This is a genomic window from Chthoniobacterales bacterium (genome assembly GCA_039930045.1).
In the GTDB taxonomy this organism is placed as follows: Bacteria; Verrucomicrobiota; Verrucomicrobiia; order Chthoniobacterales; family DASVRZ01; genus DASVRZ01.
Genome location: JBDSQB010000002.1, coordinates 399,593 through 514,935, shown reverse-complemented (window position 1 = coordinate 514,935; position 115,343 = coordinate 399,593). Strand labels below are relative to the sequence as shown.

Sequence of the window (115,343 nt, the reverse complement as noted above, 5' to 3'; positions counted from 1 at the left end):
GACACGCTTTTCATCGAGGCGGAACTGCTCAAGGCCCGGCGCAACATCGGCAAGGCCGCCTGCCGCTGCCTGGTGAACAACGAAGTCGTGAGCGAAGGCGAGCTGATGTTCGGCTTTATCGACGTCTGATAAGAATCGAAGTCGAATGGGAAAAATTCATCCAACGGCCATCATCAGCCCGTCGGCCACCATCGGGGTCGGGACGGAAATCGGGCCGTATTGCATCATCGGCGACGGGGTCATTATCGGAGAAAACTGCTGGCTGCAACATCACGTGACGATCATGGGCCCGAGTAAAATCGGGAGTGGAAACACCTTTTATTCCTACGCCTGCATCGGCCAGCGCTCGCAGGATCTCAAATACAGCGCCGAGCCGACGCATCTGGAAATCGGCGACCGGAATACTTTTCGCGAGTTCAGTACCGTCCATCGCGCGACCGCTCCGGGCAGCGTGACCAAGGTCGGCAACGATGGAAATTTTCTGAGTTACAGTCATATCGCGCACGATTGCGTCGTGGGCGATCACGTCATTTTTTCCAATAACGGCACCATCGCCGGGCATGTGATTGTGGGTGATTACGCGAACATCGGCGGGCTGACGGCGATTCATCAATTTTGCCGTGTTGGTGCACATGCGATCACCGGCGGCTGCTCGAAAATCGTCCAGGACGTGCCACCGTTTTTCATCGCCGACGGCAACCCGGCGGAAGTGCGCGGCGTGAATGCAGTAGGACTCGAACGTCGCGGCTACACGCCAGAGCAGCTGAAGACGCTCAAGGAATCCTACCGCCTGCTTTACCGGTCGAAACTGAATGTCAAACAGGCCACCGCCGAGCTGGAAACGCAATATGGCCACACGGCTGAGGGGCGCATCCTGATCGATTTCATCGCGGCGAGTCAGCGAGGAATCATTCGCTAACCCCGCCGGCTTGGGGGAAAGTTTGCCGCATGAAACTCTCTCTCGCCGAACGCAGCCGGTTCTACGATGAGCTGGGAAAATTGCTGACGGCGGGGTTCCCTTTTCTGCGGGCGATCGAGACGATGCTGACGGCGCGGCCAAGGTTTTCCACACGCCGGCTTTTAGAGAAATTCCAAGGGCTCGCCTTGGGTGGCAACACAATCACGGAGAGTTTTTCGGAGCCGCGAATGCCCTTTTCGGAGATGGAGATCGCGCTGATCTCCGCGTGCGAACGCAGCGGTCAACTCCAGCGGGGATGCGATTTTCTGACGCGTTATTATGCGCGGCTCGATGCGGTGCGGCGGCAGATCGTTCGCCGGGCATTGTATCCGTTTTTCATACTGCACTTCGGCGTCGTCTTGCTGGCGGTGCCGAAGTTTTTTCAAGGCAGCCCGGCGAGTGGAGTTTTGCGCGAGATTGGAATGGAACTCGGCTCGTTTTATTTGCTCGCCGCCGTGCTTTACGGCGTGTCGTCCATGGTGATCAAACTCGCCATGCACTCGTCGGTGCTCGACCAAATCCTGGGAATGCTGCCGCTCTTCGGAGGCATCCACCTCTCGCTGGCGCTCTCGCGGTTTTGCACCACCTATCAGATGCAACTCGACGCCGGCGTCAACGTCATGGACAGCCTCGACACCGCCGCCCGTGCGTCTGCCAGCGCTCGCATCGTTCAAGGAATTCGGGCCAGTTTGCCAGAGATTCGTGCCGGTCAGGCGGTCGGCCCCGAGCTGGCGAAAACCGGCGCGCTGCCATCGGAGTTAGTGCGCAGTCTGGTCATCGGCGAACAGACGGGCGCGCTCGATGCGGAGCTGCTCCGGGCTGCGGGCGACTACGAGGCCAAAGCCCTGCGCGGCATCGAAAGCTTCGGCGACTGGATGCCAAAAGCGATCTACTTCGTGATCGTGATCTTCCTCGCTTGGAACATTATTTCTGCCGCGAAAAAGTCCACGGAGCAGCTCAACCAGTTGATCGATACCGAGCAATAGTGCGCCACGGGTGTGACGCACCTGTTCTGGCACAGTGTGCCAGCCTGACTCGCCTGTGAGCATCTTCAATCGCACGAAGAAGTTGTAAGTCGCAGCAAATCAGGGATATATAATTACATTCTTCAGCGGTCTGGCATCTGCTTAAAGGTTGGGAGTAACCAACTTTTATCTTATGGCAAAAATTTTAGGCATCGATTTAGGCACCACCAACTCCTGCATGGCAGTCATGGAAGGCGGCGAACCCGTCGTTCTCGAAAACTCCGAAGGCGCGCGCACCACGCCGTCCATCGTCGCATTTTCCAAGAGCGGCGAACGTCTCGTGGGTCAGGCAGCGAAGCGTCAGGCTGTGACCAACGCAACGAATACGATCTTCTCGGTCAAGCGTTTCATGGGCCGGAAATTTGACGAGCTCGGCGATGAGGTGAAACGAGTTCCATACAAATTGGTCAAGGCGAGCAACGGCGACGCGCACATCGAAGTGCAGGTCGGCGGCGAGAAGAAGACGTTTTCTCCACCGGAAATTTCCGCGATGATTCTTGCGAAACTCAAGGCCGACGCGGAAGCCAAGCTTGGCGAAACGATCACTGAAGCCGTCATCACCGTTCCAGCTTACTTCAACGACAGCCAGCGCAACGCCACCAAAGACGCGGGTGAAATCGCGGGTCTGAAAGTTCTTCGCATCGTTAATGAGCCTACAGCGGCTTCGCTGGCTTATGGATTGGACAAGAAGTCCGATGAAAAAATCGCCGTTTACGATTTAGGCGGCGGCACGTTCGACATTTCCGTGCTGGAAATCGGCGACGGCGTTTTTGAAGTGAAAGCCACCAACGGCGACACCCATCTGGGCGGCGACGACTGGGATAACGCGATCATGGATTCGATGATTGCCGACTTTAAATCTGACTCCGGGATCGATCTAACCAAGCAGCCTGACGCGGTGCAGCGCATCAAGGAAGAAGCTGAAAAAGCGAAAATCGCACTCTCTTCTTCGCAGACCTATGACATCAATCTGCCGTTCATCACGGCCGATGCGTCTGGACCGAAGCATATTCAGAAAACACTCACCCGCGCCAAGCTGGAGCAGCTCACCGACAGCCTTTTTGAGCGGACTTTGAAGCCCGTGCGCGACTGTCTGGCCGACGCAAAAATTGCAATGAACGACATTAACGAGCTGGTTCTCGTTGGCGGCATGACTCGTATGCCGAAGGTCATTGAGACCGCTCGCAAACTCGTTAACAAGGAACCCCACAAAGGCGTCAACCCCGACGAAGTCGTTGCCATCGGTGCAGCCATTCAGGGTGGCGTGCTCAAGGGTGATGTGAAGGACGTTCTCCTGCTTGATGTGACTCCGCTGACGCTCGCCATCGAAACCGCAGGCGGCGTGGCCACGGCGATGATTCCTCGCAATACGACGATCCCGACTCGCAAATCGCAGACCTTCTCCACCTACAGCGACAACCAGCCCGGCGTGGAAATCAAAGTCCTGCAAGGCGAGCGCCCACTTAGCCGCGACAACAAAAATCTTGGCACCTTCCATCTCGACGGCATCCCGCCAGCACCTCGTGGAACTCCTCAGATCGAAGTCACTTTCGACATCGACGCCAACGGTATCCTGCACGTTTCCGCCAAGGACATGGGCACTGGAAAAGAGCAAAAAATCTCCATCACCGGTTCCTCAGGTCTCGATAAAGCCGAGATTGAGCGGATGCGGAAAGAAGCCGAACTCCACGCGGCGGAAGACTCCAAAGCGAAGGAAGGCATCGAGATTCGCAACAATGCCGATTCTCTCGCCTATCAATGCGAGAAGCAGATCAAAGACAACGGCGACAAACTTCCCGGCGACAAAAAATCGGAGATCGAGAAATCCATCGCCGATGTCCGCGAAGCTCTCAAAGGCAGCGACGTTGACGCCATCAAATCGGCTCACGACAAACTGGAAAAACAATTCCAGGAAGTCAGCGCCGACCTCTACAAGCAAGCCGCCGCCGGTGCTGAAGCTGGTGCAGGCGCCCCGCCGCCAAACGAACCTAACTCGAATGAGAAAAAGGACGACAACGTTGTCGATGCCGAGTTCGAGATGGTGGACGAAGACAAGAAGAAATAATTTTTTCTAACCATGGCCGCGTGAGTGTTGTTCACTTGCGCGGCCTTGTTAGGCAAACCAACAAAAACCAACAACCCAACACGGAAAATAATCCTAGTATGGCAATTAACGTAAAACCACTCAGCGACCGCGTCATCGTGCAGCCGCTTGAAGAAAAAGAAGTCAAAAAAGGCGGAATCATCATTCCCGACACCGCCAAAGAGAAACCGCAGGAAGGCACCATCGTTGCCCTCGGCACTGGCAGAACTAATGAAGACGGCGTCAAATCTGAATTCACCGTCAAAGTCGGCGACAAAGTTCTCATCAGCAAATACGGCGGCACCGAAATCAAGATCGATGGCGAAAACTATCTCATCATGCGCGAGGACGACATCCTCGGCATCATTGGCTAATTCCTAACATTAACATCCAACTCAAATCTAACTATTATGGCAGCTAAACAACTCCAATTCGACGAGCACGCTCGTCACGCACTGCTTCGCGGCGTCGAAAAACTCGCCCGCGCAGTCAAGGCAACCCTCGGGCCATCGGGCCGCAACGTCATCCTCGACAAGAAATTCGGCAGCCCAACGATCACCAAAGACGGTGTCACTGTGGCCAAGGAAATCGAACTCGAGTGCCCTTACGAAAACATGGGCGCGCAACTCGTTCGCGAAGTCGCTTCCAAGACTTCGGACATTGCTGGCGACGGCACCACCACTGCGACCGTTCTCGCTGAAGCCATCTACAAAGAAGGCCTCAAGAACGTCACCGCCGGTGCGAACCCAACCAGCTTGCAGCGCGGCATCAACAAGGCTGTTGAAGCCATTGTTGCCGAACTCGCCCGCATTTCCGTGAAGGTCACCGACCGCAAGGAAATCGCGCAGGTCGCTACCGTTTCTGCTAACTGGGACACCACCATCGGCGAGATCATCGCTGATGCCATGGACAAAGTCGGCAAGGACGGAACGATCACGGTTGAGGAAGCCAAATCCATCGAAACCAGCCTCGACGTTGTCGAAGGTATGCAGTTCGACAAAGGTTACCTCTCGCCTTACTTCGTCACCAACGCTGAGTCGATGGAAGTCTCTCTCGAGAACGCTTACATCCTCATCTTCGAGAAGAAAATCAGCAGCTTGAAAGACCTGCTCCCGATCCTCGAAAAAGTCGCGAAAACCGGCCGTCCATTGCTCATCATCGCGGAAGACGTCGAAGGCGAAGCCCTCGCGACTCTCGTGGTCAACAAGCTCCGTGGCACCCTCCAAATCGCAGCCGTCAAGGCTCCCGGATTTGGCGATCGCCGCAAGGCCATGATGGAAGACATCGCCATCCTCACTGGTGGACGTTGCATCACCGAAGACCTCGGCATCAAGCTCGACTCAATCACCATCGAAGACCTCGGCAAAACCAAGCGCGTTACCATCGATAAGGAAAGCACCACCATCGTCGAAGGCGAAGGCGCTTCTGCCGACATCCAAGGCCGCGTGAATCAAATCCGCCGTCAAATCGAAGAAACTACCAGCGACTACGACCGCGAGAAACTGCAAGAACGCCTCGCCAAACTGGCCGGCGGTGTTGCCGTCATCAACGTCGGTGCAGCCACCGAGACCGAGATGAAAGAGAAAAAAGCCCGCGTCGAAGACGCCCTCCATGCGACCCGTGCGGCCGTTGAAGAAGGCATCGTCCCCGGCGGCGGCGTCGCTCTCATCCGCGCTCAAAAGGTTCTCGAAAACCTCAAGCTCACCGGCGACGAAGAGATCGGTCTGCAAATCATCAAACGCGCCATCGAAGCCCCGCTTCGCCAGCTCGCAGATAACGCAGGCCTCGAAGGCGCGCTCATCGTGGCCGAAGTCAAAAAAGGCACTGGCAACCTCGGTTACAACGTCGCCACTGGCGAATACGTTGACCTCGTGGCGGCTGGAGTCGTTGACCCGACCAAAGTCACGCGTTCTGCGCTGCAACACGCATCGTCGATCAGCGGCCTGCTCCTCACCACCGAGGCGATCATCACCGAGCTTCCTGCGAAGGATAACGGCCCGGCGATGCCTCCAGGTGGCGGCGGCATGGGCGGTATGGGCGGCATGGACTACTAAGTCCGGCTCCCTCGACTAACCAAAACTCAAACACAGCCGGATTCCGAAAGGGGTCCGGCTGTTTTGTTTGCGAAAAAACGTTTCGCCGATTGCCAAAGTTTGCCTGAAGAGCTTGAGTTAATGCAACAGCGTCTCCTGTTCGAGTGCTTTACGAGTAGTCTGAATCAAGACATTCACTTGTGCGATGTCGGGATGCTTCGCCTCAAGCATCGAGAGATGTTCCTGGCGGAGGAATAGATTGCGACTCCCTCGTTCATTTAGGATCGCTTCGAGATTAGAGGGGATAAGTAGGCGAGCTTCCGGGGCGTGGGGCAAAACTTCTGTCGCAAAGATGCGTAAACCCGCTTGGTCATAATCAGGAAAATGAACGACCTTACCCGTCCATTCATGCAGCCATTCTTGCCAGGCCGTTCTCCAATTCCATCGCAGAACGAGCGCAATATTTGCGCGATCTACATCAGTAAAATAAGGAAGCACCTTCTCAAACTTCAAAAGGCATTCTGAGTTTTCTATTACAATTAATGTGCGTGCTGTAACTCTCAGATACGGTAGTTGTGCTGGAGAGATTAGAATCGCGCTGCCAAGGGGCGTGTGCATCAGTGGCTGATCACCGAGAGTGCAATTACCGAAGGAGCGAATGAAGATCCCCGCTAAGGGATTACTCGGCAGTGCCTTGGAATCGCCAGCAATCTCAGCCAGCGATTCGCGACTTCTGTTGCCGGGGGTGGCAAGCGCAAAGCGAGACAAGTCGCGAATGCCCCAATAGTGCTCGGCGAACGCTTCTATCTTTCCAGGAACTCCGCGCATAAGAGAGCTAGATCCTGATTTCTCCGTGCGTACTACACCCGCATTTTCGAGGAGTGGCAGGAGAGCTTTTGCCACGCGGCTCCGCTGTAAGGAGCCGCCCTTGGCGAGGTGTGCGAGTTGGGCAGCTTGGGCAGTAGTTAGTCGCATCGCAGGACTTTACGAAGCACTGTCTGCCCGCCAAATCGCGGACCTTGTTTGCGAACGAGTATCCAGTGGTCGAATCCCGTCGTCTGCTGCGAGTGGCCAGCGGTGATCAAAATAATGCCGCGCTCCGCAGCGTAAGCAAGCACGGCGCGAACGTATTTCGGCGCAAGCACACCTGTTTCATCCATCACGCAATGGACGGTGGACTCTGCTTTCGCGTCGATGGCACGAGAGCGGTAAACTTCTATAAGAGACAGGTAGATGAGCATTTTCACCAAGTAGTCCGTGCCGGTGGAACCAATGTGATCGAGTGATTTTCGCCAGCCCATATCGTGGCCGTTTTCGTAGATGCGAATCAAAAAGTCGAAGTAGTCGGTGAGCGAAAGCTGCTTGCTGCGATGGGTGTCGATCTCACGGAGTAATCGCTCAAAATGCTCGATGGCCCGGTCGATCTCTGCGCTGTCTGCTCGTTTGGCAAAGAGATCGTTCTCTTGGCTGAAGGAGATCCCGGCGAATCTTTCCAAGCCCTCAAGCGTCCGGGTGAGTTGATTGTCCACTCGCTCGACCTTGAGTTCGACTGAGTCGAGCACATCAACGAAGTTGTTTTTCACGAGGTGCGCCTGCACAGAATCCGCCGTCTGATTTACCTGACGGATGCCATCGCGGAACGCGGCGTTTTTGCTGCAAATGTTATGGATGAGTTGCTCGAACTGCTGCGTCTGCAGGCGCTTCATTCCCGTAATCGCACGGTTGTTGACGAAAGGCTTGAGTTCGCCACCGACAAACTGAAACCAATCGAAGTTCTCGTGGGGTGGGGAAAAGCCGAGCAGCTTTCGCTTGAGTGTCTCCTCTTCAAAATGGCCGAGAAATTTTTTCGCGCTGTCATCTCCCTTCTTTCTGATTGATTCGAGGCTCTCGTGTGCGTTCTCCGCAGTAGTGAGAAAACCGTCGACAGAACCCGTCTGGTGAAACGACGCCGGTGGGAGATCAGGGCGATCGAAATAGCCCCACTCTTGGAGAAAGCGCATGTCTTTTTGGAAACGTGCGACCGCCTTTTGATCTTCCTGGAGCGCACCGCTAGCATCATTCAGCTTCTTCGCGCGTTCGGCCAGCGCGGCTTTAGCTAGGCGATTACGTTCGGCGAGTTGCCCGAGCGAAGTTTGTTTCGCACGCTGGATTTCCTCGGCTACCGGGCGCTCGGATTCCCACCCAGGCAGCCTATCCATCCATTCAATTTTTTTCTTCCGATATTCTGCGACCTCCTCGCGATACTCCTCAATGCGGTGAACATTTTTTTCCGCATCCGTAAAGCGCTTCTGAGCGGCGGCGATGCGCTCGGCGTTCGCGCCTTTCTCCGAAAGTGCCCGTTGTGACTCTCGCTCAATGCGGACCACATCCGCATCTCGCTTTAGCCGAGCCGCTTTTTCGTCGAGATCAATGTCGGCTCGTGAGGCATTTTCGGCTTCCGTCAGTTTTTCGCGTCTTGCTTTGAAATCGTCGTCCGCTACACTTTGCAAAGAGCGGAAGCGTTGTTCGATTTCGCCTTCCTCCTTCCGCAGAACTTCGTCGTCCGCCTTCCACGTAGCCTCCCGCATATCGAGCTCTTCGCGCCTGCGCAGCTTTGCAGCGTTGAACTGGCTTTGCAAATTAAGCAGATGGTTTTCGAGCCGGACGACTTCGTTGCCGAGCTTGCCGCACGCCTCCACGCTGGCGGCAATCTTCCCTTCCAGTTCACCAACGATCTGCGCATGGCGTTTCTCTTGCGCATCGAATCCCGCGACATAACGTGCCTGCGCTGAGTTCAGCGCTTCATTCTCTCCAGCGAGTTTCTTACGCAACTCTTGCAAGGCAGTGGTAAGGCGGGCGCGATCGTAAGCTTCAGTCGAGTCTGCCAGGCTGGTTGTGGAAATCTTTACGCCCCATACCGCGCAATCGGTGTTAGACACGGCTTCCGCCTCCAGCTCGTGCGCGTTCCGGAATAGAAGCTCGTGGTTCAACGTTTTCGCGGCCTCCTGCCACGAGTGCGGAGACTGTGTCTGGAAAAAATGCGCCAGTGAGGTGTCGAATTTCTCTAATTCCGCTGTCGTGCGGCTGCGCTCTCCATCCAGATTCGCGATTGCTGCCTCAATGCGCACCTTCTCGTCTGCAGCGTCGCGATCGAGTTTTTCTCGGTCCATCTTCGCCTCCTGCCGCGCGAGCGCCAATTCGCTGCGAAACCGCTCTTGCTGTGCGGACTCCTGATTCTGTTTTCGTTCGGCTTGCCGAAAGCCACCTTCGGTTTCCGCGATCTCCCGCGGCGGCGCGATGTCCGCGAAGGCTCTCAACTCGTCGTTCAGAACTGTTCGTTCACGATTGAGTTTCTCTCGTCGCGGCTGGACCGCCTTGACGGTAATGTTGCGTTCATGCGCGATCTTTGTTCGTGCGGAATCCTTTTCCGCTTCGAGTTCTGTGAACTTAAAGCGGAACCGCTCGCCGCTTTCGAACCGCCGCTTTTGAAAGCCATTGGTGAGTTCCGACCAACTCAGGCGAACGCTATCGAGCAACTGCTCTTTGCGCTGATTCTCATCGACAAATTCTGCGGTGAGCGATGCATGTTCGCGTTCCGCCAGTCGTCGCTCTTCTTCGCGCTCCTGTAGCGAGTCCAATTCCTTTGCCTTTCGCTCAATCTCCCGATTCACGTATTCGGTGGAAATTTCTTTTGCCGTTTTGATATTCGCACCGAGCACGGCAATTTCTTCGCCGCGTTTTTGGATCGCCTCACTCAACTGGAGGTTCCCACATTTAAACTCGGCTTCCTCCTCGGCTTCCTCATCTTTCAGAAGACCGATATGTTCCTCGATCCAGCGCGCCTCTTCCGGCAAGAATTTGGCTGCGCGGACCAAGCCTTCGATTGCGCGTCGCCGGTCTCCTTTCACAATATCGAACGAAGCCGCCAACTCTACGAGGTTCACGGCATCCTGCTCGTGTCGCAGGAAGGTCTTAACTGCTCGATTCACACGGCGAAAGTGCTCCAGCTGATTCTTGAGCTGCACCAAGTCCAGCTCCGCTGCGGAGGCGTCGCTCCGAACACCGCAGGTCAGCGCGGACTTCAACTTGTCCGCATCCAATTGGCTGACGGTGAAAATTCCGCTGATGATGCGCGGTAGCACGCTCACCTGACTGGCACCACGCTCAGCGGGACGAAACACCGCGTAGGTTGAAGGCACGATTCCATAGATGCGATGCGCAAAATCTTCGTAGGACCAGAGCGTCTCTACCGCACAGCGTGCATCACGCCATTGATCCTGCACGCGCTCGATGGGTAGCACGACCTTCCCGTCAACGTAGTAATCCCGCCGAAATGGCGCATCTACGAAATGGAACTGAATGCGTCCCGCCGGACGTGTTACCGCAATGTGGTAGCCTGGCTGGCTTGCATCTCTCGCAACTTCATAAATCAGATAACCCGGCGGATCACCGAGATAGTGGCTGACAAAATCTTTCTTCGTATCGTGTAGCGCGTAAGGTGCCTTTTCGTTTGTGCCAAGGTAGAAAAACAAAACCGTGCGCAACAGCGTGGACTTCCCATGGCCATTAACGCCGATGACCTGGCAATGGCCATTGACTGGAAAATCCACTTCATCGAAGCCCGCAGCATTGATGAGACGTATACGTTCAAGCCTCGGCAATTGACCCTCCTGTCTCGGCTGTGTCGTAGATCTGAATTCGATCTGCAAACTCAAAGAGATAGTGGATCGCAGAGAGAACTCGGTATTCCTGCCGAGCCGGATCGTATTCCGAGAGATAACCTTGGCTAACGAGCGAATGGAGCAGATTCGTGATCCTGTCTGCAAAATTTGTACCCTTTGCTGCCTCCTGAAGAAACCGTTCGGCCTTGGCATCACCGTGGCATTTCGTCGCTAACGTGGCGGCAGAAAATATCACGCCTTCGCTAAAGTGTTCGATGTGTGTGGAAAGAAAATTTAGCAATCCCACCAATCGAATCATCTTTTCGAGCTTAGATTCGATATTTGCCTGAGGCTCGTCGTCGGAAGTGAAATAGTAGCAGCCATCTCCCTTTTGCAGCCGAAATCCAATAACGGCGAAAAATATTTGGCAGGCAGCTTCAACATCGGGTTCATGCACCTGCCGATACAAATCTTTATCGTCGTCCGGGCCATTTTCCGAGAGTAACCTATTTGTTCCACGACAGAGCCTTGAAAAGAGACGGCGAGCGACGAGTGGGGTTTCGATAGTCATCGGGTTGCGGATGTTACCACGGCATATTGCCAACCATCGCTCATGGCGAGATCAAACGGCTTGTTGCTCCAGCCATCCGTCCAATCCTCGTTGCTAAGGATGGCGCAAAAGCCGTCGATTACTTCTTCTTCTGTCAGTAGCCTACCCTCTACCTTTAGACTACGTAGGAACACAAAAAGATTGTCGGTCTGCTTGCAAAAGCTATCGAAAACGTCCTGCCAATCAATTACGGGGGGCATTTCATCTAGGGGATGCTCCTGTATCTCCACACGTCGATTCGTGCGTGGCTCATTTTTCAGACCAGCACGCGCTAGCATGCGCTCGAATAGTTCTGGACGCTCATCGATAACAGACGGAGCCAGCAAAGTGTGCCGGCGAGAGTCACGAAAGTAAGGCCCATCAGCCGTTGCGGCAATCTCCTCAATATTCGTTGCAGGTAAATGTTCATGCCGTTCGATTAAGCCACGAAGGCGAATCAATTTTCTGGCTCGCTCGTGATCGCGCATGACGCGATTTAAATACTGTTCGATCTGCTGATAGATATCGATCAATGCATTGCCGATTTGGTCACAACGCCTGATCAATCGAGATCGAAGCGAAAGAATTTCGATATTCCCTTGCTGCTGAAAAAAAGCGTGATTCTTAAGCAAGTCATCTAGTTCTCCGATCGCCCCTCCGTAACTATGAGCGCGTTCGAGATGCCACTGAAGCTTTAACAACTTAACTTCGTAATCCGCCCCCGCCCGATAATCGAAGTCTACAGTGGACTTGATGTCCTCCAGATGCCGCTGTGCTCGGCTGTCGCAAGTTCGCAAAAATCGCAGGATACCTCGGAAAAAAGTGTCGCTCTTACTTGTCTGCGCCAGCTTACTATACCCATCAATCAACTTCCTTAAATCGTCGAGCAGCGACGAGAGCCAGTCCGCGTGTGCCACCTCCGCAGCGCCCAGCATATCCTCGATGAAACGCTCAATGCGATCATCCAGCCTGTATTCGTTACTCGCGCCATCGTATTGCAGTAACTCAATGCCTAGCAAATGCTCCAACGTAGCGTGGTCGCAAAATTCAGAGGCGAGAGCCCCCGTAATTCGATCATGACGATTTTCAAAAAATCGCCAAAGCGCCGTGCGATAGTCAGTTTGAAATATACGAAATAGACTGTCTTTGTGGATCGACATAGATCGAATTTGGTGGGGTGATTGTCGGAGCTTAACTCAACATTCTCTCAAACCGCCAAAGCAGACTCGCCTTTGCTGGTAGAAATGCATCGTCGTGCGGCGGCAATAGTGGTTCACCATCCAGCTGCATCAAAGCGTTTTCGCCGGGAGAGCGTCGGCGATCTAGGAGGGGGGATACTTTCCATAGGCCCTCCACGTTCGGGACGAGAAGAAAACGATCCATGGCCCAATGGTGATTCTTGCACAGCGCTATTCCATTGCTCGGGTGGTCATTTCCAGTCTCCGCAAAAGGCATAAGATGAGCACCATCGACGAAGGTTAGCTCTGCGTCGGGCAATTTGATTCGCAGTCCGCAGGCTGCGCACTGGTAATCATATATCTCTAACACCTTGCGACGGAAAGCAGGGTTTCTGCCGGCGACCTCTGGGCCTTCTTCGCAGAGACGTGACACCGGGGATGGTCTCCGCGCAGTCTGGTCAGTAAATAAAGATATAAGTGTCTCCAGTTGACTTGGAAAGTACCTGGCTATGATCGCTAACCGCAGCTTCATACGATCATCCACAGTTTCAACGAATCGCTCGAAGCCATTTACCAGGCGAGCAAAAACGACGCCTGAGACGGCCTCCGAGACTGTGGGTGGATGCTCTAATGGATGTTCTCTTGCACCGTCATTTTTAAATGCCAACCAGAGCGAATCACTTTTTAGATAATAGCTTCCGAGTTTCATCGCACTCTACGAACCGCTCGTCGCCAGCCTCACTCTCGCCCTCGGCAATCGTTCTCGGGAAGTGCGCGAATCCAACGATGCCAAGGCCACACTCGAACTCTTTACCCGCGATTACATCGAAGTCCTTCGCCGCCGCACGCGCCGCCAGAAACATGATGTGTCGCCGTGTTAGTGAATCACGGTCTCGACTCCACCGGCGACACTCCTAACATGGAGGGCTGGCCCAATCTCAAGCGCGTCGCCGAGGCACTCGTGGCAGGCGACGCCAGCTCCACCGCCGCCTACGGCGCGATGGCCAATCCCAGCGCAGCCGAGTTGCAGTCCGCTCTTACCGCCGCGCAGGAGGAACATGCCGATGTGGCCCCTGCCGACTCGGCGGTGCAGGCCGCGCAAACCCTCCTCGATGCGCAGGACGAGCGCGCCTTGTTTCTGGTGAGCGAGATTCGTTTCGACGCCCTCGACCATGCCCGCCGCGAGGACGACCCCGGCCAGCGCCGGCTCCTGCGCAAGCTCGGATTCCGTTTCAAGTCTTATCCCGGCGAGACTCCCGAGGACGTTACCGACCAGCCTGCGCCCGCCTCGCCGACACCCTAACCGGCCTGGCTTGCAGACATGCGGCGGGTCATGGAGGATCACCCGATGGAAGACTTAATCCGGCGGGTGCGCGAACTGAGCGACGCCATTCGACCCATCGCCGCCAACCTCGCCGAGAATGGCCTCGACCCTGCCGATTTTCTGGAGGCGTGCGATCAGCTCATCGCCCTCAGTGAGGGTCGGCTGGAGGAAGAGGTCGATGTCTCGGCGCTCATCCGGCGCTTCAGCCAGTATGCGGAGGAGGTCGCCGAGCACGAGTCCCTCATGCGCCAAGCCGCCGCCGTGGCTGCCGTCGCCGAGATTCCAAACGCTCTCGAAGCCATCGAGGGCATAATCCAACAGCTCCGTGACGACGCCCGGCCCGATGCCCTTCAGACGGCACTCGATCTGGAGACCGCGAAAGATGCCGCGCTGGAAAAAATGAGTCGCGGCCAGTCACCTGGCGAGGAGTTTCAGGAAATGGGCCTGGTGGGAACGGCGCATATGGCCGAGCTGCAACGCCGCCTGCTCTACCGCAGCATCGCCCTGGCCCTCTACTACGAATCGCGCTCGCCGGAATGGTGGGCCGTACTCCCGCCGAAAGCCCGGGCCGACTTTGGCAAAACCCTCCGCAACTGGCAGGAACAGCGCGAACAGCTCCTCGGCGAACTCCCCATTGCCGACCGTCGCCGCTTGGAAAACCTCACCCCGGCCGATTTCGACAAACCGGAAACTTGGAAGCCGTAGGGGAAGAGAGTTCGCCCAGCCAGTCAAATGAGCCAACCCGCTCATCTGTCTCGGGCATGGAGGCGGGGCTCAGGCAAAAAGAGGCACAAAACGCCGTTCCAGCCTCATTGTGCGCGATTTGGACATTTCCAGGCCGATTTCTGTCCAAACCGAGCCCGAAACCGTCACCCTCTCGCCAATACATTCATTTCCGACCACGGAAACGGCCACCCTCCAGAAAATAACCCCATTCCCGACCCCGGGATTGGGCTTTCCGGCTGGAATACCTCCATTCCTGACTGCGGGAATGGGGCTATTGCCGGGAGTGCGGGGGTTCTCCAAGCCCGAAACGCGGTTCCCCGGAAACGTGAATGCGTTCTTTATTTCAACCAAGTAATCCCGATTTCCTTTTCAAGAGCCTGGAACTCCGGATCGCCCGTGACGAGCTGGCCTTTCTTCTCTTTGGCCAGGGCGGCGGCACAGGCATCGGCGAGCGAGAGCCGGAAACGGGTTTTGAAGTCGGCCGCCAGGTCGGCCAGTTTTCTATCCACGGGATGAAACTGGATGGGAGCGGCGGTCAACTCATCGGCGATGGTCTTCCAGAGGGCATTCCCTGCCTTGCGCCGAACGATGGTTTGCACCTCGGCGTAGTTCACTTCCGTCATATGCAGCGGGATGTCCTTTTCAGCAGCCTTTTCCAGCAAAGCCCGCACGATATCAGAACCCGCCTCACTCCGGAGCAGCGTCAGCAGGGCGTGAGAATCAAGTATCGTGAAGGCCATGATCCGCGTCTTCCAAGGTTTTTTCATCGCGCTTGTGTGCAGACCACTCTTCTGCAAATGAGGGATCGCCAGAATTGGGTTTTAAGATGCCATGCAGCCGCGCAATGGAGCGTTTGGTGACGGGTTTGAGCAAAATTCCCTCCTCGGTGGCGGTGACAATGGCACGGGTGCCGTCCTCAATTTGGAACTCCTTGCGCAGCCAACTGGGAATGACGACCTGCCCCTTGGTGGTAAAACGAATGGTATCTGCTTTCGTTTTTATGCTCATGGCCTACAAGTCCTATATTTTAGCTGTGTCCGTCAAGAGATTAAAAGTAGGAAATCTATTGCTGTGTCCGACTTTGGCTGGGCTGCTGTCCAAGTGGAAACATGCTCTAGGGGAAACGTGAATGCGTTCTTTGATTCACCGGGTTTTTTGCTATGGTGCCCGTCCTTATGAGTCAGAACAGCCAGAAATATCGCACCCACTCCTGCCAGGCTTTGCGCCCGGAACAGATCGGCCAGACCGTGACCCTTGCCGGTTGGGTGAATTCGCGGCGTGACCATGGTGGCGTCATTTTTATCGATCTGCGGGATCGCGATGGGCTGACTCAGGTCGTGTTTCGCCCCGAGGAATTTCCGGCCATCGCCGAGCAATCCCATGCGTTGCGCGGAGAGGATGTCATTCAAGTTTCAGGCAAAGTCGCCGCGCGTCTGAGTGGAACGGAAAACACGCGTCTGGACACGGGTTCCATCGAACTCGTGGCGGCGGAATTGACCGTGCTGAACAAGGCCGATGTGCCGCCATTTCCGCTCGACGACCCGAAGGTGAACGAGGATCTCCGCCTGGAATATCGCTACCTCGACCTGCGCACGCGCCACATGCAGGAAAACCTGAAACTGCGCCATCGCATCGTGAAGGCGACCCGCGATTACCTCGATGAGGCTGGTTTTCTGGAGATCGAGACCCCCATTTTATCGAACCCGACTCCCGAAGGTGCGCGCGATTTTCTCGTTCCGTCGCGGCTCACTCCGGGTTCGTTTTACGCGCTGCCGCAGGCGCCGCAGCAATACAAACAACTCCTGCAAGTGGCCGGGCTGGAGAAATATTTCCAGATCGCCCGCTGTTTCCGCGACGAAGATTTGCGCGCGGATCGTCAGCCGGAATTCACCCAGATCGACATCGAGGCATCGTTCGTCGGCGAGGAAGACATTCAGACGCTGACCGAGGGAATGCTGGCCCGCGTTTTCCGCGAGGCGAAAGGAGTGGAAGTCTCGACGCCGTTCCCGCGCATCACGTATGCCGACGCGATGAACCGCTTCGGCTCCGACAAGCCCGACCTGCGTTTCGGCGTCGAGCTGGTGGATTTGGTGGATATTTTTCACGCATCGCAGTTCAAGGTTTTCCGCTCCATCGTGGACGGGCAGGGGACGATCAAGGCGCTCAATGCGAAGGGTGCGGCCGAGGCGCTGAGCAAGGAGCAGCTCAAGAAATGGGAGGAGTGGGTGAAGACGGAATTTGGCGCAAAAGGGCTGGCTTACATTCGACTGAAGGACGGCAACTGGGAGTCGCCGATTGTGAAATTTTTCTCCGAGGAGGAGAAGGCGGCGCTGGCGGCGCGGATGCAGTTTGAGGACGGCGACGTGCTCTTTTTCGGAGCGGATTTGAAGTGGGAGGCGGTCTGCGAAGTGCTGGGCCGCGTGCGTTTGCGCGTCGCCGATCTGATGAAACTCGTCCCTGCCGACGCGCCGCTAAATTTCCTCTGGGTGGTGGATTTCCCGCTGCTGGCGTTCTCGCCCGAGGACAACAAATGGGTCGCAGTGCATCACCCATTCACGCGTCCGAAGGCGGAGGACATCGCGCTGCTGGAGGCGGGCGAATACGGCAAAGTCCGCGCCATCGCCTACGATGTGGTGCTGAATGGAGTGGAACTCGGCGGCGGCTCGATCCGCATCCATGAGAAGGATTTGCAGGCGAAGATGTTTGGCGTGCTCGGCGTCACGCCCGAGGAGCAGGAATTGAAGTTTGCGCACTTGCTGCGAGCGTTCAGTTTTGGCGCGCCCCCTCACGGTGGCATTGCATTGGGACTCGACCGTTTCGTGATGCTGGCCGTGGGCGCGTCGAGCATTCGCGACGTGATCGCGTTCCCCAAAAACAATCGCGGCACCGACCTCATGACGCAGAGTCCGGTGGAAGTCGAGCCGAAGCTGCTTCGCGAGATTTACATCCAGAGCACGAAGAAAAAAGAGAGTCCGGTCTAACTCCGCTGGCGCTCTAGCAAGGTCACCATGATCGCACTGAGGACGACTAGCGTTTCCTCGGTTTCCGTGATGCTGGCGCTCTCTTTGGTGATGCTGAAACCGCTCTCGAAAAACGTGCGTTTCTTCACGAGTGTCATCACCAGCTCGGGCGTGGTGGCGCGCTTCACCGCATAGACGGGGTTGAGGAAATAGCCCGTCAGCATTCCCAAAACGGGGACTTCTCCCAACAGGGAATCGAGCACTCCGAGCCAGGGATTGGTCTGCTGCAACTCAAAATGCGGCATTCCATTTTCGTCCTGCACGATGTAATGCGCCGCAAACAAACTCCGCATGCCGGAGCGTTTTACCGCGCCCACCGTCTGGCCGGAAGGCAGGCTGAACGTGTAGCGAGCCGACCAGTCGATCACGCGATCCGCGTTGATGTCGTAGAGATGCTGCGAACGGCTTTCATCGCTGAAAATCTGGACCGCTTCCTTAAACTTGAAGAGTTTCTGCTTCACATAAAACAGCGAGCGCCCGGCATTGTCGGTGATCGAGATCTGCGGTGCCAGCGCCAGAAGTTTGAAAGAGAGATGCAGCGGATATTCCATCCAGCGAAGTGAACAGGAACCTTCTGCCGTGTCGAGGTGCTAGTCCTCGCTCTCGGGCGACATCTCTTTTTCGACCAGCGCCTTTTCGCAGACGGCCTGATGCTCCTCGGTGTCGAACCAGAGAAGAACGTCGCCCACGGCGCTCGGGATCACGCCCGGTTCGCCGCAGATCGGGCAGGTTTTCTTGCCCTCGCCCTCTCGCAAAACACTGAGCAATGTCTCGCGCTTGGGGAAACGTTCCAACGGACTGCCATCGACTGCGATGCGGCCCGCGAGCGTCACGCCATGGATCGGGATTTCCGCACGGGAGTTTAATTCCAATCTCGGGCCATAGAAAAACGCCTTCCAGCTTTCCTCCCCCATCGTCACTTTGCGCGAGGTGGTGCCGTCTTTTTTCGTGACCGTCAGTTTGGCCAAACCGCGCACATGCAGCTCGATATTTTCAGAAACGGACTTCGGAAGCGCACTGCGATATTCCTCGGCGAAGGCCTTCTGGATCGCGGCTGACGGATCGTTTTCAATGAGCTGAAGCATCGCGTTGCTGCGGGTCTTGGCGAGGGCGGTGCCTTTTTTTACCATGCCCGGACGCTCGGAGGCTGCGACCGTGGTATAGACCTGCCACCAGTCGTCGAAGTCCGAAAACGCGGGCCCGACATCTGTCGGTTGCGCATAGATAGGAAGACTTTGGCTGCCCATCGTCAGGAGAAAAATCAACCCCATCCGACACCAGCCTGCAAGCCAGGGTGCCGTCCATTGGCTTAGCCGACGGGGAAATTCCAAAATCACCCCGCACCAATGCTCCTAACTAGGCACGCCGTCAAACGCATTGCCTTGGAACTCGAATGCAACTTGAGCGCGGCCATTTTCGCGTCTATTCAAGTCGCACCATGCTGGCCGATTACCACACCCACACGCCGCTCTGCCGGCACGCCACCGGAGCACCCGTCGAGTATGCGCTCGCGGCCATGGCGATGGGACTCGCCGAAGTCGGCATCTCCGATCATGCGCCCATGCCGGAGACGTTTGACGACTGGCGAATGGACCTCGACGAGTTGGAGGAATATCTCGCGCTCGTCGCCGAGGCCCGCGCCGCCGTGGCTCCGTTTCCCGTGCGGCTCGGGCTCGAGGTGGATTACATCAGCGGCCACGAAGACTGGATCGAGACCCTCGCCAGCCGCGCCCCGTGGGATTATTTGATCGGCTCGGTCCATTACATCGCCGAGGGCTGGGACGTGGATAATCCGAAATGGATCGGACGTTTCACCGAGCGTCCCGTTGGCGAAATTTGGCAAATGTATTTCGCCGAATACGAGAAATGCATCCGCAGCGGGCTCTTTGACTTCGTGGCGCACCCGGATTTGGTGAAGAAATTCGGGCATCGCCCGGCGGGCGACTTGCGGCCTTATTACGAACCCGTCATCGCCGCGCTGGCCGAGACCGGGACCGTCATGGAAGTCAGCACCGCCGGACTGCGCAAGCCGGTTGGGGAAATTTATCCCTCGCGTGAAATGCTCGAAATGGCCTGCGCCGCCGGTGTGGAAATCGTCGTCAGTTCGGACGCGCACGCGCCGGATGAGGTCGGGGCGGATTTCGATGTCGCCGAACGGCTCATTCGCGAAATCGGCTACACGTCCACGGTGCGATTTACCCGCCGCGAAAAGACACGAGTTCCATTGGAATGAAACTCGGATCGGTTTCGTTGCGGGCGCGTGGGCGCGAAGTCAATTTCCCGCGTCGTCCGCTGGTCATGGGGATTCTGAACCTGAACGACGACTCATTTTCCGACGACGGCACGCTCGACCTCGATATTGCTCTAACTCGTGCCCAGACCATGATCGCAGGGGGCGCGGACATCATCGACATCGGCGGTGAGAGCGCCCGGACCAATCGGAGCGCCATCGCGATCAGCGAAGAAATTGCCCGCGTCCGACCGTTCGTGGAGCGGTTCGCAGCCATCGAGGCTGCCCCACGGGATAGTGCGCAAATCTTCCCGCCGCTCCTCTCGATCAACACCTGGCGGCCCGAGGTCGCGCGTGAAATTCTCGCCGTCGGCGGCGACATTCTCAACGACATGGGCGCGCTGCCGACTTGGGAAAACGCCGAGATCGCCGCGCTACACGGGACGGCGCTTGTGATCATGCACTCGGTCGGCGAGCCGAAAGTGGCTCACACCCATGTCGGCTACGACGACGTGATAGCGGTGCAACTCGCCTTTTTCCGGGAAAAAATCGCCGGTGCTTTGGCCGCAGGGCTCAAGTCGGAACAGCTCATACTCGACCCTGGCATCGACTTCGCGAAGCAGCGCGACGACAACCTTCGCCTCTATCGCGAGTTCCAGCGCATTGTGGAATTGGGCTTCGCCACGCTCCTGCCGGTCTCGCGCAAAACTGTCATTGGCGACGTTCTAGGCATTCCCGCGACCGAGCGCGATGCGGGAACGGTGGCCTGCATCGTGGTTGGAGCCAGCCGTGGAGCGTCCATTTTCCGCGTCCACAATGTCGAGGCGGCCTGGCAGACCCTGAAAATGCTGGAAGCCTTAAACTAAGCTTCGGCTCCAAAACGGCCCGTGCCGACCAGTCGCTCAAAAATGGGCGACGCCATGAGAGTCGTGATCACGGCCATGATGACCAAAGTCGCAAACAGCCCCTCGGAAATGATCCCGCGCTGGAGGCCGATGTTGATGATGATGAGTTCCATCAGACCCCGGGCGTTCATGAGGGTGCCAATGCCGAGCGCCTCGCGATTGGAGAGCCCCGTGGCGCGGGCGGCGAGCCAGCAGGCGATGCCTTTGCCGAGCACGGCGGCGACCAGCACGGCACCGCACATCAGCCAGAGGAAGCCGGTGTTGAGCAGGGTGATTTTCGTATTCAACCCCGAGTAGGTGAAAAATAGGGGGAGCAACAGGGCGACCGTGAGCGGCTGGATGCGGGCGATCAAATCGCGCGACATCGTGCCGCGCGGGATGGCCGCGCCCATGACGAACGCGCCGAAAACCGCGTGCAGCCCGATTTTGTCTGTGATGTAAGCGCCAAAAGCCATCAGCCCGAGCCCGACGACGAGCCCGGCTTCGTTGAGGATTTCCTCCTTCACAAACCACGTCTGGATGCGGGCCAAAATGGGCCGGACGACGGCCAGCGTGATGATGACGTAAGCCGCGCCGCCGCCGATATTGACGATGGCGTGGGTCCAATTGCTATCGAAGCTGGCCAGCACGACGGCGAGCAAACACCACGCGACCGCGTCGTCGATGGCCCCGGCTCCGAGGGCGACTGTGCCCATCGTGGTGCCCGCCAGTTTCTTAAAATGAATGATTCGCGCCAACATCGGAAACGCCGTGATGCACATCGACGCGCCGAGGAACAACATGGCCTCCATCTCCGAGGTTTTGGCAGGAAACAGCTTCGTGTAATGGAAGAAAACGTAGCCCAGACCCGCGCCGAGTAGGAAGGGGGCGATCATCCCGGCCAGCGAGACAGCGACGGCGCTTTTCAGTTTTTTCTGCACGATGTCCACGCGGAATTCCATGCCGACGACGAACATGTAAAGCGCCAGACCGAGCTGCGACGCGGGGAAAAGATAACTCTGTGTGTCGCGCGTGAGCTGCTTCGCGTCCCACGGGAAAAGCCAGTGCTGGGCGGCAGGCGCGAGTAGTCCAAAAAGTGACGGCCCGAGTAGGACGCCGGCGATCATTTCGGCCACGACCTGGGGCTGTCCGAAGCGGGCGGCAATCGAGCCGACAATGCGGCAGAAGATCAGGATGCAACCCAGTTGCAGGAAGAATTGGACAGCGAGGTCGAGGTTTTTCATAAACGAAGGCGAACGAAATACAATCATAGCCACAACCTATGCAAGCGGATTTCTCGTGGCTTTTCCGACGATGTTTTGCATCATGCCGCGATGAATGAGCCGTTGGAAATCCGTCACCTGCGTTATTTTCTCGCAGTGGCGGAGGCGGGGAGTTTCAGCCGCGCGGCTGATCGACTGGGGATTTCGCAACCGAGCGTCTCGCAACAGATTCGCGACTTGGAGGCGGATCTGCGGGTGTCGCTTTTTCAGCGACGCGGAAAACGGATTCTACTCACGCCAGCGGGGGTGATTTTTCAAGAACACGCGCAGGCGATTTTGAGACAACTGGAGACGCTGCATCAGGAACTGACGAGCGAGCCGGATCAATTGCGTGGGTCGCTGCACATCGGTGTGGTGCCGATTTTAAATGTGCCATTGATGCCGCATTTGCTGGGGCTTTTTGCCGCAGCCCATCCGGGTTTAAGTCTCATCGTGGAGGAAATTTCCTCGACAGAGATCGAAACCGCACTGGAGGAAGGCCGGATGGATGTGGGCCTCGGATTTCTCACGCGCCACTCGCCAAACCTGCATTATGAGTCGCTCTGCACAGACGCGTTTTCCTTGATCGTGGCCGAGAATCACCCGTGGGCCGGGCGGAGTTTGATTCCGATCTCGGAGCTGCACCAGCAACGACTGTTGCAGTTGCCGGACAGTTTCGTCATGCGCCGGATGACGGACGAAATCTGCCGGAAGCATCAGGTTCGCCCGCGCACCGTGGCGGAGATCAACGCCATTGAAACCCTGCTCCGCTCACTCTCCGTGCTGGACGCCGGGGCGTTGATGCCCAATATCACGCTGCGCGGTCGCGAGGGGTTGCACTTGCAGGCGCTGCCGTTGCAGGGAAACGATTTGTCGCTGGAGATCGGCTTGCTGCGCTTGATCGATGCCGAGGTGAACAGCGCCATGGGAGCCTTTACCCGGCTGGCCCAGATCGAGGTGCCGAAGATGATTCAATAAGCCGCTAGTAGGCGGTTTTGGGTGGCCGGAAAACCTGGAGGAACGTCCCCCAGATGATGCTGAATTCCAGGCTCAGCTTCCAGTGCTCGAGGTATTCGATGTCGGCGGCGACGCGGCGCTCGATGTCTTTTTCCTCCTTGGCCTCGCCGCGATAACCGCGAACTTGCGCCAGGCCGGTGATGCCCGGTTTGACCAGCGTGCGGATGTGGTAGTTGCGCAGGAATTTCGAGAATTGCTGGTTGTGTTCGATGAGGTGTGGGCGCGGACCGACGATGCTCATCTCGCCGCTGAGGACGTTTAGAAACTGCGGCAGTTCGTCGATGCTGAGCTTGCGCATCATGGCCCCAGCGGGAAAAATCCGCGCATCGCCGAGGGTGGCCTGTTTCGCCTCGGGCTGGTTATGGACATACATCGTCCGGTATTTTTTGATGATGAAAGTGCGGTTCTGCATCCCGGCGCGCTGCTGGCGGTAGAGGAGCGGCCCGGGCGATTGCAGCCGGTGGCAAATGGCGACAAAAAGACTGGTGAACGGCAGTATAAAAAGACAGACCGGGAGTGAGATCGCAATGTCGAGACCGCGCTTGAGGTAGGCGTTGATGACGTTTTCCAACGGCTCCTCACGCAGGGTGAAAAATCGGTGGTCACCGTCCGCAAAATACTGGAGCGGGTAGCCCAGTTTGTCCTGAATGTCGCTGTAAATCAGCAGGCGCACGCCGAGGCTTTCGCAGAGACCGATGAGGTGGCGGTTGAACTGCGAGAAGAAGGGGAGTTCGGTCAGGATGACGAGGCTGACCTGGTGTGTTTTCAGTAATGTCTCCGTCTGCTCGATCGTGCCGAGAACGGAAAATCCCTGGCGCTGCGCCTCGTCGGCTTCCTCGGTGATGACGCCGACGGTCTCGTAGCCGAGCTGGCTTTGTTTGCTGAGCCAGTTTTTTAGCTTCACCGCGTTCTGGACGGGTCCGATGAGAATGGCGCGGTCCCGATGCCGGCTGTTGAAGGTGCGTTCCGAGATGAATTGCGGCAGCACGCGGTGACTGTAGTAGAGGACCAGAAAAACCGAGGAAATATAGGCCACCAGAAACGGACGCGAGATGGTGAGATCCTTGGTGAGGAACAGGAAAAAAGTGATCGCCCCGGTGATGTAAAACACCTGTCGCAGAGTGCGCGCGAAGCGATTGGACATGCCCGTATCGAGCAGATGCTCGCTGGATTTCGCCTCCTGCGAGCCCTCGATAAAAACGCCGAACCCCGCCAGCATCGCGTAAATCGCATAACGCTGGAGCCCAAACCATTCGCCGGTTCTGAAATCCACCACGATCGCCGCATACAGGATCGCGAAGAGCACGATGGACAGCGCGATCTGGCAGACCACCACCAATTTGTGGAGCCCGAGGATACGTTGGTTCAGCATGGTTGCGGGAAAATCGTCACAAAAGAGATTCGCAGCATAGTCACGTCGCAGAGCTGCGGGCAAATCCGTTTTCACCCGGCGCAGTCTTTCTAAAAGTGCCGCAATTTACTGGCCGCGAGGCGGCTTTTTAGTAGTCTGAGCCGTGTCCATTTCCTCCCCACCGCTCCAAGATTCTCCGCTGCCTGGGGATGACGTGCCGGTTTCGCAAAAACGCAGGCATCGGTCGCGCAGCCGGGCAGCCATCATCCCCAATCTCAATCACACCGCCTCGCGTTGGGCCTTGCTCCCGGTGCTGCTCGTCGTCTGGATGGCCCCATTTCTCGGCGGCAGCGTCGAATCGTGGTCATTGGGCATTTTATATTGCCTGCTCGGAGCGCTCTTCATCATTTACCCGGTCACGACTGCGCTCAAACTCCGCTACCGGCTCTTCCTGATCGCGCTCCTCGTACTGCCGCTGCTCGCATTTTTGCCGGTGTCGCTGACCGGCATTCCCGCGTGGCGCAGCGGGCTGGCGGAGAAATTCTCCATCACGCTTCCGGGAACGATCACCCCGCAGCCTTGGCTCACGCTCGACTCCTATCTCGGCTGGCTCGGCGGTGTCGCGTGGATTTACTGGCTCGGCTGCCAGGGCTGGACGCGCGAGGTCCGCAAACCGCTCGCCGAGTTGTTTGCCATCGGGATGATCGTCCTCACCGTCTGCGCCCTCATCGGCTACCACACGCAACACCCGCTGCCGTTCTGGCACGCGCAACGTCTCTTCGGGCCATTCCCCAATCGCAACCAGACCGCCGATCTGCTGGCGCTCACTTTTGTGCTGATGGTCGCGCTGCTGCACATGGCGGTGGTAAAAAAATCCCGCATCGCACCGTTGTGGATGGTCGGCATCGTCATCATCGGCTACGGATTGGTCGTCAATTTCTCCCGCGCCGGCATTATTCTGCCCGTGCTTGGCGTCGGCGTTTACTGGCTGATCACCACGCTGACCAATCCCTCGCGCAAAAAAATCTGGATCGGTTTTGCCTCCGTCGCGCTGGTTCTGGCGCTCTTTCTAGCCTTCGGGGGGGAAACACTCGAACGCTTCACTGTTGGCGACAACAACCAGTCCATGAGCGACGATTTTCGTCGGCTCATTTTCCGCGACACGCTGGCCATGACCGCCCAGCAGCCGTGGTTTGGACTCGGACTCTCCAATTTCGCACCGGTTTTCCCGCTGTTTCGCAAGCTGGCCATCGTCGATAACGGCATCATTCACCCCGAGAGCGATTGGCTCTGGCTCGCCAGCGAGATCGGCTGGCCCGGCACGCTCATGATCCTCGGCGCTGCGTGCTGGTTTGTCTGGCGGGCGTTTTGCGGCTCCTTCAAACGCCCGCATCCGCTGCGTCTGGCAAGCGCAATTTGCGCGGGCTTGTTCGTGCTGCATGGCTTTTTCGACGTCTCCGGCCATCGCTCCGGCACGTTTTTTCCGGCGTGCTTTCTTTTTGCGCTCGCCTGGCCCGGGCAATTTATCGAGCGGGCAGTTTCCCCGAAACGCTCCTACACCATCGGACTTGCACTCGTCTTGATCGCCGTCGGCTGGTTCATCAACCTCGACGAAACCCCACTTTGGCCCAGCCATAACGCCCTGGCTCAAATCAAAAAAAACGCCACCCTCCTCATTACCCACGGCCACGGCAGCGAGGCCTTTGCCGAGGTGGACGCCGCGCTCCAATGGGCGCCGCTCGACTGGCAGCTTTACTATCAGCGCGGCACGAGCCGCATCCTGCAACACCGCGATTGGGCCGCCAGCTTGCTCGATTATCAGCGCGCCAATTTCCTCGAACGCTCCTCGCCCATCACCCCCGAAAACGAGGGCATCGCCTGGCTTTCCTATCGGCCGGAACTCGCCGCGCTGCCTTGGGCCGAGGCCTTGCGCCGCATGGCTCCCGCAGAAGGAGACCGCAAATACGCCCGCTATCTCGAAATGGCCGCGCCGTATCCGCGCCTGCTCACCCAGCTCGAATTCATCGCCGGCAGCAACGTCAGCCGCATTATTATCCAACTCAACCGGGTCGATCAGAAACGATTCCCGTTGCTGCTGGCCGATTTTCTAAAACAGCATCCGCAACTCGACCAACTTCGCCCCGACGACCAGAGCGCCCTGTTCCGAGTCTGGGTCGAACGTGGCAACCCGGCGGAGGCGATGCGAGTCATCGAAAAAATTCCCGGTCTGCGCCCGGCTTGCGATCTGCCGCTGGCCTCGGCCAAGGCCAATTTGAAATATTTCCCCGAAGCCTGCGCCATCGCCTTCAAGGCGCTGCCGGAACCACATTTTCCGAAGTTGGAAAACTCCCTGTCGGAGTCCGATCTTAGTCGCGAATTTTACTCGCGCAACAGCCTCGGAGCGGGCATGGCGTTGGTGCAATTGCAACTCGCCCGCCACGACAACTACGGCGCCATTTCCACTTTGGAACGTCTCCAGACTCTCTTCGGCGCACCGCTTTACCTGCGCTATTTTCAGGCCAAACTCCTCGCTGCAAACGGTAACTGGCAGGAAGCTTGGGGCTGCCTCGACGATTACATTTACCGCAGCCGACTCTGACCGGAGCCATGTCGCTGCTCGACCTGACTTACATCGCACTCCGGGAAAAGATGCCCGGCCTGCACGAGTCGCACACCCGCACCCTCTGGCGCGCGCTGTATCGCGAAAACGCGACCGATCTCGCCGGACATCCAGATTTTCTCCCGCCGCTCAAAAAGTGGTTCGAGTTGCATTCCACTCTGCAACCGCAGCCGCCGATGGTTGTTCACGAAACCCAGAGCAGCGACGGACACACCCGCAAGGTGCTCCTGCAACTCGCCGACGGACATCGTATCGAGACCGTCCTCATGGGCTTCACCGGACGCTTCACCGCCTGCCTCAGCACACAGGTCGGCTGCGCCATGGGCTGCGTCTTTTGCGCGACGGGTCAGATGGGATTCACCCGGCACCTGACTCCCGGTGAAATCGTCGCGCAGGTCCTCCATCAGAACCGCCGCCTTCGCGAAAACGGCCAAGGCCAACTCCGCAATCTCGTCCTCATGGGCATGGGCGAGCCGCTGCATAATTACGACGCCGTGATGACCGCGCTGGAGATTTTATCCGACACACGCGGCGCTAATATTGGTCCGACCCGGATCTCGATCAGCACTGTCGGAGTCGTTCCCGGAATCATTCGCCTAGCCGAGGAAAATCGTCCCTACAACCTCGCCGTCAGCCTCCACGGAGCGACGCAGGAGGAACGTGCCCAACTCGTCCCCACCGCGAAAAAATGGCCGCTGGATCAACTGATGGACGCCTGCCGCTTTTACACCGCGAAGACCGAACGCCACATTTTCTTCGAGTGGACACTGATCGAGGACACCAACGATTCTCCCGAGCAAGCCGAAGCCCTCGCGCGACTGCTGGAAAACATGCCTGCTCATATCAATCTCATTCCGCTCAACCCGACCGAGGGCTATGCCGGTGAGCCGAGTTCCAATGCCATGCGTTTCAAATCCATTCTACGCGCCGCCGGTTTTCCCACCACGATCCGGCAGCGCCGGGGCATCGACGTCGCCGCAGGCTGCGGTCAGCTCGCGATCGCCGGGTGAGGCTGGGACGCCAGCATTTTTTCGATCGCTTTCCGAAGTTTGTCGAAGTCGATAGGCTTCGTCAGATGACATCCAAAACCCGCCTCCAGCGCGCGGCGTACGTCCTCGGTCTGGCCATATCCACTGAGGGCGATCCCGCGCAGATGATGCCTGTCGCGCAATTGCCGCATCAGCTCGTAACCCGTCCCGTCCGGCAGCCCCAGATCGCTCAGCACCATGTCAAATGGCCGGCCGGACTGCTCCTTTTCCCCGGCGATTTGCAAAGCTTCCGCCACGCGGGCAGCGTTGCAGACTTCGTAGCCCGCCCGCTTCAACAAACGGGTGAGCATCACCGCGCTGTCCGCATGATCTTCCACGACTAATATCCAGTGCTGCACAACATCACTCATGACGTTTACGGTTACGTGCTTGGTTCGGGTATGGCCCCCTTTTTCTTGCCGGTATTGGGCTCTGGAACATTGGGATATTTCTCCCAGCGGCGGCTGAAAAAATGCCACCATTCTGTGCGACAGGCGTAAAAACCACTCTGACTCATCACCCGCTGCAAGAGCACGAGCCGTTTCAGCACTGCCGGATCCTTCGCTGAATAGAAATAAGAGGCGCGCGGCCCCATCACATCGAACTTCGTCGGCATCTCCAGTTCCCGGCCATTCGCATCCACCAGTGTCACATCCACCGCTGCCGCTCGATTGTGCATCGAATGCACCCCCGGCGTCGCCACATAACGCGGATCGCTGATCACCGCAAAGAGCGCCTTCTGCACGTCCAGCGAACGGTAGGCGTCCCAGATTTTCAGGCCGTAACCCATCGGCCGCAACGTGGCCTGAGCCCGCATCAATTCCTCCATGACCCCGCGCCGCAATTGCGCCTTGAATTTAGCCGGATATAACACCCTCCCGGTGATGTTGTCGGTCGTGGCATATTTGAGTTCCACTTGAATCGTGGGATCAAGTTTTTGGATTTCCACCAGATCGTTAGGAGACTCGACTGGTTCACCTCGCAGCCGCTCGGCGAACAAAAAACAAATCGCGATGGCTAGAAAATATGGCAGGTTGCGGGGCATGTTGACGGCACCCAGATTAAGAACAAAGACGACCCATGTCGAGCGTGGGACGGCACTCGGCTAAGATGACGCTGGAACCCGAATTGCTGGCACCCGCAGGCGGCTGGGATTGCCTGCGAGCCGCTGTCGCCAATGGAGCGGACGCGGTCTATTTCGGACTGCCGAAATTCAACGCCCGGATGCGCGCGGATAATTTTACGGAGGCGGAATTACCCGACGTCGTCCGCTTTGCGCATCGCTATGGAGTGAAGGCTTATGTGGCGTTCAACACGCTCATTTTCACAGACGAGTTAGAGTCCGCCGCGGATCAGCTTCGTCTGCTCAACCGCGCCGGAGTCGATGCGCTCATCGTGCAGGACGTGGGCTTGGTGAGACTCGCGAAAAAGATCGTGCCAGAACTGCCAATTCACGCGTCCACGCAGATGACGATCACCTCTCCGGAAGGTGCCGAGTTTGCGCGCGATCTCGGAGTGGAAAGAGTCGTGCTCGCACGAGAAACGTCATTGCGCGAACTGGAGAAATTCGACGGTACGATGCCGCTGGAAGCCTTTGTCCACGGTGCGCTTTGTGTCGCGTATTCCGGGCAGTGTCTCACCTCCGAATCGCTCGGTCAGCGCAGCGCGAATCGCGGTGAATGCGCCCAGGCTTGCCGGATGCCTTACGAGTTAATCGTAGATGGAGAGCGCCGCGATCTGGGCGACAAAAAATATCTTCTCTCGCCGCAGGATTTGGCCGCCGCCGAGCAGATCCCAAGATTACTGGAAATGGACGTGGTCAGTTTCAAAATTGAGGGCCGCTTGAAGTCGCCGGAATACGTCGCGGCGGTCTGCCAGGTTTATCGCCGTGCGATCGATTCCGCTCTGAGTGGCATGGAAGTCCGACTCGCCGCCGCCGAAAAATATCAGTTGGAAATGACGTTTTCCCGAGGTCTCTATCCCGGCTGGATGCACGGGGTGAATCACCAGGAATTGGTCGGAGCCCGCTACGGAAAAAAGCGCGGTGCATATCTCGGAACGGTGAGCCACGTGAACAAGGATTCAGTCGAGGTGAGTCATCCCGGCGGGTTGAAGTTAGGCGATGGCGTGGTCTTCGACACAGGTGGCGACACAAACCACGAACAAGGCGGACGCATCTACGGTATTCACGGAAACCGGCTGGAGTTCCAGCGTGGTCAGCTCAACTTTTCTCGCATCAAACCGGGTGCGCATCTCTGGAAAACTAGCGATCCAAAACTGGATGAAAAACTTCGCCAAAGTTATGGCGGACGCATCGACCCGCGCAGAAAAACAAAGATCGACCTAACTGTGACTGGACGCGCCGGAGAGCCGCTCGTTGTTAGAAATCTGCACGGAGAAATCCGTTCATCCATTGCACTGCAACTCGCCCGCACCGCGCCGTTGACGACTGCGCGTTTGCACGAACATCTCGGCAAGCTGGGCGACAGCGGTTACGAGTTGGGCGAACTCACAAACGAGTTGGAAGGTGATGTGATTTTGCCTATTGGCGAGCTGAACCGTCTGCGTCGCGAAATGGTGTTTGCGCTGGATCAGACGCGGGAAATTCAGCGTCCCGAAATCTCCTGTGCGGAATTGTTTTCAAAGCGAGTTGCATCGTTATCTGAGCCGGCTCAACTTCACATTCTCTGCCGCAGTCTGGAGCAAATCGAGGCCGCGCTCGACTCGGGCGCGAGAAGCATTTATGCGGACTTTGAGGACATTCGACGTTATCGCGACGCCGTGGCTTTGGTGAGAAAAACAGAGTCGAGTCGCATTACACTCGCGACACCGCGGATTCAAAAAGCCGGTGAACAGGGCTTCTTTAAGCTCATCGAAAATTGCGGCCCGGATGCGCTGCTCATCCGCAATCTCGGCGCACTGAGTTATTATCGCGACTCGCCTATTCCGAAGATCGGCGATTTCTCGCTTAACGTCGCAAATCCACTGAGCGCGCAACATTTCATCGACTGCGGATTGGAGCGGCTGACGATCTCCTACGACCTAAACTTGCCCCAGGTGTTGTCGCTTCTCACCACGGCTCCATCCCGTTGGTTTGAGATTACTCTGCATCAACACATGCCGATGTTTCACATGGAGCACTGCGTTTATGCGGCGTTTCTTTCCACCGGCACGGATCACACAAACTGCGGTCGTCCATGCGAGTCGCATCGTGTTCACCTGCGCGATCGTGTCGGTGCCGAGCATCCGCTGCGCGCCGACGTGGGCTGCCGCAACACGCTCTTCAATTCCAAAGCCCAGACCGGCGCACAGTTTTTCAGCGCCCTGCGCGAAACGGGTCTGAGTCATTTCCGAGTCGAGCTTCTTGAGGAAAATGCCGAGCAAACCCGCACGCTGATTTCCTCTTACCAGAAGCTGCTCGCTGGTGAAGCCTCCGGCGAGACGCTCTGGCGTCACCTCCAGGCCACATCGCAACTTGGCGTGACTACCGGGACACTAGTGGCGTAGCTGAAAATCTCTCCACCTCGTGATTCCGCCTTTGCGGTCTTGCGGCTGGCAAATTTCAGCGTATCAATTCCGCTCCATGGCCGAGTCTCTTCCGAAAAAATCGACGCTGTCTCCGCTCACCCTGATTTTCCTGACGATCTTCATCGACATGATCGGCTTTGGAATCGTGATACCCGTGCTGCCGGTCTATGCCGAGGGGGCTAAATTTCATGCGACTCCCACTCAAATGAGTATCCTGATCGGCATTTTTTCCCTGCTGCAACTGCTTTGCTCGCCTATCTTCGGAAAAATCTCCGACCGCTTCGGACGCAAGCCGGTGCTGACTTTGAGCATCTTCGGCACGGCAGTCGGTTTTTTGGTTACAGGACTCGCGAGCAGCTATTGGATTTTGTTGCTGGGCCGGATCATCGACGGAGCGAGCGGGGGAAATATCTCCACTGGAATGGCTTGCATCGCCGATGTGACGACCAAGGAAAATCGCTCCAAGGCGATGGGCCTGATCGGTGCGGCATTTGGCCTCGGCTTCATGATCGGGCCCGCCATGGGTGGCGTGCTTGGGAAGATTTCCCCAGCGCTGCCGTTCTTTGTGGCGTCGGGAATGGCGCTGATCAACTGCGGCCTCGTCGCGTGGCGTTTGCCGGAAACTTTGACTCCCGAAGTGCGCTCCAGAAACAAGGAACGCGCCAATCTGGGTGAAGTCTTTTCGCATGGCCGCAGCGTTTTGATTTCCATGATTCTTGCGAGCCAGTTTGCCTCGATCGTCGGCTTCTCGATCATGACCTCACTCTTCGCGCTCTTTTGCCAAAAAAGATTTGGGTTGGATATCGCTCACACCGGCTGGATTTTCTTTTATGTCGGCTTCCTCGGCGTCGTGATGCAAGGCGGGGTGCTGCGCCGACTTCTCCGCAAGCCGATTGAAAAACAACTCGCCTTAGCCGGTGCGGCAATCCTCGCGATCAGCATGTATTTTCTGCCGCAGACGCCGCCCAGCTGGGGGCTGCTCCTCCTCGTTTGCACTGGCATTTCCATTGGCAACAGTCTCGTCACGCCCACGATGAACGGCCTCGCATCGCGCAGCAGCGACGCTCACACCCAAGGCCGCGTGCTCGGTCTGGTCGCGTCCGCCGGGAGTCTGGGCCGATTCATCGGGCCGCTGATTGCGTTTCACCTGCTACATTTCGACGCGACTGGCCAGTACGCGCGCACGTCCTTTCTCGCCAGCAGCGGCATACTAATTCTGGCCACCCTGTTCATCGTCTGCATCAAGCCGCACGCGCAGCTCGAGCCAGTCATCGCCAAGCCAGCAATGTAAAGAGATTGAAGAAACCCCTCAGGACACCGTCTGACTCGGCTCTTGATTTCTTCATCCGCACCTCCCACTCTCGCCAACGTGAGCAACCTTCCGCGCATCCAAGTACGCGCCAAATTTTTCTTTGCCGGGGACGATAAATTCTTCCTCAAAGGCGTCACTTATGGCCCATTCACCCCCAACTCCGATGGCGAATATTTCGCCTCGCCCGAGCGCACCCGCGACGACGTCCGGCTCATGGCGGAGATGGGTGCCAACCTCCTGCGCATCTATTACGCGCCGCCACGTTGGTTCCTCGATTTGGCTGAAGAAGCCGGCATCCGCGTCCTCATTTCCATTCCCTGGACGCAGCACGTCGCTTTTCTCGACCAGCCAAAAATCCGCGAGGGAATTGTCAAAACCATCGAGGAAGCGGTCGCTAAAAACGCCGGTCACCCGGCCATTTTTGGCTACCTTGTCGGCAACGAAATTCCCTGCTCCATGGTTCGCTGGCTCGGAGCCGGTCGCGTCGTGGAATTTGTCGAGCACCTCATCAGCCGCGCGCGGGCGCAGGATCCGGACGCACTTTTTTCCTACGCAAGCTACCCGCCGACGGAATATCTGCTCCCGCAAAACGTCGATTTCTATAGCTTCAACGTCTATCTCGAACGCCGAATCGACTTTGAGCGTTATCTCGCCCGGCTGCAAAATCTCGCGGGTGACAAGCCACTCATCTTCGGCGAATTCGGCATGGACACCATCCGCAACAGCGAGGAAAAACAGGCCGAGGTTCTCGACTGGCACCTCGATTGCGTGGTCAAGGGCGGCGCAGCCGGAACGATTTTCTACGCTTGGACTGACGAGTGGTTCACTGGCGGAATGGAGATCACCGACTGGGCTTTCGGGCTCGTCACGCGAGATCGCCAGCCGAAGAAAGCCTTCCATTTATTAAAGGATCGACTCGCCGGAAATGAGCCCGTCACCAGCCGCGTCAAACTGGAAAAATACCCGCGCGTCTCCGTGATCGTCTGCTCCTACAACGGCGGCAAAACGCTTAAGGACTGCCTCGAGTCGCTCGACCTCGTAAACTATCCCGACTACGAAATCGTCCTCGTTGATGATGGCTCGAAAGACAACACCCAGACGCTCGTTTCCGCCTTTGAAAGCGCACGCAAACGCAGCGGACGCAAGCTGCCCGACTTTCAGAACATCGTCCAAAAAAACATGGGCCTCAGCTACGCGCGCAACGCTGGCGCGCACTCCGCAACGGGCGAGATTTTTGCCTACACCGACTCCGATTGCATGGCCGATCCCGACTGGCTTTATTATCTGGTTGGCACACTGATCAGCGGCGATTACGCAGGCGTTGGCGGTCCGAACATTTCCCCGCCGGCAGTCGATTGGGTGCAGGCTGCCGTCGCCGCCGCGCCCGGTGGGCCGAGTCACGTTCTTCTTACCGATGTCGTTGCCGAGCACATTCCCGGCTGCAACATGGCATTTCACAAATGGGCTTTCGACAGCGTTGGTGGCTTCGATCCTGAGTATCGCAAGGCAGGTGATGATGTGGATTTTTGCTGGCGATTGCAGACGAACGGCGGCGTGATCGCGTTCTCCCCGGCGGCCATCGTTTGGCATTATCGGCGCTTTACTTTGCAGGCATTCCGTAAACAACAAGAGGGTTACGGCGAAGCGGAATCCATGCTCCGCTTTCAGCATCTCGTCTTCTTCGGACCGACCGGAACCGCGAAATGGAAGGGAATGATTTACGGCGCGCCACGTTTTAACTGGCTGCTAAAAAAGCCCATCATCTATCACGGTGTCTTCGGCCAGGGGCTTTTCCAATCCATTTATCCCGCGCCGCAATCCGAAATCGCGGCGTATGTTAGCAGTGTCGAATGGGTCGCGCTGACCGTCTTTATTTTTGTTATTGCGATTCCGCTACCGGGCTTGCGAATTGTGCCGTTTCTGATGTTTGGCGCGACCTTCCTGGTGGCGCTTTCCTACATGTTAAGCGCGCGCATCGAACCGAAGTTCGATACGATTCGAGCCCGATTGTTAGTCGCCTTCCTGGCGCTCACGCAACCACTCATGCGCGGTTGGGCCCGCTATTTCACTTGGATGTCCTACAAGCGCACGCCGCGGAATGTCATCACGAAGCACGAGGCAGATTACAAAACGCTCAAACCTTACAACGGCCTCGGCAACCTCATCTTTTGGAACGAAGAGGGCCAGGGGCGCGAGGGGCTCATCACTGAAGTTTGCTCGTCACTCGAAACCGAAAACTGGAGCTACAGCACCGACACCGGCTGGAAAAGTTGGGACATCCAAATTTATGGAAACTTCTGGTGGATCATCAAGTTTGGCAGCGTCACCGAATATCACGGCGGCCCGAAATGTCTCACACGCGTGAACCTCAGCGCCAAGCCGACTGTGTCGAATGTTCTGATTAATTTCATCTACTTTTCCATCCTGCTTTACCGTTCGCTGGCGACTTCTAACAACGATTATCCGCTGAAGGCGCTCTTCGTTGTCTTCGTGCTTTATCAGTTGATCCGCGCTTGGCGCTTGAAAAAACGCGTGGCCGAATTGATCGAAGTCGCCGCCAATCGAGTTGGACTCAAACGCACCGACGGCCGACCGTGAGCCACGCTGACAGTTAGTGTTTGGCGCTGATGTAGTTTTGCAATCCACGCCGCATCACTTCAACTGGAACTGGTTGTCCCAACCAGAATTCCAGCGCCAGCACGCCTTGGTGCAATAACAATGAAAGTCCATTGGCGGACTTCGCTCCAGCGCTGCTGGCGGCGATTTGCAGCGGAGTTTTTTTGCCCACGTAAATCGTGTCGAAGACGAGATGAGTCGAGTTCAATAGCGATCCCGGAATAGGTGAAACCTCGCCCGACTTCATGCCGACTGAAGACGCATTGATGATCAGGTCGATGTTGCTGAGAGAAATTTCATTCCAAGAAACAGTCTCTGCATCTAATATCGCGGCCAGCTCCGTGATCTTCTCCAAAGTGCGATTGGCGAGAGTGAGACTGCGGCAGTTTTCGAGACGACATTGCGTGGCAATCGCCCGCCCCGCTCCACCGCCTGCACCGAGAATGAGAATGCGTAGATCGGAAATGGAGAGGCCAAATTCCTCCTGAATCGCACGGACAATTCCCGGCCCGTCGGTGTTCGTTCCAATGAGTTTTCCATCGCGGAAGGCGACGGTGTTGACCGCGTCCAAGCGTGTGGAATGCTCGTCAATTTCGTCGAGCAGCGGGAGAATCTGCGTCTTGTGCGGAATGGTTAGATTGACGCCTTTAAATCCAGCAAGTGGCAGCAATTCGATGGCCTCCACAAGCTGTTCTGGCAGGATGTGAAGCCGGCAATAACGATCCGCCAAACCCAGATGTTCCAGCGCCGCATTGTGCATCGCAGGCGATGCGGAATGTGCCACAGGATCGCCCAACACCGCGTAACGCAGAGTCGGCTCCGGCCAGTCGCGCAGGTCGTCCAGAGTATAGACGGCCTTCATGAGTTAGCTAAATTTTGTGACCGTGCTTTTGAATCGAGTTAGAACCTTCTCTTTCCCCAAAACCTCGAGCAAATGATACAGGCTCGGACCCACGGAACGTCCGGTCGAGGCGACACGGGCTGGATGAATCAGCTCGCCGGATTTCACTCCGCGTTGTGTCGCGGTGTCCTTCAGCGAAGTTTCCAAAGTGGCCGCATCCCAATTGCTCACATGCACATACGCATCGTGCAGCGCTTGCAAATGATCGAGCGCCCCCGCCTTCCTCAACGTCTTTTCCACACTCGCCTCATCGTAAGGATAGGCGTCGGTGAAGAAGTAGGAAATCCAGTCCGGCACATCGCCGAAGTGCTTGATCTTCTCCTTCACGATGGCGAGCACTTCCAGCAATTTTGCATCATCGTCAATCTGGATTCCGGCCTTTTGGATAAAGGGCAAACTCAGATCGCGGAAACGCTCAATCGTCATTTGCGCAATGTATTGGCCGTTGAGCCAGAAACATTTGTCGAGGTCGAAATGCGCGTTGCGGCGGTTCACATTTTCCAACTCAAACAGCGGAATGATCTCGCTGAGATCGACCTTTTCACGATTGTCTTTCGGCGACCAACCGAGCAAACACAAGTAGTTCACCACTGCCTCAGGCGCATAACCGCCTTCGATATAACTCTGCACGCTAGCCCCTTGATCACGCTTGCTCATTTTCGAGCCGTCCTTGTTCAGGATGAGCGGAATATGGCCAAACAGCGGCGGTTTCACGCCGAGAGCCTCGTAGATTTGCACGTGCTTCGGCGTGTTGGAAAGATGGTCCTCGCCACGAATCACATGGGTGATTTTCATCTCGATATCATCGACCACATTGACGAAGTGAAAAATCCAGCCGCCGTCCGGACGGCGGATTGTCATGTCGGGATTTGTCACCGGGTTCGACATGTCGAAAGTAACCTTTCCGCAGATCACATCTTCGACTGTGGTGTTGCCACGATAGGTTTTGAAACGCATCGTGCCGTGATCCTCGTAGATCCTTCCGGCAGCGACGAGCTGGTCGAAATATTTCTGGTAAATGGCGTCGCGCTCACTCTGAAAATAAGGCCCATTCTCGCCGCCTTTGAGCGGACCTTCATCCCAATCGAGCCCGAGCCAGTTCATGCCGTCGTAGATCGCCTGGACGGCCTCTGGTGTGTTGCGGGCCTTGTCGGTGTCCTCGATTCGGAGAACTAATTTTCCGCCGGTGTGACGTGCAAAAAGCCAGTTAAATAAAGCCGTGCGGGCACCTCCGACGTGGAGGTAACCGGTGGGCGAGGGAGCAAAACGAACGCGAGTGGACATAAATGTTATGATTGGATTGGAAGTCGAATGGTGGCGGAATGCGCGTGAGCATCAAGACCCTCAAGCGCGGCGGCGGCAGCAATAATCGGAGCCGAAATGCGAAGGGAATGCTGGTGAAATTCCACAACGCTGGTGCGGCGCTGGAATTGATCCACCGTCAAGCCGGAGAAAGACTTTCCTGCCCCTCCCGTGGGCAGCGTGTGACTCGGACCTGCGAGATAATCGCCACCCGCGACCGGTGACCAAGGCCCGATGAAAATGGCTCCCGCCGTCTGGATTTGTTGGGCCAGCGCCTCGGCGTTGCGGGCGACAATGCTGAGGTGCTCGCTGGAAAAATCGTTGGCCAGTGCGACGGCTTGGGCGAGGTCGTTGCAGAGAATGAGAAAGGCATTTTTCTCCAGCACCTCGAGCAGATATTGCTGACGCGAAAGCGTGACAGCCTGCTTCTCGATTTCGTTTTGCACTCGAGTTAGAAGCGACTCCGAGTCGGTCAAAAAACCGATGACGCTGTCGTGACCATGCTCCGCCTGCGCGAGCAGATCGGCTGCGATCCAGGCCGGATTCGCAGAGTCATCAGCCAAGACTAGGATTTCACTCGGACCGGGCAATTGGTCGATGGAGACTTTTCCGAAAACCTGTCGCTTGGCCTCAATGACATACGAATTTCCCGGGCCAAAAATCTTCAGCACCGGACGAATCGTTTCCGTTCCAAACGCCAGCGCCGCAATCGCTTGGGCACCTCCGACACGGTAAATTTCCGTGGCTCCGGCCATGCGCAGCGCGACAAGCAGAGCCGGATGGATCGTACCGTCGGGACCGGCGGGTGTGGTGACAACGATCTCCGGAACACCGGCGACGGCGGCCAGCGTGACGGTCATCAACGCGGTCGAAACCAGCGGTGCGGTGCCGCCGGGAACGTAAATCCCGACGCGTTGAAACGGATCGAACCGCTCGCCGACGAGCACGCCCTGCTCGTTGTGCATCGACCAGTTTTTGCGAAGCGAGTGTGAGGCGAATGCAGTGATGTTTGCATGGCAAAGCTCCAGTGTTTTCTGCGTGGCCTCATCCACACTGGCCGAGGCGAGTTCGATGGCACTCACCCGGATTTCGTCCGCCCCCAGTTTCGGTCCGCCAAATTTCGTGGTGAATTCCAGCAGCGACGCGTCTCCGTTTTTCGTCACTTCCGCCACGATCTCGGAAACGGTCTGCCGCACAGCCGGGGACGGCTCGGCAAAACGATTCAGCCTCGCCGTTTCCTCGGCAAAATCTGGATCAGTGTGGCGCAGGATTTTCATGGTGCGGACGGACAGTGTATGCGCCGCGCGGGTGGGGTCAATCGTCCACTTGACCGCAACTCCGGTGGACACGAACCGGCGGCGATGGCATCAATGGACGGGATGCAGACCATTTCACCAGCTCCGGGTTGGATCGCACGCACAGGCAGCCGCATCGACCTAATTCGGATCAACGATCTTTCGCGCGACACCATCGCGGGCGTGCCGGTCTGGGTGAAACGCCGCACCTGGCTCAGCCGATTGTTGGTGCCGGTGGCCAATGGTTTTTTCTGGCTGGCGGGAAATCCGGTGGAGGTTTTTGCAACGAATGCCGAGTGGCAGCGGAACGAGACGCGCACCTTTCTCCTCCTCAATGGTGAGAACCGCCGGGTCGGTGCGCTGCGCACGGACTCGGTGTACGCGGAGGCTTTGCCGGGGACGGATCTCGTCGGGTTGCTGAGAGATAACGATCTGACTCCGGAAGTGATGCAGTCTGTGGGAAAGGCTTTTCGCCAGATGCATCGGACACTGAATCCGGCGACGGGTGAGCTGTTTTCCCATGGCGATCCGCATCTCGGCAACGTGCTCTATGATGACCTCTCGCAGTCGGTAAACTGGGTGGACTTTGAGACGATTCACTGTGGCAATCTCGACGTACGGGAACGGCACGCGGATGATTTGCTCGTGCTTCTGTTGGACTTGGTGGGCCGCGCCAGCGAGGAGCAATGGCAGTCGCTCAGCCCCGCATTTTTACAGGCATACCAAGAGCCGGGGGTGCTGGCTGAGTTGAAAAATCGCCTGCGTCTCCCATCCGGCTTGGGCGCGATTTGGTGGGCGGTGCGGACGAGTTATCTGGGACGAGAGGAACTGCGTCGCCGCATCCATTGGCTGCGCGAATGCCTGTGAAAAAACGACTCTGGCAGTTTTTCCAGATCGCGCTCACGGTGGGAGTGCTCTACTGGCTGTTCCGCGACGCGGGCAAGCGTGAGTCGATGCTCCATGCGCTGAAAAACGCCCGCTGGTCGTGGCTGCTGCTCGGGCTGGGCTGGGCGATGGTGGGCGAGGTCACAGGCATTCTGCGCTGGCGAATTTTCCTTCAGGCGCAAGGCATTCACGCCAGTCTGGGAACGGTCTCACGCTGGTTTTTCATAGGGCTTTTTTTCAATATTTTCCTGCCCGGAACCACCGGAGGCGATCTGGCCCGGCTCTATTATTTGTGGCGCGACTACCCGCAGCATCGACAGGGTGCTTTTCTGACGCTGGTCGCGGATCGGCTAATTGGGCTGATTCCGTTGATTCTTGCGGCGGCGCTGGGAACGACGCTCAATTACCGATGGCTCACGCAGACACCGGCGACTTCGGGTTTGCTCATGAGCACGTTGGTTTTTTGCGGAGGCATGGCCGTGGTGATCGGACTTTCATTCTTCTTTAGCGCCCATTCGAAGATTCCCCAATGGCTGCCGGGTCACCAGCAACTCGCCGGTCTGGCCAAGGCCTGGCAGCTTTTCACAAAGGAGGGCCATCAGTTCAGTTGGGCTCTATTCCTCTCGATGCCCGTTTTGTTTTCCTACTATGGCGGATTTTATTGCGCCTCGCGCGCGGTCGATGCCGGGGCGACTCTGGGTCAAATCTTTTCGCTGATGCCGATCGTCACGATCATCACTTCGCTGCCGATCAGCGTCGCAGGGTTGGGTGTTCGGGAAGGGCTTTTCGAGCGTTTGCTCGGCGATCTGTGTGGCACGCCTGCCGAGGTCGCGGCGCTAGTTTCGCTCCTTGGATTTCTGATGTTCACCTTTTACGGAGTCATCGGAGCCGTGGTCTATCTCTTCTCGCAGCGGATGGACCGGGCACAACTCGCCGAGATGGAAGCCATCGAGAGCGCCGCCGCCGAGACATGAAAAAGCCGACCGGGAATGTGAATTCCCCGCCGGCTTTTGAGTTGGATTCGTCTCTGACTGGAGACGAAAAACTAGACGGCTTGGTCGCCGGTTTCGTCGGTGCGAATGCGGATGGCTTCCTCCACCGTGGAAACGAAAACTTTTCCGTCGCCGATTTTGCCAGTTTTGGCGGCTTTGACGATGGCGGCGGTGGCGTTGTCCACCAGCGCGTCGGTGAGAACGACTTCAATTTTAATCTTGGGGAGAAAATCGACGGTGTATTCACTGCCGCGATAGATCTCGGTATGACCCTTTTGGCGGCCAAATCCTTTGACTTCGCTGACGGTCATACCTTCGATACCGAGGTCGGCGAGGGCGTCTTTTACTTCTTCAAGTTTGAAGGGTTTGATAATAGCTTCAATTTTTTTCATGTTTGGTTGTGATTGGATGACTGCCACAGTTCGTTGGCAGCCGGAGTTTTACTGATAGCCCAGATTTCTTACAACCTGCGGCACGTTTGGCCAATAGCAAAGTGCGTGCCAGACTAAATTTCAGCGCAAGATTATCCGTGAGGCTACAAGGCGCAATGGCTAAACTGTTCTGAAAAACATTCCCGTCTCCGAGGCGGCGATGTGTAACTCGAATGGAGGCGGGAGCATTTCTTGTCGCGAATTGCCCAAGACGTCAAATTAAGTGCACTAATCGTTTTTGCGGGCTGAGGGAGCTTGTGAGCTCTCCAGAAGAGTGTGCGGCTGTTCCCAGCGTTCGAGAGATTCCCGATGGAAATGCCTGCGGCGCAGGAACTTCGAGAGAATGCCATATCGCGGGCCAAAGAAGTAAGCCAGCAGGAAGATACTGCCGAGCAGAAGAACGATGCAGGGGCCGGTTTCGAGGTCGAACCAGTAGGAAAGCAGCAACCCGAGGCAGGAGCCCACGCTGCCCAGCAAGCCGCCGCACCAAAACATTTTGCTCACGGAATCACTCAGCAGATAAATCGTGGCCGCCGGAGCTACGAGCAGGCCCAGCGCCAGCACTACGCCCACGGCTTGCAGTGTGGAGATCATGGTGAGCACTAGCATACCCATGAGCAGATAATTTAGCGTTTCCACCCGGATGCCTTGGGATTTGGCCACGGTCGGATCGAAAAGGCAAAGTAGCAGCGGACGTTGCAAGGCCACGACGGTGGGAATTACCAGTAGGGCGATGCCGTAGTTCATCCAAAGATCGCTGTCGGAGAGTCCGAGGATATTGCCAAATAAATAGTGATGCAGCGAGATCGGCGAATGGACTTTGTTGAGCAAAATCACGCCAATGGAAAACGCCACTGTGTATAAAATGCCGAGTGAGGTGTCCTCTTTGATCCGGGAATTTCGCGAGATGAGTTGCGATCCAACTGTCACGAAAAGCGCTGCCGCCAAAGCCCCAAAAAACAATCCCAGCGGGGCAATGCCGAAGAGCAATACGCCAATCGCGAGTCCGGGCAGCAGCGAATGCGACAGCGCATCGGCCATTAAAGCCAGCCGGCGAAGCACGATGAAGGCGCCTAGAAAGCCATTCAAAAAACCAATAACCGCGCAGCCGTAAAGAGCGCGGAGCATGAACTCATGCTGAAAGGGTTCGAGGTTCATGCGTGTTTTCTGCCGGAAAATGCCAGCGTGCCGTAGGTACGGTCGATGTTGGCTTTGGTGAATGCGTCGCGCGTGTTTCCGCTGGCAATGAGCTCTCCATTCAAGAGCAGCACCTCGGAGAAAAGCCCCTTGACCGTCGCGAGATCGTGATGCGAGGCGATGATCAGTTTTCCATCCGCGGCCAGTTCGCGCAGAGTGATGGACAGGCTTTCGCGGGCGGGCTCGTCGAGTCCGGTAAATGGCTCGTCGAGCAGGAAAACATGGGCCTCCTGCGCCAGCGAACGCGCCAAAAACGCCCGTTGCTGCTGGCCGCCGGAGAGCGCGGAAATCTGGCGTTTTTCCAAGTCACCGAGCCGCATTTGATCGATGGCGAGCTGCACGGCTCTTTCATCTTCCTGGCGATAGCGTTGCGACCAGCCAACCCGCAGATAACGCCCCATCTCGACCAGGCCGCGTACGGTCAGAGGGAAATCCCAGTCGATATTTTCGCGCTGGGGCAGGTAGGCAAAATCCGTATTTGCACGCCTCACCTCGCGCCCGTGGAATACAATGGAACCCGTCTCTGGCGTGAGCAGGCCGGCGAGCGTCTTCAGGAGCGTGGTTTTGCCCGCTCCATTGGGGCCCATCAAGGCCACGCACTGTCCGCAAGACGTCTCAAACTCGATGTGATGCACGGCGGGCACACGGTTGTAGGAGACCGTGAGATCGGAAACTTCGAGGCGGTGACTGGCCATCAGGGCTGAGCCTTTCCAGTGAAGGTGAGAAGCTCGAAAATGGTCCGCTTGCCCCAGAGTGTCTGGAGTTGGCGGGAACCATTGGCGCGCGTCACTTGGATGCTGGCGCCCACCTTTTTGAAATACTCCGGCCAGGTGCCTTCGAAGACGAGATCAATTCCCTCAGCAGGAAAATGAACGTCGATGGTTTTGCTCGCGTCGAAGGCGGACTTGTCGGTTTGGGCGAGGATTTCCTGACCGAGAAACTTAAGGGAAAACTTCTCCGGTGGTTGGGTGAAAGTAAGCGCGATAGTGATTTTTTCCTTCGTAGGCGCGACCACTTTCAGGGGAGTTGGATTCGACTTGGGGCGGGTGAGAGAGCGCAGGGGCAGACCGGCCAGGAGCAGGGCCAGAAGCGTGAGAAACGTTCGCAGCAAAGGCCAGCCTTTCATGAAACGGCCTCTTCCAATCTGCGAAAAATAAAGGACGGCTTTTTCATTTTCGGACGCGCGATTTAACCACTGTTTGCCAGCAGCAACCAGTGAAAAGATGGTGGCTTGAGAGCTCACATTTCTAAAAAAGTTCTTGGCAAACCGCTTGTTGTATTTAAGACTCAGTCGCATCAGAAGCTCGCGGCTGAGCTGCTGATAAAAAACTAACGTCTCATCCTCATGCTTAAATTGTCACTTCCATATCCTGCTCAGCTTTTAATATGTCTGGCAGCTCTGTTCCTTATCGCTTCGCCGGCCGACGCCGGACAGCGCAAATTTGCCTTCAGCTACGAATCCACCACCTCTCCTCAGGGTGCCGTCGAACTGGAAAACTGGGTTACTTGGAAGCACGATGGCGCTGATGGAAACGCTTTTGAATTCCGACACGAGCTGGAGTTCGGCGTCACGGATCGACTGCAACTCGGCATCTACTTGGCCGACTGGAGTTACAGTGATGCCGTCGGCGCGGTTTACGAACATTCGGGCGTGGAAGCGATCTACAATCTCACCAATCCGACTACGGATTTCCTTGGTTCAGCGGTTTACCTCGAGGTCGTTGGTGGTAATGACGTCGCCGAAGTGGAGGGAAAATTGTTGCTCCAAAAGAACGTTGGCCCTCTCGTAGTCGCCTATAACTTGGTGCTCGAAGGAAAATGGGAAGGCGAAAATCTGGACGAGCGCGAAGGCGAATTTGCCCAAACTTTGGGTGTCAGCTACGAGTTAAATCCGCATTTCTCCATCGGCGTGGAAGCCTTTCATGAAATCCCGCTGCCCGATTGGAAAAGCGGCGAAGACTCCATCGTTTTTGCGGGGCCGAACGCCTCGGTGCGTTTCGGACGTTTCTTCGTGACTGCCGCCTGCCTCGCGCAACTGACTGATATCGAAGGGGAGCCCGATTGGGAGAACCGGATGATCGTTGGCTTCGATTTCTAGAGCATGATCGAAAACTTTCTTCGTCTGATCGCAGCCTCGATTGCATTGGCAGTCGCGGGCTGCGCAACGACCCAGCCGATAGCGCCATCGGTAAATGCGAGCATGGCGCAGAATGGTATTTCGCTTAAGACGCTGGAGCTCGGACGCACCACGTTTGCCACGAGTTGCACGGCGTGTCATGCGGCCCAACCCGTTGCCCATTACACTTTGCAGGAATGGAGTGGCATCGTCGATGGAATGGCTCCGAGGGCGCATTTGGATGCGACTCGCAAGGCGGCTCTGATGAGCTATCTCACCGCCCTGAAATCCTAATACAGCATGGTCTCTTCCGGAGGATCAATAGGCTCGATTTTTTTCGCCTTGATCACCGCAATGGTGCGTCCGTTTTCGATGGAAAATGCAATGTCGCCCACGACTTTGGTCCAGGTCATGTCGGAGATTTTCGATGGAATGGGAAGAGCGGTATCGTGCTCGATCAGGAGCGAAACGGGCTGGGCGTCGGCAGCGCAGCAGGTCATGAAAAGACGGACGAGTTTGAATCGATTGCCAGTGGGATTGTTGCCTTTGGCGGGCATAAACTGGCCGATGATCTCGGCGGATTTGCCCACGAACGGCTTTCGCAAAGTCGGCTCTTCCGCGGCGTAAAGCAGGTCGGCCACATTTACTTGAATGTTGCCGTTGGCATCTGGTTTGAAGAAATCCTCCGCTGTCTGATCTTCAGTTGGCGGCGGGGTGCTGGAGGCATTGGGATTTGCGTCCGGGAGCGCGGGCTCGATGGTCGGAGTGGTCGCCGTTACTTTCGGAACAGGCAGCGTTTTGCTCATTTTGTCCGCCAGTCCCGGAAGGGCAGCCGCGCTGTCGGCGATGCCGCGAGTGGCGAGGATATTTGAGCCGTAGGAGTCGCGGGTAAAAGTCGCCGCGATGGCCAGTGGCAGCAGAAGCATAATGGGAAACAGCCAGCTCGAAACGAATGGCGAGCGGGTTTGCTCGGGGCAATTTTCCACGATGCCGCACTCGCAGACGGCCTTCTGGTTTCGCGTGAGAAACAAGGTGATCGCGCAGAGCACGAGGACAATTCCGGCGATGAGCACCTGCGGCCGAAACGATGGATGGAGGAAGGCGCTTAGTCGTCCGCTCAGGTAAAAATAGAGCAAAACGCCGCCCCATTCGAGGAGGGTGACCGGGGCGAGAAGACTGGTGATTTTATTTTTCACTGAAGTTTCATCGGAGTTTCAGGGCAATGTCTTCGCCAGAAAAATGCAGAGAAGCCCGATGCCTACAAACAAACTCGCGGCCATCGCGATGGTGAATTTTTTCCGGAAGACTAGACCATACATCAGGAAAAGTTTTACGTCCATCATGGGGCCGAGCACCATGAAAGCCAGCTTGGCTGCCAGCGGAAAGGCGACGAAATTGGCCGCAATAAAAGCGTCGCTCGTGCTGCACAGCGAGAGAATGGAGGCGAGGCCTTCCAGCGAAAAAGTCGCGAGCCAGATGTTGCCCGCCAGCGGCAGAATGATCGTCTCGCGATGAATGGCGGTGTTGAAAATAGCCGCCAGAATCGCTCCCATGATCAGGTAAAACGCGACGTCGAGAAAGTCGAACGAAGCCGTCCGCAACGCCGCCAGCAGCCGACTGCGAATCGAAGGGCGCGGCTCTGCGGCAGTGAGATCATCGAGCGTGGCCGAGTCGTCGGGCACGGCGGCGAAGAGACTCGTGAAACGCTGGGGTGCAGGCTCGAGCAGGTTCGGCAGGAGGATTTCCTGCTTCGGCAAACGCAGCACGATGGCTCCGAAAATGCACGCGATCAGAAAACCGAGGATCATGCGGAAGGCCAGCACGGTTCCAGGTTCTTGGCCGCGAAACGCGGCATACGTGCTCAGCGCAACGACAGGGTTGATGATCGGGGAAGCGAGCAAATACGTGACCGCCGGTGCGATGGGCAGTCCTTTTTTCAGCATCCGCCGGATCACTGGGATCACGCCGCATTCGCACATCGGCAGGAAGAAACCCAAGACGCCTGCGACTCCGATGGCGAGCGCGGCGTTCTTTGGCAGCCAGCGTTCGAGGGCTTGCGCGGGGAGAAAGGCGTCGATCAAGCCCGAGAGCAGTGTGCCGAGGAAAAGATAGGGCACTCCCTCAAAGAGAATGCTGAGAAATGAGATGCTGAAATCGTGCGGATTGAACGAAAACCAACTCATTTGATGGCGCTCAGTCTCGCACGGCGGCCTGTGAGTGCAATGGGACTCGAATCTCCAGCGTGGCGCAGGCGTGAACGAGGGCGTTTTCCGGCATGACGAGCGGCCAGCGGGCGCGATGGCGAAACCACGTGCGCTGGCGCTTGGCGTATTGGCGTGTGGCGATCACGATTCGCTCGTGACATTGCGCCAGCGTGATCTCGCCGGTTAGAAACGCTGATATCTCTGCAAGTCCGATGGTTTTCCGGCAGGTGGCGCTGCACGGGCCGAGCGTGCGGACTTCCTCGAGGGCGCCATTTTCCAATAACGCTGCTGTCCGCTGCTCGATTCGCTGCAGCAAAACATCCCGCCCTGGATCCAGCACGAGGCCGCGCACGGAGCGATCCGGCTCCCGGGCAAAGGACGCAAAGGGCTGCCCCGTCACCGTCACAATTTCGATCGCCCGCTGCACCCGTCGGGGATTTTGCAGATCGACGATCGCTGTTGCAGTCGGGTCGAGCCGCTGCAATTCCGCGACCATTTCTGGCAAGGTCAGGGAGCTCAGCCGCTGGCGAATCGCTTCATTTGGCGGCGGTGTTTCGGGCAATCCGTCGAAGAACGCCTCCAGATAAAAACCAGACCCGCCGACGACGAGAGCACGTTTATTTCTGCCACGGATTTCCTCCAAAGCTGCTCTCGCCAGCCGCGCAAAATCCGCCGCACTAGACTCCACCTGCGGCCCCAGCACGTCCACCAGGTGATGGCGCACGCGTTTTTTTTCAGTCGAGTTAGGTTGCGCGGTCAGCACGGCGAGACCGCGATAGACCTGATACGCGTCGGCGCTGATGATTTCCGCATCCCATTGCTCCGCCAGCTCCACGGCGAGCGCCGACTTCCCGCTCGCAGTCGGGCCTGCCAGCACGAAGACATCGTCCCATTTTCCGCTCAAAATCCGCGACCTCCGATTGATCGCTTGCGAGTGGCATTGCACTGTGCTACAGATCTCCCCTTCCGGCACCGCAGCGTGCCATTCTCATTGGGCAGGAAAATTTCCGGCGCGCTGGATGGCCACCTTGTTGGCGCCGGTTCTTTGACAACGACTCCGCAGTTTCGCACGCGAGCACACGGCTCCCGACGAACCACCGCGGAGTCAGCATCCAATATGCGCCTTGTCATATCACACACCTATATGAACACAGCTATGAATGAAAACACTTCGCCCCACTCAGGGCAAAACAATCGCGGACCGCGAGACAATAATCGCGACAACAACCGCAACCGGGGCGGCTCACGCGGCGGCCGCCGCAACGACTCACGCGGTCCCCGCAGAGACAACGGCAACCGCTCGCAGCGGGAACGTTCCAACTACGGCAACCGCGACGGCCACCAGGCTCCCAAGCCGCTCACCTTCTGGGGAAAGATAGTCGCTTTCTTCTCCGGGAAAAAAGCCACCGCACCCGCATCTACGCAGCCCCGCTCGATCCATCCGACCGAGCAGCGCGCCGAGGAACAACGCACCGGGCGTCCCTCCGACAGCTATCGCCGCACGGAGACCCGTCCCGACCGCAACGCCGAGCCAGCCGACGCAGCGGCATCAAACGAGCCCTCTGAGTCCCGCGAAACCCGCGCACCACGTGAAGAACGCGCTCCCCGCTCCATCGAAATCATCGAGGTTACCTCGCCGAAACTCTATGTCGGCAACCTCTCCTTCGACGCCGCCGAGAGCGATCTCATCGACCTCTTCAACGGAGTCGGAAAAGTGCGCAACGCCGAGGTCGTGAGCAACAACTACACGCAGAAATCGAAAGGTTTCGCCTTCGTCACCATGGAAACCATCGACGAAGCCAAACGCGCCGTCACCGAGCTTCATGATAAAGAATTCATGGGCCGCAAGCTGCTCGTCAGCGGAGCCAAAACCTCCGAACGCAGCGCTTCCTAACTCGAAACGAACCAAACAAAATCCCAAACCCGTCATCCTCACCGATGGCGGGTTTTTTGTTTTTGGATTTTTCCATTCCAGTTCCATTCTACTCGCATGAACGTCGTCCTCGTCTCGCCGGAAATTCCTCCTAACACCGGCAACATCGCCCGCCTTTGCCTCGCCGCCGGGGCGACCTTGCATCTTATCCGACCTCTCGGATTTTCGTTGGACGACAAATACTTGAAACGCGCCGGCATGGACTACTGGCAGCACGTCGATCTCCACATTTGGGGCGATCTCGCCGCCTGCCAATCCGCAGCCAACCCGGAGGCCCAATGGTATTTCCTAACCACGAAAACCCGGCGCATCTATCATCAGGCACACTTCCAGAAAGGCGATTACCTCGTCTTTGGACGCGAAACGAAAGGCCTGCCGGAAAGCCTGCTAACATCCAATGCCGAAACTTGCCTCACCATTCCGATGCAACCCGAGGTCCGCAGCCTGAATCTGGCGACCAGCGTCGGCATCGTCCTCTACGAAGCACTTCGGCAGACGCGTCCGGTTGGTTAGTCTATCGTTCGGGAGCCTCGGCCAGAAGCCCCTTCACATCGAGGGGGCGGGTAAACATCGCAAGCCGGCCATCTGGTGTCATGGGCCAATTTTCGAGCGGACAATCCCAATACAACTCCACTCCATTTTCGTCCGGATCGCGCAAGTAAAGGGCGTGACTAACACCATGATCGCTCGCTCCGTCGAGAATGATGCCAGCGTCCATCAATCGCCGCAACGCATCCGCCAGCGCCCTTCGAGTCGGATACAAAATCGCGAGATGATACAGCCCGGTGCAACCCCGCGGGGGCGGCGTGCCATTCTTGCTCTCCCAGGTGTTCAAGCCAATGTGGTGATGATAGCCGCCTGCGGAAATGAAGGCCGCCTCGTCGCCAAAACGTTGCATGATTCGGAACCCGAGAATGCCACAGTAAAAGCCAATCGCACGATCGAGATCAGCCACCTTCAAATGCACGTGCCCAATGGAAACACCAGGATCAATGGAAGTATCTTTCATAGGAGTTAGAGCCGATTCAGACCAGCAACATACAGTCGCCGTAGGAGTAAAAGCGATACCGCTCCTCGACCGCTTTCGTGTAAGCCTCCAGAATCAATTCACGACCTGCGAACGCCGACACTAACATCAGCAACGTCGAACGCGGCAGATGGAAATTAGTGAGCAATTTATCAATCACCTGAAACTCGTATGGCGGGTGAATGAAAATCCGCGTCTCGCCCTCGCCCGCTCTTAGCTTGCCTTCGTGCGCGCAGCTTTCCAACACGCGCACCGTCGTCGTTCCCACTGCGAAGACGGACTTCGCTGCATTGATCTGCGCCGCCACTTCGGGTGACAACCAGAACTTTTCCGAGTGCATGATGTGATGCGTCAGGTCGTCGTCGTGCACCCCGCGAAATGTGCCCGCGCCGACTTGCAGCGTCACGAAGCAGTGCGGCAATTGTGCCAGCAATTCCGGAGTGAAATGCAACCCCGCCGTCGGCGCGGCGACCGCTCCCGATTGCGTGGCATAGACAGTCTGATAACGCTCCAAGTCCGATGCCTCCGCCTCGCGTCCGAAGTAAGGTGGCAGCGGCAGTTTTCCCACCTTCTCCAAATCCGGCTGCACCGAAAAATAAATCACCCGCGTGCCGTCTTCTAACATCGAGAGCACCTCGCCCCGGCAGCCAGCGATCATCACGGAATGGCCGGGCCGCATCTTGCGACCAGGCTTCACCATGCACTGCCAATGACCATCCGGACGCGGGTCGAGCACTAACAATTCGATGCGGCCATCATCGGAAAACACCCGCGCCGGGATCACCCGCGCATTGTTCAGCACCGTCAGATCATCCGCCGTGAGAAACTGCGGCAGATCGCGAAACTGCGCGTGCTCGATTGCACCCGAACTCCGATGAACGACTAACATGCGACTCCCATCGCGCTGCGCCGCTGGATAGCGCGCGATCAATTCATCGGGCAATTCAAAGTCATAATCCGCAGTCCGCAAACTCATCCCCTGTCTCTATCGCGGCAGGCCGAGCCCTGCAAACATTCGTGTGGAACCACCCCGATTCGTGGTTAAGTTTCGCCATGAGCACCGCCACCCAACCCAGCGCAACACGTTTCAATCAGTTGCCCGATGAATTTGGGCATTTCGGCGAATACGGCGGCATGTTTGTGCCCGAGACGCTGATGACGGCGCTCAATGACCTGACAGCCGAGTACCATCGCGCACGGGTCGATCCCGAGTTTCAGGCGGAGCTGGCCGATTTGCTCCACAATTTCTGCGGGCGGCCCACCCCGCTCTATCACGCGGCGCGGCTCACGGAGCATCTCGGCGGGGCGAAGATTTATCTGAAGCGGGAGGATTTGCTCCATACCGGAGCGCATAAGATTAACAACGCCATCGGCCAGATTCTGCTGGCGAATCGCATGGGCAAGAAACGGATCATTGCCGAAACGGGGGCGGGTCAGCATGGGGTGGCGACGGCGACGGTAGCGGCGCGGTTTGGCTGCGAATGCGTGATCTATATGGGCGCGACCGACATGGTGCGTCAGTCGTTGAACGTGTCGCGGATGCGTTTCCTCGGGGCGACAGTGGTGCCGGTGACGGCGGGTCAGGCGACGTTGAAGGAGGCGGTGAATGAGGCGATGCGCGACTGGGTCACCAATGTGCGCTCGACCCATTACATATTAGGAACGGCTTACGGGTCGCATCCGTATCCGATGATGGTCCGGGATTTTCACCGCGTCATCGGAGACGAGGCGCGGCGGCAGATTTTGGAAAAAGAGAATCGACTTCCAGACTTATTGCTGGCTTGCGTGGGCGGCGGGAGTAATGCGATCGGGCTGTTCTATCCATTTCTCGGCGACGAAGAGGTGCGTATGACGGGCGTGGAAGCGGGCGGCGAGGGGATTATTTCGGGAAGGCACGCGGCGCGTTTTCAGGGTGGACGGTTGGGCGTTCTGCAAGGCGCGAAGACGTGGCTGCTGGCCGATGAAAATGGACAGGTCGAACTAACCCATTCCATTTCTGCCGGACTCGACTACGCGGCGGTTGGCCCGGAACATTGTTATCTGCACGACATCGGGCGGGTGAACTACGACTACGCCACCGACGACGCGGCGCTGGAGGCATTTCAGACACTGGCGAAGATCGAGGGAATCATTCCCGCGCTGGAATCCGCACACGCCGTGGCCCAGGCGATCAAGGTCGCGCCAACGATGCGAAAGGATGAACTCATCATCGTGAATCTCTCCGGCCGCGGTGATAAGGATGTAAGTCAGGCGGCGGATTTTCTTTTGAAATGACCTTTCTAAAATACTTCCTCGCCATCGTGGCTGCGGCGCTGGTCTCGGCATTGTTAGGAGGCGTCTTCGCAGCGGGAGTCGCATGGATCTCACCGGAGTTTGTGAAAGGCTGGTTTATGCCTCCGACGGGGAGCGACCCGGTGCGTTTCGCGGCAGCGCTAGGAATGATCTGGGGATTATTTCTAGGCACTGGCGTAATGGGATTTTGCATTTTGGTGACGACGCTCCTAACGATCGTGAAGCTGTTTAAGAAGAAGAGCAACGAGTCTCTCGAAGTATGAAAAGCATGACCGGCTATGGCCGCGGCCAGATGGCCGATGAGAGCCTGGCGATCACGGTGGAAGTCAATTCCGTCAATCGCAAGCAACTCGAGCCAGCGATCAATCTGCCACGCGACCTCGCCTCGCTGGAACCGCGCGTTCGCGAGCTTGTCGCAGCCACGTTGTCGCGCGGGCGCATCAATGTTCTGGTGGCGACTACGAATCTGGCGAGTGCGGCGGGCGGCGATCTGATCGATCCGGCAGCAGCGGCGCGGGCACATGCGGCTTTGCTGGCGCTCGTGGAGAGGCATCAGCTAACAGGGGGAGTTGGATTGCAATCGCTGCTAACCATTCCCGGTGTGCTGCGGGTGGAGGCGCTGAGTCATGATCTGGAAGTGGTCTGGCCGCTCTTGGAAAAAGCGTTGCAGCAGGCTTTAGAACAACTCGTGGCCATGCGCACGCGCGAAGGTGTCGATCTCCGCACGGACTTGGAAACGCGGGCTGCTAACATTCTATCCGCGATCGAAAAAATCCACGAATTGCACCCGGCGGTGATCGAGAAATATCGCGCTGCCCTGCACGAGCGCGTGCGCAAGATAGGAATCGAACTCGAATTGGACGACGACCGGCTCTCGAAGGAAGTCGTGCTCTTCGCGGATCGTTGCGACATTTCCGAGGAACTTACGCGTTTGCAGAGTCACCTCGGCCAGTTTTGCGAAAACCTAACCAAAGACGAACCGATTGGACGCACCTTGGAATTTATCGTGCAGGAGATCGGGCGCGAGCTGAATACTCTCGGCTCAAAGGCGAACGACGCGGCTATTTCGCAAATTATCGTGACGTGCAAGAGCGAGATGGAGAAGATACGCGAACAAGTCCAGAACATTGAATAAGCCCACGCAACCATTAGCTAGAAAAGACGCCTCGCGCCACGGCATTCTCTTTGTCGTGGCCGCCCCGTCGGGCGCTGGTAAGACGACGCTTTGCGAGGCGCTGCGGCAGACGCCGGATTTCATTTATTCCGTCTCCTGCACCACCCGCAAGCCGCGTCCCGGCGAGATTCATGGCGAGGATTACTTCTTTATTAGTGAGGACGAATTTCGCCCCCGCATTGAGGCTGGGGAATTTCTGGAATACGCCAACGTCCACGGCAATCTCTACGGGACTCTGCGCTCGACGGTGATCGAGCATTTGCAGGAAGGCGTCGATGTTCTTATCGATGTCGATATTCAAGGCGTGGCGGCGATTCGCGCGTTTCCCGATGCCTATATCCAGGAGGCGCTGGCGGATGTTTTCATCATGCCGCCGAGTCTGGATGAACTCCGCCGCCGGCTCACCAAACGTGGCACGGAAACTCCCGAGCAAATCGAAGTGCGCCTGACGAATGCCGCTCGCGAAATGAAAAGCTGGCGCGCCTTTCGTTACATCATCATCTCGGGCTCCACCGAGGAGGATTTGCAGAAATTTCGCGCCATCATGCGAGCCGAACGCTATCTCAGCCGCCGGATGAAAGACCTCATTCTGATCTAACTCCGATGGCTAACATCCTGCTCGGCATCACCGGTTCCATCGCTGCCTACAAGGCTGCCGATCTCGCCAGCCAGCTAACCAAACGCGGGCATCAGGTCACCGCCGTGATGACCGACGGAGCCGCGCAATTCATCACCCCGCTTACTCTGCAAACCCTCACGCGCCGAGCCGTGATCACCAGTGTGTGGGACGAGCGCGACAGCAGTCGTCCGGGTCACATCGAACTCGCGGACGAGGCCGATCTTTTACTCATCGCCCCAGCGACAGCGGATGTGTTAGCAAGACTGGCGCATGGCCTCGCCAACGACGCGCTGACTTCCATTGCACTCGCGACCCTGGCTCCGATGTTAGTCGCCCCAGCGATGAATGGAAAAATGTGGCTGCACGCCGCAACGCAGGCCAATGTGGCCATTCTAAAATCGCGCAACGTGCAATTCATCGGGCCCGAGTCGGGAATGTTAGCATGTGGATACGAGGGCATTGGGCGGCTCTTGCCCGTGGGCGATATTGTGGCCCGCGCCGAATCGCTTCTAGCTATTGGCGAATAGCTAGGTTTTTTGAGCCGCGATGCCGGCGGCCGACAAACTATTTGAGTACTAGCTAAAAATAATTTGTTGACTCGGCTCCTGAAATTATCTACTAGCAGTCTTATCTGATGTTCATTTCATCACACACACTTTGCCTCGCCCGCTACTGCGGATGGAAAGGGGGGATTCTGGATGCCAATTAAAAAAGCCCCTGCCAAGAAAGCAGCTCCCGTCAAAAAGGCAGCTCCTAAGAAACTAGCCGCTAAAAAGCCAGCCGCCAAAGCTGCGCCCAAAGCAGCCGCAAAAGCTGCTCCTAAGGCCGCTCCCAAAGCTGCCGCCAAGGCACCAGCCAAAAAAGCTGCACCAGCCGTCAAGGCCGCTCCCAAAAAAGCCGTAGCGAAAGCTCCTGCTAAAAAAGCCGCCCCGGCCGCAAAAGCTCCCGCCAAAAAAGCGGTCGCGAAGAAAAAATAGTCCCTGACTATTTTCAAGTTCCTAACAAATGGGAGGCTGGAGAAATCCGCCTCCCATTTTTGTTTCCAGATTGGAATGTAAGTCGGATCAGTTTCGATGTTAGTCGAAGAGATCGGCGGATTTTCCCGGAATGGAAAGTCCCAGCTTGCGATAGGCGGCTGGCATGGCCACGCGGCCCTGTGCGGTGCGCTTGAGATAGCCTTGCATGATGAGATAGGGCTCGTTCACGTCCTCGATCGTGCCAGCGTCCTCGCCCACTGAGACGGCGAGTGAATTGATTCCGACCGGGCCGCCTTGAAACTTGATGATGAGCGCCTCCAGGATGCGTTTGTCCATTTCATCGAAGCCGTCGGCGTCGATCTCGAGCATGGTTAGAGCTCTGGCCGCGATGTCTTGGTTGATCTGCGAATTGGCCTTTACCTGCGCATAGTCGCGCACCCAGCGGAGCAGATTGTTGGCGATGCGCGGTGTGCCCCGGGAACGCGCCGCGATCTCCAGCGCCCCAGGTTCGTCGATGGTTAGATCGAGCAAATGCGCGCTGCGCAAAACGATTTTTTGCAAATCCTCCGCCGTGTAATAATCGAGCCGTGGATTGATCCCAAAGCGGGATCGAAGTGGCGCACTAATCATTCCCGCGCGAGTCGTGGCACCGATGAGGGTGAAGCGCGGCAGATTCAACCGCACGCTGCGAGCGCTCGGGCCCTGGTCGATGAGGATGTCGAGTTTGAAATCCTCCATCGCGGGATAGAGATATTCCTCGATCGTCGGCTGGAGCCGGTGGATCTCGTCGATGAATAGAACGTCGCCGCGCTCCAGCGTGGTTAGAAGTCCGGCGAGGTCGCCCGCCTTCTCGATCATCGGGCCGCTGGTGTTCTTGATGCTGCCGCCCATAGCGGTCGCTAGAATGTAAGCCAGCGTGGTTTTTCCAAGACCGGGAGGTCCGCTCAAAAGAATATGATCGAGCACGTCGCCACGCTGTTTCGCGGCCTCGACCATGAGTTCAAGACGGTCGCAGACCTTGGACTGACCGCCAAAATCAGCAAACGCCGGGGGCCGCAACGAGCGGTCAAATTCCGGGTCCGGGGCGGTAGTGTTTCCTAACATGAGACCGATGATAGAACGCCGGACGCGCGAAGAGCACGCAAGATTTTGCGCAGGCGTGAGTCGAGTTAGATACGACTCTAGCTAAGGATTCGGCTTGGACTCTTTCGCCGCATTCAGCAATGCCGAAGTGTCGATCAGAGGAGTGCCGCCGTTGCCGGTGAAAAGCGGGAGGCGTCCATCCCAGCGCTGGAGTTGCTCGTATTGAATGAGCGGCGGCGTGATGCTTTTAGCCAGAAGGTCGTTGGCCTCGGCCTGGGCACGCGCTTTGGTAAGCGTGGCGGCGGCATCGCCCTCGGCCTGCGCCTTGACCGCATTGGCCTGGCCTGTGGCTTGGGTGACGTCCTGTTCGGCTTTCACCTTGGATTGCGCGAGCATATATTTCTGCTGCTCGGCGGCTTGCTGCGCCTGAATTTTAATGTCGAGGGCGCGCTGTAGCGACTGCGGTAAATGCACCTCGCGAATGCCAAAAGAAACGAGGTTGAGATGACGTTTGTCAAATTCCTCGCGAAGTCCGCGAATGATTTCCTCGATCATTTCCGCGCGCTTGCCGGAGGTAATTTCCTCCCAGGTGTAACGGGCCGCGACGACGGGCACTTGAGAACGGGTGTATTGGCGGACGACGCCGTTTTCCACGACGGAAATGGGAGCGCCGCCCCAGTCGGTGTAGAGCTGGTTGGCCTTGGATTTCTCGACCTGATATTGAATGACGACATCGAGGTTGATCTGCTGGCCCTCGTTGCTCTGGACCTTGATCGAGTCGTCGCCAGAAACGGTGCCCTCGTTGGAAGTCTGCACCATTTGATAGGTCTGAATGGTAACGGGATATTCCTGAATGGCCTGCGTCAATGGGTTGATAAAAGCCCAACCCGGATCGAGCGCCGAGGTGGTGACGCTGTGATTGATTTTGTCGAAGACGATGCCGACGTAGCCGGGGCGAATGTTGCGCCAGGCACTGAAGGTGACGATCAAAAGAAGGATCGCGATGACGAAGACGATGAGGATTTTCCCGAGACGAAAGGGAAGTTGCGGAGTGTAGTTAACGGTGGTGGCCATGTTTTTTATCGGGAAGGGAGAGAGGCTGGGGTGGCTTTCTGATGAGCCGGAGATAAACGATTTTCCCCAATTGCCATGCGACCCAGATCAAGAGTATCGCGACGACTGACTCTAAAAGGGTGGGCGACATTTCTTATCCATTCATCGCACAAATGGAGCGGCGCGCAAACTGCGGGCCGAACAAGCAAACTAGCGTTTAACGAAAACGCCGATGAGCGGGCGACCCGAAGGTTTGGCCGATACGAAGTCACTGACAAAACCGGTGCGAGTCCGGATTTCCACATGTCCGGCGCCAGAACCGCCATAGACGAGGACTGAGCCGACGGGAGCGGAAAAGGGGTTGGAAATGGTGGTGCGCACGAAGCCGTAGTCATGCACGAGTTCCAGTCCGGCCTGCTTGGCGTAGCCGGTTTTGGGATAGGAGTCGATCGCCTCAGCCTTGAGCAAGGCGGATTTCACGTAGCGCCAGCAACTCCCTGTGGAGTGAAGGTGGGCGCTGCCCAGCGCGATGTCTGCCGCCTGAACGAGCTTGCGGTTGGATACCATGGAGGACGCGGGCGGATAGACTGCGGGCAAACTCGTTTGAGTCGAATAGGAGTTGAAATAGCTCGTGGAGGAAGTTGAGCGAGTGACCGTGCGATAAGTGGAGCCAAAAGAGCGGCTGCTGTCGGTATTAACCGTCGGACTGCCTATGCGGTTGGTTTTTTTCAGGTCCACGGTCAGCCATTTGTCATTGGTCTGGCTGCCAAATCTCAGTTTTCCAACCGAAATTCCATCTTCCTCGGCACCTGCTGTCTGAAGGCATGAAATCGCAGTTACGAAAGTCAAAGCCCATGCTAGAAAAACAGGTGAGAAGGATTTTTTTAGAAGCATCGTTTGGAAGGTTGAGTAGGGAAAGTGCCCCCGACAGTAGCTTTTGAGGCGGATTGGTCAACCAAAAACTGATGCAAAAGGCTGTTGATCAATCCTTTGCCATGCAAATCTTCAGCAGATTTCACCGATTTTTAGGATATGGACCGGGAAATCGCCTGCCCAGTCGAGATGGGTGGTGGTGATGAGCTGCTGACCGTCTTTTGGCAGGTGCTGGAGGAGGCGATTGCGGCGAACAAGATCGAGCTCGCCAAAAATATCGTCGATCAGGAAAAGCGGTGGCTGCGGCTGTCCCGCCTGAAGGATTTTCGCCTGACCAAGACGGAGGGAGAGAGCGGCCGTGCGCTGCTGACCCTCCGATGCGAAATGAGCAGCGGCGCGTCCGTCAAAGCTGAGTTCAAGATCGTCGCGGTGCGGGCCGACGACGGTTTGATGGAGGTGTTTCTCCTGTGCCGCAGACTTTTCCAGAGCGTCCGCGAAATCCCCGCTGCCTACGCCATCCTTGTAAGTAGATTGCAACTCCGGGCCTTCCCCGCCGATGTCGCGATTGGCAGCGGCGACCAAGGGCGTGAGGGCCGCGACAAACTCACGCCGCGCCAGCCGCACGGCTTCGCCAGATTGGAGCAGGGGACCATTGTAAGCAGCAATCTCGCGCGGACTGCCGCCGGATTTCAGGAGTGAATTTCGCGAGCGCAACGCCTTCTCATAACTCCGCAAGTGCGCCCGGTGGCTTGGCTTCGTCTGTGCAATCGCAAAATCCAGAAAACGCCGCCGCTCCTCGCCGCCACCTCGAATTAAATCCAAGTCGTCATTGCCAAACCACACCACCCGCGCGAGCCCGAGATACTCGTTCGCCCGGCGCTGCTCGACGGCATCGAGGACCAGTTTTCGCTGCCGCGCACTATAATAATATTGGCAGCGCGCCTCATTCCAGACGCCCTCCAGCGCAAACCCCGCTTCGCCGAAACGCACCGCCTGCCCGAGCGTCGAGGCGCGAGGCGATTGCAGCCGGAGCAGCACGCAGGCCGCCTCGAGCAGCGACGTTTTGCCCTGCGCATTCGGCCCGACGATGCACGTCGCGCCCGGCCCCAACTGGAGTCTCGCCCTTTCAAAACAACGAAATCCCCGTATTTGTAGCTCGCTCAACACCGCCTTTAGTATTCACCATTCAGCTTTTCCGATGCAACTTCTTCCCGGTTTCCGCGATTTCTACCCAGCCGAATGCGCGCGGCGCAACTACATCCTCGACACTTGGCGCGCCGTGGCGAAACGCTACGGCTTTGTGGAATACGACGGCCCCGTGCTCGAGCCGCTGGAATTGTATCAAAAAAAATCCGGCAACGAAATCGTCGGCCAGCTTTTCAACTTCGAGGACAAAGGCCAGCGTCACGTCTCGCTGCGACCCGAAATGACACCGACCGTCGCCCGTATGGTGGCATCGCGGGAACGGGATTTTCGCAAGCCGATCAAGTGGTTTTGCGTGCCGCAGTTTTTTCGTTACGAAAAGCAACAGCGCGGACGCGGACGGGAGTTTTACCAACTCAACGCCGACATCTTTGGAGAAACATCGCCCGCCGCCGACGCGGAATTGATCGCACTCGCAGTCGATTCATTGCGTGCCTTCGGGTTCGACGAAAATGATTTCGTCGTGCGCCTGAGCAGCCGCACCGCGTGGGCAGAATTCTTCTCCAGTAACGGCGGCAAACCCGAGGACGAATCGGCTTTTTTCCAGATCGTGGACAAGGCCGAGCGCATGCCGCTGGAAAAAACAGAATCGCTTCTAACTCCGCTCGGTTTTTCCGCCGAGACAGTGCTCGGCTTCATGCGCTCGAAAGCCCCAAGCGCCGACCTTGCGCCGATCCTCGACGATCTAAAAGCACGCGAGTTGGATCGTTATGTGGAGGTCGATTATGCCATTGTTCGAGGACTCGCCTATTATACAGGCGTCGTTTTTGAGGTTTTCGATAAAGGCAAAAACGAGCGTGCCCTTGCCGGCGGCGGTCGTTACGACAGACTTCTCAACCTCATCAGCGACGGCAAATCGAACCTCGCCGCCATCGGTTTCGCCATGGGCGACGTCGTTCTCGGAAACTTGATCGACGATACGCCAGTAGCCCGCGAAAAAATGTCCGCCGCGCTGGCGGCCGCCGCTCCGGTGGAAACATTCGTCATCATCGCCAGCGAAGAACGCCGGGCGGACGCCCTAAAACTCGTCCAGCAACTGCGCGACGCCGGACGCCGCGTCGATTACTCCCTGACTCCCGCGAAGATCGGCAAACAATTCCAGATCGCCGAGCAACTCGGAGCCGCCGTGGCCATTATTATCGGAGACGAATGGCCGCTCTTGAAGGTGAAAAACCTCACGACTCGCGAGGAAAAAATCGTCACTCGCGACGAACTCCACCTGAAATAGCCGCGAGGGCTTGGGATTCGGCTTGCAGTTTTCTTTTTCTGCGAGAATCTTGGCACTCTGCCAAATAAACGGGCTGTAGCACAGCTTGGTAGTGCGCTTGAATGGGGTTCAAGAGGTCGCGTGTTCGAATCACGTCAGCCCGATTTTTCTGACTCACTGGGGAATTTTTCCCAAGTAAATACACCCGGAGGCCTGCTGGTTTGCGAAATCTTTTCTGTAAACCAACAACACCTATCGAAAGGAAAAATCATGATCTCTTGGGCCATCACATTTCTAATTATCGCAATCATCGCCGCCTTGCTGGGCTTCACCACCATTGCCGGAACGGCCATGGGATTTGCCAAAATCCTCTTTGTCATTTTCCTGGTGCTCTTTATTATTTCCTTTGTCATGGGCCGTCGCGGACCGCGAGTGTAGCCGATCATTTACGCATTAAAGAACCGCCGCCTTTACGGGCTGCGGTTCTTTTTTGTTTCTGCGAAGAGCCATTTACAGGCAGCGGGACTGCCTCCATAGTTTGGCGCAAATCTGCATGATCTCACGACTGATCCCGCTCCTTCTCGGCGTTCTTTTTTTTCATACGACCCGCGCCCAACCCGGTGTCTCGCAGGCACAGGAAATTCGTAAAAGTCTCGTCCGCATCACCTGCACCGAGCAGGACGTGGATTACAAAGTCCCATGGAACCCGGGTGCGGTCGGCGGCGGAGTCGGCGCGGGATTCGTCATTGAAGGCAACCGCATTCTCACCAACGCCCACGTTGTCAGCAACAATCGCTTCCTCACCGTCGAGCGCCAGGGAGATCCCAAGAAATACGTCGCCTACGTCAAATACATCGCGCACGACTGCGATCTCGCCGTGCTGGATGTGGAAAATCCGGACTTTTTCAAGGGCAGCTCGCCGCTGCCTTTGGGCGGCATTCCAGAGATCGAAACCGTCGTCTCGGCCTATGGATTTCCCATCGGGGGCGACCTGATGTCCGTCACACGCGGAATCGTTTCCCGAATCGACTTCCAACCTTATACGCACTCTGGCATCGATTCGCATTTAGCCATCCAGATCGATGCGGCCGTGAACCCAGGAAACTCCGGCGGACCCGTCATGCAAGGGGGAAAAGTCGTCGGAGTCGCCTTCCAAGGCTACAGCGGCGACCAGGCGCAAAACGTCGCCTATATGATTCCAACTCCGGTCGTTAAACGCTTTCTGAAAGACATTGAAGACGGGCGCTACGACAAATACGTGGATCTCTCGATCAACTATTTCAAACTGGTCAATCCTGCCCAGCGCGCCGCGCTCAAGCTCCCCGACGACGACCGCGGTATCGTGGTTACGAGTGTCGCGGCGGCAGGTTCCAGCGCCGGAATTTTGCAGCCGGGCGACATTCTTCTCAGCCTCGATAATGTGCCGATCGCCAGCGATGGATTTGTCGAGCTGGACAACGACCGCATCGAGATGACCGAGATCGTGGAGCGGAAATTCAAGGGAGACACCGTTGTTTTTCAACTCCTCCGAAACGGCCAGCCCGTGACCGCAAAGGTCAAACTCAAGTCCGCCTGGCCCTACTCGATGCAGGCGAACAGCTACGATACACCGCCACGCTACGTGCTATTTGCCGGACTGCTTTTCCAGCCGATCAATCGCGACTTCATGGCGGCAGTTGCCATTGATGACTTGCGGACGCGTTATTATTACAACTTCTACATCACCGAGGAGCTTTACACTGCGCATCCCGATCTGGTGGTTTTGAGCAGCATCCTGCCCGATCCGGTGAACACGTATCTGGGGCAGTTTCAAGGCGATATTGTGGACAGCGTGAATGGGAAACCCATCAAAGTCCTCGACGATCTCGCGTCAGCTCTCGCCGAAAATCGCGACACCTACATCATTCAATTTCTCGGCGGCGGACGTCCCGCTGTCCTCGAACGCAGCGTCGTCGAAGCCGCCAGGAAGCGCATTCTCGACCGCTATAATGTCGCGAAGGAGCAAAACCTCGCCAACCCTCCGGCTCGCTAACATGACACGCCATTTTTTCTCCATTCGAGTTGCAGTCTTCTCACTCGTGCTCGGTTTCATCAGCGTCGCATTGGCCGAGGAAAAACCCGTCGCCACCGGCAGCCCGCTCGCCGTTGTGCGCGTCAATGGCACCACCCAGGCTTACGATTTCTTTCGTCCGTGGGGAAAAAAACCAGCCGCTTCCAAGCGTGCTCTCGGAGCGATTCTCCCGGGAAACAAAGTTCTCGTTACCGCCGAGATGGTCGCCAACCAGAGTTACATTGAACTCGAAAAAGCCGGTTCTGGTGAGAAGGTCGCGGCCAAACTTCTCGCCGTGGACTACGAGGCAAATCTCGCCTTGCTCGCTCCCGAAGATCCCAAATTTCTTGAGCCTCTCAGCAGCCTGACCATTGCGGGCCAGGTAAAAACTGGCGACCGCCTCGATGTCTGGCAACTCGAAAACAGCGGCACTCTCGTCGCCACCAGCGGACTCGTCACCTCCTGTGAAGTGGGGCGTTATGCATTGGAGGATTACGGCTATCTCCTTTTCAAAATCACCGCCGCCCTGCAATACCGCGAAAACAGCTACACCGTTCCCATCGTGCATGATGGAAAACTAGCCGGACTCCTTCTGCGTTTTGATCCTCGCTCGCAAACCGTTGAGTCCATTTCGCTGCCGGTCATCCAGCATTTTCTCAAAGCCGCCGCAGACACGCCGTATCGCGGTTTTCCACGGGCAGGGATTCAATTTGAACCGACACGCGATCCGCAGTTGCGACGTTTTCTAAAACTCCCACCCGACGCCGGCGGCATTTATCTGAGCAACATCGACGCAAACACCGCCGCCGCCCAAGCCGGACTGCAAAAAGGCGATGTGGTCCTCAGCGTGGATGACCAGGAAATCGATCCCGACGGAAATTATACGCACCCGGTTTTCGGCAAAATTTCCATCAACCACCTCATCAGCACCGAGCACTACGTTGGCGATGCCATCAAAATCAAATACTCTCGCAACGGCGAAATTAAGGAGACGACTGCGACCGCCAGCGACCGGCCTCCGCAGAGCTACGTTATCGAACCTTATGTCTATGATCGCGCGCCGAAGTTTCTGCTCCTCGGTGGATTTCTTTTTCAGGAACTCAGCCGCCAGTATTTGCGCGAATGGGGCACCAACTGGCAGAAGGACGCGCCAATCAAGTTCGTCTATTTCGACCGGTATCAATCAGAGATCTTTCCGTCGGATCGCGGTCGAATTGTTTTCATCAGCCACATTCTTTCCGCGCCGAGCACGATTGGTTATGACCAGCTCAGCTACCTCATTGTCGAGAAGGTGAACGACCATGTCATCAAGAGCATTGCCGATCTTGATGAGGCGCTGAAAACTCCAATTGACGGCTTCCACAAAATCGAAGTAAGCGACGATCCGAAAGTGCTCTATGTCGATGCCCATACCGTGGAGGCCGACACGACAGCATTGAGCAAGCAATACGGAATCCCGCTGACCAGCCGACTCAAGGAATAAGGTCGCAGTCGTCAGAGGAAAGACTCGTCAGAGCCGAGTTAGATCGTTATCCTGGCAGGAACATCATGAGCCGCACGCCCACCATAATGTCCGACGACTTGCGCACGGGAGCGCTGGTTTATCATCGTTTTCCAAAGCCGGGTAAACTCGAAATCCAGCCCACCAAACCGCTGGGCAACCAGCGCGATCTAGCCCTGGCTTATTCTCCCGGAGTCGCCGCCGCGTGCGAAGCCATCGTGGAGGATGCGACCCAAGTCAGTGAACTCACCGCTCGGCAAAATCTGGTCGGGGTCATCACCAACGGCACCGCCGTTCTCGGTCTAGGCGACATCGGCCCGCTCGCTGCGAAACCCGTCATGGAAGGCAAGGCGGTGCTCTTCAAAAAATTTGCCGGAATCGACGTTTTCGACATCGAGGTGAATGAAAAGAACGTTGAGAAATTTGTCGATGTCGTGGCCGCTCTAGAGCCGACTTTCGGTGGAATCAATCTCGAAGACATCAAGGGTCCGGAATGTTTTGAAATCGAGGAACGGCTGCGCGAGCGCATGTCGATCCCGGTCTTTCATGATGATCAGCATGGGACTGCCATCATCGTGAGTGCCGCCGTGCGGAATGGATTGGAACTCGCCTCTAAAAATATCGGCGAGGTCAAGATCGTTTGCTCCGGTGCCGGTGCCGCCGCGCTCGCCTGCCTCAACCTGCTCGTGTCGCTCGGAGCCAGTCGTAAAAATATTTGGGTGAGCGATTTGGAAGGCGTCGTTTATGCCGGTCGCGAAGTGCTCATGGACCGCTGGAAATCCATTTACGCACAGGAAACCAGCGCCCGGACTTTGAGTGAAATCATCTCCGGAGCGGATGTCTTTCTCGGCCTTTCCGCGGGTGGCGTATTGAAGCCGGAAATGGTGAGTCAGATGGCGCCGCGTCCGCTTATTCTAGCCCTGGCTAATCCCACGCCGGAGATCCTCCCAGCGGAGGCTTTTGCGATCCGTCCAGACGCGATGATTTGCACCGGTCGCTCCGATTATCCAAACCAGGTGAACAACGTTCTCTGCTTCCCCTACATTTTTCGCGGAGCCCTGGATGTAGGAGCGCGGACAATCAATGAGGCAATGAAAATTGCAGCTGTCGAAGCCATATCGCAGCTCGCCCGAGAGGCGCCGTCCGATGTGGTGGCGCTGGCTTATGGCGGTGCCGCCCCTCCTTTCGGTCCGAACTCGCTCATCCCGTCGCCATTCGATCCGCGGCTGATCTTGCGGATCGCTCCCGCTGTTGCAAGAGCTGCGATGGATACCGGTGTGGCCACGCGCCACATCACGGATTTCGACGCTTACGCCGATCAACTGGATCGGCTCGTGTCGCGTTCCGGCTTCATAATGAAGCCAATTTTCACACAAGCGAAAAGTTCTCCGCGTCGGGTGATTTACGCAGATGGCGAAGACGAACGTGTCTTGCGCACCGCACAGGTGGTGCTGGAGGAAAAGCTTGCAATTCCAATCTTGATCGGCCGCCCGGAAGTGGTTGAAAGTCGCATCAAACGCTTTGGACTTTCCATCCGCGCAGGTCACGATTTCGAGCTGATCAATCCGGAGGATGACCCACGCTATCGCGAATACGTGGCCACTCTGATTGCCGTCGCCGGACGCAAGGGAGTGACGCCGGATGCCGCGCGCACGCTCGTTCGTACTAACACCACGGTCATCGGAGCGGTCGCGTTGCAACGCGGCGATGCCGACGCCATGCTCTGCGGATTGGAAGGACGTTTCCATAGCCGGCTGCGCTTTATCCGCGACATCATCGGACTCGCTCCGGGTGTGAGCGAACTCTCCGCGCTATCGCTGCTCATCACGCAACGCGGTAATTTTTTTCTGGCGGATACCCATGTGCGCCTCGACCCTTCCGCGTCGGAGATTGCTGACATGGCGATTCAGATTGGGGACCACGTGCGGCGCATGGGCATTACACCCAAAGTTGCGTTGCTGTCGGATAGTGATTTCGGCGAATTCGATTCTCCGTCCGCAGTAAAAATGCGTGAGGCGCTCGCGCTCATTCGCCAACTCAAACCTTCTCTGGAAATCGATGGAGAGATGCAGGCCGACAGTGCACTTTCGCAAACCATCCGGGATCGTGTGATGCAGGACTCCAGTTTAAAAGGCGAGGCAAACGTCCTGATCATGCCGAATCTTGACGCCGCCAACATTGCGTTCCAACTCGTCAAAATTCTTTCCGATGCGCTGCCCGTGGGACCGATTTTAATGGGGGCCGCAAAACCGGCGCACATCCTCACGCCATCCGTGACGGCTCGAGGAATTGTGAACATGACAGCCATTGCCGTGGCCGAGGCCCAGGCTGTGTCTAACTAAATATCGAAAAGCAAAATGCCCGCACGACTTGGAGCCAGTGCGGGCATTTGAATCATGTAATAGCAATTATTCTGGAGTCGAATCGCGGCGGTCGCGAATATCGTCGTGCGCCATTTGCACAGCTGAATATTGCTCGTAAACATCGTTGCGAATGTTGCTGGGCAGTTCTTGATCAAGTGCATTTAGGTAAGCTTCCACTGCGTGGTCCTCGCCGCGTTCGCACTCGGCCAGAATGGCGTGATCGCTGCCTTTTGTGAAGGCGGCTTTTAAGTCGATCCAGCCGCGATGCACCGCGCTCACGAAGCCGCTGGTTTTCTCCGCTTGCTCGCCGAGGCTGGTGACGTGCTGTTGCAGGTCACCAGCAAATTTTGACCGCTGGAGGGAATACTTTGCAAACAAAGCCTTCAGCTCTGGATTGTTCACGTTTTCAGAGGCATCGCGAAATCCGTCCTGTCCATCTTTGCAAATCTCGATCAGGTCGTTCAGGATATCTACAGTCGCTGCAGTTTTCATAAGAATCTGGTTTGTTGGTTAAAAATCTGGCTGCGCCGAAGAGCAACCGTTACAAGAAAGAAATCGCAATGGACCAAAAGAGCGGTTCCTTTTTTTAGAAGAGGCCTCTCACTGAGTATCTGCAACACGTTGAAAACCAGCCTAATCGAACAGGCGCGCCATTCTTTCCAAGCTCAATTCAGCCAGTGAGTGCACCGCCAGATCCGCCTTGCCGAGTTCTTCGATCGGATTCGTCGTGGCCACTGCGATGACCTTCATGCCCGCCCTTCGCGCAGCGTCGATGCCAACATGAGCATCCTCAAAAACCACACAGAGTTCTGGGGCCACGTTGATTTTTCCAGAAGCTTTCAGAAACACCTGCGGGTCAGGCTTTCCAGCCGTCACATCCTCGGCGCTCACCACATCGTTAAATGCATCGCGCAGGCCCAGTCGATCCAAAGTCGTCTCAATGTTCAACCGATGCGTCGAAGATCCAATTACGCATGGGATGCCAGCGGATTTCAGCGACGCCAGCCAATCGACGACGCCCGGCAATGCCTCAATGCCCCAATCGGCCACCACTTCCCGATAGAGCGCCTCCTTCCGCAAAGACAGTGCGCCGACCTCCTCCACTTCCTCGGACCATTTCAATAGATTGGGAATAATCCACTCGTTTTTCATACCGAAGCCGCGCTTGAAATGTCCCTCCGGCAGTGGCTTGCCCACCTCCTGAGCGAGCCGTTCCCAGCTCTCCTCGTGATGTCGCGAGGAATCAATAATCACACCGTCCCAATCGAAAATAGCACCCCAAGAATTCATCGCCGTTTTTAGTCGAGACCTGGGCACACGGTAAAGTTGAATTGCCGCCGCGTTTATGATTAGACTGCCATTTACCATGGAAGTCCCTTTGCTCGATCTCAAACTCCAATACGCCCCGTTGCGCGGCGAAATTCAAAAACGCATTGCCGCCGTCTGCGAGGCCCAGGGTTTTTGTCTGGGCCCGAAAGTGGTCGAACTCGAGCAGGAGCTGGCCGACTATTGTGGCGCGAATTTTGCCTTCGGCGTTTCCTCCGGCACAGATGCGCAACTCGTGATTCTAATGGCACTCGGGATTGGTCCGGGCGACGCGGTCATCACGACGCCCTACACGTTTTTCGCCACGGCGGGCTGCATCGCGCGTCTCGGTGCGACCCCCATTTTTGCCGACATCGATCCAGCCACCTATAACTTGGACCCGGTAAAGGTCCGGGAATATCTGGAGGAAAAATGCCACCATTCTTCCGACGGCAACGTGGTCAATGAAGCGGGGCTCATCATGCGCGCGATCATTCCCGTCCATCTTTTCGGCTGCTGTGCGGAGATGAATGCCTTTCGTGCCATTGGTGAGGAATACGGCCTGCACATCATGGAGGACTCGGCTCAGTCGATCGGGGCAGAGTATCTGCTTTCGGACGGCACGGCCGGACGTTCCGGGTCCATGTCGGAGAGCAGTTATTTCAGCTTCTATCCGACGAAAAATCTGGGCGCTTTCGGCGATGCTGGCATGGCGACTTGCCGTGACGCGGATCTCGCCGCCCGTATCGATGCGCTGCGGAATCACGGCATGGCTCCGCGCTACTATCATTCGTTGATCGGCGGAAATTTTCGCATGGACGCCATCCAAGCCACGGTGCTACAGGCGAAGCTGCCGCACCTTGACGATTGGTCCGCCGCACGTGGTGAAAATGCCGTGCGCTACAGCGAACTATTCACCCGAGCTGGATTACTGGAGCACGTCACGCTGCCCGTGGAGCCACATGCCGGACGCGACTTGAAGCATCATCACATCTACAACCAATACGTGATTCGTACGACCCGCCGGGATGCTCTGAAGGCGCATCTCCAAGTCAGTAAAATTGGCTGCGAAATCTACTATCCGCTGTCGTTGCATCAGCAGGAATGCTTTGGCTATCTCGGTTATAAAAAAGGGGATTTTCCCGAGTCCGAGCGAGCTGCATTGGAATCATTGGCGCTCCCCATTTTTCCCGAACTCCAATCCGAGCAGCAGGAGTACGTGGTGGAAATAATCGGCGAATTTTTCAAGTAACACACGCATCGGAGGCCGCCCCGATGTCGGCGTAGGCGGATGCCTGAAAAACGACTTTCATTGCAATGCGTCCAACCGTCTGGAAGTCAGCCGTCGATCATTAGGCTGCCCGACTGTATTGCGCATGAATCATCCAATCCTATTTTTCGCGCCTTGATTCACTAGAGACTGATTCAAAAGTAGCTCGTTAATCGCATAAGCCGCAGATGCGCCTTCCGCCGCAGCCATGACCACCATCTGCAGCCCATCGCTGGCATTTCCAACCACAAAGACGCCGGGAATATTTGTCTCCTCAGAGTCTCCGGTTCGGATGCTAATATCATCTGTAAAATCGCATTTCATGTCACGCGCAAATCGAGCGGCAGTCTTCGGGCGAGTCTCAAAAAACAAAGCCTGACGCGGGAGAACTTTCCCATTTCCAAACCGGATCGCTGTGAGTTGATCCCCATCACCTTCAAGACACACGATGCTCTCAGTGAGGCACTCTACTCCATTGGTTCTCAACCTCTCACGATCCTCTCGGGAGACTTTCCCGCCGTTAGTGCAAAGGACCACATCCCGACTCCAGCAGGTCAGCTCCAAAGCAAACTCGATCGCACCCGCCCCGGTTGCATAAACCGCGATAGCCTGATCGCGATGTTCCCAGCCATCGCAATATGGACAATGATGCACCGTGCTCCCGTAGAATTTCTCAATGCCGCGCAAAGGCGGTAGAGGATCGATCAAGCCAGTGGCGAGTAGCAGCAACTTGGATGAAAATGTCGCCCCATTTTCGGCGCGGAGGTCAAATGAATTCTCCAGGCGCTGGCACTCGGTGACTGTTCCGTGTTGCAACTCCACACCAGGATAGATCGACAGTTGATCTCGGCAAATTTTAAGAAATTCTTTGGGCGATACTCCGTCGCGCGATAGGAAACCATGCATATGCCCGGAGGCGGCGTTGCGTGGATGACCAGCGTCAATCACGATTACATTGCGTCGGCATCGTCCAAGAATCAGAGCCGCGCTTAACCCAGCCGGGCCGGCGCCAATAATCGCGACATCATACATCTAGGCTATATCGCAAATAGCATCCCAGTCGGACGTCATGATTTGATTGGAACTCCGCTCATTTTTGGAACCGGAAAAAGTCTCAATTCCGTTGCTAAAGTGATCAGCCATTCCTATGTCACACGCCCTCATTCCACGAGCGACTTACCGTCTGCAATTCCACGAAAAATTTACCTTCCGGGATGCGCTCGATCTGGTGCCGTATCTTGATGCGCTGGGCATCAGCCATCTCTACGCGTCGCCATTCTTCTTGTCCGCCCCAGGAAGCGTGCATGGCTACGACGTTTGCGATCATAATCAGTTCGATCCAGAGATCGGAACGGCTGAAGATTTTGCCATGCTCAGCGATGAACTGAAGAAGCGGGGGATATCCATCTTGGTGGACTTCGTGCCAAATCACATGGGCATTACCGGCCTGCAAAATCGTTGGTGGGCGGACGTGTTGGAGAATGGCTCCAGTTCGCCTTACGCCAACTATTTCGACATTGATTGGAAACCCCTGAAACGCGAATTGGAGAATCAAGTCCTGCTGCCGATTTTAGGCGATCAATACGGACGAGTTTTGGAAAAAGGAGAACTGAAAATTATTTGGAATGAGGGTTCCTACCAAGTGGATTATTATGGAACTCGCCTGCCACTTTCACCTGTATCCGTGACGCCAATGCTGGAAGAAGCAATCGGGACTTCCGATCTGACGATGGAGGAAATAGGTAATTTGTTAGACGCATTGGACAAGGTGTTTCGTGTCACTGGAACTGCGAGTGTCGAGGAACGGAAAAACTTTAGGCGGCGACTCGCAGAACTGTCTTCGGAAGATCAGCCACTCCATGAATCCATTGCGACAGGAATTGATAAACTTCAAGCTGACTTGGACCGGCTTGACGCTCTTCTATCACAACAAAACTACCGCCTAAGTTATTGGAAAGTGGCGACAGAGGAGATTAACTACCGGCGCTTTTTTGATGTGAATTCACTCGCTGCTTTGCGCATGGAGGAGCCCGAAGTTTTTCACGATGCGCACCGGCTCCTGTTGCAACTGGTCAGCCAGGGAAACATTTGCGGAGTGCGCATCGACCACATCGATGGGCTGGCAGTGCCGCGCGTTTATCTGGAGAAATTGCAGCGCGCATTTGGCGAGGCAAGTGGAAGTCCCGATAATCCAATGGCCGCCTGGCTCCTCGTGGAAAAAATACTGGGAGTATCCGAGGAACTGCCAGCAACCTGGCCAGTGCATGGAACGACAGGCTATGAATTCGCCAGCGAGCTGACCGGACTTCAAGTCGATTCAGCGGCAGAAAAAATTATAACGGTCGGCTATGCAGCGCTCACTGGTCGGCGCAGACATTTCCGCGAGGAGGTCTATCTCGGCAAACGACTGGTCATGCAAGTCTCCATGGCTGGAGAGGTGAACGCGCTGGGATATTTGCTCAATCGCATTTCGGAGTGCAATCGCTGGTATCGTGATTTCACACTCAATGCCCTCACGATGGCCGTGCGGGAGGTGATTGCCTTCTTCCCAGTTTACCGTTCGTACTTGGAACCAGGTGAATCTATTTCCGAAATGGATCGTCGGCTCGTCTTGAAAGCCATCGTGCTGGCGCGAGGCCATAATCCCGGACTGGAGCGTACGGTTTTTGAATTCATCAGAGATGTGCTCCTGCCACCACCCGAAAATCCGCATCCTGTGGACGAGCAACTGCGGACCAACTTTGTATTGAAGTTCCAGCAATGCACCGGGCCGGTGATGGCCAAGGGCGTGGAAGACACTGCGTTCTATGTTTACAACCGCTTCATTGCTCTCAATGAAGTTGGCTCGGACCCGGAGAAATTTGGCTTGAGCGTGGAAGAGTTTCACGCTGGCAATCAGCAGCGGTTGGAGAAGCTGCCGAGATGTTTGCTGGCGACTTCCACCCACGACACTAAACGCAGTGAGGATGTGCGCGCGCGCCTCGCGGTTCTCTCGGAAATGCCTCGCGAATGGATTCGCACGGTCCGGCACTGGCAGATGTTAAACCGCCGTCACCGCGCAAATGTGGATGGAGAACTGGCCCCCGATTCCAATGAGGAATATCTGCTCTACCAGGTCCTGCTGGGATGCTGGCCACTGGAGCCGATGGATGAAAAAGCCCGTGCCTGCTATATCGCACGCATTCAGGAATACATGGTGAAGGCCTTGCACGAAGCGAAGGTGAATAGCGGCTGGGTGGACCCGAATGAACCTTGGGACACAGCGGTTCAGAAATTTATCGGCGTCATCTTGGAACCCAATGCCCGGAATCGCTTTCTGGGAGAGCTTCAAAAAATGGCGGAGACCATTGCTTTCGCAGGAATGGTGAATTCCCTTTCCCAGACAGTGCTCAAACTCACCTCACCCGGAGTTCCTGATTTCTATCAAGGCACAGAAATATGGGATTGGAGTTTGGTGGATCCAGATAATCGCCGCCCGGTCGATTATGCTTTGCGGAAGCAAATGCTAACCTCGCTAGAGTCCGGAGTTTCAGCGGGGGACCTGCTGAAGAACTGGCGTGATGGCCGTATCAAGTTGCATGTGATTCATCAGTTGCTGAAGTTGAGAAAAACGCAGCCAGAGATCTTCGACAGCGGAGATTATAAGCCGGTGAAAGTCACCGGAAAATCTGCGAAGCAGATAGTAGCTTTTCTACGGCAGAAAGAGGAGCAAACGTTACTCGTGATCGCACCAAGACTGAATCTCCATAAATCTGCGCCGGAGACGAACACTGTTTGGGCTGGCACAAAAATAGAAGATTTGGATGTCATTGGATGGAAAAATATTCTCACTGGAGAAGCGGTTTCCTCAGTGATGTTAGAAGATTTGCTGGGGACTTTTCCAGTTGCGGTGCTAACGCGCAACTGCTTAAACTTGAGTCAGGCATGAGGCGACTCGCATGGCGACGTTAGTCCAATCGCTGTCGATCTCCTGACTATAATTTCATCTGCGGATACCACGGGCGTGTCTTCGCTTTGCTCTATCCAGCGCCGGTCTGCATTCATATGTCTTAGTCCAATCATTGCCAATAACCAACCAGCCAATGACTTCTTAGTTGAAACGAAGGAAGATTGGCAATCAGGTATTGTCTTCCAATACTCCACAGCCATGCCGCATTCCGTTAATCTTATCTCATCACTCGTGATCCTGTCCAATCCGCACGTGCCTTGGACAAGGCCGAAGGTGATCTAATAACTCAAATAAGATTTTATCGGCTACCAAAACTACCTAGCCTGAATTCCTCCCTATGAAATCCCGTTTATTAGCCCTCGCCCTCACGATTCTCACCGTTCCGTGTGTAGCCCAATCAGTTGGGGCAAAACCCACACACACTTTTTCCATTGGTGCTGAGAACTTCGAATTGGATAACCAAAAATTTGTCATTCGCTGCGGCGAAATGCATTTTGCACGGATCCCTCCGGAATATTGGCGTCAACGCCTGCGAATGGCCAAGGCCATGGGACTGAACACTGTTTGCGCTTACCTCTTCTGGAATTTTCACGAGTGGGAGGAAGGGAAATTTGATTGGACTGGCTGGCGTGACGCGGCGGAATTTTGTCGCATTGCTCAGCAGGAAGGCCTCTGGGTGATAGTTCGTCCTGGACCTTATGCCTGCGCGGAATGGGAGATGGGTGGCCTCCCGTGGTGGCTGGTTAAGCGCGACGGGATCAAGCTTCGTTCGCAAGATCCCCAATTTCTGGAGCCCGCCGCCCGCTACCTGAAAGAAGTCGCCCGTGTTCTGGCTCCGCTGCAAATCACCAAAGACGGTCCTATTCTTATGGTGCAGGTGGAGAACGAATACGGTTCGTTTGGCAAGGACACTGAATATATGGGTAGGCTCCGGCAAGCTATGATAGACGGCGGAATCGACGTGCCTCTTTTCGCGTGCAATCCAGCGGGAGCCATCGCCAGCGGATATCGCGACGATCTTTTTCAGGTAGTGAATTTCAAACCCGGTGCCGCCAAGGGAGCGTTCGAGACGCTGCGCAAATTTCAGAAAACGGGGCCGTTGATGAATGGGGAATTTTATCCCGCTTGGTTTGACGTTTGGGGCGGCCATCATCGCAAAAGCGACGTGAACAGCTTCATCGGAGATCTGAAATACATGCTCCAGAACGACCATTCCTTTAGCATCTACATGGCGCATGGCGGCACTTCGTTTGGTTTGTGGGCGGGAGCCGACCGTCCATTTTCCCCCGACACGAGCAGCTACGATTACGATGCTCCGATTAGTGAGGCGGGTCAGATAACGGATAAATTCATCCGCGTCCGGGATTTATTTTCGAAATATCTATTGCCTGGAGAGAAAATTCCCGCGCCCCCTGCGCCGCTTCCAGTAATCGAAATTCCCGCTTTTAGTCTGTCGGAAACAGCACCGGTTTTTGATAACCTGCCCCAGCCACAGAATGATGAAACTCCTCGCACGATGGAGTTTTATGGGCAGAGCCGTGGCTGCGTCGTTTACCGCACCAAGCTGCCAGCAGGTCCTGCCGGGATTCTTAGCGTGAAAGAAATTCACGACTTCGCCTGGATTTTTTTGGACGGCAAACAAGTGGGTGTCATAGACCGACGCGGAAAGCGTTTTCAAGTCAAACTCCCGGCACGCACGAAAGAATCGCGGCTGGATTTACTTGTTGAAGCAATGGGGCGTGTGAATTTTGGTAGTGAAGTCTTTGACCGCAAAGGCCTGCATGCCCCTGTGAAATTGGCAGACGCTGAACTAAAAGGCTGGGAGATTTTTTCTCTGCCGCTGGATGAGACGGAGCTCGCTGGACTGCGCTACCAAAAAGCAATGGCAAAGGGTGCAGCTTTTTGGCATGGCACCTTCGAGCTCACGAAAATAGGCGACACGTTTCTGGATGTACGCAAGTGGAGTAAGGGTGTGCTCTGGATCAATGGTCACTGTCTGGGACGCTTCTGGAACATCGGTCCCACACAGACGATGTATTGCCCGGCACCATGGCTGAAGCCGGGCCGGAACGAAGTGGTGGTTCTCGATCTCATCGGGCCGCAGGAGCCGATGCTTTCAGGTCTAGTCCAGCCAATCTTGGATGAGCAGCGGCCGGAGCTGGATTTCGCTCGAAAGGTTCGCGCCGGCGGCACGTTTTCAGCATCCCAGATTATGCCCGCCGCACAAGGCAGCTTCAGGCCCGAGCCTGAGTGGCAGGAAGTGCATTTCGCGCGTCTTCAAAAAGGTCGTTATCTATGCCTGGAGGCACTGAATGCGGAGAAAGGAAACAATGCCGCCGTGGCTGAGCTCGACGCGCTGGATGCAAAAGGGGAAGTTCTTTCCAAGAATCTCTGGAGCATCTTTTGGGTGAGCAGTGAGGAAGTTACAGGTGCCTCGTGCGATGCAGAAAATATGCTCGATGGGCAGCCGTCCACGCATTGGCATTCGGAATACACTCGTATAAGCGCCGACTTTCCTCATCGAGTCGTTATCGACTTGGGTGAGAATATTCCTGTAAGTGGCATTCGTTATCTCCCTCGTGCCGGTAACGGCTCGCCGGGCCGGATCAAGGATTATCGAATCTATGTGAGCGACAAGCCGTTTGGGTTGCTCCCTGCACAGTAAACTTGCAAAGGTTAGGTTGCGGCGTCGTCCTTGTGCAATACTTAAAAGGAAGCTGGGCCTTGGCAGAAATAAGCCAAGGAAAGGAATACTCATGTCTGCCTGAAGGCTTCACGGGATGTGCCAAGCTATACAATGGCGCGGGTCATATTTTAATTCCAGGAAAAGCGAGTTGGGCCGCTTCCAACGGGGTCAGCCGGCGGCCTTGCGCCCAAATTGTTGCATAACTTGGCTCACCCAGAGCGCGTTGGAAGTCGCTCAATATTTCTTGATAGGCCAGAACGTCGAGAGGCGCAAAAGACAATCCCAGCCGGTCGCGCAAGACTGAGGCTGCGGCAAACAGCGTGAGGCCTTTTTCGTGATCGCCTCGAATGCGCGCGATGTTGCCCGCACCCTCGATGAGATTGGGAATAATCCAGCGGTTGGCGAGTTGGATGGCGATTTCGCTGCACTCGCGATAGAGAGCGGCGGCTTCGTCAATCAGGCCGCTTTGCAGCGCATTGCTTGCCAGACTCCAGCTATTCAACCCAATAAAATAGCGGTCTCCCAGCTTTCGAAATGTCTCCAAGCTTTGGCGCTTGAGTTGATCCGCGAGCGTATACTTACCATGATCAGAGGCGATGCTGCCCAAGCCAGTGTTAGCGATAGCGCGGAGTCGCTCGTCATGATATTTCTCTGCAATGGCGAGACAGTCGCGAAAGCTTGTTTCTGCTAGTTCCGCTTTATTCTCCAGGCGCTCTACAAACCCTCGCATGGCGATAAATTCGGCGGATTGCTTCTCCTCACCCAGCGCAGTGAGCATCGCGATGCATTGCGTCACCGCCTCATAGGCGAAAGTGTTGTCGTCCTGACACCAAGCGAGGCGGGCGGCACTGCCGAGGCTGATTGCCAGCAGGAGGCGGGGCATGGGATCGGCCACAGCCAGCAGATTTGAAAAATATTCCCGGCCCTCGCGCAAATCGCTGCGCACTTCCCAAAAGCGGGTCAGCGCAGTTGCCATGCGCAGGCCTTCCTCGGCATGAGCCGAGTCCTTGGTGGCCCAGTCAATGGCCATGCGAAAATTGATGCGATCCGCCGCGAGCTTTTCGAGCCAGCGGGCTTGTTCTGGTCCCATCAAATAAGGCTGGGCTGTTTCCGCAATATACCGAAAATAGGCTAAATGCCGGTCATTGATGATCGTGGATTCGCTCGACTCCGACAGTTTTTGGCGGGCGTATTGAAAGATGGATTCGGTGAAAACGTAACGCGGCTCACCCGCTGGTCCGCTCTCAACGCTCACCAGCGACTTGTCCAGTAACTGGCTGAGCAGGTCGAGCATTTCCCAAGTTTCCAGTTCGTCATCCGCGCAGACCGCCTCAATGGCAGCGAGGGTTCGCCCCCCGGCGAAAACCGCCAGTCGGCGAAAGAGAATGTGTTCTTTCTCAGAGAGCAAATCGTAACTCCAATCGATCAGCGCACGCAAAGTTTGCTGTCGCGGAAGCGCGGTGCGGCTGCCGCCGGTGAGGAGCGAAAAACGATTTTGCAGGCGCTCGGCGATTTGTTCCGGTGATAAAACCTTGACTCGCGCCGCAGCCAATTCGAGTGCGAGTGCAATGCCGTCGAGCCGGTAACAAATGCGGGCGATGGCCTGGCTGTTTTCGGCGGTCAGCCGGAAGAACGGAAGCGCTGCCGCAGCGCGATCCACAAAGAGCCGGATCGATTCCAGCCGCCCCAATTCTTCCAGATTATAGCGGATGAGCCCACCCCAGCGCGACATTTCTGGAACACTCAACGGAGGCACCGGCCAGGTGGTTTCTCCGGGAATTCCGAGCGGTGTGCGGCTGGAGGCGAGAATGCGAAGCTGCGGGGCTTGGCGGAGAAGAGTCTCGGTCAGCCGTGCAATGGGCGTGATGAGGTGCTCGCAATTATCGAGGATGAGCAGGAGGTTTTTGCGGCGGAGAAAGGAGGCGAGCGCCATTTCCACAGATTTCTCGCCGTCGAATAAACCAAGCACTGTGGCGATGTTGGTGGGAACATTTTCCGGGTCAGTCTCCGTGGCAAATTCCACCAGCCAGATTCCGTCCGGGAATTGGTCTGAAAGCTCGGCAGCGACTTGGAGAGAGAGGCGGGTTTTGCCAGTGCCGCCGGGTCCTGTGAGCGTGAGCAAATGGGTGGATTGGAGTTGAACTCGAACCTCGGCGAGTTCGTTTTCACGGCCAATAAAGGAGGTGAGCTGGACAGGAAGATTGTTCGGAAAGCGCTCCAGTGAACGCAGCGGCGGAAACTGGGTCTCAAGGCCCTCAATGATGAGCTCGTAAATCCGCTCCGGCCGGGCAAGATCTTTCAGCCGATTTTCGCCTAAATCGCGCAGGGTGACGAGCGATGGCAGGCGGTCGTGTACCAGCTCCTCGGTGGCAAGCGAGAGGAGCGTTTGTCCACCGTGTCCCGCAGCCAGCAAACGCGCAACCCGGTTGAGCACTGGGCCGAAATAATCTGACTCGCGGAGCTCTGCCACGCCGGTGTGGATGGCGATGCGCACTTTGAGCGGAGCGTTATTTCCCCAATCCGTTTCGGCGAGACGATGCTGCGCAGCAGCGGCTGCGGCGACGGCGTCGGGAGCCTCGTTAAAGACTACGCAAAAGGCGTCGCCAATCGTTTTGAAGACGATGCCGTGGTGCGTGGTAACGGCTTCCCGCAGGATGCGATCATGCAAGGCGAGTGCCGGTCCCATCGCGGCCAGGTTCGCCTCCCAAAGACGCGTGCTGCCTTCGATATCTGTGAAGAAAAATGTGACGTTGCCAGTGGGAAGTGTCATCGCGCTCCGCTATTTAGCCAGAGCTGGCTCGCAGGCACAGCGGAAAATTCCCGGACTTAGCGGCGACTGACCGGAAGCGCGCGGCGGACTTGCACGTCGCCCGGCTGCTCGTTGGCATAGTTTTTCGTCGAAGGCCAGATGATGCGCCACGGCTGCCGCTTGATGGTATCGGTAAACTGGCTGGCGTTTCTGCCGGTAGCGACGAGTTCCGGGCCGACCTGGCCGACGGTGTTTCTGAGAGAAACGACCGTTCCCTTGAGATCGACGGATGCGGATCGAAAATTCGCGAGGGTGACTTTGAGATCATCGCCTTCCAGATCACTTGTGATTTTCTCCACATTGGCGAGCGAGCGTCTCAGCGACGCCATGGAGTCATTTAGTGAGGTTGTAAGATTTCCCTGTGGATCGGTCAGTTTCGCAAGGTTATCTCCCAAGGCGTGAAAGCGACTAAGAGCAAGATTGAACTCAGAACCATCGGCGGTGATGCTGCCGATGTTGGCCGCTGCCGTTTTGAGTTCGGCCAAGGTTTCTTTGCCTGTGATGATGAGAGGCTCCAATTTGTCGAGAACTTTTGGAGCCAGTTCGGAAAGCGCAGCCTCGCGTTCTCCGATGAAGATGTGACCGTTCTCGGCGAGCCCGCTGGTTTCATCGCCGTTGGTGAAATCGATCACAAGTTCAGACAATAATCCGTACGCAACCATCCGGGTTTTACAGACTTTGTAGAGTGGCGCATCGGCTTCCACTCTGACTGTGATGATAGCTTCGTAATCGGGTTTGTCCGCCGGGCGCTCTTTCAGTGGGACGGGGGTTTTCAGGTCGATAATTTGCCCAACTTTGCGTCCTGCCAAGTTTACGGGAGCGCCCGCTTTGATGCCTGATGCGTTGTCGATGCGAACGTAGTAGGTGTTTAATTTTTTGAAAACACCGGGAGCGCCAATATAGAGGACGAGCGCGACGAGCGCTCCGATGGTTATAAGGACGAGAAGGCCGGTGCGGATTTCACTGCGGATGACTTGCATGGTGTAAGTGGATTAACGTTTCTTTCGAGTTCTGGAATTGTTTTCCACCGCTTCGGGTGGTGTCTGCCCCGTATTTTCCAATATTGGCCCATGGGTGTCACCCGAAAGAAACTGGGTAACCACAGGATTTTTGGAAGCGCGCATTTCGTCGGGAGTCCCGACTTCGATCACCTGTCCTTTATAGACCATCGCCAAGCGCGAAGCGACGCGAAAGGCGCTCTCCATTTCGTGTGTGACAATAATGGAAGTCGCGCCAGTTTGTTCGCTGACTTGTATCATGAGTTCATCAATGACCGAGCTGATGACCGGATCGAGGCCAGCACTGGGCTCGTCGTAAAGGATCAACTCGGGCTCCATCATCAGGGCGCGGGCGAGTCCGATGCGTTTCTTCATGCCACCACTGAGTTCGGCGGGCATGGCAAACTTGGACTCGGCCATGTTCACCATATCGAGTTTCTCATCGATCAACTTTTCAATCTCAGCCGGAGTTTTTTGTGTCAGTTCTTCTAACGGCAAGGCTAGGTTGTCTCGCACGTTAATGGAGCTGATGAGCGCGGAATATTGATAAACCATTCCAATCTTGCGCCGGAGTTGGTTGAGCATGCTGCGCTTGAGTTTGGGCACTTCCAAGTAGCCAAATTTCACCGAACCGGAATTCGGTTTAAGAATACCGCAGATCAATCGTAGCAACGTGCTTTTGCCGCTGCCAGACTGACCCATCACAACAAGGCGCTCCTTCTTTTCAACAGCCAGATTGAATCCGTCCAAGATGACTTTTTCTCCGAAGGCGAGCCGCACATTTTCCAAACGAATGAGAGGATGATCACTCATGGCAGGACGTTGGTGAGGATAATGTTTGCCACCGTATCCATGCCGATGACCGTCGTGATGGCGATGACCACGCTGGAGGTCGTCGAAGAGCCGACACCAGCTGCACCGCCTTGCACGGCGAGTCCTTTGTAGCAGGAGACGAGGCCGATGATGAGGCCGAAAAGAAGGCTTTTCACCACGCCGGTATAGATGTCTTTCAGCATGATGCTTTCCAGCATCAAATCGCGGCAATAGGAGAAGGAAATATTTAGGTTATACCAAGAGACGAGCGCGGTGCTGATCAAAGCCGCGACTGTGGCCACCACCGATAGGCAGGGCATCAGACACGTGATCGCCACCACGCGTGGTGCCACCAGAAAACGCATCGGTCCGATGCCCATGGTTTCCAACGCCTCCACTTCTTCGGAGACGGTCATGGTTCCCAGCTCTGCGGTGTAGGCGGCGCCAATCCGGGCCGCAATGACAATTCCGGTTAGAAGCGGACCTAACTCGCGTGTAAACGCCACCGCCACCAAACCCGGGACATAGCGTTCGCTCCCAAAGCGTTGCAACTGGTAACCCGTGAGAATGGCCATGGTCAGCCCGAGAAAAAACGCCACCATCGCTGTCAGCGGGATCGAACCCACGCCCGCGCGGTCCGTTTGCTCAAAAAGCGAGGCGGCGCGGAAGGGAGCCCGCCCGCGGGTGATATTTTCCATCATTTCGGAAACCGTGTTCAGCAGAAGCCAGACAACACTCCCGACGGTTTGCAAAAACGATTTGGTCTGATTGCCTATTTTACTAATCATGGATTACAAAAACGTCACAGTGTAGCACATTGCGGCTACGATACGTCTCAAACTCCGCTCTGGCCGGGGTTTTCCCGATGCTGTCTGAAGATTCAGCAATCCTCCAGCAAATCCTTTTGGCCGGTGCGATCTGGCGTCGTTACCATCGGAAAATACTGCCGCTGAACGTCACCGATTGTCTGCAAAGCCGTTAACAAACCTTCAGTAAGATGGCCGCCGGCGAAGCGTTCAGTCACGCAGGAGACCAGATTGGTCCACCATTCCTGCGGCAGTTTTTGATGAAGGTCCGTGCCGCCGATGACGGCGAGTTTCTGGCTTTTCGGCGCGACAAATATTAGCACCGAGTTCTGCGGCGTGGTCTTTTCCAGCTTCAATCGATGGAAAATAGCGTGCGCTTCGTGCATCGCGTTCTCCACTTTTTTGTGGCTGATGAATAAGACCACGTCGCCGGAATTTCCACGCTCCGCCTCCTTGATGGCGTCCACCAGGCGGTCTTTTTCCAGTTGGTGAATGAACTCTTTCGTTTTCATTTACCAGCTCCCTCCCGCTCCACCGCCGCCGCTGGTGCCACCACCGCCGGAAAATCCGCCTCCACCACCACCGCCCCCCCAGCTACCACCGGAGCTGCCGCCGCCGCTGATCCAACCGCCTCCAAAGGAACTGTAGCCTCGGCGATTCACCAGCACATCGCGTCCATTGCGCCGCAGGGCGAAGAGCATGAACAAAATAAAGAACGCAATCACCATCCATCCGCCTGAAGCACCGCCTTCATTTTTCTGGCTCTCGCCCACGGTCTTGCCAGTGCCATGGTACTCACCCCGCGTTGCCGCCATGATCGCATTTGCGCCGGCCTCGATTCCGCCTGGGAAATCACCTGAACGGAAACGTGGCACAATTTCGCTATCGATGATTTGCTTGCAAGTCACATCTGGAAGCGCGCCCTCCAAGCCGCGGCCGGTGGCGATAAACAGCTTCCGGTCGTCCTTGAAAATGAAGAGAACGATACCATTGTCCTTTCCCGCCTGACCAACCTGCCAGGATCGGAAAACTTGCGTCGAATATTGGGCGATCTCAGCATTTGCCGGCAGGCGTGAAAATATGGCGACCACCAGTTGATTCGATGTCTCGCGCTCAAACGTCTCCAGCCGCGCGTTCAGTTGCCCGATCTGCGCTTCATCCAATACGAAGGCCCGATCCGAAACGTAACGAGTTGGTTTCGCAGGCAGGGTAACCGAAGACTGGGCGCCCGCATTCAAGCCCGCCAGACAAAGAATCACCAGCCAGAGCCAGCGCATGGATCAGGGCTTGTTGCCGAAGTCGAACTTCACCGCGGTGCCACATCGCTGCCAGCACGGGCCTCAAAATACGGACGCGTTGTGAACCCAGCCATCGCCGCGAAAAGCACGGCGGGAAATTTACTGATAGCCGTGTTGTAAGTTTGCGCTGCGGCGGTGAAATCGCCGCGTGCCGTGGTGATGCGATTTTCAGTTCCCTCCAATTGCGCCTGCAAGCCTTGAAAATTCGCATTGGCCCGCAACTCCGGATAATTTTCCGAGACCACGAGCAAACGCGACAGGGCGGTTCCGAGCTGACCTTGAGCCTGTTCAAATTGCTTGAGTTGCTCGGCTGTGGCCGGAGCTTCGCCAGGAGTGATTTTCATTTGTCCCACACTCGCCCGCGCCTGCACGACAGCTTCCAGGGTGGATTTCTCGAAATTGGCCGCGCCAGACACGGTTTGGACCAAATTGGGGATCAAGTCGGCCCGGCGTTGATATTGGTTTTCCACGTCTGACCATTTGGCATTCACCCCTTGCTTGAGCCCGACGAGATGATTGTAACTCCCGATGGCAGACAGCACCAGAATCCCCACTACGACCACCAATATAACCAGACACCCGAGTGCGACTTTCTTCATGCGGGAAGTATCAGCCGAAATGTCTTGGCGGCAAGTGCTTTGCGTTAGCTATCACTTGCGCCGTGTCAACGCCACGCGGAGATTCCGCCTCCTTATGCGTTACGCCGGCAGTGATGATCCCCTTGCGAAAAAACCGAGTCTGGGCACGGTCTTGCGGGTGTTTGCCTATGTCCGGCGCTATCCGTGGATGGCGACCGGGACGATTTTCAGTGCGATGCTCACCACTCTACTCGTGGTGGTTTTTCCGACGGTAACTCAGCAGATCATCGACAAAGTCATCATTGGAAAGCAGCCCGCGCTGCTGCTGCCGCTCGTCCTCACGGGGCTTGGGGCATTTTTCCTGCAAGATTTCTTTAACGCACTCCGCATCCTCCTAAACAACACCTTTGAGCAAAAAGTGATCTTCGACCTGCGGAGCGACCTCTATTCTCACATTCAGCGGCTGCCGCTCAACTGGTTCGACAACCGCTCCACGGGCGACATCATGACGCGGATTCTCGAGGACGTGAACTCCGTCGAACGCGTGCTGATTGATGGCATCGAGCAAGGCACTGTCTCCATCATGCAGATCCTGATCGTGGGCGGATTGATGTTCTGGCAGCAACCGCGCCTGACCTGGCTCGCACTCGTGCCGATCCCGTTTTTGCTGGCAGGCGCGCTTTCCTACACGCTTACCGCGCACAAGCGTTACCGGCTCCAGCGCAAGGCGTCGTCCGCGATGAATTCCCTCTTGCACGACAATCTCGCCGGTATCCGCCAGATCAAAACCTACGTCCGGGAAAACGAGGAACACGTTCATTTCAACCAGATCAGCGAACAACTGCGACAAGCGACTTTGATCGTTATGCGCTCGTGGGCGATCTACTCGCCGTCGATGAATTTCTTCACCTCGTGCGGGCTGATTCTCATGCTGGGATTCGGCGGACGCGCCGTTCTCGGGGGCACGATGCAACTCGGCGAACTGACGGCATTCATCATTCTGGCGCGCTTCCTCTACGAACCCATTGGGCGCCTCCATAGCTTGAATCAACTCATCCAGGCGGGTCGTGCGGCAGGCGAACGCGTTTTTGAAATCCTCGACACACCCACGGAGATTGGCGCGAGCGACACGGACAACGGCGAGCGTTTCCAAGGTGAGGTCCATTATAAAGACGTCAGTTTTTCCTACTCCGAGGATCTGCCGACCTTGAAACATATCTCACTCCACGCCCGCCCCGGCGAAACGATTGCCCTCGTCGGCGCGACTGGAGCGGGAAAATCCACGCTCGTAAATCTGCTTACGCGTTTCTACGAATACGACAGCGGTGAAATCGAAATCGACGGGAAAAATCTCTGCGATTACTCGAAGTCTGCGTTGCGCGTGAACGTCGGCGTCGTCACGCAGGAAAGCTTTCTCTTCAATGGCAGCATTCGCGACAATCTGCTCCTCGGCAGACCGTCGGCCACCGACGAGGAACTGGAGTCCGCCACCCGCGCCGCCAACGCCTGGGATTTCATTGCGCGGCTTCCCGAAGGTCTCTCCACCAAGGTGGGCGAGCGCGGAATCAAACTCAGCGTGGGAGAAAAACAGCGCATCTCGATTGCCCGCGCCTTGCTGAAAGATCCGCCCATTCTCATCCTCGACGAAGCCACCGCCAGTGTGGACACAGAGACGGAGCGGCAAATCCAGGAGGCGTTGGAGCGGTTGCTAGTCCGACGCACCAGCTTCGTCATCGCGCATCGCCTCAGCACCGTGCGACATGCGAGTCAGATTCTAGTCTTGGACAAAGGCCGCATCGTTGAACGCGGAACGCACGAGGAACTGGTCGAACTCGGCGGTGTTTACGCGCGTCTCAGCGCCACGAGTCTGATCCGGGCCTGAGTTTTATCCGGCGCGGAAGAGATAATCCAAAATCGTCTCAAACTCGACTCGCTGGATGGCGGCCAATGTCTTCACTGGTGTGCGAGAGCCGTATTTGGAGCGCTCGCAGAGCGTGGTGAAGAGATACGGATCCCAGTTGAGCTGTTTCGCCATGTCCTCGGACAAAGCAGCGGCGCGACGCTGGAGTTCCTGGAAAAAAGACAGTTCTCCCGCACGGCGAAACCAGTAGCGCGCATTCTCGAAATCCCCCTCGCGGCGATGAACGATGCCATGCAGATACGCCGCGAGATCGCCCGGTGCCTCCTGCACCAGACGATGTGCCTCGTCGAGCGCGTCATTGGCGCAAAGCAGCAAGGCGCGAATCAGCCTGGCCCGGTCGTGAAGCTCATCCGCGCCGGTCAGTTCCAGTGTGGTGGCGTTGCGGATCAGACTCACTTGCTCCACCGATAGCGTGCCGCTGGGCTTCAGCGAATCCAGACTTTCCAGATGAAAAAGAAGCCGTTCCAGAAAGTCTGTGTAAGCCATTTTTAACTTCCGGCTGGGATGTTATCGAACAGGCGCTTCAATCACACGGCGTGAAGGGTCCGTTGCCGCAGGATTGGAGTAAATCTGGAGCGGGGTGATTGTCTTCAGTGTGTAATCCGTGAGGACAAACTCAGGATAGAATCCATTGGAAGCCGGCTCGTAAACCGTGTCGCCGGAGAAGTAGCCCTTAAACTTGTATTCGTAATTGCTATCGCTGCCGATGAGGCCCATGGCGCGGTCGGGAGCGAGTTTTTTCTGTTCGTTCAGCATCACCATTTTAGCTGTGCTCCAAGGCTGTTGCGGACGTCGGATGTAACCCCAAAAATGGTAGTCCTGCTTGTAATAGCGGCGCGCAACCCAGTAATCGCCCGGTTCCTCCTGCTGCACGCTGGCGTAGAGTGCGGCGCGATCAATCGTGTTGGTGCGCCCGCCGGTCGTTTCGCAGCCATTCAGAAAGAGCAGGCAGAACGTGAGGCAGAGTGTGTAAATGGGAAAGTTTTTCATGGGTGTTACAGTCTATTCAGGAAGATACGGACGAAGCCATTCTGCAAATTCCGCCGTGTCGGAATAAGGCGGCGGCTGGATGCCACCGTGCAGATTCCATGTTTCGAGGTGCGTGATGGATTCTCCGGGTACCAGGGTGACGAGCGGCCCGAGGGTCTCAATTTCGAGCATGTCTTCATTGGTAAAGCTCTCATAATTGCAACCCATGTCGGCGTAAGTCGCACCTTCGATAAAGGAGACCGTCTTCGTGAAAAGCTGATCGCCCAACAGGTAAGCGGCCCATTTGCCTTGATGAGCGAGGCCAAACTTGAAGGGCAGACGATCCGGCTCCTGTCGCAGGCTGATGAAATGTTTTCCCAGATGAAACCGCGAGTCGGTCGTGTCGCTGAAAGCCCAAAGAATGAGCGCGCGATTCGGTAGCAGATCGCGGGGATGTTCACCAAGCGGCGGCTGGGGAAGAAGGGCGATGCCGCCGGGAGCCATTACAGACAAAGCCCACGGAGCCACGGATTGGGGGGAGGAGGTGTCGTTGGTGAGGGTGTGGGTGAGTTGCACGCCACTGCCGGAGACGGCGAGTTCGACAGAAAAGTCCTTGCGAATCTTCCAAGCGTCCGTGCCCGGAGTGGTGAGTGTGACGGAATTATCACCAGTGATGGCGTAAGGAAATGGCTGGTTATCAAGTGCATACGTGAGGTCGATGTCCTCCGGCGCGATCCAGAGACGGTGGCCGCCACGGTTCATCCACGCGGCTTCGCCCGTGCCGCCCATCTGCTCGGCGTAATTGTGCAGGATGTTGGTCCCAGTGAGCGGGCGGTAGCTGAGAATGCGCGGGCCGACTTCCAGTGAGATGACGAGTTCGACAGAGTCGTTGGCGAGGCGGAGATTGCGGCCCCAGCCGCCGTAGGGGATTTCTTGTAAGGCCATGATTTAGAGAGTGGTTTTGATAATCGCAATCGTCGGGCGGAACAAGTGTGAATCAAACAAGAACTGTAGAGAGCGTGTTCGATTTTGATCATCATGGATAACGAAAGCCGCTGAACGCATACTTTATTCCAAAGGTAACCGGAAAACAACGGCAGCGACTCAGTAGCAAATCGGCCATTTAACACTCTGGGCCGAAAATTATCAGACGTTGGCATGGCCATTGCTAACGAGCCGCTCGTTCAAACTTCAATCTGCCAGCTGCATGTGGCCTCACCGTCCCTTGCGCAAAACTTGTTGATCTGAACACGCGCTATTTTCTCACCAAGTGACTAGCGGCAACAACGCAACCTTTAACTACCAACGTATATGTATAACTTATCCAAAAAATTATGTCATCTAGCCATCATGGGTATGGTGGCGTGGACGACATTTGGTGCCAATGCCCAAGATGCCGCGCCCGCTGCGCCGGTGCCTACTCCACAAGTCCCTGACTCTGTGGCATACCCACCAGGTGCCAATGCAGGGACGGCGACGGATTTGACTTGGCCCATTCCCGCTGATGCCGCCAGCGTTAATCCAGCAGGCACGGGCAAGGTGACAAACGACGAGTTGATCCTCAATGTGGCTCACAACAAAAACTCCATCAATCTCATGTGGACCCTGATCACAGGCTTCCTCGTGATGTTCATGCAAGCGGGTTTTGCACTCGTGGAAACTGGTCTTTGCCGTGCAAAAAATGCAGCTCACGTGATGGCTACAAATTTCATGATCTACGGTCTGGGCATGCTTGGCTTCTGGATCTGCGGCTTCGCCTTTATGTTTGGAAACTACTGGAATGGTCCAGTCCCGATCGGCTGGCAACCTCCTCTGGGTCAGGGACTAGCTCTCCTCAACCACGGCTGGACAGTCCAGATTATGGGGCATCCTTTTGGCCTGCTAGGTCTAAAGGGCTTCTTCCTCAGCCCATCTGTGTTTGATACGGCTGTGTTCACTTTGTTCTTGTTTGAAATGGTGTTCATGGACACCACGGCCACCATCCCAACCGGAACGATGGCGGAACGCTGGAACTTTAAACACTTTATCGTCTATGGATTCTGGGTTGGCATGTTCCCTTACGCCATCTATGGCAACTGGGTCTGGGGCGGCGGCTGGCTGGCGCAGCTCGGTCAGAACTTTGCCCTCGGCCACGGGGCCGTCGATTTTGCAGGCTCTGGTGTGGTTCACTTATGCGGTGGTGTAATTGCCCTCGCTGGGGGTTTGGCTATTGGGCCTCGTATCGGTAAATACCGCAAAGACGGAAAGCCTAATGCCATTCCCGGACATGACGTTCCGATGGTTATGCTCGGCACATTTATTTTAGCTCTCGGCTGGTTCGGATTTAACCCCGGCTCAACCTTGGCAGGCACAGACGGCCGTATCGCCATTGTGGCAGTGAATACCATGCTGGCAGGCGCTGCCGCATCGCTGGGAACCCTCATTACCATGTATTTGGTTACAGGCAAACCTGATCCGACTATGCTTTGCAACGGCCTGCTGGCGGGTCTGGTCGCAATCACCGCTCCTTGTGCCTTCGTAAACTCGCTAGGTGCGGTGATCATCGGTTTCATAGCCGGTGTAATCGTAGTCTTCTCCGTGTTCTTCTGGGAGCGTGTGGCAAAAGTCGATGACTGCGTCGGAGCCCTTTCGGTGCACGGCGTCTGCGGAGCCTTCGGGGTTCTCAGTGTGGGACTCTTCGCAAACGGCTCTTATGGAGCTGGCTGGGGTGGCGTTCACAAGCTCTTCAAAGATGGTGCATGGACGATTATCAATAACGATGCGACTCCCGCCACCTTGAAGAAATATGCTGATCTGACTGCCAGCGGATGGGCCGATCAAGGCGTCACGGGTATCTTCGGCAAGTTCTTCGGAGCAGCCGCAAATGATGCCTCACAATTGGGCGCGCAGGTTATCGACACACTGGCCTGTATTATCTTTGTCTTCTTGTTCTCATATGCATTCATGAAGATCTCGAATCTCTTCGTGAAGATCCGCTCCACTCCGGAAGATGAGATGGCTGGATTGGATGTTCCAGAAATGGGTGTGGAAGCTTACCCTGACTTCCAGTTGACGGATAAGTCCTCACCAGGCGCATAGTAAAATCCAAATCAATGTGTTTCTCCCGCCCGTGTGAGCACGGGCGGGAGTTTCCATTTTTCAGCACCATCTGACACGACCAAGCTGTTCGCATTCCACTTGAACTCCACTCTGGTCTGACCAGAATCCACGCCCTCTATAACGTTTATGAATTCCATTACCATCGTCCTTGCCGTTGCCTCCCTGATCGTCCTCGTAGCCGGCTTATACGTCTGGCGGCTGACCACCAGCAAGCCCACCTTGCTTAACATTTTAATTTCCAGCGCCTTCCTTCTCCTCTCCAGCTACTCCATGACAGACGTTCACCAGAAAGACTTTGGCTTCGCACTCGCCTTCTTCGCCGCCATGCTTTGCACCGGACGCGCCGGTGCCTTTCTCTGGCGCAGCAAAAAAGAACCAGAGCTCACCATGCCAGCATATTACATGTCGGGAATTAGTTTAGTGACCATTATTTCCACCATCCTGGCCTACAAAGGCCGCTGATAGTGGACGTGGAAAAAACCCGCTCACATGCTACTGGCACTCGCAACTGAAGGACTGGATCCGCACCCGCTGATGGTGCTGCCTTTCGTGGGCATGCTCCTCTGCATAGCGGTGATGCCACTACTGTTTTCCCACATCTGGGAGCGGCATTATCCGAAGATTGCCTTGGGACTCGGATCGATCTGTGTGGTGTATTACCTATGGATGCATGGCGGCACACGCATCGCGGGAGTGTTGGAGGAATACGTCAGCTTCATTGTCTTCATCGGCTCCTTGTTTGTCGTTGCGGGTGGCATTCATATCCGCATCCAAGGAGAGGCTCGACCATTGAGCAACTGCCTTTTTCTCCTCATCGGCGCAGTGCTGGCCAACCTCATTGGAACCACAGGAGCCTCCATGCTTCTCATTCGTCCCTGGGTGCGGTCGAACAAATATCGATACACAAATTTCCATACGGCGTTCTTTATTTTTACCATCAGCAATGTTGGCGGCTGCCTCACGCCGATCGGCGATCCACCCCTTTTCTTAGGTTACTTAAAGGGAGTTCCTTTCTGGTGGGTGACGCAGCATTGCTGGAAGGCTTGGGCGTTTGCCGTCGTCTCCCTGGTCGCCATCTTCTATCTCTTCGACCGGACCAACTTTGTTCGTGCGCCACGAGCCATTCGCGAAATGGAAACAGCCCATGAAACCTTTAAAATCGAGGGTCGCCGCAGCTTTCTACCATTGGCAGCCATTCTGGTTGCTGTGATTTTTGCGCCTCCCATCTTGCGGGAGATTATTATGATCGCATCCGCCGTCATAGCATACCGCAGCACGCCGCGTCCCATCCACGATGCGAATCATTTTACTTTTGGGCCAATTAAGGAAGTCGCGTGGCTCTTCGCGGGAATATTTATGACCATGATCCCGGCTTTGGATTACCTCCAGCTTCATGCCGCCGCACTCGGCTTAAACACTCCGGAGCAGTTCTACTGGTTGAGCGGCGCGTTGAGCGGCGTACTCGATAACGCCCCGACTTATCTCGCGTTTCTCTCCGCCGCTTTCGGATTGAAGCATCTCGACTTAAACAACACTGCCCACGTTGCCCAGTTTCTCAAAACTGATGGCCTTTATGTGATAGCCGTGTCACTCGGCTCGGTTTTTTTCGGGGCCATGACTTACATCGGCAACGGCCCGAATCTCATGGTGAAATCTATCGCCGATCACGCCAAGGTCCATACCCCTCATTTCTTTGCCTACATCTTTAGATTCTCGCTGCCAGTGCTTCTGCCTGTCCTTGCCGCAGTCGCTTTTTTATTGAAAACAGGCCGACTTTAAAACTCACTTCAACTTTACATCCTCGTCAAACCCATGGCGGCTTCCCTAAAAAGCACGCCAACTTTTTCAACTGCAAACCTAACCAAACCAACAAAAACAAAAAACCATGACCAAAACCCACTACTATCTAGCCATCCTGGGCGCGCTTTTCGCCGCGCTCTTCCTCGTGCCAAACTCACTTCATGCCCAAACCCCAGCGCCCACTCCGACAGTGGAGGAACGCGTGGCCGACTTGGAGGCTTACATGAATAACACTGCGGCAAAGGGTGCCTTGTCCACTGTTCCCGGCCCTGGCCACAACGGCTGGATGATGACCTGCGCGGCTCTGGTCCTTTTCATGACCCTGCCCGGCCTGGCTCTGTTCTACGGCGGCTTGGTTCGCCAGAAGAACGTCCTCAGCGTGCTCGCCCAATGTCTCGGTTGCGCTGGCCTGGTGACCATCCTCTGGTGGGCCTTCGGCTACAGCCTGGTCTTCGGCAAGAGCTTCGGCCCAGACGGCATCGGCAAGTTCCTCGGCGGCACGGAATTTTTCTTCCTCAAGGGAGTCACAAGCGCGCCGAACGGCGATTACAGCTACTGGGTTTCCCAGAATGTGTTCTCCATGTATCAACTGATGTTCGCCATCATCACCCCGGCTTTGATCGTCGGTGCCATCGCCGAGCGCATGAAATACAGCGCAATCATGGCTTTCATTCTTGTCTGGATGTTCGTGGTTTACTTCCCAATGGCCCACATGGTCTGGGGCGTCACCGGCATGATGAACGGCGTCTGGAATGCTACTGCCAGCATCAAGGCTATCGACTTCGCAGGTGGCACCGTGGTGCACATGACCTCCGGTTGGTCTGCGCTGATTCTATGCATCATTCTGGGCAAACGCCTCGGCTTCGGCAAAGACAAGATGGCTCCGCACTCGATGGTGCTTTGTATGGTCGGCACCGGCATGCTCTGGGTCGGATGGTATGGCTTTAACGCCGGTTCCGCAGTTGCCGCAGACGGCGTCTCGGCAAACGCCTTCATGACGACGACGCTGGCTGCAGCCACTGCGGGCTTCGTCTGGGCCGTGATCGAGTGGTTCCACAAGGGCCATCCTTCGATCCTCGGCTTCTGCTCCGGCATCGTTGCGGGTCTGGTCGTTATCACTCCTGCTTGCGGCTTCGTGGATGCCAATGGCGCGATGATCATTGGTCTGCTGGCCGCCATCGTTCCTTACATCTTCGTGGTCTTCGTCAAGAACGCCATTGGTTATGATGACGCCCTCGACACCTTCGGGGTGCACGCGGTCGGCGGAACTCTCGGAGCCATCCTCACCGGCGTGCTCGCCACGGCGGATGTGAACTCCAACCTGAACACGAACCTGAAGGACCTCATCGGCAAAACCCTCGTGTTTGAGCAACTTAAAGCAGTGGCATTCACCTTGGTGCTGTCCATCGTTTCGACGATCATCATCGCTTACGTGATCAAGGCTGTCATCGGTCTGCGACTCAGCCCAGAAGGCGAAAGCGCCGGTCTGGACATCACCGATCACGGCGAAGAAGGTTACATCGCCTAAGCTTAGAAAAGTCTCACTACATCAAGCGCGCCCGGAGAAATCTGGGCGCGCTTTTTTGTTTGTCGAAGGGCTGCGAGTGAGCAGAAAAGAATCCAACTCGATGGTCAGGAATAGCTGTTCACCAACGAGACGGGCTGCATTCTCAGGCGGTTGAATTGCGCATAATCAATGTCCTGCGCCAAGGCGACCTGCACCCGATGGGCGACGCCAGGGAAAAGATCGAAGTAGTTATCACTGAACGTGGCCTGCAAGCCGGGGATTTGCAGCTTCACGCTGTGGTGGAAATTCTTCGAGACGAACTCGATCTCGTATTTGCCTTTCGCCACTTTGCGCAAGGTTGAGTTGATGCTCGTTCGCGGCAGTTCCATGAAGCGTGGAGCGGTGAAGAAGACCGTGTTCTCCGCCAGCACACCGGCGTGGCCTTCCACCCAAACGCGCAGCACGAGATTGGCGTGTCCATAGTGATGCAACTCCTTTTTAAAATCGACTTTGAGTTGCATGACGGATTTTCCGGGCGCCAGCTCAATGGCTTTGTGCGACTCACGCACCACTCCAATGGTGAGATGATAGAGTGTCCAATGCAACGTGCTTTCCAGCGCGGGGCGGCCATCATAGACCGTGTAAAATTGCACCTCGCTGATCGTGGTCTGGAACTGGTTGCCAATTCCGGCGCTCTCGTCTCCAGGCAAATAGGCACTGACTAACAATGGCGCAAAGAAACGTCTCGCCTCGAAATGCAGCGCCTTCCATTGGCCTCCAAATTCCAGCGAACTCCAGGAGAATCCGGGCCACGTGTCGTTCAGTTGCCAGTAGAGCGCGCCCATTGTGCGCGGCATCTGACGGCGAAAATGCTCCACTGCAACCTTCATGCAATACGCCTGATTGAGCTGCGACAAATACGAGAGCGACGAGTAATCCTTCGGAAACCGATAACGCCGCGAAACGTAGTCGAATATGATCTGATTCCCGGCAGGATTTTTCTGATGATTCTCCATCGCTGGACTGAAAATATTCATCTCCGTTCGGGGACAAAAAGTGGCCGCCACTTCCGGCGACGAGTAGGACTGCATTCCAAACTCCGAGCAGAAGCGGTAAAATTTTTCCTCGTAACTCTTCACCGGCTTGCGGGCATGCCACACATCCCAGTCGTGCGCATCGCCGCCGCGTTCGCTGTTGTGGCCTTTGTGCAAGCCAGCCGGATTATGCGGAGAGCTGGGCCAGTAGCTGGTGACGCCATCCCATTTCTTCACCGCAGTTGGAAGCAATTGATGGAAAAGCGCGTCGTAGGCCTTTTTGCGCTCGGCAGTTTTAGCGATCTCAGCCGGCATTTGCTCGATCTCATTATTGCCGCACCAGAGAGCGAGCGAAGCGTGATGCGCCAGACGTTTCACCTGCCATTCCGCCTCTTGCTCGACAGTGGTTAGAAACTCTTTGGTTCCCGGATACAGAGCGCAGGCGAACATGAAATCCTGCCAGACAAGCAACCCTTTTTCATCGCAGAGATCGTAAAACGCATCGGTCTCATAAACGCCGCCGCCCCACGCGCGGATCATGTTCATATTGGCTTCGACCGCTGAGGTCAGGAGCGGCTCCAAAGTTTCGCGACTCACCTCGGAGGCAAACACATGCGCCGGAACCCAATTGGCGCCCTTCGCAAAGAGCGCCACGCCATTGCACTTAAACTGGAACGATTCGCCCCATTCGTCCTTGTGCCGGTCGAGTTCGATTGTGCGCAACCCGATCGTGCGCGTGATGGAATACACGACCGTGTCATTCGCCAGCAACTCGACTGTGAGCTGGTAAAGTGGCTGTGCGCCCATGTTGTTTGGCCACCAAAATTCCGGGCGGCTGATCTTCAAAACGAGTCCGCGTGCCTCGGCAACGACTTCGCCATTTCGCTTGAGGACCGACCGGTAAACGGGCAGTCGCGTGCGCTTCGCCAGCTCGGGTGTGAGTTCCAGCGTGACGCGATTGCGAGCGTGCGTTTGGTGAATTTTCAACGACTCGATTCGGTTCCCAGACCAGCCTTCGAGTCGGATGCTTTTGTAAATGCCAGCCGTCACCAATCGTGGACCCCAATCCCAGCCAAAATTGCAGGGCGACTTGCGCACGAGCGAGCCGCCGCCGACAGCATCATTCCATTCGGGCAGATGATTTTTCGTTCGCCGCGACTGGATGTAACTCCGAGTGCTCGCAAACTCGACCCGCACTTCATTCGTGCCTTCTTTCAGGAGCGGCTTCACCGGCCAGCGATAACCGATGAACATATTTTCCGTGCGCGCGACTTCCTGGCCATTCAGGTAAACCGTCGCCAGCGTGTCGAGTCCTTCGGCGACCAGATCCAGTTCGTCGTGCGCTAGGAAATCCGAGGTGACTTGGAATGTGATCGCGTATTTCCAGTCCTTTTCCTCAATCCACTGCAACTCGCGTTCGTTCGAGCCCCAGAAAGGATCTTTGATCAGGCCATGTCGCAACAAATCGGTGTGAATGCAGCCGGGCACGACGGCTTCGAGCCAGCGTTTCTGTTCTGGGTGATAAAAACGCGCTTGTGAGGGGAGCAGCGGGGAGGTTGCCATGGCAAAATGGTATGCGGCACGGCTCCGGAAAGGCGATGAAATTCCACTTGCCAAAGGTGGGAAACGATTGGAATATCCAGCCCTCATTTCCCGCAAGGAAAATGACCCTATCGTCCAGAGGTCTAGGACACTCCCCTTTCACGGGAGTAACACGGGTTCGAATCCCGTTAGGGTCACCAACTCAATCGAGTGGTGTTGTCGCAGAAAAATGGAGCGTTTTTGAATGATCCCGACCGCACGCATGGCAGTCAGAATGAAATCCAACCCGTTCCTTGAGGTTAGATGTGCACCCATGAAGACTCGAACTTCAAACCTTCTGATCCGTAGTCAGATGCTCTATCCAATTGAGCTATGGGTGCGTTTCGGGAGAGGAAGAATACCGAAATGAGGGGGCGCGTCAATGCGCTAGTTTGATTTTGTCGCCGGGGCAGCGGGCTGCGGCGGAAGCTGGAGAAGTTGCAGGCTGGCGAGGGCGGCGCGGCGCAGCGACTCGGCATTGAGCCACTCCGGGGTGTCGTCCGCCGTGGCGAGCGCCGGGTAGAGCGCGTCGTTCAGGTAAGTGGCGGGAATGCCCGCTTGCAGAGCCGGGAGATGCGGCCCCCAGCTGGGGCGTTCCAACGGGGTGATCTGACCCTCCCATTTTTGCAGATAGATGAAGGTCTGCAGGGTCTGATTGAGAATGGAATTGGTCAGCGTGGGTATCGTCCATTTTGCCCCGTTGTGGCCGACAGCTCCGAAGGCGAGGAGGGCTCGAATGTTAGCCGACTGCCTATTTTCTTGAAGGCTGTGGAGAAAGAAACGGGAGCCGGAAAGTCCGTCGGTGGTGGAGATTTGCCGGACAGGTTCCTCGCCGTCGAATAGGACAAATTGCAGCCGCGCCGCGAGGTCGGGAGCGGTGGCGAGCCGATCGGCGAGTTCCAAGATAATGCCGCAACCGGCAGCACCGGAACTGGCTGCGGGAAAATTGGTGAACTCGGAGCCCCGAGAATCGTAATGCGCCGTGAGGATGAGGCGATTGCTGGACGCACGGGGCTTGTCTTTGTCGGCGGGCCAGGTGGCGATGAGGTTGGTGTAAGTGCGTGGACCGGCTGGCGTCTGCGTGTCAAAAGCTTGATACACCGTGTGCCAGCCGAGGCGGGTCAACTCGGAGCGCAGCCAGGCGAGGGTTTGCCGATAGCCGGGCGTGCCGTAGGCCCGCGAACCGAGGCCGCAAATGGTGCGGGCGCGTTGCAGCGCAATGGTGCCATCGATGCGGGAGGTGACTGCTGTGAGCGGCGTGTGTTTTTCAGGCGAAGCCGGCGGCGGTGTCTCAGGAGCGATTGGAGTCGCTGCGGGAGTTGAGGAAACCGGCGCTACGGCAGGCGGTGAAGTTACAGGGGAAACGACCGGTTTCTTTTTGCAGCCCGAGATGAGAAGCAGCGCGGCAAGGAGAACGCAGCCGGGCAGAGAGATTCGGCTGAAAGTGGACGCGGCAGGCACGAACAGGATTGGGTTCAGCGGAGCACTTGGACGGGACTTTTATTCTTCCGAGAGACCGAGAACCTTCAAAAGGCGCTGAAGGTCGTCGGCTCCATAATACTCAATCTCGATTCGGCCTTTTTTCTCGCCGTGGGCCACGGAAACATGCGTGGCGAAGTGCGTTTGCAGCCGGTTCTGGACGTTTTGCAAAGCGGGAGAAAGATCCGTCGTCGGTCCGGTGGAATGTCGGCGCGGAGATGGCGTGAGGCCGTGTTTGTGGAGGAAATTTTGAACGATTACCTCCGTTTCGCGGACGGTGCTGCCTTGCCGCAAAACGATCTGCGCGGCGGCCAGTTGTTGCTCGGGATCCTTCAAGCCGAGGAGCACTTTTCCGTGGCCGACGGTGAGCAGGCTTTGCGTGAGCCAGGTTTGAATCTGTTGATCGAGCTCGAGCAGGCGCATGGAATTGGCCACGCCCGCGCGGCTGCGTCCGACCCGCTGGGCGATGTCCTCCTGGCGAAGATCAAACTCCTCCGCGAGCCGCGCAAACGCCTGCGCCTCGTCAATCGGGTTCAAGTCCGCCCGCTGCAAATTCTCGATCAGCGCCAGTTCGAGAACATCGCGATCCGTCGCCTGCCGGACGATCGCCGGAGCCTCGGCCAGACCGGCGCGTTGGGCGGCACGCCAGCGGCGTTCACCGGCAATCAACTCAAACTTCGGCCCGACTTTGCGAACAATCAGCGGCTGGATGATACCTCGTTCCTTGATCGAGTCCGCGAGCTCCTGAAGCGGCTCCTCCTTAAATTCACGGCGCGGCTGAAACGGGCTCGCCACCAGACTGCCCAGCGGAATCATTTCCACGCGCTCGCCATCGCTCACAATCGGCGTCGGCGTGGCGACTTTGGGAGTAATCAGGGCTCCGAGACCTTTGCCAAGTGCGAGTTTTGCCATAGGGGAAATGATTTTACACCTCGTCCTTGCGCTTGCCAACCGGCAAAGCATGATGGCGCGATGATTTTCGAACGATTGCGCCTGATCAACGATCCGGCGCCCGGCAATGGCGCGTGGAATATGGCCGTTGATGAGATGCTCCTCGCTTCCATTGCGACTCCCACTTTGCGCGTTTATCGCTGGTCGGAGCCGACGGTGACGCTGGGTTATTTTGAAAAACTCGCCGAGGCGCGCGCGCTGCGTCCGGGCTTGCCGCTCATGCGCCGCTGGACGGGCGGGGGGCTGGTCGATCACGGCGCGGACTGGACTTACACACTTATCATCCCGGCGGACCACGCGCTGGCCCGGAACGGGCGCTCGGAGAGTTACGTGGAAATTCATCTGGCCATTCAGAAAATCGTCGCGACGACGGGCATTGCATTGGAACTCGCCACGGCGGCCACCATCGCGGGCGCGGGTTGTTTTGCGCGTCCGGTGCCGGGCGATCTGCTGCTCGATGGACGAAAGATCGCTGGGGCTGCGCAACGCCGCACACGCCGGGGGCTGCTGCATCAGGGGAGTCTCCAGTCCATTCCGATGGAACTCGTTTCTGCCCGAACTTTCGCCGATAGATTGGCCGCTGAGGCGACTTCCATTCCACTCACAGGCGAAGAGCGGGCGCGGGCGGCGCAGCTCGTTACCACGCGCTATGGGCGAGCGGAATGGCTGGCGCGATTCTGACAGCACTTCTACCGAAATCCTCGTTGACGCCTCGGGCTGCCAATTTACAATCAGCACATGGGCTTACTCCGCAAACTTTTCTGGGTGGCATTATTTGCCGTGTTTACCTTGTCGTTTATCATCTTTTTCGAGTATGGCTCCAAGGATTTCGTGAAGGACTACACCAAAAATGCCAAGTCCGAATATGCCCGTTTTCAAGCCTACACCGCACCCGCGAAAGTCCGTTCGCAAGACGGCACCAAATAATTTAACCTGACCCTTTCCGGGTCGCTCATTTCCCCCATGCCTCCTCCCAAAACCGAAAAACAACTCTCCACCCAAGCTCGCAGCAATTATCTCAAAGCCATTCAGGCGCTCGAGCTGAAGAACTATCAATACGGCATCACCCTGCTCCAGGACGTGCTGCGCGAGGAGCCCGGTTTCGTGGACGGACGCAAGGTGTTGCGCAAGGTCGAGGTCGGCTTGGTGAAGGAGAAAAAAGGCTTTTTTGGCGGACTTAAGGGCGGTTCTCCAATTGGCGCAATGAAGGCGCAGGGCCTCCTCAAAAAAGATCCCGCCGGCGCGATGGATGCTGCGGAAAAAATCCTCGACGGCGACCCGTATAACACGCAGGCCAACGAGGTAATCAAAGAAGGCGCTCTCGCCCTCGATCTGTATGAGACCGCCCGGTTCGCCATGGAAACCCTGCGCGACGGCAACCCGAAAAACGTCAAGGTCCTGCACGAACTCGGCAAGCTTTACTACGAGCACGGCGAGCCCGCGAAAGCGGTCGAAGTCTATAATGAACTCGTCGAGATTAACCGTAACGACATCGCCGCGGTCAAGTTTGGCAAGGACGCCGCCGCCGCCTCCTCCATGAAAAGCGGGGGCTGGGAGGCCGTCGCCGAGTCGGGTGGCACAAAGGACTACCGCGACCTCATCGTGGACAAGGAACTCGCCACCTCGCTGGAACAGCAAAACCGCTCCGTGCGTTCCGAGGAGATGATCGAAAACCAGCTCGCCGAGCTGACCGTCCGCTACAACGAGAACCCCTCCAACCTCGATGTCGTCCGCAAAATGGCCGGTCTCTTCGAGCAAAAGGGTGATCTGCCCACGGCAGTGCAATGGTTCACCTACGCCGCGTCCCTCACGCAAAACACCGATTCCACGCTCGTTCGCAAGGCCACCGACCTGCAAATGAAGCTCTACGACGACAATATTAAGGCTTACGAGGATTTCCTCGCCAACAACCCAAATGACCCTGCGGTGCCGGAGTATGAGGGCTATCTCACCGAGTATCGCCGACTCCGCGCCGAGGCGCTCCTGGGCGAGGCCCGTAAACGCGTGGAAAAGAATCCCACTGACCTCATGCTCCATTTCGAGTTGGGCGAAGTGCTGGTCAACACCGGCGCCTATCGCGACGCGATTCCTGAGCTGCAAAGCGCCCGCAAAAGCCCGAACGTCCGCCTGCGCGCCATGAATTTGTTGGGCCGCTGCTACCAAAATTTGAACATGCTCGACCTCTCCGTCCGCACCTTCGAGGACGCGGCCAAGGAAATTCTCGTGATGGATGCCACGAAAAAAGACATTCTTTACAACCTCGGCATGGTCTTCGAGCAGATGAGCAAAAAGGACGAGTCGCTCGACTGCTTTAAGCAGATTTACGAGGTCGATTATGGCTACAAAGACGTCGCCCACCGCGTGGAAAGCTCCTACGGCGGGTAAGCTTTTGCTGTCACATTTTTCTGGAATTTGTATTGAAAATATGAGCTGAGAGTTTTTTAATTCTCCCGTGCAACTCCCCAGGTTACAACGTCAGGCGCGGCTAATTTTGGTCGCAGGCATTTTGCTCGGCATCTTGGATGTCTCGCGCGTGGCCGCCCAGGCGCCTCCACCGTCGGATGTGGCCGTTCTTTTTCAGGAGGGTTCGACCGCTTTCCAAGCGGGCAATTATCAAGTCGCTGCGGACAAGCTGCAGGCGCTCTTGAAAACTGCGCAGGACACGCCGCAGCTCGAGCCGATTTATTTCACGCTTGGTGCGGCCTATTACAACCTTGGGAACTTCCCCGGCGCGATTGCCACCCTGCGTACTTATCTCACCAAATTTCCCCAGAGTACGCGTCGGGCCGAGGTCCTGCAATCGATCGCGCAGGCATGCATGCAGGGCAAACAATACGCCGAGGCCATTGCGAGTTACAAGGAACTGGAAAATCTCCCGCAGTATCGCGACGACGCCCTGTCTGCCGAGGCCGCGGCTTACAAGGAAACCGGGCAGACAGCAGAAGCCATCGCGGCTTTGGAAAAACTCATCGGCAAAGGCGTTGCCAGTCAGGCTGCGGCCGTGGGGGCCATTCAACTTGCCAGTCTTTATGCCGCCGCGAACGATCCAGCCAAAGCCACCGCCACGCTCGAGCTGGTGCGTTCCAAGCTGAGTCTGATGGACAATGTGATGCGTCTCAACGCGCTCGCGGTTGAGCTAGGCGACGGTTTTCTCGAAAAAGAGCAACCGGCTGAGGCGCTGACTTGTTACCGATTCGCACTGCCGAAGCCGGAAGTCGTTCGGTTTCAGGAACAGCAGGTGAAAGACCTTCAGGCGAAGATCGACGCCAACGTCGCCACCATGCGGGCGGAGGTTTCCAAGGCGGTCCAGCTCGTGGGGGCGAACAATACGTTGAAGGCGAAACTGGCCGATGCAGCCAAGCTGGTGGAGGAGGCGCGGAACCTGCCCGATTTCACTCCGGCTCTCTATCTGCGGGTGGCGCGCGCCTTTTATTTGCAGGGAAAAAAATGGGAATCCATCGTCGCCTACGAGGAAATCCTGCGGCGTTATCCCACTTCGGCGGAGCATGAGCCAGCGCTTTTCGGAGCCACGGTTTGCTCGGCGGAAGTCGGGCGCGTGCAGCCTTCCAGAAAATATTGCGAGGAATATCTGAAGACCTACCCGACTAATCCAAACGCCTCCACGGTCGGTCTGCTGCTCGGTCAGACGGCACTACAATCGGGCGATGCGCAAGCGGCGGAAACCTATTTCGGACGAATGCTGCAGGATCAGCCGACCAGCCGATACCGCGAGGAAATGATCTATCTGATGGGCAACACCCGCATGGCCTTGGGCAAGTTTCCCGAGGCGGCGGAAAGTTACGCGCTTTATACAAAGGAATTTCCCACCGGTGCGCACACGGAGGAAATTATCTATCGCGCGGCCATGGCGAAATTGTTCGCCGGCAAATACGAGGAGGCGCTCGGGTTGCTGCAGGGCTACCTCGCCAAGTATCCCCAGGGAAACTTCGTGGCCGACGTGCGTTACCGCATCAATGTCTGCAAATACTCGGCCTCGCTCTACGATGAAGTGGTGGCGGATTCGGTCGCTTGGGGGAGGCAATTCAAAGCCGATCCGATGCTCGGCGAGGTGCTGGCGTTGAAGGCCGACTCGCTCGCCGCGACGAACAAAAATGACGAAGCCATCGCCGAATATGTCCGCTCCTATCAGGCAGCCACCACGGATGAAGTGCTGAATTACTCGCTCTTTGCCGCGCAAAAGCTGATGCAGAAGAAAGGCGACTGGGCCGGCATTGGCCAGCTTTTCCAGGAGTTTGTCACCACTCATCCCGAGCATCCGACGGTGGCGTCCGCCCTTTACTGGGTCGGCAAGGCGAAGGCCCGTGAAGGCAAGGTGGACGAGGCCCGCACGTTCACCGCCGACACGATCAAGCGGTTTATCAACGATCCGAAACGCGATGCCGTGGAGCAGCTTCTGACCCAGCTCGCCCAGCTTTGTTTAAAAAAAGGCACCCCAGTCCCTGTCGCTTCTCCCAGCGCCTCGCCGGCATCTGTTGCGGACGGCGCCACATCGCCCGCTTACGATCCGCAGGCCGAGATGGATCGTTTGCTCGGCACCGGCAGCACGCCCACGGCACAGGCCCGGATTCTTTTTGCGACGGCCGAACTGGCCCGGCTGCGGAAAAAAAGCGCGGAAGAACAAACCGCCCTGCAAGCCATTGCCGACCGGTTTCAGCCGGCGGATTTCAGTTCGGTACTGCTCGCGCAGGTCGGAGATTGTCTTTTAGGCAAGGGGCGCATCGATCAGGCGGAGCCGATTTTCCAGCGTTTGATGAACGACTTTCCGAGAAGCGATTACGTCGATTTCGCATGGAACGGCCTGGGTGAAATCGCTTTCCAGCGCAAGGATTATCCGAAGGCGCTGACCTATTTTACTGACGCGATCGACAAGGCGGGCGCGACCACCAAGCTGAAGGATGTGACGCTCGGAAAAGCCAAAACCCTGCTCGCGCTCAACCGTTTGGATGAGGCCAGGAAAATTTTTGAGCAAGTAGCCTCCATCCGCGACTGGCGGGGTGAGGCGACGGCTTTTTCCGTGTATTCGCTGGGGGAAATCGAGCGTCAACAAAATCGTTTGCCGGAAGCCATTGCGTTTTATCAGCGCGTCTATGTTGCTTATCAGCGCTACCTGCCGTGGGTCGCGAAATCATATTTGGGCAGCGCCGAGTGCTTTGAAAAACTCGGCAAAATCCAGGAGGCGACCCGCACTTACCAGGAGATGTTGCGTCTGGAAAAACTGGCTGCCTTTCCGGAAATTGCCACGGCTCGCGAACGTCTGAAAGCACTCACACCCGGATGAAGACGAGTTCCATTCTTATCGTCCTGTTGCTCCTGCCTCTGGGCGTCATCGCGCAGACACTGAAATTAGCGCCTGTTCCTGCCGCAGTCCCAGCGCCCGCGCCCGCTGGGCCGACGGTGAAGATTCTCATGAAGGACGGCACCAGCCTCGATGTGCCTTCCCTGCGGCGCGACGGCTCGATGATCATGGTGCCGCTCGCGGCGGGTGTAGGCGAGGTGGGTTACGCAGTTAGCAAAATCGCGCGAGTCGCCTTTCCAGCTCCCACTCAGATCGTGGAGGCCGAGGGTTTGCTGGCGGATGGAAAAGCGGAGGAGGCGATGATCAAAGTGGAGCCGATCCTCGCTTTTTACACACCGTTCCGAGACATCCCGGGCAATTTCTGGCAGGCGACCGCTTTCCTGAAAATGAAGGCTCTACTCGCATTGCAACGCTCGAAGGACGCCGAAACTCTGCTCAACCAGATCGCTGCCTCGGCGGGGGTCGATCCACTAATTGCCGACCGTGTGCAGGTGGAGAAGGCAGCGATTTTGACCCGCCAAGGCAAGGACAAGGAGGCTTTGACGATCTACGACCAGATCATTGAAAAGAGCACCGACCCAGACACGCTCGCCAGCGCCTGGCTTAATAAAGGTCAAAGCCTGCTCGCGCTGAAGGAGTACGATCCGGCGGTCATCGCGTTTCTCCATGTGCCGGTTTTTTACGCCAACCAAGTCACGCTCCAACCCACGGCGATGCTGGGAGCAGCCCGCGCCTGGCGGGGGCTGACGGACGTCGCGAGCGCCGAGGCTTCCATGCGCTCTCTCATCGAAAAATATCCCACCTCACCCGAGGCATCCATCGCAGAAAAAGAAATCAAACAACTCTAAAAAACTCCACCATGAACACCAAACGCTCCTCCCTTTTCGCCCTCGGCGCTGTCCTGCTCCTGATCGCTGCCGCGCCTATTTTTGCCCAGGAGGCCGCGCCCGCCGCTGGCACGGAAGCCAAGCCCGCCGTCGTTCACAAAACGCTCTGGGACCAGATTCGCGAAGGCGGATGGGTGATGTTCCCGATCGGCGCGTGCTCCATTTTCACTGTTTACCTGATCGGCGACGGCGTCATCCGGACGAGTGCGAAGAGAGTCCTCCCGCCGCAGCATGAGCAGGCGGTGAAGGATCTTTTCCGCCAGGGAGATTACGTGGGTGCCTACAATTATTGCCGCGATAATCCGTCGCCTCTGACCAACGTCCTGCGCGTCGGCATCAGCCTGCTCGGCGACGGCAAACAAAGCACCGAGGAGGGCATCATGGGCGAGATCGCCAAGGAAAATGCCCAGATGCAGACTTGGATCAGCTATCTGTCCGTCATCGGCGTTTGCACGCCGATGATCGGTTTGGTCGGAACGGTCACGGGCATGATCAAGGCGTTTGGCACTTTGGGCAGTTCCGGCATCGGCGATCCGTCGAGTCTTTCTGCCGCCATCGGCGAGGTGCTGGTGGCGACGGCGAGCGGACTTTTCATCGCGATTCCGGCGTTTGGCAGTTTCTATTTCCTCCGCAATCGCGCCGCTGGAGTCATCCATCACATCCAGGATTCCGTGGCCACGCTCTTCCGCAAAATGCCCTACGAGGCACTGACTGGCGTTCATATCGGAGACGAGGAACTCTTTGCAGCGCTGCCCAACTGGCATGCGCCAGCGCAAGTCGAGCAGGTCTGATCACGCTCTCAGCAAATGCATTTTCCGATGATGACTTTGATCCCAATCGAAAGGAGCTTCTAACATGGCCGGTGGCGGTGGAGGCAGCGATTCCGGCGAACCGGAGTTCCAGATCGCGCCGATGATCGACGTGCTTCTGGTGCTGCTCATTTTCTTTATGACGATCACCTCTGCGCAGGTGCTGAAGGTGGACAAAACCATCAAACTCCCGCTTGCCCCCGACGCTCAGAAAAAGGACAACACCCGCTCCGAGGCCGTCGTGAACGTCCGCTGGAAAGCAGAGGAAAAGAAGGCGGAGTTTGTCTTCAATGACAAGGTTTACACCCAAAGCTCTGAACTGACGCCGCTCCTTCTATCGGCGCGGCAGGCGGGCGAGAAGAAAATCACCGCCGGGCAAAATCCGAGTTTCCGCATCATCATTCGAGGCGACCAGGATGTGCCGGCGCTCTACGTTTCGCAGGCGATGAACTGCGCGGGCGCGGCGGGCATCGCCGATATTTCTTTCTCTGCCGTGAACAAACAATAGCCCATGCGCCGCCTTGAGCTCAATCCCAACGAAGGTTCCCTCGGCTTCCAGATCGCGCCGATGATCGATGTCGTCTTCGTGATTATGCTTTTTTTCATGGTCATGGCTGGCGCGGTGAAAGTGGAAAAGGAGTTGAATACCACTTTGCCCGGCACCGCCGAGACCGCCTCCTCCACCGACTTCGTGGACGAGCAGATCATCACCATTTCCGACACCGGTGAAATCGCCCTGAACGATGAGCCCTATGACACGCCGGTTAGCCGCGACCTGCCCCAACTCAAGGCCGTCCTGATGCGTCTCAAGCAAAATGCCGACGCCTCGAAAACACCTGCAGTCGTGACGATCATCAGCGATCCAACGGCGAAATACAGCCGCACCGTCGATGTGCTCGACGCGCTCGCCGTGGCCCAAATCCCGAATGTCACTTTCACCGTGGGAGACGAGGAATGAGCCCATCCGACCCGCACTCGCCCGCGCCGTCTGGTCCGCCCAAGCCGACGCTTTGGAAACGATTTTCTGGCAGCAAGTTTTTCCTCGTCAGCGTCGGCGTGCATCTCCTGATCGGCCTCGTCGCTACCGTCCTTGTCGTCCAAACTATCACCGCCAAACGCAAGCTCACCTTCAAAGGCGGCCCGCCATCGCCCAATCCCAGCCAGCGCTCTGTCGAGCACCGCGTGCAGATGGCCAAAAAACAGCAAACCATGAGCGCACCCAGCCAGCCTAAACGCGTGACCACGACGAATGCTTTGGCCAAGGTCAGCCTTCCGGATATGCCCGCGCTGCCATCGCTCGGGCCCACGACTCCCTCGAAAATGGCCGGCATGGGCGGCACTGGCATGGGGCAGATTTCGGGTGGGGCCGGACTCGCCCCGGGAAGTGTAGGAGGAGGTGGCCTGACAATGTTTGGATTACGCAATGCTACTCAAGACGCGCTAAAGGGAACCTTCTACGACCTCAAACAAACCAAGGACGGCAAGCCGACCGACATGGACGACGCCAAATGGGCCGCCTTCGTGCAGGCCTGGGTGAAGGGTTCCTGGAACGAAAGTGAGCTGCGAAAATACTTCGCGGGTCCCAATCCACTCTACGCGCCCTATCTTTTTGTGCCGATCATCAACGCCGATGAAGGGCCGAAAGCGTTTGCCTTGCAGGACAAGGTGAAACCCCGTCTCTGGGTGGCGCATTACAAAGCGAAAGTCGTTTCACCCTCCAGCGGCCGCTTCCGTTTCGTCGGCTTGGGCGACGATATTTTGATCATCCGCTTCAATGGTAGCGTCGTCTTCGCCCAAGGTCGCGTGAAGGAAACTCTGGCCAGTCCACCCGTCCGATACAGCTACGAGAACTTAAAAAATATCTCGGGCGATCGTGGTCCAGTCGCGGGCAAATGGTTCGAAGTCAGCGCCGGTGGCCGCTACGACATGGAGGTCTTGATCGGAGAATGTCCCGGCGGCCTGATGCACGCCTATCTCCTCCTCGAAAAAATGGGTGGTGTTTACGACAAAGACCCAGCCGGACTGCCCATTCTTCCCCTCTTCCGCGTGAGCAAACTGGTCCCCACCGTCAAACCCGACGACAAACTCCCGCCCTTCTCCACCAAGGAAACGCCTTGGAGCATCGCGTCCGGCGTCGGGTTTACCCATTAGTTAAATCGTTGCGGAGGTGGAAAATTACCGATTGTCACCCGCTTGGCCAAGTGCTTAGATGACCCACCCATCGCAGCAACTTACACCCTCTCACATCATGTCATTTCAACTCAAAAACAAGGCAGGCAAACAAGGCGTCGGAGCAGGCGTCTGGAATCTCGGACCCGGGGGCGATCCTTTTGGCGGCCCGACGCGCGAGGCGATTCCTTTCATCGACCGCATCCCGATGCTCGCCGAGGCCGGCATGTCGTGGTTTGAGGCGCATGATTCGGAAATCCCTGCGACCGACGCCGAGAGGGCTCTCGCGGTCGCGGAAAAATGCGGCCTCAAGTGCGCGATGTACACCCCCTCGTTCTTCGCCGACTCCATCTTCAAGGACGGCGCCATGACCTCCAACGACTCCGCCATCCGCGCCAAGGGCCTCGCCAACGCCAAGCTCGCAGTGGACACCACCCACGTCATGGGGGCTGAGACCATGGTCTTCTGGAATGGTCGAGAAGGCTTCGACTTCGTCCTCGCCAAAAACGGCCGTGACTCCTTTCAGCGCCTCGTCGAGGGCTTCAACGCCGTCGGGCAGTACGCCTTGGAAAAATACGGACACTCCATTCGATTTGCACTCGAACCCAAGCCCAACGAACCCCGCGCCAACATGTATCTCGCCAATGTGGGCGAGGCGCTGTATTTGATCAGCCGCCTCGATCCGAGCGTGCAGCCGCTTTTCGGGTTGAACCCCGAGACCGCTCACAGCCGCATCGCCGGCCTCGATTACCTCTGGGACATCGAAATGTGTCTGGAGGCCAACAAGCTTTTCCACATCCATCTTAATTCCCAGGACGGCCAGCGTTACGATCAGGATCTGCCATTTGGCATCATCGAACCCGTCAAGGATCTCGCGCTCTGCGTCGTCCTCCAGGACACTGCTTGGGACGGCATCATCTGCTTCGACGTGAAAGCGCCGCGCACCGACGACCCGAAAAACATTCAGGACGTTCTCACCGTCAGCGGCAACAACCTCACCTGGCTCTGGGAACGCGCCCTCGAAGTGGACCGCTCGAAAATCGCCGCTCTCCGCGCCGAGAACCGCGCGACGGCCATTTCCGGCTACCTCAGCCAGTGCCTTTACGGGCGCTGAGCGGAGTTAGATTCGATTCATCAATTCCGGGGCTAGACGCAAAAAATCGTCAGCTTCTTTGGCCCGTGCGCTCCCAAGACGAGGATGCGCTCGATGTCGCCGGTGCGGCTCGGGCCAGTGATGAGGCTCATGAAGCTCGGGAAATTGCCGGTGTATTTTTGCTTCAACGCGGCGAAGCCAGAGGGCAGATCGGGCAGCAATTGCTCGCGCCGGACCAGCACCACATGATGCGGCGGGAGGACGGAAAGAGCGCGACCGCCGGAGCTGCGGGTGGTGACGAGAACGGAACCCGTCTGCGCGATGAGCGATTCGCATTCGGAAATTCCGGCGTCGCATTTCTCCAGATCGGGAGTGGCATACGACTCATCGGTCAGCATCATCGGCAATCCGAGTGCGGGACAAATCGCGTCGTTGAGCGTGCCGCGATGGGTGCCGATGCGCTGCCAGCCTTCAACTTGTGCAAGGGTCTTCAGAGCACCTTGCAACTCGCCCAAGCTGTCGAAAATCTGGAAGTCAGTTTTCAGTTCAAACGAATTCTTGGCGAAGAGCGCCACCTGATCGCCGAAGGTCGCGCCCACAGGCGGCAGCCATTTCATGACCATTCCCGGAACGATCGGAGCCGGGGCCGTCGCGTGCTCATTCCCATGCAACTCGTGCGTGCCAGGAACCGGAGCGGGAACTGAGAGCCCCTCGCGGATGCGGGCAAGGATGTTGGTGCGTTCGCTCATTTCTGGCGGGACCTCCAGTATTCCTTAAACGTCTGATCCGCGACGGGTGGGAGGTCGCGGGTTTTCGTCCAGGCGCGGGCGGGGTCAAGAATCGTGCCTTGGATGAGCGGATGGAAGAGTTGCCCGATGCGTCCGCCCCAAGCCGCGAGCCGCCATAGCGCGGGGTGGTTGAATAGAATGGAACTCAAATGGAAAAGCGTCTGCTCCCACCAGACGGGCTTCTGGGCGATGGCGTTGCGCCGATTGTGCAAGAGGTGGTGGTGGAGGTTGATTTTTACCGGACAGGCCTCGGTGCATGCGCCGCAAAGGGTAGAGGCGCTGGAGAGGTGTTTCCACTCCTGAATCCCGCGCAAATGCGGCGTGATGACCGATCCGATGGGACCCTGATAGGTCGTGCCGTAGGTGTGCCCGCCGACGTTTTTGTAAATGGGGCAGACGTTCAGACAGGCGCCACAGCGGATGCAATGTAGGGCGTCGCGCTGCTCAATGTCGGCGAGTAGATGCGTGCGTTTATTGTCGAGAAGAACGATGTGCATTTCCTCGGGGCCATCGGTCTCACCCGGCTGGCGTGGACCGGCATACATCGAGTTGTAACAGGTGACGGCCTGACCCGCGCCGGCGGTGCCTAACATCGGCAGGAAGAGCGCGAGATCCTCGAACTTTGGCAACACTTTTTCAATGCCCATGAGCGCGATGTGAACCTTTGGCAGCGCGCAGGTGAGTCGCGCATTGCCCTCGTTTTCCGTGATCGAAATCATACCCGTCTCGGCCACGGCAAAGTTCGCGCCGCTGATCCCTATGTCGGCGGCGAGGTATTGGTCGCGCATCACGCGGCGGGCGATCATGGTCAATTCCTCCGGGCTGTCGGTCTTGGCTGAACCAAGTTCCTTCTCAAAAAGATCGCTGATTTCACCCCGACTCAAATGCATAGCCGGGAAGACAAAATGATACGGTGCCTCGTGCCGAAGCTGGACGATATATTCGCCGAGATCGCTCTCGACCACATCGTAGCCGGCCGCCTCCAGAGCCGCGTTCAGGTGAATCTCCTCCCCTGTCATCACTTTCGACTTGATGATGCGCCGGGCGTTTTTCTCCTTCACAATGCCGAGAATAATCTCCCGCGCCTGCTCCGCAGTGCTCGCCCAATGGACCTTGGCCCCGCGCGCTTCGATCTTGTCGGCGAACTCGACGAGATATTTGTCGAGGTGATTCACTGCTTCCCATTTTGTCTCCGCCGCCGCCTGACGCGCCGCCTGCCAGTCTTGGAAACGCGCCTTTTTGTCGTCCCGCGCGACGTAATATTTTTTCAGCGCACTTTGAATCCGCTCACGGTGATCGAGGTTGTGCGTCAGCCGCTCGGAGTCGGATTTGAACTGGAGGACGTTCAGATTCATCGGCGTGAATTGAGGACCTCGGCGATGTGCAGCGTCTTAATCGGCTCGCCCTGACGATTGAGCAGGCCCTGAATGTGCATCAGACAGCTCGAGTCGTTGGAAATGATAAAGTCCGCGCCCGTTTCGATGGCCGACGCGCATTTCACCTCGCCCATCGCGGTTGAAATCATCGGAAACTTCGCCGAAAACGTCCCGCCAAAACCACAGCAGGTCTCGGCCTCGCCCATTTCGAGAAGCTCCAGATCGCGCACTTGGGAGAGCAATTCGCGCGGCTCCTTTTTCTTCCCGAGTTCGCGCAAACCGTGGCAGCCGTCGTGGAAAGTCACCTTCGCCGGAAAGCGTGCGCCGAGATCGGGATTTCCCAGTTTCGTCACCAGAAAATCGCTGAACTCATACGTCTTCTCCGCCAGTGCAATCGCATCTAACTCGTATTCCGTTTTTGCAAACAGCTCCGGATAAAACACCTTCAGCATCGCCCCGCAGGAGCCGGACGCGATCACGATGACCTCGGCGTTTTTCAGCCGCTGCAAGACGGGGATCGCCACCTTTTTCGCCTCTTCCCAATAACCCGAATTAAAAGCAGGCTGACCGCAACACGCGATTTCCTCCGGCACCTCGATCTCATGCCCGAGCCGCTCCAGGATTTCCACGATGCTCACCCCGACGTTGGGGTAGCACATATCGACGAAGCACGGGACGAACAGGGTGATTTTCACAGGCGAGTTTCATCCTATTCACATATCTCGGGAAAACAACCTGCAACCTTTTTGGTTGCGTTTGTGTCCGCGCGCGGCTCTCCTTTTCGTCCCTATGGCCAAAGAAAACACCGCAAACGAACGCATGGAAAAACTCGTCAGCCTCTGCAAGCGGCGCGGCTTCATTTTCCAATCCAGCGAGATCTACGGCGGCTGCGGCGGCGTCTGGGATTACGGCCCCTTGGGAGCGGAGTTAAAGCGTAATCTGCGCGATTCGTGGTGGCGTAGAATGGTTCGCGAACGTGAGGATGTCGTCGGTCTGGACGCCTCCATCCTCATGAATCCCTCCATTTGGAAAGCCTCCGGCCACGTGGATACTTTTGCCGATTTGATGCGTGAATGTGTGCTTACGAACAAGCGGGTGCGGGCGGATCATGTCGAGCCGCAGAGTGGCGTTGCGATGCATTTCACGGGTGCGGAGTCGCCCACCGGTTGGAAAATGGCGCGTCCCTTTGATGTCCTCCTGAAAAACGGCGAACACATCGAGAGCTTTCGCAAGCGGGTTCGAGCCTTGATCGCCCTCAATGCGGGTGAATCCGCAGGCGAACCCGATGCCATCGTTTTGCTGGGCGAGGAACGCATTGAAACCGTGGTGGATTCCGTGAATTTTCATCCAGAAACCGGCGGTGCGCTCAATGAGGCGCGTCCCTTCAATTTGATGCTGAAAACCTACCTCGGCCCGACGGCGACCGAGGCGGATGTCACGTATCTGCGCCCGGAAACAGCCCAGGCGATTTTCGCGCAATTCAAAAACGTGGTCGATTCCACTCGGGTCAAAGTCCCCTTCGGCATCTGCCAGATTGGAAAGGCCTTTCGCAACGAAGTCACCCCGAAAAATTTCACTTTTCGGTCACGCGAGTTCGAGCAGATGGAACTCGAATTCTTCATTCCGCCCGACGAGGCCGTTCGCCTCATTCACGGCCACGTTGCGGAATACAGCGACTCGGCCGACCTCAGTACGCCGCAACCCGACTGGGGCTGGGACTTGTGGCATCGCTATTGGGTGAAGGAGCGCACCGCTTATTATGCTGGCATCGGTCTTGGTGCCGACGTGCTCGATTATCACTGGCAGACCAAGGAAGAACTGGCCCATTACGCCCGCGCTTGTGTCGATATTCTCTTTAAGTTTCCCTTCGGCACTGAGGAACTTGAGGGCATCGCCGCCCGGAGCGACTTCGATCTGCAGGCGCACCAAAAAGCCAGCAGCAAACCGCTCGAAGTCTTCGACGAGGAACTTCGTGCCGCAGTCACCAAACTCACAGACGAACAAAAAGCGGAATTTGTGAGCGGAGTTGCATCCGAATGGACCGCCCGCAACAAATCGCCCGAGGAAGCCGCCGCCTTCTGCGACCGCCTGCTGAAAGGCTTCTATGTACCGCACGTCATCGAGCCGAGCGCAGGACTCGACCGTCTCGCCCTCGCTGTTCTCGCCGACGCTTTCACCGAAGTGGAAAAAACCGACGCCAAAGGAAACACTGAAACACTCACCATCATGCGTTTCCACCCGCGACTTGCTCCGGTGAAAGTGGGCATCTTCCCATTGCTCAAGAACAAGCCGGAGCTCGTTGCCAAAGCCCGCGAAGTTTACGACCTCCTGAAAAAGCACATGACCTGCTTCTACGACGAGGGCGGCTCCATCGGGAAACGTTACGCGCGGCAGGACGAAGCGGGCACGCCGTTTGGCATCACGATCGACTTCGATACGCTCGGAGAAAAAGGCCCGGAGTTTCAGGGCACTGTGACGTTGCGCCACCGCGACGACGGCCGCCAGGAACGCATCGCCATCGCCGATCTGCTCGGGTATTTGCTGCCGAAAATCGTCTGATCGAGCCGTAAAACAGCGTCAGATTCTCATCTCCGGGAGCGCACGCGTCCCGTGTGTTCTTTGAGGTGTCTCGCCTCAAAGCTTTACAGACCCCCGGGACGAGACGTGCGCTGGAGAGTCGCTTACGCTCCCTGAGAGCCACTCAGCCGCCGATGGCTTTGAGCACGGCCTCGGTGACTTCGTCCACCTGCACAGCGTTCATGCAGCGGAAGTCGATGGGGCATTCGCGCAGAAAACACGGGCTGCATTCCACTTGGTGGCGAATGACCCGGTGATTCGGACCCATGGGACCAGTAAGGAGCGGCTCGGTGCTGCCAAAAACGGAGATGGTAGGCACGCCAAGCAAGGCGGCGAGGTGCATCGTGCCGGTATCGTTGGTGAGCAGGGCGCTGCACTGGCCAAGCAGTTCGATGAGCTCGGTGAGAGTGGTTTTGCCCGCGAGATTTTTCGCGCTCGGCCCGATCTGAGTTGCAATCGATTCAGCGATTTCGCTATCGGCGGCGGTGCCAAGAATGAGCCATTCGCAATGGCGGCGCTGGGCCACGGCTTGTCCAACGGCGGCGAATCGTTCCGGGAGCCAGCGTTTGGCGGGCCCGTATTCGGCGCCGGGGCAGAGTCCGAGTCGAATGGGGGCATAGGGTTTATTGCGGGTGAGCGTGGGGAAGCTGGCAAAGTCGAGGTTGCCGCCGATGGCTGCGGCCAACCGCAAATAATGCAGGCTCTGATGCTCCGGCGGCCCGACGCGTTTCGGGTCTTTGATGATTTGATCGAGGAGAAATTTTCGTCCCTGGCGATCGTAACCGGCGCGGCGCGGCAATCCGGCGAGCCGGAGTTCCAACGCACTGCGCATGGAGTTGGGCAGTATGACGCCGGCGTCGAATTTTCCGCGCAACATTTTTGCCACGGAGAAAACGCCCTGACCCGGACGGATGCCGATGACGTCGTCCACCTCGGGGACGAGCTTCCAGAGGTCGGTGAGTTTTTCGCGGCAGAGCACAGTCAGATGCAAGTCGGGCCGGCCGTGTTTCATCGCGCGCACGGCGGGAACGGTCATAATGGCGTCGCCCAGCCAGTTGCTTGAGCGGACGACGAGGCGAAACGGCTGGAGGTCGGCAAAAGTTATTCCCTCGGGCAAAACGATGCCGCGCCGGTAGCGTTTCGTGTTTGAGAGAAGAAATTCCGGCGACGGGATCTTCCAGCGATCATGGACCCAGAACCACTCGTGCGGACTGCGGCGGATTTGTTTTTCGAGAACGAGATTGAGTTTAGCAGTGGTCTGGTCCACATCGCGGCGCACGGGCGGCAGCGGCTCCTCGAAAATGATCTTCCAACGCGCCACGCCGGTCGTCTGCACGCTCACGGGAATGAGCACGCCGCCGGAGCGGGCGGCGAGCAACGCAGCCAGGGGCGAGGTCGAGGCGAGCTTCTGGAAAAATGGCGTCCAGACTCCGCCGTCGCCCGCGTGTTGATCGATCAAAACTCCGGCGATGCCGCCGCGCCGGATGGTGGCAATGGATTCATTGAAACCCTCTTTGCGCTCGACCATGTGAATGCCGAAACGGGCCCGCGTTTTTCTAACATACTCGTCCATCAGCGGATTGCCGAGGCGCTGATAAATCGCAGAGAGGCCGGTGCCCTCAAAGAGGAACATGATCTGCGCGATGAGCTCCCAGTTCGCCATGTGGTTGAGCGCCCAGATTGTGCCTGTGCCTTGGGCTTGCAGTCTTCTAACTATGGCGTCGCTTTCGAGGACGATGCGATCCTTGATTTCCTCGCGGCTCAACCGCGAAAGCGCGGGGACGGCAAAGATGTTAGCCACGAGATTTTGGAAATGCGCGCGGGCGAGCTGGTGGAGTTCGGCGGGAGATTTCTCGCGACCAAACGCTATGGCTAGATTTGCCAGTGCCGTTTTCCGGCTGGAGAATGCTAGATAGTAGCCGATGAGTCCTAACAATCGCCCAGATAGGAATGCAACTCGAATGGGCAGCCGCTCCAGCAGCCAGACGGCGATACGAAAAAGGCCGAAGGTTAGGCGATCCATGATGTCAGGGCACCTTCCGGTAAATGGTTCGGAGCGGATGCTCGTCGAGAACATTGGACTGGATGCCGCCCCACTTCTTCGAGTCGTAAAGCTGGATGCCGACATAGTAATAGAGCGGGCAGATGGGTGCCTCCTCGGTGACTAACATCGTCTCCGCGCGGCGGAAAATATTCTGGCGTTTGTTAGGATCGAGTTCTTTCGCAGCCTCGGCGATCCAGGCGTCGTATTGTTTGTTAGACCAGCCAGTGCGGTTGTTGCCTCCGTCGGTCACAAACATGTCCATGAAAGTGTTAGGATCATTGTAGTCGCCGACCCAACTGCTGCGGCAAAAATCGTAGTCGAGCCGGTTTTGCGAGTTGAGATAGACCTTCCATTCCTGACGTTTCAATCCGACTCGCACGCCGAGTTCGCGTTGAAACATCGCCTGCAACTCGACCGCGATATTCTCATTAATCTTCTTGTCATCGTAGAGATATTCGATCAGCGGAAATCCTTTTCCACCGGGATAACCTGCCGCTGCTAACAGTTGTCTGGCCTTCTCAGGATCGCGCGCATAGCCGGGCGGCGAATTATAGCCGGCGGTCTTCGGCGGAACGAAACTAGTCGCGGGAATCTCGCCCGCGCGGGTGATTTTGTTCACAATGAGATCCTTGTCGATGACGAGCGAAAAGGCGAGCCTCACACGGGCGTCGTTGAAGGGCGGATGCGAGACGTTGTAGCGGATGAAGTAGTTGCCGAGGAACGGGGCGGAGTTGAAGTCGGGCATCTTTTTCAACTCCGACATCAGCGCTGGCGGAGTTAGACCTTTGTCCATCATCAGGTCGGCGACGCCGGATTTGTAGAAATTGTAGGCCGTCATCGAGTTCTCGATGGGCAGGACGTCGATCGTGTTTAGACGGATGTTAGCAGCGTTCCAATAGGTCGGGCTTTTACGCAGACGGATGTGGTCGTTCAGCTTCCATTCCTCCAGCGTGAACGCGCCGTTGCCGACGATTTTGCCGGGCTTGATCCAGTCCTCGCCATATTTCTGGATTGTTTCGATGGGCACCGGGAGCAGCGTGCAGAAGCAGCAGAGCCCGAGGAAAAATGGCGTCGGATTTTCCAAGGTAACGATCAAAGTCCGCTCATCGGCGGCGCGCACTCCGACTTGGGAAAAATCCTTCAGCGTGCCTTCGTTGTAGGCGCGACCATTTTTCAAATAGTGGAGTTGGTAAGCGTATTCGGCGGCTTGGGCGGGCTCGAGGACACGTTTCCACGAGGCGACGAAGTCCTGGGCGGTGACCGGTTTCCCATTCGACCACTTCGCATTCGACCTTAAGTGAAATGTGTAAACGAGGCCGTCTGGCGAC

Annotated in this window: 102 protein-coding genes and 3 tRNA genes (2 of these 105 running past the window's edge); 54 read left to right on the top strand and 51 right to left on the bottom strand. The window is 56.7% G+C overall.

The window, feature by feature from the left end; translation table 11 throughout:
• From ABIT76_02520 to groL, 6 genes are all read left to right on the top strand, one after another.
• On the top strand, positions 1-129 hold the end of the coding sequence (locus ABIT76_02520) for a bifunctional UDP-3-O-[3-hydroxymyristoyl] N-acetylglucosamine deacetylase/3-hydroxyacyl-ACP dehydratase (protein MEO7932010.1). The gene continues 1,191 nt to the left of window position 1, outside the view; the window shows 129 of its 1,320 coding nt (coding positions 1,192-1,320); its start codon lies beyond the left edge, outside the window; its stop codon occupies positions 127-129.
• Positions 130-145: 16 nt separating this feature from the next.
• Entirely contained in the window at positions 146-919 is a 774-nt protein-coding gene (lpxA, locus tag ABIT76_02515; protein MEO7932009.1) for an acyl-ACP--UDP-N-acetylglucosamine O-acyltransferase, read from the top strand.
• A 29-nt stretch (positions 920-948) separates the two neighbouring features.
• Entirely contained in the window at positions 949-1,944 is a 996-nt protein-coding gene (locus tag ABIT76_02510) for a type II secretion system F family protein (GenBank protein MEO7932008.1), read from the top strand.
• 172 nt (positions 1,945-2,116) lie between these two features.
• A complete protein-coding gene (gene dnaK, locus ABIT76_02505; GenBank protein MEO7932007.1) occupies positions 2,117-4,048 on the top strand; it encodes a molecular chaperone DnaK in 1,932 nt (643 codons plus the stop codon).
• Positions 4,049-4,146: 98 nt separating this feature from the next.
• Positions 4,147-4,440, top strand: a complete 294-nt coding sequence (gene groES, locus ABIT76_02500) for a co-chaperone GroES (protein ID MEO7932006.1) — start codon at positions 4,147-4,149, stop codon at positions 4,438-4,440.
• Positions 4,441-4,476: 36 nt separating this feature from the next.
• Entirely contained in the window at positions 4,477-6,120 is a 1,644-nt protein-coding gene (gene groL / locus ABIT76_02495; protein MEO7932005.1) for a chaperonin GroEL, read from the top strand.
• 117 nt (positions 6,121-6,237) lie between these two features.
• Here the strand turns inward: groL and ABIT76_02490 are convergent, their stop codons facing one another.
• The 4 genes from ABIT76_02490 to ABIT76_02475 are packed head-to-tail and all read right to left on the bottom strand — an operon-like array spanning position 6,238 to position 12,488.
• Positions 6,238-7,074, bottom strand: a complete 837-nt coding sequence (locus tag ABIT76_02490) for a hypothetical protein (protein ID MEO7932004.1) — start codon at positions 7,072-7,074, stop codon at positions 6,238-6,240.
• Complete coding sequence (locus ABIT76_02485; protein MEO7932003.1) at positions 7,065-10,787, bottom strand: ATP-binding protein; 3,723 nt, start codon at positions 10,785-10,787, stop codon at positions 7,065-7,067. The genes ABIT76_02490 and ABIT76_02485 overlap by 10 nt, the downstream gene beginning before the upstream one ends.
• Positions 10,726-11,310 (bottom strand): hypothetical protein, encoded by a 585-nt coding sequence (locus ABIT76_02480; protein ID MEO7932002.1) that lies wholly within the window; start codon positions 11,308-11,310, stop codon positions 10,726-10,728. The genes ABIT76_02485 and ABIT76_02480 overlap by 62 nt, the downstream gene beginning before the upstream one ends.
• Complete coding sequence (locus ABIT76_02475; GenBank protein MEO7932001.1) at positions 11,307-12,488, bottom strand: hypothetical protein; 1,182 nt, start codon at positions 12,486-12,488, stop codon at positions 11,307-11,309. The genes ABIT76_02480 and ABIT76_02475 overlap by 4 nt, the downstream gene beginning before the upstream one ends.
• Before the next feature lie 892 nt (positions 12,489-13,380).
• Here ABIT76_02475 and ABIT76_02470 point away from each other — a divergent pair.
• Together ABIT76_02470 and ABIT76_02465 are read left to right on the top strand one after the other, a co-directional pair.
• A complete protein-coding gene (locus tag ABIT76_02470) occupies positions 13,381-13,809 on the top strand; it encodes a hypothetical protein (GenBank protein ID MEO7932000.1) in 429 nt (142 codons plus the stop codon).
• Positions 13,810-13,827: 18 nt separating this feature from the next.
• A complete protein-coding gene (locus tag ABIT76_02465; protein ID MEO7931999.1) occupies positions 13,828-14,535 on the top strand; it encodes a hypothetical protein in 708 nt (235 codons plus the stop codon).
• Positions 14,536-14,894: 359 nt separating this feature from the next.
• Here ABIT76_02465 and ABIT76_02460 read toward each other — a convergent pair whose 3' ends face one another.
• Positions 14,895-15,296 (bottom strand): PIN domain-containing protein, encoded by a 402-nt coding sequence (locus tag ABIT76_02460; GenBank protein ID MEO7931998.1) that lies wholly within the window; start codon positions 15,294-15,296, stop codon positions 14,895-14,897.
• Positions 15,277-15,564, bottom strand: a complete 288-nt coding sequence (locus ABIT76_02455; GenBank protein ID MEO7931997.1) for an AbrB/MazE/SpoVT family DNA-binding domain-containing protein — start codon at positions 15,562-15,564, stop codon at positions 15,277-15,279. Before ABIT76_02455 ends, ABIT76_02460 begins: the two co-directional genes overlap by 20 nt.
• Before the next feature lie 152 nt (positions 15,565-15,716).
• Between ABIT76_02455 and aspS the strand changes: the two genes are divergently transcribed.
• Positions 15,717-17,537, top strand: coding sequence for an aspartate--tRNA ligase (gene aspS, locus ABIT76_02450; protein MEO7931996.1), 1,821 nt, complete (start codon positions 15,717-15,719; stop codon positions 17,535-17,537).
• On the opposite strand, the gene ABIT76_02445 is transcribed toward aspS, so the two are convergent.
• Together ABIT76_02445 and ABIT76_02440 are read right to left on the bottom strand one after the other, a co-directional pair.
• Positions 17,534-18,127, bottom strand: coding sequence for a hypothetical protein (locus ABIT76_02445; protein ID MEO7931995.1), 594 nt, complete (start codon positions 18,125-18,127; stop codon positions 17,534-17,536). The two genes, aspS and ABIT76_02445, sit on opposite strands and share 4 nt — an antisense overlap.
• A gap of 39 nt (positions 18,128-18,166) precedes the next feature.
• Positions 18,167-18,841: a hypothetical protein gene (locus ABIT76_02440; protein MEO7931994.1), complete on the bottom strand. Its 675-nt coding sequence runs from the start codon at positions 18,839-18,841 to the stop codon at positions 18,167-18,169.
• Positions 18,842-18,969: 128 nt separating this feature from the next.
• Between ABIT76_02440 and ABIT76_02435 the strand changes: the two genes are divergently transcribed.
• On the top strand, positions 18,970-19,809 hold the full coding sequence (locus ABIT76_02435; GenBank protein ID MEO7931993.1) for a histidinol-phosphatase HisJ family protein: 840 nt from the start codon (positions 18,970-18,972) through the stop codon (positions 19,807-19,809).
• Positions 19,806-20,672 carry a dihydropteroate synthase gene (gene folP, locus ABIT76_02430; protein ID MEO7931992.1) on the top strand — a complete coding sequence of 289 codons (867 nt, stop codon included), beginning with the start codon at positions 19,806-19,808 and terminating at the stop codon, positions 20,670-20,672. The genes ABIT76_02435 and folP overlap by 4 nt, the downstream gene beginning before the upstream one ends.
• Here folP and ABIT76_02425 read toward each other — a convergent pair.
• Entirely contained in the window at positions 20,669-21,934 is a 1,266-nt protein-coding gene (locus tag ABIT76_02425; protein MEO7931991.1) for a cation:proton antiporter, read from the bottom strand. The genes folP and ABIT76_02425 overlap by 4 nt on opposite strands.
• Positions 21,935-22,024: 90 nt before the next feature.
• Between ABIT76_02425 and ABIT76_02420 the strand changes: the two genes are divergently transcribed.
• A complete protein-coding gene (locus tag ABIT76_02420; GenBank protein ID MEO7931990.1) occupies positions 22,025-22,930 on the top strand; it encodes a LysR substrate-binding domain-containing protein in 906 nt (301 codons plus the stop codon).
• Between the two features lie 4 nt (positions 22,931-22,934).
• Here ABIT76_02420 and ABIT76_02415 read toward each other — a convergent pair whose 3' ends face one another.
• Positions 22,935-24,341 carry an exopolysaccharide biosynthesis polyprenyl glycosylphosphotransferase gene (locus ABIT76_02415; protein ID MEO7931989.1) on the bottom strand — a complete coding sequence of 469 codons (1,407 nt, stop codon included), beginning with the start codon at positions 24,339-24,341 and terminating at the stop codon, positions 22,935-22,937.
• 142 nt (positions 24,342-24,483) lie between these two features.
• Here ABIT76_02415 and ABIT76_02410 point away from each other — a divergent pair, with 142 nt between their 5' ends.
• Both ABIT76_02410 and rlmN read left to right on the top strand, forming a co-directional pair.
• Entirely contained in the window at positions 24,484-26,919 is a 2,436-nt protein-coding gene (locus ABIT76_02410) for an O-antigen ligase family protein (GenBank protein ID MEO7931988.1), read from the top strand.
• An 8-nt stretch (positions 26,920-26,927) separates the two neighbouring features.
• Positions 26,928-27,950 carry a 23S rRNA (adenine(2503)-C(2))-methyltransferase RlmN gene (gene rlmN / locus ABIT76_02405; GenBank protein ID MEO7931987.1) on the top strand — a complete coding sequence of 341 codons (1,023 nt, stop codon included), beginning with the start codon at positions 26,928-26,930 and terminating at the stop codon, positions 27,948-27,950.
• Here rlmN and ABIT76_02400 read toward each other — a convergent pair.
• A complete protein-coding gene (locus ABIT76_02400; protein MEO7931986.1) occupies positions 27,929-28,339 on the bottom strand; it encodes a response regulator in 411 nt (136 codons plus the stop codon). The two genes, rlmN and ABIT76_02400, sit on opposite strands and share 22 nt — an antisense overlap.
• Before the next feature lie 11 nt (positions 28,340-28,350).
• Positions 28,351-29,013, bottom strand: a complete 663-nt coding sequence (locus tag ABIT76_02395; protein ID MEO7931985.1) for a M15 family metallopeptidase — start codon at positions 29,011-29,013, stop codon at positions 28,351-28,353.
• A gap of 65 nt (positions 29,014-29,078) precedes the next feature.
• On the opposite strand from ABIT76_02395, the gene ABIT76_02390 reads away from it, so the two are divergent.
• The 3 genes from ABIT76_02390 (at position 29,079) to ABIT76_02380 (ending at position 35,406) form a co-directional block, all read left to right on the top strand.
• Positions 29,079-31,475, top strand: a complete 2,397-nt coding sequence (locus ABIT76_02390; protein MEO7931984.1) for a U32 family peptidase — start codon at positions 29,079-29,081, stop codon at positions 31,473-31,475.
• A gap of 76 nt (positions 31,476-31,551) precedes the next feature.
• A complete protein-coding gene (locus ABIT76_02385) occupies positions 31,552-32,787 on the top strand; it encodes an MFS transporter (protein ID MEO7931983.1) in 1,236 nt (411 codons plus the stop codon).
• A gap of 78 nt (positions 32,788-32,865) precedes the next feature.
• Positions 32,866-35,406 (top strand): glycosyltransferase, encoded by a 2,541-nt coding sequence (locus ABIT76_02380; GenBank protein MEO7931982.1) that lies wholly within the window; start codon positions 32,866-32,868, stop codon positions 35,404-35,406.
• Positions 35,407-35,419: 13 nt separating this feature from the next.
• Here the strand turns inward: ABIT76_02380 and aroE are convergent, their stop codons facing one another.
• From aroE to hisD, 3 genes are read right to left on the bottom strand one after another with little or no spacing between them, the layout of a single operon-like run.
• Positions 35,420-36,286 carry a shikimate dehydrogenase gene (aroE, locus tag ABIT76_02375; GenBank protein MEO7931981.1) on the bottom strand — a complete coding sequence of 289 codons (867 nt, stop codon included), beginning with the start codon at positions 36,284-36,286 and terminating at the stop codon, positions 35,420-35,422.
• A gap of 3 nt (positions 36,287-36,289) precedes the next feature.
• On the bottom strand, positions 36,290-37,609 hold the full coding sequence (gene gltX, locus ABIT76_02370; protein MEO7931980.1) for a glutamate--tRNA ligase: 1,320 nt from the start codon (positions 37,607-37,609) through the stop codon (positions 36,290-36,292).
• A 5-nt stretch (positions 37,610-37,614) separates the two neighbouring features.
• The gene (gene hisD, locus ABIT76_02365; protein ID MEO7931979.1) at positions 37,615-38,976 is read right to left on the bottom strand and encodes a histidinol dehydrogenase; all 1,362 of its coding nucleotides are present in this window, start codon (positions 38,974-38,976) and stop codon (positions 37,615-37,617) included.
• Between the two features lie 30 nt (positions 38,977-39,006).
• Between hisD and ABIT76_02360 the strand changes: the two genes are divergently transcribed.
• On the top strand, positions 39,007-39,789 hold the full coding sequence (locus tag ABIT76_02360) for a hypothetical protein (GenBank protein MEO7931978.1): 783 nt from the start codon (positions 39,007-39,009) through the stop codon (positions 39,787-39,789).
• A complete protein-coding gene (locus ABIT76_02355) occupies positions 39,780-40,781 on the top strand; it encodes a lysylphosphatidylglycerol synthase transmembrane domain-containing protein (GenBank protein ID MEO7931977.1) in 1,002 nt (333 codons plus the stop codon). The genes ABIT76_02360 and ABIT76_02355 overlap by 10 nt, the downstream gene beginning before the upstream one ends.
• A gap of 71 nt (positions 40,782-40,852) precedes the next feature.
• Here the strand turns inward: ABIT76_02355 and ABIT76_02350 are convergent, their stop codons facing one another.
• The 4 genes from ABIT76_02350 to ABIT76_02335 all read right to left on the bottom strand — a co-directional run bounded on the left by ABIT76_02350 (position 40,853) and on the right by ABIT76_02335 (position 43,670).
• Positions 40,853-41,191: a P-II family nitrogen regulator gene (locus ABIT76_02350; protein MEO7931976.1), complete on the bottom strand. Its 339-nt coding sequence runs from the start codon at positions 41,189-41,191 to the stop codon at positions 40,853-40,855.
• 267 nt (positions 41,192-41,458) lie between these two features.
• Positions 41,459-42,388: a metal ABC transporter permease gene (locus ABIT76_02345; GenBank protein MEO7931975.1), complete on the bottom strand. Its 930-nt coding sequence runs from the start codon at positions 42,386-42,388 to the stop codon at positions 41,459-41,461.
• Positions 42,385-43,122: an ABC transporter ATP-binding protein gene (locus ABIT76_02340; protein MEO7931974.1), complete on the bottom strand. Its 738-nt coding sequence runs from the start codon at positions 43,120-43,122 to the stop codon at positions 42,385-42,387. The genes ABIT76_02345 and ABIT76_02340 overlap by 4 nt, the downstream gene beginning before the upstream one ends.
• A complete protein-coding gene (locus ABIT76_02335; protein MEO7931973.1) occupies positions 43,122-43,670 on the bottom strand; it encodes a hypothetical protein in 549 nt (182 codons plus the stop codon). The genes ABIT76_02340 and ABIT76_02335 overlap by 1 nt, the downstream gene beginning before the upstream one ends.
• A 102-nt stretch (positions 43,671-43,772) precedes the next feature.
• Between ABIT76_02335 and ABIT76_02330 the strand changes: the two genes are divergently transcribed.
• On the top strand, positions 43,773-44,525 hold the full coding sequence (locus ABIT76_02330) for a hypothetical protein (protein ID MEO7931972.1): 753 nt from the start codon (positions 43,773-43,775) through the stop codon (positions 44,523-44,525).
• Between the two features lie 3 nt (positions 44,526-44,528).
• Positions 44,529-44,837, top strand: a complete 309-nt coding sequence (locus ABIT76_02325; GenBank protein MEO7931971.1) for a hypothetical protein — start codon at positions 44,529-44,531, stop codon at positions 44,835-44,837.
• Here ABIT76_02325 and ABIT76_02320 read toward each other — a convergent pair.
• The 3 genes from ABIT76_02320 to miaA are packed head-to-tail and all read right to left on the bottom strand — an operon-like array spanning position 44,834 to position 47,651.
• Positions 44,834-45,739 carry a TIGR03943 family protein gene (locus ABIT76_02320; GenBank protein ID MEO7931970.1) on the bottom strand — a complete coding sequence of 302 codons (906 nt, stop codon included), beginning with the start codon at positions 45,737-45,739 and terminating at the stop codon, positions 44,834-44,836. The genes ABIT76_02325 and ABIT76_02320 overlap by 4 nt on opposite strands.
• A gap of 18 nt (positions 45,740-45,757) precedes the next feature.
• On the bottom strand, positions 45,758-46,726 hold the full coding sequence (locus ABIT76_02315) for a permease (GenBank protein ID MEO7931969.1): 969 nt from the start codon (positions 46,724-46,726) through the stop codon (positions 45,758-45,760).
• A 10-nt stretch (positions 46,727-46,736) separates the two neighbouring features.
• Complete coding sequence (miaA, locus tag ABIT76_02310; GenBank protein MEO7931968.1) at positions 46,737-47,651, bottom strand: tRNA (adenosine(37)-N6)-dimethylallyltransferase MiaA; 915 nt, start codon at positions 47,649-47,651, stop codon at positions 46,737-46,739.
• A gap of 252 nt (positions 47,652-47,903) precedes the next feature.
• Between miaA and ABIT76_02305 the strand changes: the two genes are divergently transcribed.
• Positions 47,904-48,641: a hypothetical protein gene (locus ABIT76_02305; protein ID MEO7931967.1), complete on the top strand. Its 738-nt coding sequence runs from the start codon at positions 47,904-47,906 to the stop codon at positions 48,639-48,641.
• Positions 48,642-48,737: 96 nt separating this feature from the next.
• The gene (locus ABIT76_02300) at positions 48,738-49,193 is read left to right on the top strand and encodes a tRNA (cytidine(34)-2'-O)-methyltransferase (protein MEO7931966.1); all 456 of its coding nucleotides are present in this window, start codon (positions 48,738-48,740) and stop codon (positions 49,191-49,193) included.
• Position 49,194: 1 nt separating this feature from the next.
• Here ABIT76_02300 and ABIT76_02295 read toward each other — a convergent pair whose 3' ends face one another.
• A complete protein-coding gene (locus ABIT76_02295; protein ID MEO7931965.1) occupies positions 49,195-49,689 on the bottom strand; it encodes a VOC family protein in 495 nt (164 codons plus the stop codon).
• Positions 49,690-49,705: 16 nt separating this feature from the next.
• Positions 49,706-50,683, bottom strand: a complete 978-nt coding sequence (gene queA, locus ABIT76_02290) for a tRNA preQ1(34) S-adenosylmethionine ribosyltransferase-isomerase QueA (protein ID MEO7931964.1) — start codon at positions 50,681-50,683, stop codon at positions 49,706-49,708.
• A gap of 77 nt (positions 50,684-50,760) precedes the next feature.
• On the opposite strand from queA, the gene trpB reads away from it, so the two are divergent.
• Genes trpB through ABIT76_02265 form a run of 5 tightly spaced genes read left to right on the top strand, consistent with a single transcriptional unit; the run spans position 50,761 to position 54,319 of the window.
• Positions 50,761-51,981: a tryptophan synthase subunit beta gene (trpB, locus tag ABIT76_02285; protein MEO7931963.1), complete on the top strand. Its 1,221-nt coding sequence runs from the start codon at positions 50,761-50,763 to the stop codon at positions 51,979-51,981.
• Positions 51,978-52,262: a hypothetical protein gene (locus tag ABIT76_02280; protein MEO7931962.1), complete on the top strand. Its 285-nt coding sequence runs from the start codon at positions 51,978-51,980 to the stop codon at positions 52,260-52,262. Before trpB ends, ABIT76_02280 begins: the two co-directional genes overlap by 4 nt.
• Positions 52,259-53,134 (top strand): YicC/YloC family endoribonuclease, encoded by an 876-nt coding sequence (locus ABIT76_02275; protein MEO7931961.1) that lies wholly within the window; start codon positions 52,259-52,261, stop codon positions 53,132-53,134. The genes ABIT76_02280 and ABIT76_02275 overlap by 4 nt, the downstream gene beginning before the upstream one ends.
• Positions 53,127-53,771, top strand: coding sequence for a guanylate kinase (gene gmk / locus ABIT76_02270; protein ID MEO7931960.1), 645 nt, complete (start codon positions 53,127-53,129; stop codon positions 53,769-53,771). The genes ABIT76_02275 and gmk overlap by 8 nt, the downstream gene beginning before the upstream one ends.
• Positions 53,772-53,776: 5 nt before the next feature.
• The gene (locus ABIT76_02265; protein MEO7931959.1) at positions 53,777-54,319 is read left to right on the top strand and encodes a flavoprotein; all 543 of its coding nucleotides are present in this window, start codon (positions 53,777-53,779) and stop codon (positions 54,317-54,319) included.
• A 119-nt stretch (positions 54,320-54,438) separates the two neighbouring features.
• On the opposite strand, the gene ABIT76_02260 is transcribed toward ABIT76_02265, so the two are convergent.
• The 5 genes from ABIT76_02260 to recF form a co-directional block, all read right to left on the bottom strand.
• Positions 54,439-54,786 carry a hypothetical protein gene (locus tag ABIT76_02260; protein ID MEO7931958.1) on the bottom strand — a complete coding sequence of 116 codons (348 nt, stop codon included), beginning with the start codon at positions 54,784-54,786 and terminating at the stop codon, positions 54,439-54,441.
• An 82-nt stretch (positions 54,787-54,868) separates the two neighbouring features.
• Positions 54,869-55,873, bottom strand: a complete 1,005-nt coding sequence (gene ruvB, locus ABIT76_02255) for a Holliday junction branch migration DNA helicase RuvB (protein MEO7931957.1) — start codon at positions 55,871-55,873, stop codon at positions 54,869-54,871.
• 81 nt (positions 55,874-55,954) lie between these two features.
• A complete protein-coding gene (locus ABIT76_02250) occupies positions 55,955-56,926 on the bottom strand; it encodes an SPFH domain-containing protein (GenBank protein MEO7931956.1) in 972 nt (323 codons plus the stop codon).
• Between the two features lie 189 nt (positions 56,927-57,115).
• Positions 57,116-57,643 (bottom strand): hypothetical protein, encoded by a 528-nt coding sequence (locus ABIT76_02245; protein MEO7931955.1) that lies wholly within the window; start codon positions 57,641-57,643, stop codon positions 57,116-57,118.
• A 267-nt stretch (positions 57,644-57,910) separates the two neighbouring features.
• Positions 57,911-58,942, bottom strand: coding sequence for a DNA replication and repair protein RecF (recF, locus tag ABIT76_02240; GenBank protein ID MEO7931954.1), 1,032 nt, complete (start codon positions 58,940-58,942; stop codon positions 57,911-57,913).
• A gap of 34 nt (positions 58,943-58,976) precedes the next feature.
• Between recF and hisS the strand changes: the two genes are divergently transcribed.
• From hisS to ABIT76_02210, 6 genes are all read left to right on the top strand, one after another.
• Entirely contained in the window at positions 58,977-60,209 is a 1,233-nt protein-coding gene (hisS, locus tag ABIT76_02235) for a histidine--tRNA ligase (GenBank protein ID MEO7931953.1), read from the top strand.
• A 69-nt stretch (positions 60,210-60,278) separates the two neighbouring features.
• Positions 60,279-60,352, top strand: a tRNA-Pro gene (locus tag ABIT76_02230).
• 106 nt (positions 60,353-60,458) lie between these two features.
• The gene (locus ABIT76_02225) at positions 60,459-60,626 is read left to right on the top strand and encodes a DUF1328 domain-containing protein (GenBank protein MEO7931952.1); all 168 of its coding nucleotides are present in this window, start codon (positions 60,459-60,461) and stop codon (positions 60,624-60,626) included.
• A gap of 115 nt (positions 60,627-60,741) precedes the next feature.
• Positions 60,742-62,220 (top strand): trypsin-like peptidase domain-containing protein, encoded by a 1,479-nt coding sequence (locus ABIT76_02220; GenBank protein MEO7931951.1) that lies wholly within the window; start codon positions 60,742-60,744, stop codon positions 62,218-62,220.
• A 1-nt stretch (position 62,221) separates the two neighbouring features.
• Positions 62,222-63,721, top strand: coding sequence for a PDZ domain-containing protein (locus tag ABIT76_02215; GenBank protein ID MEO7931950.1), 1,500 nt, complete (start codon positions 62,222-62,224; stop codon positions 63,719-63,721).
• Between the two features lie 65 nt (positions 63,722-63,786).
• The gene (locus tag ABIT76_02210; protein ID MEO7931949.1) at positions 63,787-66,081 is read left to right on the top strand and encodes an NADP-dependent malic enzyme; all 2,295 of its coding nucleotides are present in this window, start codon (positions 63,787-63,789) and stop codon (positions 66,079-66,081) included.
• A 66-nt stretch (positions 66,082-66,147) separates the two neighbouring features.
• On the opposite strand, the gene ABIT76_02205 is transcribed toward ABIT76_02210, so the two are convergent.
• Both ABIT76_02205 and ABIT76_02200 read right to left on the bottom strand, forming a co-directional pair.
• On the bottom strand, positions 66,148-66,594 hold the full coding sequence (locus ABIT76_02205) for a PA2169 family four-helix-bundle protein (protein MEO7931948.1): 447 nt from the start codon (positions 66,592-66,594) through the stop codon (positions 66,148-66,150).
• A gap of 141 nt (positions 66,595-66,735) precedes the next feature.
• Positions 66,736-67,392 carry an HAD family phosphatase gene (locus tag ABIT76_02200; GenBank protein MEO7931947.1) on the bottom strand — a complete coding sequence of 219 codons (657 nt, stop codon included), beginning with the start codon at positions 67,390-67,392 and terminating at the stop codon, positions 66,736-66,738.
• A 76-nt stretch (positions 67,393-67,468) separates the two neighbouring features.
• Here ABIT76_02200 and ABIT76_02195 point away from each other — a divergent pair, with 76 nt between their 5' ends.
• Complete coding sequence (locus ABIT76_02195) at positions 67,469-68,659, top strand: DegT/DnrJ/EryC1/StrS family aminotransferase (protein ID MEO7931946.1); 1,191 nt, start codon at positions 67,469-67,471, stop codon at positions 68,657-68,659.
• 129 nt (positions 68,660-68,788) lie between these two features.
• Here the strand turns inward: ABIT76_02195 and ABIT76_02190 are convergent, their stop codons facing one another.
• Positions 68,789-69,709 (bottom strand): NAD(P)/FAD-dependent oxidoreductase, encoded by a 921-nt coding sequence (locus ABIT76_02190; GenBank protein ID MEO7931945.1) that lies wholly within the window; start codon positions 69,707-69,709, stop codon positions 68,789-68,791.
• Positions 69,710-69,824: 115 nt separating this feature from the next.
• On the opposite strand from ABIT76_02190, the gene treY reads away from it, so the two are divergent.
• Entirely contained in the window at positions 69,825-72,605 is a 2,781-nt protein-coding gene (treY, locus tag ABIT76_02185) for a malto-oligosyltrehalose synthase (GenBank protein MEO7931944.1), read from the top strand.
• Positions 72,606-72,963: 358 nt separating this feature from the next.
• Entirely contained in the window at positions 72,964-75,291 is a 2,328-nt protein-coding gene (locus ABIT76_02180; GenBank protein ID MEO7931943.1) for a beta-galactosidase, read from the top strand.
• 142 nt (positions 75,292-75,433) lie between these two features.
• Here ABIT76_02180 and ABIT76_02175 read toward each other — a convergent pair whose 3' ends face one another.
• The 7 genes from ABIT76_02175 to ABIT76_02145 all read right to left on the bottom strand — a co-directional run bounded on the left by ABIT76_02175 (position 75,434) and on the right by ABIT76_02145 (position 82,635).
• Positions 75,434-78,082, bottom strand: coding sequence for an adenylate/guanylate cyclase domain-containing protein (locus tag ABIT76_02175; protein MEO7931942.1), 2,649 nt, complete (start codon positions 78,080-78,082; stop codon positions 75,434-75,436).
• 56 nt (positions 78,083-78,138) lie between these two features.
• Positions 78,139-79,101 carry an MlaD family protein gene (locus tag ABIT76_02170; GenBank protein ID MEO7931941.1) on the bottom strand — a complete coding sequence of 321 codons (963 nt, stop codon included), beginning with the start codon at positions 79,099-79,101 and terminating at the stop codon, positions 78,139-78,141.
• Positions 79,102-79,113: 12 nt separating this feature from the next.
• On the bottom strand, positions 79,114-79,932 hold the full coding sequence (locus ABIT76_02165; GenBank protein ID MEO7931940.1) for an ATP-binding cassette domain-containing protein: 819 nt from the start codon (positions 79,930-79,932) through the stop codon (positions 79,114-79,116).
• On the bottom strand, positions 79,929-80,720 hold the full coding sequence (locus tag ABIT76_02160) for an ABC transporter permease (GenBank protein ID MEO7931939.1): 792 nt from the start codon (positions 80,718-80,720) through the stop codon (positions 79,929-79,931). The genes ABIT76_02165 and ABIT76_02160 overlap by 4 nt, the downstream gene beginning before the upstream one ends.
• Positions 80,721-80,812: 92 nt before the next feature.
• Positions 80,813-81,250 (bottom strand): DUF5130 family protein, encoded by a 438-nt coding sequence (locus tag ABIT76_02155; protein MEO7931938.1) that lies wholly within the window; start codon positions 81,248-81,250, stop codon positions 80,813-80,815.
• On the bottom strand, positions 81,251-82,015 hold the full coding sequence (locus tag ABIT76_02150; protein MEO7931937.1) for a TPM domain-containing protein: 765 nt from the start codon (positions 82,013-82,015) through the stop codon (positions 81,251-81,253).
• Between the two features lie 29 nt (positions 82,016-82,044).
• Entirely contained in the window at positions 82,045-82,635 is a 591-nt protein-coding gene (locus ABIT76_02145; protein MEO7931936.1) for a LemA family protein, read from the bottom strand.
• 94 nt (positions 82,636-82,729) lie between these two features.
• On the opposite strand from ABIT76_02145, the gene ABIT76_02140 reads away from it, so the two are divergent.
• Positions 82,730-84,496: an ABC transporter ATP-binding protein gene (locus tag ABIT76_02140; GenBank protein ID MEO7931935.1), complete on the top strand. Its 1,767-nt coding sequence runs from the start codon at positions 82,730-82,732 to the stop codon at positions 84,494-84,496.
• Between the two features lie 3 nt (positions 84,497-84,499).
• Here the strand turns inward: ABIT76_02140 and ABIT76_02135 are convergent, their stop codons facing one another.
• From ABIT76_02135 to ABIT76_02125, 3 genes are read right to left on the bottom strand one after another with little or no spacing between them, the layout of a single operon-like run.
• Entirely contained in the window at positions 84,500-85,021 is a 522-nt protein-coding gene (locus ABIT76_02135) for a hypothetical protein (GenBank protein MEO7931934.1), read from the bottom strand.
• A 21-nt stretch (positions 85,022-85,042) separates the two neighbouring features.
• Positions 85,043-85,525, bottom strand: a complete 483-nt coding sequence (locus tag ABIT76_02130) for a hypothetical protein (GenBank protein ID MEO7931933.1) — start codon at positions 85,523-85,525, stop codon at positions 85,043-85,045.
• A 12-nt stretch (positions 85,526-85,537) separates the two neighbouring features.
• Positions 85,538-86,449 (bottom strand): hypothetical protein, encoded by a 912-nt coding sequence (locus ABIT76_02125; protein ID MEO7931932.1) that lies wholly within the window; start codon positions 86,447-86,449, stop codon positions 85,538-85,540.
• Between the two features lie 366 nt (positions 86,450-86,815).
• Here ABIT76_02125 and ABIT76_02120 point away from each other — a divergent pair, with 366 nt between their 5' ends.
• The 4 genes from ABIT76_02120 (at position 86,816) to ABIT76_02105 (ending at position 91,931) form a co-directional block, all read left to right on the top strand.
• Complete coding sequence (locus ABIT76_02120; protein ID MEO7931931.1) at positions 86,816-88,582, top strand: ammonium transporter; 1,767 nt, start codon at positions 86,816-86,818, stop codon at positions 88,580-88,582.
• Positions 88,583-88,729: 147 nt separating this feature from the next.
• The gene (locus ABIT76_02115) at positions 88,730-89,065 is read left to right on the top strand and encodes a TMEM14 family protein (protein MEO7931930.1); all 336 of its coding nucleotides are present in this window, start codon (positions 88,730-88,732) and stop codon (positions 89,063-89,065) included.
• 27 nt (positions 89,066-89,092) lie between these two features.
• The gene (locus ABIT76_02110) at positions 89,093-90,382 is read left to right on the top strand and encodes a sodium:proton antiporter (protein MEO7931929.1); all 1,290 of its coding nucleotides are present in this window, start codon (positions 89,093-89,095) and stop codon (positions 90,380-90,382) included.
• Between the two features lie 244 nt (positions 90,383-90,626).
• A complete protein-coding gene (locus ABIT76_02105) occupies positions 90,627-91,931 on the top strand; it encodes an ammonium transporter (protein ID MEO7931928.1) in 1,305 nt (434 codons plus the stop codon).
• A 104-nt stretch (positions 91,932-92,035) separates the two neighbouring features.
• Here the strand turns inward: ABIT76_02105 and ABIT76_02100 are convergent, their stop codons facing one another.
• Positions 92,036-94,507, bottom strand: a complete 2,472-nt coding sequence (locus ABIT76_02100) for a glycoside hydrolase family 2 protein (protein ID MEO7931927.1) — start codon at positions 94,505-94,507, stop codon at positions 92,036-92,038.
• 103 nt (positions 94,508-94,610) lie between these two features.
• On the opposite strand from ABIT76_02100, the gene ABIT76_02095 reads away from it, so the two are divergent.
• Positions 94,611-94,686, top strand: a tRNA-Glu gene (locus ABIT76_02095).
• A gap of 106 nt (positions 94,687-94,792) precedes the next feature.
• Here the strand turns inward: ABIT76_02095 and ABIT76_02090 are convergent.
• The 3 genes from ABIT76_02090 to ABIT76_02080 all read right to left on the bottom strand — a co-directional run bounded on the left by ABIT76_02090 (position 94,793) and on the right by ABIT76_02080 (position 96,916).
• Positions 94,793-94,866, bottom strand: a tRNA-Arg gene (locus ABIT76_02090).
• Positions 94,867-94,912: 46 nt separating this feature from the next.
• A complete protein-coding gene (locus ABIT76_02085; GenBank protein ID MEO7931926.1) occupies positions 94,913-95,986 on the bottom strand; it encodes a M28 family peptidase in 1,074 nt (357 codons plus the stop codon).
• A 39-nt stretch (positions 95,987-96,025) separates the two neighbouring features.
• Positions 96,026-96,916 (bottom strand): ParB/RepB/Spo0J family partition protein, encoded by an 891-nt coding sequence (locus ABIT76_02080; protein ID MEO7931925.1) that lies wholly within the window; start codon positions 96,914-96,916, stop codon positions 96,026-96,028.
• Between the two features lie 60 nt (positions 96,917-96,976).
• On the opposite strand from ABIT76_02080, the gene ABIT76_02075 reads away from it, so the two are divergent.
• From ABIT76_02075 to ABIT76_02030, 10 genes are all read left to right on the top strand, one after another.
• Positions 96,977-97,636: a lipoate--protein ligase family protein gene (locus ABIT76_02075; GenBank protein MEO7931924.1), complete on the top strand. Its 660-nt coding sequence runs from the start codon at positions 96,977-96,979 to the stop codon at positions 97,634-97,636.
• Positions 97,637-97,693: 57 nt separating this feature from the next.
• The gene (locus tag ABIT76_02070; protein MEO7931923.1) at positions 97,694-97,882 is read left to right on the top strand and encodes a hypothetical protein; all 189 of its coding nucleotides are present in this window, start codon (positions 97,694-97,696) and stop codon (positions 97,880-97,882) included.
• Positions 97,883-97,918: 36 nt separating this feature from the next.
• Entirely contained in the window at positions 97,919-99,340 is a 1,422-nt protein-coding gene (locus ABIT76_02065) for a tetratricopeptide repeat protein (GenBank protein MEO7931922.1), read from the top strand.
• 67 nt (positions 99,341-99,407) lie between these two features.
• Positions 99,408-102,254 carry a tetratricopeptide repeat protein gene (locus ABIT76_02060; protein ID MEO7931921.1) on the top strand — a complete coding sequence of 949 codons (2,847 nt, stop codon included), beginning with the start codon at positions 99,408-99,410 and terminating at the stop codon, positions 102,252-102,254.
• Positions 102,251-103,120: a tetratricopeptide repeat protein gene (locus ABIT76_02055; protein MEO7931920.1), complete on the top strand. Its 870-nt coding sequence runs from the start codon at positions 102,251-102,253 to the stop codon at positions 103,118-103,120. The genes ABIT76_02060 and ABIT76_02055 overlap by 4 nt, the downstream gene beginning before the upstream one ends.
• An 11-nt stretch (positions 103,121-103,131) precedes the next feature.
• Positions 103,132-103,950, top strand: a complete 819-nt coding sequence (locus ABIT76_02050) for a MotA/TolQ/ExbB proton channel family protein (protein MEO7931919.1) — start codon at positions 103,132-103,134, stop codon at positions 103,948-103,950.
• Positions 103,951-104,014: 64 nt separating this feature from the next.
• Positions 104,015-104,476 (top strand): biopolymer transporter ExbD, encoded by a 462-nt coding sequence (locus ABIT76_02045; GenBank protein ID MEO7931918.1) that lies wholly within the window; start codon positions 104,015-104,017, stop codon positions 104,474-104,476.
• A gap of 3 nt (positions 104,477-104,479) precedes the next feature.
• Positions 104,480-104,926, top strand: a complete 447-nt coding sequence (locus ABIT76_02040) for a biopolymer transporter ExbD (protein MEO7931917.1) — start codon at positions 104,480-104,482, stop codon at positions 104,924-104,926.
• Positions 104,923-106,119, top strand: a complete 1,197-nt coding sequence (locus ABIT76_02035) for a hypothetical protein (protein MEO7931916.1) — start codon at positions 104,923-104,925, stop codon at positions 106,117-106,119. Before ABIT76_02040 ends, ABIT76_02035 begins: the two co-directional genes overlap by 4 nt.
• A 97-nt stretch (positions 106,120-106,216) precedes the next feature.
• The gene (locus ABIT76_02030; GenBank protein ID MEO7931915.1) at positions 106,217-107,251 is read left to right on the top strand and encodes a TIM barrel protein; all 1,035 of its coding nucleotides are present in this window, start codon (positions 106,217-106,219) and stop codon (positions 107,249-107,251) included.
• A 32-nt stretch (positions 107,252-107,283) separates the two neighbouring features.
• Here ABIT76_02030 and ABIT76_02025 read toward each other — a convergent pair whose 3' ends face one another.
• Genes ABIT76_02025 through ABIT76_02015 form a run of 3 tightly spaced genes read right to left on the bottom strand, consistent with a single transcriptional unit; the run spans position 107,284 to position 110,089 of the window.
• Positions 107,284-107,979, bottom strand: coding sequence for an LUD domain-containing protein (locus ABIT76_02025; GenBank protein ID MEO7931914.1), 696 nt, complete (start codon positions 107,977-107,979; stop codon positions 107,284-107,286).
• The gene (locus tag ABIT76_02020) at positions 107,976-109,373 is read right to left on the bottom strand and encodes a LutB/LldF family L-lactate oxidation iron-sulfur protein (GenBank protein MEO7931913.1); all 1,398 of its coding nucleotides are present in this window, start codon (positions 109,371-109,373) and stop codon (positions 107,976-107,978) included. The genes ABIT76_02025 and ABIT76_02020 overlap by 4 nt, the downstream gene beginning before the upstream one ends.
• Positions 109,370-110,089 carry a (Fe-S)-binding protein gene (locus ABIT76_02015; protein ID MEO7931912.1) on the bottom strand — a complete coding sequence of 240 codons (720 nt, stop codon included), beginning with the start codon at positions 110,087-110,089 and terminating at the stop codon, positions 109,370-109,372. Before ABIT76_02015 ends, ABIT76_02020 begins: the two co-directional genes overlap by 4 nt.
• A 94-nt stretch (positions 110,090-110,183) precedes the next feature.
• Here ABIT76_02015 and ABIT76_02010 point away from each other — a divergent pair, with 94 nt between their 5' ends.
• Positions 110,184-111,953, top strand: coding sequence for a glycine--tRNA ligase (locus ABIT76_02010; GenBank protein MEO7931911.1), 1,770 nt, complete (start codon positions 110,184-110,186; stop codon positions 111,951-111,953).
• 142 nt (positions 111,954-112,095) lie between these two features.
• Here ABIT76_02010 and waaF read toward each other — a convergent pair whose 3' ends face one another.
• Positions 112,096-113,994 carry a lipopolysaccharide heptosyltransferase II gene (gene waaF, locus ABIT76_02005; GenBank protein MEO7931910.1) on the bottom strand — a complete coding sequence of 633 codons (1,899 nt, stop codon included), beginning with the start codon at positions 113,992-113,994 and terminating at the stop codon, positions 112,096-112,098.
• Positions 113,995-113,998: 4 nt separating this feature from the next.
• Positions 113,999-115,343: the 3' portion of a peptide ABC transporter substrate-binding protein gene (locus ABIT76_02000; protein ID MEO7931909.1), read on the bottom strand. The gene runs 278 nt beyond the window's last position; only the last 1,345 of its 1,623 coding nucleotides appear in the window; the start codon falls outside the window, past its right edge; it ends in the stop codon at positions 113,999-114,001.

Bases quoted from the DNA above. Each gene is read 5' to 3' on its own strand.
- ABIT76_02265 (MEO7931959.1), top strand. From the start codon at position 53,777: ATGGCTAACATCCTGCTCGGCATCACCGGTTCCATCGCTGCCTACAAG.
- ABIT76_02100 (MEO7931927.1), bottom strand. From the start codon at position 94,507: ATGGCAACCTCCCCGCTGCTCCCCTCACAAGCGCGTTTTTATCACCCA.
- ABIT76_02020 (MEO7931913.1), bottom strand. From the start codon at position 109,373: ATGAATCTGAACGTCCTCCAGTTCAAATCCGACTCCGAGCGGCTGACG.
- ABIT76_02345 (MEO7931975.1), bottom strand. From the start codon at position 42,388: ATGAACCTCGAACCCTTTCAGCATGAGTTCATGCTCCGCGCTCTTTAC.
- ABIT76_02465 (MEO7931999.1), top strand. From the start codon at position 13,828: ATGCGGCGGGTCATGGAGGATCACCCGATGGAAGACTTAATCCGGCGG.
- ABIT76_02445 (MEO7931995.1), bottom strand. From the start codon at position 18,127: ATGGAATATCCGCTGCATCTCTCTTTCAAACTTCTGGCGCTGGCACCG.
- ABIT76_02055 (MEO7931920.1), top strand. From the start codon at position 102,251: ATGAAGACGAGTTCCATTCTTATCGTCCTGTTGCTCCTGCCTCTGGGC.
- ABIT76_02105 (MEO7931928.1), top strand. From the start codon at position 90,627: ATGAATAACACTGCGGCAAAGGGTGCCTTGTCCACTGTTCCCGGCCCT.
- ABIT76_02220 (MEO7931951.1), top strand. From the start codon at position 60,742: ATGATCTCACGACTGATCCCGCTCCTTCTCGGCGTTCTTTTTTTTCAT.
- ABIT76_02165 (MEO7931940.1), bottom strand. From the start codon at position 79,932: ATGAGTGATCATCCTCTCATTCGTTTGGAAAATGTGCGGCTCGCCTTC.
- ABIT76_02035 (MEO7931916.1), top strand. From the start codon at position 104,923: ATGAGCCCATCCGACCCGCACTCGCCCGCGCCGTCTGGTCCGCCCAAG.
- rlmN (MEO7931987.1), top strand. From the start codon at position 26,928: ATGTCGCTGCTCGACCTGACTTACATCGCACTCCGGGAAAAGATGCCC.
- aspS (MEO7931996.1), top strand. From the start codon at position 15,717: ATGGTGCCCGTCCTTATGAGTCAGAACAGCCAGAAATATCGCACCCAC.
- ABIT76_02330 (MEO7931972.1), top strand. From the start codon at position 43,773: ATGCTTAAATTGTCACTTCCATATCCTGCTCAGCTTTTAATATGTCTG.
- folP (MEO7931992.1), top strand. From the start codon at position 19,806: ATGAAACTCGGATCGGTTTCGTTGCGGGCGCGTGGGCGCGAAGTCAAT.
- ABIT76_02215 (MEO7931950.1), top strand. From the start codon at position 62,222: ATGACACGCCATTTTTTCTCCATTCGAGTTGCAGTCTTCTCACTCGTG.
- ABIT76_02120 (MEO7931931.1), top strand. From the start codon at position 86,816: ATGTATAACTTATCCAAAAAATTATGTCATCTAGCCATCATGGGTATG.
- ABIT76_02065 (MEO7931922.1), top strand. From the start codon at position 97,919: ATGCCTCCTCCCAAAACCGAAAAACAACTCTCCACCCAAGCTCGCAGC.
- ABIT76_02110 (MEO7931929.1), top strand. From the start codon at position 89,093: ATGCTACTGGCACTCGCAACTGAAGGACTGGATCCGCACCCGCTGATG.
- trpB (MEO7931963.1), top strand. From the start codon at position 50,761: ATGAGCACCGCCACCCAACCCAGCGCAACACGTTTCAATCAGTTGCCC.
- ABIT76_02125 (MEO7931932.1), bottom strand. From the start codon at position 86,449: ATGGCCTTACAAGAAATCCCCTACGGCGGCTGGGGCCGCAATCTCCGC.
- ABIT76_02420 (MEO7931990.1), top strand. From the start codon at position 22,025: ATGAATGAGCCGTTGGAAATCCGTCACCTGCGTTATTTTCTCGCAGTG.
- waaF (MEO7931910.1), bottom strand. From the start codon at position 113,994: ATGGATCGCCTAACCTTCGGCCTTTTTCGTATCGCCGTCTGGCTGCTG.
- queA (MEO7931964.1), bottom strand. From the start codon at position 50,683: ATGAGTTTGCGGACTGCGGATTATGACTTTGAATTGCCCGATGAATTG.
- ABIT76_02030 (MEO7931915.1), top strand. From the start codon at position 106,217: ATGTCATTTCAACTCAAAAACAAGGCAGGCAAACAAGGCGTCGGAGCA.
- groES (MEO7932006.1), top strand. From the start codon at position 4,147: ATGGCAATTAACGTAAAACCACTCAGCGACCGCGTCATCGTGCAGCCG.
- ABIT76_02325 (MEO7931971.1), top strand. From the start codon at position 44,529: ATGATCGAAAACTTTCTTCGTCTGATCGCAGCCTCGATTGCATTGGCA.
- ABIT76_02490 (MEO7932004.1), bottom strand. From the start codon at position 7,074: ATGCGACTAACTACTGCCCAAGCTGCCCAACTCGCACACCTCGCCAAG.
- ABIT76_02210 (MEO7931949.1), top strand. From the start codon at position 63,787: ATGAGCCGCACGCCCACCATAATGTCCGACGACTTGCGCACGGGAGCG.
- ABIT76_02205 (MEO7931948.1), bottom strand. From the start codon at position 66,594: ATGAAAACTGCAGCGACTGTAGATATCCTGAACGACCTGATCGAGATT.
- ABIT76_02435 (MEO7931993.1), top strand. From the start codon at position 18,970: ATGCAACTTGAGCGCGGCCATTTTCGCGTCTATTCAAGTCGCACCATG.
- ABIT76_02010 (MEO7931911.1), top strand. From the start codon at position 110,184: ATGGCCAAAGAAAACACCGCAAACGAACGCATGGAAAAACTCGTCAGC.
- ABIT76_02190 (MEO7931945.1), bottom strand. From the start codon at position 69,709: ATGTATGATGTCGCGATTATTGGCGCCGGCCCGGCTGGGTTAAGCGCG.
- ABIT76_02455 (MEO7931997.1), bottom strand. From the start codon at position 15,564: ATGAGCATAAAAACGAAAGCAGATACCATTCGTTTTACCACCAAGGGG.
- ABIT76_02075 (MEO7931924.1), top strand. From the start codon at position 96,977: ATGATTTTCGAACGATTGCGCCTGATCAACGATCCGGCGCCCGGCAAT.
- ABIT76_02135 (MEO7931934.1), bottom strand. From the start codon at position 85,021: ATGGCTTACACAGACTTTCTGGAACGGCTTCTTTTTCATCTGGAAAGT.
- ABIT76_02050 (MEO7931919.1), top strand. From the start codon at position 103,132: ATGAACACCAAACGCTCCTCCCTTTTCGCCCTCGGCGCTGTCCTGCTC.
- ABIT76_02150 (MEO7931937.1), bottom strand. From the start codon at position 82,015: ATGCGCTGGCTCTGGCTGGTGATTCTTTGTCTGGCGGGCTTGAATGCG.
- ABIT76_02175 (MEO7931942.1), bottom strand. From the start codon at position 78,082: ATGACACTTCCCACTGGCAACGTCACATTTTTCTTCACAGATATCGAA.
- ABIT76_02040 (MEO7931917.1), top strand. From the start codon at position 104,480: ATGCGCCGCCTTGAGCTCAATCCCAACGAAGGTTCCCTCGGCTTCCAG.
- ABIT76_02025 (MEO7931914.1), bottom strand. From the start codon at position 107,979: ATGAGCGAACGCACCAACATCCTTGCCCGCATCCGCGAGGGGCTCTCA.
- ABIT76_02180 (MEO7931943.1), top strand. From the start codon at position 72,964: ATGAAATCCCGTTTATTAGCCCTCGCCCTCACGATTCTCACCGTTCCG.
- ABIT76_02360 (MEO7931978.1), top strand. From the start codon at position 39,007: ATGCAGACCATTTCACCAGCTCCGGGTTGGATCGCACGCACAGGCAGC.
- ABIT76_02425 (MEO7931991.1), bottom strand. From the start codon at position 21,934: ATGAAAAACCTCGACCTCGCTGTCCAATTCTTCCTGCAACTGGGTTGC.
- gltX (MEO7931980.1), bottom strand. From the start codon at position 37,609: ATGTCCACTCGCGTTCGTTTTGCTCCCTCGCCCACCGGTTACCTCCAC.
- ABIT76_02280 (MEO7931962.1), top strand. From the start codon at position 51,978: ATGACCTTTCTAAAATACTTCCTCGCCATCGTGGCTGCGGCGCTGGTC.
- dnaK (MEO7932007.1), top strand. From the start codon at position 2,117: ATGGCAAAAATTTTAGGCATCGATTTAGGCACCACCAACTCCTGCATG.
- ABIT76_02480 (MEO7932002.1), bottom strand. From the start codon at position 11,310: ATGACTATCGAAACCCCACTCGTCGCTCGCCGTCTCTTTTCAAGGCTC.
- ABIT76_02395 (MEO7931985.1), bottom strand. From the start codon at position 29,013: ATGCCCCGCAACCTGCCATATTTTCTAGCCATCGCGATTTGTTTTTTG.
- ABIT76_02300 (MEO7931966.1), top strand. From the start codon at position 48,738: ATGAACGTCGTCCTCGTCTCGCCGGAAATTCCTCCTAACACCGGCAAC.
- ABIT76_02200 (MEO7931947.1), bottom strand. From the start codon at position 67,392: ATGAATTCTTGGGGTGCTATTTTCGATTGGGACGGTGTGATTATTGAT.
- ABIT76_02355 (MEO7931977.1), top strand. From the start codon at position 39,780: ATGCCTGTGAAAAAACGACTCTGGCAGTTTTTCCAGATCGCGCTCACG.
- ABIT76_02045 (MEO7931918.1), top strand. From the start codon at position 104,015: ATGGCCGGTGGCGGTGGAGGCAGCGATTCCGGCGAACCGGAGTTCCAG.
- ABIT76_02115 (MEO7931930.1), top strand. From the start codon at position 88,730: ATGAATTCCATTACCATCGTCCTTGCCGTTGCCTCCCTGATCGTCCTC.
- ABIT76_02315 (MEO7931969.1), bottom strand. From the start codon at position 46,726: ATGAGTTGGTTTTCGTTCAATCCGCACGATTTCAGCATCTCATTTCTC.
- ABIT76_02400 (MEO7931986.1), bottom strand. From the start codon at position 28,339: ATGAGTGATGTTGTGCAGCACTGGATATTAGTCGTGGAAGATCATGCG.
- aroE (MEO7931981.1), bottom strand. From the start codon at position 36,286: ATGAAGGCCGTCTATACTCTGGACGACCTGCGCGACTGGCCGGAGCCG.
- ABIT76_02140 (MEO7931935.1), top strand. From the start codon at position 82,730: ATGCGTTACGCCGGCAGTGATGATCCCCTTGCGAAAAAACCGAGTCTG.
- groL (MEO7932005.1), top strand. From the start codon at position 4,477: ATGGCAGCTAAACAACTCCAATTCGACGAGCACGCTCGTCACGCACTG.
- lpxA (MEO7932009.1), top strand. From the start codon at position 146: ATGGGAAAAATTCATCCAACGGCCATCATCAGCCCGTCGGCCACCATC.
- hisS (MEO7931953.1), top strand. From the start codon at position 58,977: ATGCAACTTCTTCCCGGTTTCCGCGATTTCTACCCAGCCGAATGCGCG.
- ABIT76_02130 (MEO7931933.1), bottom strand. From the start codon at position 85,525: ATGAAAAACTTTCCCATTTACACACTCTGCCTCACGTTCTGCCTGCTC.
- ABIT76_02155 (MEO7931938.1), bottom strand. From the start codon at position 81,250: ATGAAAACGAAAGAGTTCATTCACCAACTGGAAAAAGACCGCCTGGTG.
- ruvB (MEO7931957.1), bottom strand. From the start codon at position 55,873: ATGTTAGGAAACACTACCGCCCCGGACCCGGAATTTGACCGCTCGTTG.
- ABIT76_02170 (MEO7931941.1), bottom strand. From the start codon at position 79,101: ATGCAAGTCATCCGCAGTGAAATCCGCACCGGCCTTCTCGTCCTTATA.
- ABIT76_02510 (MEO7932008.1), top strand. From the start codon at position 949: ATGAAACTCTCTCTCGCCGAACGCAGCCGGTTCTACGATGAGCTGGGA.
- ABIT76_02295 (MEO7931965.1), bottom strand. From the start codon at position 49,689: ATGAAAGATACTTCCATTGATCCTGGTGTTTCCATTGGGCACGTGCAT.
- ABIT76_02350 (MEO7931976.1), bottom strand. From the start codon at position 41,191: ATGAAAAAAATTGAAGCTATTATCAAACCCTTCAAACTTGAAGAAGTA.
- ABIT76_02160 (MEO7931939.1), bottom strand. From the start codon at position 80,720: ATGATTAGTAAAATAGGCAATCAGACCAAATCGTTTTTGCAAACCGTC.
- ABIT76_02475 (MEO7932001.1), bottom strand. From the start codon at position 12,488: ATGTCGATCCACAAAGACAGTCTATTTCGTATATTTCAAACTGACTAT.
- ABIT76_02340 (MEO7931974.1), bottom strand. From the start codon at position 43,122: ATGGCCAGTCACCGCCTCGAAGTTTCCGATCTCACGGTCTCCTACAAC.
- ABIT76_02385 (MEO7931983.1), top strand. From the start codon at position 31,552: ATGGCCGAGTCTCTTCCGAAAAAATCGACGCTGTCTCCGCTCACCCTG.
- ABIT76_02070 (MEO7931923.1), top strand. From the start codon at position 97,694: ATGGGCTTACTCCGCAAACTTTTCTGGGTGGCATTATTTGCCGTGTTT.
- ABIT76_02195 (MEO7931946.1), top strand. From the start codon at position 67,469: ATGGAAGTCCCTTTGCTCGATCTCAAACTCCAATACGCCCCGTTGCGC.
- ABIT76_02305 (MEO7931967.1), top strand. From the start codon at position 47,904: ATGAATGAAAACACTTCGCCCCACTCAGGGCAAAACAATCGCGGACCG.
- ABIT76_02390 (MEO7931984.1), top strand. From the start codon at position 29,079: ATGACGCTGGAACCCGAATTGCTGGCACCCGCAGGCGGCTGGGATTGC.
- ABIT76_02415 (MEO7931989.1), bottom strand. From the start codon at position 24,341: ATGCTGAACCAACGTATCCTCGGGCTCCACAAATTGGTGGTGGTCTGC.
- ABIT76_02145 (MEO7931936.1), bottom strand. From the start codon at position 82,635: ATGAAGAAAGTCGCACTCGGGTGTCTGGTTATATTGGTGGTCGTAGTG.
- ABIT76_02275 (MEO7931961.1), top strand. From the start codon at position 52,259: ATGAAAAGCATGACCGGCTATGGCCGCGGCCAGATGGCCGATGAGAGC.
- treY (MEO7931944.1), top strand. From the start codon at position 69,825: ATGTCACACGCCCTCATTCCACGAGCGACTTACCGTCTGCAATTCCAC.
- ABIT76_02080 (MEO7931925.1), bottom strand. From the start codon at position 96,916: ATGGCAAAACTCGCACTTGGCAAAGGTCTCGGAGCCCTGATTACTCCC.
- ABIT76_02250 (MEO7931956.1), bottom strand. From the start codon at position 56,926: ATGGCCACCACCGTTAACTACACTCCGCAACTTCCCTTTCGTCTCGGG.
- ABIT76_02225 (MEO7931952.1), top strand. From the start codon at position 60,459: ATGATCTCTTGGGCCATCACATTTCTAATTATCGCAATCATCGCCGCC.
- ABIT76_02460 (MEO7931998.1), bottom strand. From the start codon at position 15,296: ATGGCCTTCACGATACTTGATTCTCACGCCCTGCTGACGCTGCTCCGG.